This is a genomic window from Pseudomonas sp. JV414, from assembly GCF_032424305.1.
GTDB classification, from domain to species: Bacteria; Pseudomonadota; Gammaproteobacteria; order Pseudomonadales; family Pseudomonadaceae; genus Aquipseudomonas; species Aquipseudomonas lini.
In genome coordinates this window covers 1-113,425 of record NZ_VYKC01000016.1, presented here as the reverse complement: position 1 = coordinate 113,425, position 113,425 = coordinate 1, and the positions used below count along the sequence as shown (strand labels likewise).

Here is a 113,425-nt window from a genome sequence, read left to right as displayed (position 1 = left end):
GAGAATCTCCGCCAACCCGGCCGCCGCCATGGCGCAGGCCGAACCGACTTCGCCCTGGCAACCGACTTCGGCACCGGAGATCGAGGCGTTCTTCTTGCACAGAATCCCTACCGCCGCGGCACTGAGGAAGTAATCGACCACGTTGGCGTCGGTCACCACCTCGCTGAACTTCATGAAGTAGTGCAACACCGCCGGAATAATCCCCGCCGCGCCATTGGTCGGTGCCGTGACCATGCGCCCACCGGCCGCGTTTTCTTCGTTGACCGCCAGGGCGAACAGATTCACCCACTCCATAGCGCTCAGGGTCGAGCCGATCACGTTGGGTTTGTTCAACTCCTGCAGACTACGGTGCAGTTTGGCTGCGCGACGACGCACATTCAGGCCGCCAGGCAGGATGCCTTCGTGCTTGAGGCCTTGCTCCACGCAATCTTGCATCGCGCGCCAGAGTTTCATCAGGCCGGCGCGAATTTCCTCTTCGCTGCGCCAGACTTTCTCGTTGGCCATCATCAGCTCTGCAACGCGCAGGTTGTGCTGCTTGCACAGACTGAGCAGCTCGACGGCACTGGAGAAATCGTAAGGCAACACAGTGCGATCCAGATCCACCACGCCGCTGGAAGCCTGTGCCTCATCGACGACAAAACCGCCGCCGATGGAATAGTAGGTGTCGCGATGCAGCTCGCCGTGATCGCCTTCGGCAACCAGAGTCATGGCGTTGGGATGGAACGGCAGGTTCTCGTCGATCAGGCGCATGTCCCGGGCCCAGATAAACGGGACCGACAAGCGACCGTCGAGCAATAGCGTGTTGGTTTCACGCAGGGTCTCGATGCGGATGCCGATTTGCGACGGATCGATCGCGTCCGGCCACTCGCCCATCAGCCCCATGATCACCGCGTTGTCGCTGCCGTGACCGATGCCGGTAGCCGAAAGCGACCCATAAAGCTGAACTTCGACGCGCCGCACCTGCTCCAAAAGTCCCTGTTCACGCAAACCTTGCACGAACAGCGCCGCGGCGCGCATAGGCCCCACGGTGTGCGAACTGGAAGGGCCGATGCCGATTTTGAACAGGTCGAAAACGCTGATAGCCATTACTGCTGAACTCCTGGATGTGCCTGCTCCAGGCGCAAAAGCGCCCAGTGACGGAGCTGCTACGCTCAAGCTGCAATCCGCCGAGATGGCCGCATCATCAGGCTTTTGTCATGTCGTTCGACGTCTCACACCGACGCACTCATGCCCGCTAGCGCCGCAGGCCGCTTACGCTGTGTTTTCGCCGTTTTTTTGCGGATCAGAGGGACAAAACGGGCTGAAAAAAGCTGTAAACGACGTTACCGACACTGGATGCGACCATCCCTGTACTGGTTACGACGCACCCTGTAGGCGTCAGATTTTCACTGGTACATGATCGTATCGACTCGATTGCAAGGCGCCGTGGTAGAGCTGTCTCCAAAACGCCATCCAACCGCAACAGATAAGTGCGGTGGTCCAGTCGGAACACTGCCAAAAAAAACACCAAGGAGTCGCCCCTATGAAAGGTTCCCCGTCGTTGTTGTTGGCCGCCATGCTGAGTCTGCCGTTTCTGGCTCAAGCCGCAGAACCGGCCCAATGCAGCACCGTAAACTTCTCCGATGTCGGCTGGACGGACATTACCGTCACTACCGCCACCACCAGCGTCGTTCTCGATGCCCTGGGCTATAAGACCAAGACCACGATGATTTCCGTGCCGGTGACCTACAAGTCGCTGGCCGACGGCAAGAACATGGACGTGTTCCTCGGTAACTGGATGCCGACCATGGAAAACGACATCAAGGCCTACCGTGATGCCGGCACCGTGGACACGCTGCGCGCTAATCTGGAAAACGCAAAATACACACTCGCCGTCCCCGAAGAGTTGTATAACAAAGGTCTGAAAGATTTCGCCGACATCGCCAAGTTCAAGAAAGAACTCGACGGCAAGATCTACGGCATCGAACCGGGTAACGACGGCAACCGCCTGATCCAGAGCATGATCGACAAGAACGCCTTCGGCCTGAAAGAAGCCGGCTTCAAGGTGGTCGAGTCCAGCGAGGCAGGCATGCTCTCGCAAGTCGATCGCGCCCAGCGCCGCAACACCGCCGTGGTGTTCCTGGGCTGGGAACCGCACCCGATGAATACTCGATTCAAGATGAAGTACCTGACCGGCGGCGACGAATACTTCGGCCCGAACTTCGGCCAGGCGACCATCTACACCAACACCCGCAAGGGTTACGCACAGGAATGCAGCAACGTCGGTCAGTTGCTGAAAAACCTGGTCTTTACCCTCGACATGGAAAGCACGCTGATGGGCAACGTCCTGGACGACAAAATGAAGCCTGACGCGGCCGCCAAGGCCTGGCTGAAAAAGAATCCACAGGTGCTCGATACCTGGCTCGCTGGCGTGACCACCATTGACGGTAAACCTGGCCTGGAGGCCGTGAAAGCCAAGCTCGCGCAGCCTTGATTTAGGAAGCATCGCTTATGCCGGGCGGCTTCGGCCGTCCGGGCTGTTTATTTCCTTGCATGCGGACGTTCACTACCATGCTGATTGATCAGAAAATACCTTTAGGCCAGTACATCGCGGGCTTCGTTGAATGGTTGACGCAAAATGGCGCCAGCACTTTCGACGCAATCGCCGTGTCACTGGAAACGATGATCCACGGCGTGACTTTCGCGCTGACCTGGTTCAACCCGCTGGCATTGATCGGCCTCATCGCGCTACTGGCACACTTCATTCAACGCAAATGGGGCCTGACCGTTTTCGTCATTGCCTCCTTTCTGCTGATCCTCAATCTGGGGTACTGGCAGGAAACCATGGAAACCCTCGCCCAGGTGTTGTTCGCCACCCTGGTGTGCGTGCTGATCGGCGTGCCGTTGGGCATCGTCGCCGCGCACAAACCGATGTTCTACACAGTGATGCGGCCGGTGCTCGATCTGATGCAGACCGTGCCGACCTTTGTGTACCTCATTCCTACCCTGACCCTCTTCGGTCTGGGTGTGGTCCCGGGTCTGATCTCGACGGTAGTGTTCGCGATTGCCGCGCCTATCCGCCTGACCTACCTGGGTATTCGCGATGTCCCGGAAGAACTGATGGACGCTGGCAAGGCCTTTGGCTGCTCGCGACGTCAGCTGCTCTCGCGAATCGAACTGCCCCACGCCATGCCAAGCATCGCGGCCGGTATCACCCAGTGCATCATGCTGTCGTTGTCGATGGTGGTGATCGCGGCACTGGTGGGCGCCGATGGCCTGGGCAAACCCGTGGTCAACGCACTGAACACTGCTGATATCGCCCTGGGCTTCGAAGCAGGCCTGGCGATCGTGCTGCTGGCGATCATGCTCGACCGTATCTGCAAACAACCCGACGCTAAAGTAGGGGGTGACGCATGAGCATTATTCGCTTCGAAGAGGTCGACGTAATCTTCTCCAAGGATCCACGCGAGGCTCTCAAGCTGCTGGATCAGGGCATGACCCGTAACGAGATCCTGAAAAAGACCGGGCAGATCGTTGGGGTCGAAAAGGCCAGCCTGGACGTCGAAAAAGGTGAAATCTGCGTACTGATGGGCCTTTCCGGCTCCGGCAAGTCCAGTCTGCTGCGCTGCATCAACGGCCTTAACACCGTCAGCCGCGGCAAGCTGTTCGTCGAGCACGAAGGCAAGCAGATCGACATCGCTTCCTGCACCCCGGCGGAACTGAAAATGATGCGCACCAAGCGCATTGCGATGGTGTTCCAGAAGTTCGCCCTGATGCCTTGGCTGACGGTGCGCGAGAACATCAGCTTCGGTCTGGAAATGCAGGGTCGTCCAGAGAAAGAGCGGAAAAAACTGGTCGATGAAAAACTTGAGCTGGTGGGCCTGACCCAATGGCGCAACAAGAAACCCAACGAGCTGTCCGGTGGTATGCAGCAACGTGTCGGCCTGGCCCGTGCCCTGGCGATGGACGCCGACATCCTGCTGATGGACGAACCTTTCTCGGCCCTCGACCCACTGATCCGCCAAGGCCTGCAAGACGAACTGCTGGAACTGCAACGCAAGCTGAGCAAGACCATCGTTTTCGTGAGTCACGACCTCGATGAAGCCCTGAAGCTCGGCAGCCGTATCGCCATCATGAAAGACGGCCGGATCATCCAGTACAGCAAACCGGAAGAAATCGTCCTGAACCCTGCGGACGATTACGTGCGCACCTTCGTCGCTCACACCAACCCACTGAACGTATTGTGCGGTCGCAGCCTGATGCGCACCCTGGACAAGTGCAAACGCATCAACGGTTCGGTATGCCTGGATCCGGGCGGCGATTCGTGGCTGGACCTGGCCGAAGGCAACACCATCAAAGGCGCACGCCAGAACGGTTCGAGCCTGGACCTGCAGAACTGGATACCGGGGCAAGCGGTTGAAGGTTTGGGGCGTCGGCCAACGCTGGTGGACTCCAACATCGGCATGCGCGATGCGCTGCAGATTCGTTACCAGACCGGCAACAAACTGGTGCTACACGACAACAACAAAGTTGTCGGGATTCTCGGCGACAGCGAGCTGTACCACGCGCTGCTCGGCAAGAACCTGGGGTAAGAAGCAGCAGACACAAAAACGCCGCGAGATGATCGCGGCGTTTTTGTTTGCGGGATATCGGGGCATGCAGCTGTGCGGCTGATGGCCCCATCGCGGGCGAGCCCGCTCCCACATAGGATTTGTGAACGACGCAGATCCAATGTGGGAGCGGGCTTGCTCGCGAAGAATACGACGCGGTGTCACTGAAACACCGCGCCACTCACCTCAGCTATAAACCCGGCCAAGAAGCTGCCGATGGCTTTCAAACTGATCGAGCACGTCACGGGTGATCTGATCCTGAGTGAAGCCCATCAGGTCGTAGTCCTGGCTGCCGTTGTGCAGGTACACCTCGGCACGGTAGTAACGTGCGCGCGGTTCATCGGCGCTTTCAGCAGACACCGTATCACTCGCCGCCGCCAGATAACCGTCCAGGCTCACTTCGTAGACAAAAGGGTTGCCCTCTTCCATCTCGATCCGCACGCCCATGCAGCGTTTCGACTTGCCCAGCAACGTCTGCACATCCAGACCCTGACCCTGCAATTGCACCGCAGCATCTTCCAGTGCCGGGCTGACGTGCTTGTCCATGAAACGCTGAACGATCGACTGGTTCGGTTGCAGATCCAGCTGGGTCAAGCGCTCGCTGAAACCACGACGACCACGCGCCGCCAGCTCCGCTTGCTCCTGTTCGATCTGCACGTCCTGGCGCATGGCCTTGTGCAAGCCGAACATGAAGAACACCAGCACCACCGAGAACGGCAGCCCCGCCAGCACCACCATGGTTTGCATGGCTTCGAAGTTACCGGCGAACAACAGGCCGATGGTCACCAGAGTGATCACCGCCGACCAGAAAATCCGCAGCCAGTGCGGCGCATCTTCGTCAACATTGCCGCCCTTGCAGGAAAGGTTGGCCATCATCACCGCGCCGGAATCCGCCGGGGTCAGGAACAGCACGAAGCCGACAAAAATCGACACGCCGATCACGATCTTCGACGCTGGGTAATGCTCAAGCAACTGGTAGATCGCCATCGACGGCTGTTGCAGCGCCGTCTTACCGAGCTCCACCGCCCCATGGTTCATGACCAGGTCCAGGGCCGAGTTACCGAAGATCGACAGCCATGCCAGGGTGAAGCCCAGCGGAATCAGCAGCACGCCGGCCACCAATTCACGCACCGTGCGACCACGGGAAATACGCGCGATAAACATGCCTACGAATGGCGCCCAGGAAATCCACCAGGCCCAGTAGAACAGAGTCCACAGGCCCAACCAGCGCTCGGATTTGGCATTGTCGGCTTCGTACACATAGAGATCGAAAGTCTTCAGCACCACGCCGTTCAGGTAGTCGCCGATGTTCTGCACAAAGCCGTTGAGCAGATGCAAAGTCGGGCCGAACAACAGCACGAAAATCAGCAGGCCGCTGAACAGCACGATGTTCAGGTTGGACAGGCGGCGAATGCCGTTTTCCACGCCGGACACAGCGGCGATGGTCGCCACGGTGCTCATCACGATGATCACGATCAGCAGGTTGGTGTTGCTGTGTTCCATGCCGAACAGGTTTTCCAGCCCCGACGACACTTGCAGCGAACCGATCCCCAGGTTCGTCACCAGCCCCAGCAGGGTCACGAACATGCCGAAGCCGTCCACCGCATGACCGGCCGTGCCTTTGACCCAACGCTCGCCGACCAGCGGATACAGCGCCGACCGCAACGCCAGCGGCTGGTTATGACGGTAAGCAAAGTACGCCACGGCCAGGCCGACCAGTGCGTAGATCGCCCAGCCATGCAGGCCCCAATGGAGGAACGTCAGCTGCACCGCCTGACGGGCCGCAAGGTTGCTGCCGGCCACGCCTTCCGGCGGGTTGAAGTAATGGTCCAGCGGCTCGGAAGCACCGAAGTACAGCAACGAGATGCCGATACCCGACGAGAACAGCATCCCCGCCCAGGCGCCGTAGCTGAAATCCGGGGTGTCGTCCTTGCTGCCCAGTTTGAGTTTGCCGTAGGACGAAAACGCCAGGCCAACCACAAAAACCAGATAAGCGGCGATCACCACCATGTAGTACCAGCCGAAGCTGCGGGACAACCAGGCCTGGGCAATGCCGAGCATTCTGCCGGCCTCTTGCGGGGCGATGATCAGAATGGCGGTCAACAGCAGGATCAGCGCGGTAGAGGTGTAGAACACCCAACCGTTGACCGTCACCTTATCGGGTGGGGTCTTTATTAGAGAGGCAGAACTCATGGCACAGATGCTCCGGCAGTGCGAGAGAAGAACACAAGGCAACGCGGTACCCGACCAATCGGTTAGTTGGCAGCCGACCGGCGGGTGATATAAAGACACCCCGAAAAAAGCCCGAAACCCTTGGGACGCCTGCGCGTATGGGTTTCGAGCATTTTTGGATGTCGGTTTATCGCCATTTACACGTAGGAAAAATCTGTAAGCAGCGACGATTTGTCGCAGATCTTATTCTTTGTTGATTGAACGTTCAATCAAAACAAAATAGACTGGCCCTCAACCCGGTAGCCGTTATTCGTCTACGGGAAGGCCTAAGGAGATGTGCAAGATGCCCAAGGTCGGTATGCAACCCATCCGCCGCCAGCAATTGATCGAAGCCACGTTACAGGCCGTCGATCAGGTCGGCATGGGGGACGCCAGCATTGCGCTGATCGCCCGTTTGGCCGGTGTCTCGAATGGCATCATCAGTCACTACTTTCAGGACAAGAACGGCCTGATCGCCGCCACGGCGCAGTATCTGATGAGTGTCCTCAGCGAGAACGTCACCGCGCGCCGTCAGGCGTTGGAGGACGCCAGCCCACGGGCTCACCTTCAGGTGATTATCGAAGGCAACTTCGACGCCAGCCAGGTCAATGGCCCGGCAATGAAAACCTGGCTGGCCTTCTGGGCCACCAGCATGCACCACCCGTCATTGCACAGGTTGCAGCGGATCAACGATCACCGTCTGTATTCCAACCTGTGCTGCCAGTTCCGCCGTGTGTTGCCGCTCGATGATGCGCGCACCGCCGCCCGCGGCCTGGCAGCCCTCATTGACGGTTTGTGGTTGCGCGGCGCGCTGTCGGGAGATGCTTTCGACACCGGGCAGGCGCACCAGATCGCTTACGAATACATGGATTTCCAACTGGCCAAGCAGGTGAGTTAGAGCACACATAATCGCTCAACCCCTGAACCGCTACCGACCGCGATGCCACTGCTACACGGCTCGCCCGGTGGTCAACGCCAACCACTTATGCACTTGCGAGGACTTTATGGCCCGTTTCGAACTGCAAAAACTCTACATCGATGGCGGCTACAGTGACGCCAGCAGCGACGCCACTTTCGAAGCCATCAACCCGGCTAACGGTGAAGTCCTCGCAACCGTACAACGTGCGACCAAGGAAGACGTTGAGCGCGCTGTGGTCAGCGCCGAAAAGGGCCAGAAAATCTGGGCTGCAATGACCGCCATGGAGCGTTCGCGCATCTTGCGTCGTGCCGTCGACATCCTGCGCGAGCGCAACGATGAACTGGCCGCCCTGGAAACCCTGGACACCGGCAAGGCGTACTCCGAAACCCGTTACGTCGACATCGTCACCGGCGCTGACGTGCTGGAGTACTACGCAGGCCTGGTGCCGGCCATCGAAGGCGAGCAGATTCCGCTGCGTACCACGTCTTTCGTCTACACCCGTCGCGAGCCATTGGGCGTCGTGGCCGGTATCGGCGCGTGGAACTACCCGATCCAGATCGCTTTGTGGAAATCCGCGCCTGCCCTGGCGGCCGGTAACGCGATGATCTTCAAGCCAAGCGAAGTCACTTCCCTCACTACCCTGAAACTGGCCGAGATCTACACCGAAGCTGGCGTTCCGGCTGGCGTGTTCAACGTTCTGACCGGCAGTGGCCGTGAAGTCGGCACGTGGCTGACCGAACATCCACGCATCGAAAAAATCTCCTTCACCGGCGGCACCGACACCGGCAAGAAGGTCATGGCCAGCGCTTCCGCTTCGTCGCTGAAAGACGTGACCATGGAACTGGGCGGCAAGTCACCGCTGATCATTTTCGACGACGCCGACCTGGATCGCGCCGCCGACACCGCGATGATGGCCAACTTCTACAGCTCCGGTCAGGTCTGCACCAACGGCACTCGCGTGTTCGTACCGAGCCACCTGAAAGCCGCTTTCGAAGCCAAGATCGTTGAGCGCGTTGCGCGCATTCGCGTCGGCAACCCGGAAGACGAAAACACCAACTTCGGCCCGCTGGTCAGCTTCGCCCACATGGAAAGCGTGCTGGGTTACATCGCTAAAGGTAAGGAAGAAGGTGCTCGCCTGCTGTGCGGCGGCGATCGTCTGACCGACGGCGAATTCGCCAAAGGCGCGTTCGTGGCTCCGACCGTGTTCACCGATTGCACCGACGAGATGACCATCGTTCGCGAAGAAATCTTCGGCCCGGTGATGAGCATCCTGACCTACGAAACCGAAGAAGAAGTGATCCGTCGTGCAAACGACACCGAGTTCGGTTTGGCGGCTGGCGTCGTCACCAAAGACCTGAACCGCGCTCACCGTGTGATCCATCAACTGGAAGCCGGTATCTGCTGGATCAACGCCTGGGGCGAGTCCGATGCCAAGATGCCGGTCGGCGGCTACAAGCAGTCGGGTGTTGGCCGTGAGAACGGCATCAGCTCGCTGAACAACTTCACACGCATCAAATCGGTACAGGTCGAACTGGGCGATTACGCCTCGGTTTTCTAAGGCGGTATTTGCTTCGCCTGCGAGATCGCTATCGCAGGCAAGCCAGCTCCCACAGGTTTGGCGTCGTTCGCCAAATCTGCGGTGCCCCCAATCCCTGTGGGAGCGTGGCTTGCCCGCGATCGAGTGCGAAGCACTCGCCGACCTGACCAACTTCAAAGAGGGTGCATTCAATGTCCCAAGAATTCGATTACATCATCATCGGTGCCGGCTCGGCCGGTAACACCCTGGCGACCCGTCTGACTGAAGACGAAGGCGTCACCGTTTTGCTGCTCGAAGCGGGCGGTCCGGATTATCGTCTGGATTTCCGCACGCAAATGCCGGCCGCCCTGGCGTTCCCGCTGCAAGGTCGTCGCTACAACTGGGCGTATGAAACCGATCCAGAACCACACATGGACGGTCGCCGGATGGAATGCGGTCGCGGCAAGGGCCTGGGTGGTTCTTCGCTGATCAACGGCATGTGCTACATCCGCGGCAACGCGATGGACTACGACAACTGGTCGAAGCTGCCCGGTCTGGAAGACTGGAGCTACCTCGACTGCCTGCCGTATTTCCGCAAGGCTGAAACCCGTGACATCGGCCCGAACGACTACCACGGTGGCGACGGTCCGGTCAGCGTGACCACGCCCAAAGCCGGCAACAACCCGTTGTTCCACGCGATGGTTGAAGCCGGCGTGCAAGCCGGTTACCCGCGTACCGAAGACCTGAACGGCTACCAGCAAGAAGGTTTCGGCCCGATGGACCGCACCGTGACGCCGAACGGCCGTCGCGCCAGCACCGCTCGCGGTTACCTGGACGTCGCCAAGAAGCGCTCGACCCTGACCATCGTCACCCATGCCCTGACCGACAAGATCCTGTTCGAAGGCAAGCGTGCGGTCGGCGTGCGTTACCTGATCGGCGCCGCTGAAGAGCGCGTTGAAGCCCGCGCCCGCAAGGAAGTGCTGCTGTGCTCCGGCGCCATCGCGTCGCCGCAGATTCTGCAACGCTCCGGCGTCGGCCCGGCCGAACTGCTGAAGAAACTCGACATTCCGGTAGTCCACGACCTGCCGGGCGTTGGCGAAAACCTGCAGGATCACCTTGAGCTGTACCTGCAATACGCCTGCACCCAACCGGTCTCGCTGTACCCGTCGCTGCTGCTGCACAACCAGCCGGCCATCGGTGCCGAGTGGTTGTTCAACGGCACCGGCATCGGCGCCAGCAACCAGTTCGAGGCCGGTGGTTTCATCCGCACCCGTCCGGAATTCGATTGGCCGAACATTCAGTACCACTTCCTGCCGGTCGCGATTAACTACAACGGCAGCAACGGTGTGAAAGAACACGGCTTCCAGGCGCACATGGGTTCCATGCGTTCGCCAAGCCGCGGTCGCATCCAGGCCAAGTCCAAGGATCCGCGCGAGTACCCGAGCATTCTGTTCAACTACATGGCCACCGAGCAGGACTGGCAGGAATTCCGCGACGGCATCCGCCTGACCCGTGAAATCATGCAGCAGCCAGCGCTGGACGCCTTCCGTGGTCGCGAAATCAGCCCGGGCATCGACGTGCAAACCGACGAGCAGCTGGACAAGTTCATCCGCGAACACGCCGAAACCGCGTTCCACCCGTCCTGCTCGTGCAAGATGGGCACCGACGAGATGGCCGTGGTCGATGGCGAAGGTCGTGTGCACGGTATGCAAGCCCTGCGCGTGGTCGATGCCTCGATCATGCCGATCATCACCACCGGCAACCTGAACGCGCCAACGATCATGATGGCCGAGAAAATCGCCGACAAGATCCGCGGTCGCAAGCCATTGCCGCGTAGCAAGGCCGCCTACTTCGTGGCCGGTGATGCACCGGTGCGCGGCAAGCCGTTGCGGGATGTGAGCGCTGCTCAGTAAGCCGTAACACCGCGTGACGGCCAATCGCGGGCAAGCCCGCTCCCACATGATTCCGGTTGAATTGCAGATTTGTGATCAACTTGGATCCCTGTGGGAGCGGGCTTGCCCGCGATGGAGCCCGACCAGGCAACACATCTCGACCTGACACATCCTGGCAACCCCTCCCTACACCGCTCCGCCCTTGATCTACCCCCCGCCCAGGCCTAATCTAGCGCCACGCAAACGCTTCACCCCCTCGCAATACCGATACATCGCAACTCCATACCAAGGAGGTTCCCGAATGTTCGATTTCCACCCCCAGCTCAAGCAGCGCTTTGCTGCGTTGCGCACGGGCGCTGAATTCTTTTCGCTGCGTTATGTGCGCGAGTCCGGCCAGTACCTGTCGGTGCGCAAGAACGTCGCCGAACCGCCGAGCCTGAGCCGTGACGAAGGCGCGATGCTGACCGTTCGGGTCAACGGTATCGAAGCCTATGCCGCCACCAACGACTTGTCCCAATCCGGCCTGCAAGCCGCACTGGAGAAAGCCGAGCAACAAGCCCGTCGACTCAAGCCTCACGCCCTGCTCGACCTGCGTGAGCAAGCAGTCTCCAGCGACCGCGCCGACTATTTCTCGCCCAACTTCGACCAGCCCTTTCCGTCCCTGAGCGATTGCTACCAATTGCTCAGCGCCGAATCCGCCGCCGTGCCCAAGGACGAGCGACTGGTGAACTGGCAGGCGAGCATCGGCATCACCAACGTCGAGCAAATCTACCTCAACAGCGCCGGTGCCGAATTGCGTCAGGCCCAGCGTTTCGTCTACCCGAGCATGGACGTCACCGCCTACGACGGCAGCGACAGCCAGACCCGCACCTTGGGCCGCGAGAACTTCGGCCAGCAGGGCGGCTTTGATGTGATCAGCCGTTGCGGCCTGATCGGCGCCGGCCCGAAAGTCGCCGATCAGGCGCTGCAATTGCTGCTGGCGCCAAACACCCCGCAGGGCCCGCGCGATCTGTTGCTGATGCCCGACCAGATGATGCTGCAGATCCACGAGTCCATCGGTCACCCGCTGGAACTGGACCGCATCCTGGGCGATGAGCGCAATTATGCCGGCACCAGTTTCGTCAAGGCAGAAGACTTCGGCAGCCTGCAATACGGCTCCGAGCTACTCAACGTGACGTTCGACCCGGACATCCCCGAGCAGCTCGCCAGCTACGGTCACGACGACGATGGCAGCGCCGCCAGCAAGCAATTTCTGATCAAAGAAGGTTTGTTGCTGCGGCCATTGGGCGGCGCACTGTCGCAATTCCGTGCCGGCATGGACGGCGTTGCCAACAGCCGCGCCTGCGGCTGGAACCGTCCACCGATCGACCGCATGGCCAACCTCAACATCGAGCCCGGCGATCAGCCACTGGAACAACTGATCGGCAATATCGAGCACGGCATTTTGATGAGCACCAACCGTTCCTGGTCCATCGACGATGCGCGCAACAAGTTCCAGTTCGGTTGCGAATGGGGCCAGTTGATCGAAAACGGTGAACTCAAGGGTGTGGTGAAGAACCCGAACTACCGGGCGATTTCCGCACAATTCTGGAAAAGCCTCAGCGCTGTCGGCGATGCCAACACCGTCAAAGTGCTAGGCACGCCGAACTGCGGCAAGGGCGAACCGAACCAGGTGATCCGCGTCGGCCATGCGTCGCCGGCCTGTGTGTTCAGCAATGTGGATGTGTTTGGAGGAGACGCCTGATGAGTACTTCCACGAGCACTTCAAATAGCCAGGCCGAGTCATTCAAGGACCTGGTCAATTGGCTGCGCGGTGTACTGCGCACGCCAGAGCAATTCACCCTCAGCTACGCCGCCGAGTCGTCGGCTTTCGTGCGTTTCAACCACGCCAAGGTCCGTCAGGCCGGGCAGGTGCAGCAGGCGAGTGTCGGGTTCAAACTGATTAACGATGGTCGTCATGCCGATCTGAATATCACGCTGTCGGGCGACCCCGAAGCCGATCTTCAGCGTCTGGCCGAAGGTCTGCAACAGTTGCGCGAAACCCTGCCACTGTTGCCTCAGGATCCATACCTGCTGCTTAACCAGAACGACTGGCAGAGCAACAACGTGCAGGATCATCCCCTGCCGGACACCGAGCAGGTGGTCGCTGAAATCACTCAGGCTGCCGAGGGTCTGGACCTGGTCGGTTTCTACGCCGCTGGGCCGATCAGTCGCGGTTTCGCCAGTTCTTCGGGCGCGTTCGGCTGGCATCAGGCCAACAGCTTCAACTTCGATTTCAGCCTGTTTCATGAAAACGGTCAGGCAGTGAAAGCCAGTTATGCCGGGCATGACTGGAACAGCGAAGGGTTTGCCAGGCGCTTCCAGCAGGCCCGCGAGCAATTGGCGTTTCTGGGTCGGCCATTGCGCACGCTGCCGCCCGGCGAATACCGCGCCTACCTGGCGCCGGCAGCGCTGGAAGAAATCATGGGCATGTTGAGCTGGGGCGGGTTTTCGGCCCAGGCGATTGCCAGCAAACAGAGCCCATTGCAGAAGTTCTACGCCAGCGAAGCCTGCTTCAGCCCTAACGTATGGTTGAGTGAGCAGGTCAGCGGTTCCTTGAGCCCGGCGTTTTCCGACGAAGGTTATCCTCGCGATGATCTGGGTTTGATCGCCAAAGGCATGGCCAATGCCCGACTGATCAATTCGCGCAGCGCCGCCGAATACGGCCTCGCTGCCAACGGCGCCAGCAGCCATGAATACCCGACGGCGCTGGTCATGCAAGGCGGCAATCTGGAGCAGGCGGACATCCTCAAGCGCCTCGGCACCGGGCTCTACATCAGCAACCTGTGGTACCTGAACTACTCGGACCAACCGGCGGCGCGCCTGACCGGCATGACGCGATTTGCGACCTTCTGGGTCGAAAACGGCGAGATTCAGGCACCGGTCAGCACCATGCGTTTTGATGACAGCGTCTACAGCCTGCTCGGTTCGCAGCTGGAAGCGCTGACCGAGGAACGCGAGCTGATGTTGTCGGCCAGCACCTACAGTCAGCGGGCGACTGCTTCGGCGTTATTGCCGGGCGCGCTCGTCAGCCGACTTACGTTGACGCTGTAAACACAAAACCTGTGGGAGCGGGCTTGCCCGCGAAGAGGCCATCAGCTTCAACATCAATGTTGACTGACACATCGCCTTCGCGGGCAAGCCCGCTCCCACAGGTTTACGGTTACCAGACCAACCCCACAAGAGGTCCCATGCCCAACCGCCCACCTCTCGACGCTGTCACCGCCCGCTGGGTACCGTGGGTTGTGGCCATTGCCTTCTTCATGCAGTCCCTCGACGGGACGATCCTCAACACCGCCCTCCCCGCCATGGCCCGGGACCTGGCCGAAGACCCGTTGCGCATGCAAGGCGTAATCATCGCCTACATGCTCACCGTCGCCTTGTTGATCCCCGCCTCCGGCTGGATCGCCGACCGCTTCGGCACCCGGAAAATCTTCTTCGGCGCGATCCTCCTGTTCAGCTTCGGCTCATTGCTCTGCGCCTTGTCCAACACCTTGAGCATGCTCATCGGCGCGCGGGTGATCCAGGGCTTGGGCGGCGCGTTGATGCTGCCGGTCGGGCGATTGGTGGTGCTGCGCGCGTATCCGCGCTCGGAGCTGGTGCGGATCATGGGGTTCATTACCATTCCCGGCCTGCTCGGCCCGCTGATCGGCCCGACCATGGGCGGCTGGATGGTGCAATACCTGACCTGGCACTGGATCTTTCTGATCAACCTGCCGGTGGGCGTCCTCGGTTGCTACGCGGTATGGAAATTCATTCCCGACCTGCGCGGCAGCGAGCGCACCCGCTTCGATAGCCTGGGCTTCTTGCTGTTCGGCGCGGCGATGGTGCTGATCACCATCGCCATGGAAGGCCTCGGCGAACTGCACCTGCCGCACTTGCGGGTGATGTTGTTGCTGTTTGGCGGCATGGCGTGTCTGGCGGCGTATTGGCTGCGGGCCGGGCACATCGACAATCCGCTGTTTGCGCCATCACTGTTCAAGACCCGAACCTTCGCCGTGGGCATCCTCGGTAACCTGTTCGCTCGCCTCGGCAGCGGCGCATTACCGTTCCTGGTACCGTTACTGCTGCAAGTGGCACTGGGTTATTCGCCGTCACAGGCCGGGATGAGCATGCTGCCCCTGGCTGCGGCCGCGATGGTCGCCAAGTCGGTGGCGCGGCCGCTGATCGAACGTTTCGGCTACCGCACCGTGCTGACCGGCAACACACTGGCGCTGGGGATCATGCTGGCAAGCATGGGCCTGGTCAGCGAGCAGACGCCATATTGGCTGCTGCTGGCTCAGTTGGCGATTCTGGGGGCGATCAACTCCTTGCAGTTCACCGCAATGAACACCGTCACGCTGATCGACCTCGACGACGCCAGCGCCAGCAGCGGCAACAGTTTGCTGTCGGTGGTCGCGCAATTGTCCCTGAGCCTCGGTGTGGCCTGCGCCGGCGCCCTGCTCGGCGGCTTCACCGCAGAGATCGGCAATGACGGCGTGAGCACGGTTCTGGGCGCGTTCCAGCTGACGTTCGTGACGGTCGGAATCATGGCGATGCTGGCTGCAACGATCTTCTCGCAGCTGTCGAGAGAAGACGGACGGCGCGTCAAACGTCCGGAACAGCACATAGAGCCTTAGGGCGAATGGCCATGGGACTGATACACTGCGCGACATTTTGTTTTGCAGGCCAGTCCCGTGACCACCATCGCCACCGCTTTTAATACTTTGCCGCTGTCCGCCGCCATGCTGGCTAACCTCGACTCCCTCGGTTATGCCCAGATGACGCCGATCCAGGCGCAAAGCTTGCCGGTGATCCTCAAGGGGATGGACCTGATCGCCCAGGCCAAGACCGGCAGCGGCAAGACCGCCGCCTTCGGTATCGGCCTGCTGAACCCGATCAATCCGCGCTTCTTCGGTTGCCAGGCGCTGGTCATTTGCCCGACTCGCGAGTTGGCTGACCAGGTCGCCAAGGAAATCCGTCGTCTGGCCCGTGCCGAAGACAACATCAAGGTCCTGACCCTGTGTGGCGGCGTGTCCTTCGGCCCGCAGATCGGCTCGCTGGAACACGGCGCGCACATCATCGTCGGCACCCCGGGGCGTATCCAGCAGCACCTGCGCAAGGGTTCGCTGGTGCTTCATGGCCTGAACACGCTGATCCTCGACGAAGCCGACCGCATGCTCGACATGGGTTTCTACGATTCCATCGAAGAAATCATCGCCCAGACCCCGGAGCGCCGCCAGACCCTGCTGTTCTCCGCCACGTACCCGGTGGGCATCAAGCAACTGGCGTCGAAATTCATGCGCACCCCTCAGATCGTGAAGGCCGAGGCGTTCCACGACGATACGCAGATCGAGCAGCGCTTCTACGAGATCTCTCCGGAAGAGCGTATGGACGCGGTGGTCAAAGTCCTCGCGCATTTCCGTCCGGCGTCCTGCGTGGCCTTCTGCTTCACCAAGCAGCAGGTCCAGGAAACCGTTGATCACCTGACCTCCAAAGGCATCTCCGCCGTCGGTCTGCAGGGTGATCTGGAACAGCGTGACCGCGATCAGGTATTGGCCATGTTCGCCAACCGCAGTACTTCGGTACTGGTCGCCACCGACGTCGCCGCTCGCGGTCTGGACATCGATATGCTGGACATGGTGATCAACGTCGAACTGGCCCGTGATTCGGAAATCCATATTCACCGTGTTGGCCGTACCGGTCGTGCGGGCGAGAAAGGCATCGCGATCAGCCTGGTCGCCCCGTCCGAAGCGCACCGCGCCCAGGCCATCGAGCAACTGCAGAAGTCGCCGTTGAGCTGGGATCAGCTGGACAACCTCAAGTCCCAGGGCGGCGCACCGCTGCTGCCGGTGATGAGCACGCTGTGCATTGGTGCGGGCCGTAAAGACAAAGTACGTCCGGGCGACATTCTCGGTGCACTGACCGGCGACGCCGGCATCCCGGGCGCCCAGGTCGGCAAGATTGCGATTTTCGACTTCCAGGCCTATGTGGCCGTGGAACGCGGGATCGCCAAGCAAGCCTTGCAGCGCCTGAACGACGGTAAAATCAAAGGCCGCTCGTTGCGCGTACGCATCCTGTAAGAACAGCGCACTTCCCCTGTGGGAGCGGGCTTGCCCGCGATGAGGCCAGCACATTCAACATCAATGTTGTCTGTTAGTCCGCCATCGCGGGCAAGCCCGCTCCCACATGGATCGCCGGTGAATTTGAATTTTGTGTGAGGACACCGTTTTGCGCTCTACCGAAGTCGTGATCATTGGCGCTGGCGCCGCAGGGTTGATGTGCGCGCTGACCGCCGCCGGGCGCGGGCGCAAAGTGATGTTGCTCGACCATGCGAACAAGGCCGGCAAGAAAATCCTCATGTCGGGCGGTGGGCGCTGCAATTTCACCAACATGTACACCGAACCGAGCAATTTCCTCTCGCAGAACGAGCACTTCTGCAAATCCGCACTGGCGCGCTACACCCAGTGGGATTTCATCGGTCTGGTGGCCAAACACGGCGTGCCGTACCACGAGAAGAAACTCGGCCAGTTGTTCTGCGATAACAAATCCAGCGACATCCTCGGCCTGCTGCTCGACGAGTGCGATCAGGTCGGCGTCAGCCTGCACCTGGACACCTCGATCCAGCACATCGAAAAAATGGAAAGCGGCTACCTGCTGCAAACCACCCTCGACCAAATTACCTGTGAGTCTCTGGTGATCGCCACCGGAGGCCTGTCGATTCCGACCCTTGGCGCCACCGGTTTCGGTTATCAAGTGGCCAAGCAGTTCGGTCACGACCTGCTGCCCACCCGCGCCGGCCTCGTGCCGTTCACCATCACCGATCAGCTCAAGGAGCTTTGCACCGAGCTGTCCGGTACGTCGGTGGATTGCCTGGTGAGCTGCAACGACCAGAGTTTCCGCGAGAACATCCTGTTTACCCACCGCGGCCTCAGCGGGCCCGCGATCTTGCAGATTTCGTCGTTCTGGGAATCCGGCGACACAGTGGAAATCAACCTGATGCCAGATCACGACGTGCCGAGCTGGCTGCAACAGCAGCAGGCCGAACGCCCGAATAGCGAGTTGAAAACCTTGCTCGGTGAAATCTTCACCAAGAAGATGGCCAATCTGCTGGCGGACAACTGGTTCGTCTCCAAACCGATGAAGCAGTACACCCACGCCGACCTGGCGGACATCGCCGAAAAACTGGCGAGCTGGAAAGTCGTGCCGGCCGGCACTGAAGGCTACCGCACTGCCGAAGTGACCCTGGGCGGCGTCGACACTCGCGAAGTGTCGTCCAAGACTATGGAATCGCTGAAAAGCCCTGGTTTGTATTTCATTGGCGAAGTACTCGACGTCACCGGGCATCTGGGTGGTTTCAATTTTCAGTGGGCCTGGGCCTCTGGCTACGCCGCCGCGCAATTCGTCTGACTCACGCAACCTGAATGTGAAATGTGGTCAATTGTGGGAGCTGGCTTGCCTGCGATAGCGGTCTGACAGTCAACATAGATGTTGGATGTACCGGCCTCTTCGCGGGCAAGCCCGCTCCCACAGGTTTCTCTGCCAACCACAGAATTTTTGATCGGCAACAGATCCCTCGTACTCCCGGGAACAGATTTTGCTGTCAGATGTGATCGGCGCCATTGCGTCGGCGTCATTAGTGGCTCAATTTAGCGTCATTGCCTCGGAAGGCCTTCGCACTTCATGTCATCAACCACATTTCGGCAGTCTCTGCGTCGCCTCTGGGCGCTGGATAAATTCAGCTACAGCGTGCGGGTATTCATCGCCCTGACCGGCAGCATGGCGCTGTGTTGGTATCAGGATGAAATGGGGCTGCTGATCCCGTTGTTCCTGGGGATCATCGCCAGCGCCCTGGCTGAAACCGACGACAGTTGGCAGGGTCGCCTCAACGCACTGGCAGTGACGCTAGTGTGTTTTATGGTCGCCGCCCTGTCCGTCGAACTGCTCTTCCCCTACCCCGTCCTCTTTATCATCGCCTTTGCACTGGCCAGCTTTTGCCTGACCATGCTCGGCGCGCTGGGCGAACGTTATGGCGCGATTGCTTCGGCAACACTGATTCTGTCGGTCTACACCATGATCGGCGTGGATCAGCGCGGTGGCGCGGTCACTGATTTCTGGCACGAACCGGTGCTGCTGGTGGCCGGTGCGGCCTGGTACGGCTTGCTCTCGGTGCTGTGGCAGGTGCTGTTTTCCAACCAACCGGTGCAGCAAAGCCTGGCGCGGCTGTTCCGTGAGCTGGGTTATTACCTGAAGCTCAAATCGTCACTGTTCGAACCGATCCGGCAGCTGGACGTGGAAGCCCAGCGGCTGGAACTGGCCCAGCAAAACGGTCGGGTGGTGGCAGCCCTGAACGCCGCCAAGGAAATCATTCTGCATCGGGTCGGCGACGGTCGGCCGGGCGTGAAAGTCAGCCGTTATCTGAAGCTGTACTTCCTCGCCCAGGACATCCACGAGCGCGCCAGTTCTTCGCACTACCCCTATAACGCGCTGGCCGAGGCGTTCTTTCATAGCGACGTGCTGTTCCGCTGTCAGCGCCTGCTGCGCCAACAAGGCAAGGCTTGCCGCGCGCTGGCCGAATCGATCCAGATGCGCCAACCGTTCATCTATGACGCAAGCTTCGCCGAAGCCCTGAACGACCTGCACGCCTCCCTCGAACACTTGCGTATCCAAAGCAATCCGGCCTGGCGCGGTCTGCTGCGTTCGTTGCGAGCGCTGGCTGCCAACCTCGGCACTCTCGACCGTTTGCTCAGCGACGCCAGTAACCCCGATGCACTCGCAGACGCCACCGATAGCAGCCTGCTCGACCGTTCGCCACGCAGCCTCAAGGATGTCTGGATACGCTTGCGCACGCAGCTGACGCCGACCTCGTTACTGTTCCGCCATGCCCTGCGCCTGCCCCTGGCATTGAGCATCGGCTACGGCATGGTGCATTTGATCCACCCATCGCAAGGTTACTGGATCATCCTCACCACGCTGTTTGTCTGCCAGCCGAACTACGGCGCCACCCGCCGCAAACTCGGGCAGCGGATCATCGGCACCGCCATCGGCCTGACCGTGGCCTGGGCGCTGTTCGATCTGTTTCCGAATCCGTTGGTGCAATCGTGCTTCGCCATCGTTGCCGGGGTCGTGTTCTTTACCAACCGCACCACCCGCTACACCCTGGCGACAGCCGCGATCACGCTCATGGTGCTGTTCTGCTTCAACCAGGTGGGCGATGGTTATGGGCTGCTTCTGCCACGGCTGTTCGATACCTTGCTCGGCAGCCTGATCGCCGGGCTGGCGGTATTCCTGTTCCTGCCGGACTGGCAGGGTCGACGCCTGAACAAAGTGCTGGCCAACACCCTGACCTGCAACAGCATTTACCTGCGCCAGATCATGCAGCAATACGCCGCTGGTAAAAGCGACGACCTGGCTTATCGCCTGGCCCGACGCAACGCCCACAACGCCGACGCCGCGTTGTCGACGACGCTGGCCAATATGCTGATGGAGCCGGGGCACTTCCGTAAGGAAGCGGATGTCGGGTTCCGTTTCCTGGTGCTGTCGCACACCTTGCTCAGCTATTTATCGGGGCTGGGGGCACACCGCGAAACCCAACTACCGTCAGACGTGCGCGAGCATTTGATCGACGGCGCCGGTGTGAACCTGGCTGCCAGCCTCGACGAAATAGCCCAAGGCCTGGCGAGCAAACAGCCGATTGCGATTCAGAGTGATGAGGAAGAAGCCCTGGCCAATGGGCTTGAGCAGATGCCGGATGAAATCGATGAAGGGCAGCGGTTGGTGCAGACGCAACTGGCGTTGATCTGCCGGCAACTGGGGCCGTTGCGGACGTTGGCGGCGCATTTGATCAAAGATACGAGCGAGGCTTGAGATTTGTAGTGACTGGGCCGGCCTCTTCGCGAGCAAGCCCGCTCCCACATTAGATCTGCAGTGAACATAATTTTTGTGAACACCACAGATTAAATGTGGGAGCGGGCTTGCTCGCGAAGGCGTCATCAGCCACACCACAATACCCGGCACTTACATCCCATGCTGCTTGAGCAACTTCTCATAACTCCCATCAGCCTTCATCGCCGCAATCTCACGATCGAAACCGGCGACGATCTGTTCATGCCGGGGGTTCTTCAGGCTCACCAGAATATGCAGGCTGTTCTCGCTCAACGGCTTGGGCAAAAACTCCACGGCGTTGCGTACCGTGGATGATTCCCGAGCGAGGTAATACCGGGCGACGAACTCGTCTTCCAGAGTCAGCTTGACCCGGTCGGCCGCGACCATGCGCACAGCCATGGCGAAGTTATGCACAGGAACTTTCTGCAGCGACACATCATCGTCGAATGCTTGCGAATAGGCATAACCGCGTACCACCGCAATCGGGTAGGCGTGCAGTTGTTGCAGGTTGCTGAATTCGATCGGCGCGTCTTTGCGCTTGAGAAAGCGCACGCGGTTGAGCAGGTACTCACCGGAAAACTGCCCCAGTTTCGTGCGCTCGTCGGTGTACCAAGCGTTGACCAGTACGTCGTAACGCCCCTCGCCTACTCCAAACAAGGCTCGCGCCCACGGCACCTGTTCAAAATCACTGGCATAACCGGCCCGGGCCAGCGCGGTGCTGACGATGTCCGTGGCCAATCCGCCATTGACCAGCGTGGCGTCGGTAAAGGGTGGCCAGGCATCGGCTACCAGACGCAGCTTTTCCGCTGCTGCGCTCTGTGTCAGCAACAGCAATCCAATCAAAGCAAACGCTCGATGCAATCGCGGCATGCCAGAAAATCCTTAGCGGGCGGGCTGCCCGACGTGTTTTCAGCCAAAACTCCAAGGCCCCTCTACCGACGAAACCCAGGTCCTAACACTAGCTTATCGACGACATTGCACAGCGCTTCATCGCAGATTACACAAAGAAGACAATCTCGCGAGAAATGAATGATGGCATTTTGGCCTTTGTCACAGATTTCTCTGCCATCAAGACATCCCGCATCAAGACGCTTAGTATCGGAGCAACGTTGTTCAAGGAATCTGAAGATGACAATCGATTGGGTCTGCAAACACCACAGCGATCTAGGTAAAGAGCAGCTGTATGCCATTTTGCAGCTGCGCGCCGAGGTGTTTGTCATCGAGCAGAAATGCCTTTATCAGGACATCGATGGCCAGGACCTGGAAGGTGACACCTGCCATTTGATGGGCTGGGACGGGGATCGACTGGTGGCCTACCTGCGATTGCTCGACCCGGAGTTACAGGGCGGCGACGTGGTGATTGGCCGTGTGATCATCGCTCCCGCTGCACGCGGCACCGGGCTTGGGCATGAAATGATGAGCCAAGCGTTGAAACAGGCCGAAAAGCACTGGCCTGAAGTGCCGATCTACCTCTCGGCCCAGGCGCATTTGCAGGGGTATTACGGGCGGTACGGGTTTGTGGTGGTGGGTGAGGAATACCTGGAGGATGACATTCCGCATATCGGGATGCGTCGTCCGCAATGATCGTTCCCACGCTCTGCGTGGGAACGCCTCAATGGACGCTCTGCGTCCGCTCTTGGGACGCGGAGCGTCCCGGGCTGCATTCCCACGCAGAGCGTGGGAACGATCGGGGTCGGTAATTCAGGGATACTCCAACACCGCTTTAATCTGCCGCAGATTACGCTCGATCCACCCCCGATCAATCGCCCCCCACTCGCGAATCCGATAGCGCCCCGCATGGTTGCGCGCGCCTTCTTCCTGCTCGAATTCACAAACGATATCCAGATCCGCCAATGCCGCGATGGTGTCCTGGGCCGTGCGCCGAGGCATGCCGGTGACTTCGGTCAACGCCGGGACGCTGCTGGCCAATCCGCTGTCGATCAGGTACGCCACGTATAACCGGCGGTAGAAGCTGCTTTTGGTCTTGCTCACGTCCATCCATGCGCTCCTTATTATTAGAAGATCAAAAGATCGCAGCCTTCGGCGGCGCCCACAGGCGCGTAGGAGCTGCCGAAGGCTGCGATCTTTTGATCTTGATCTTGTTCTTCTATTGCATATCCCGCCACGTCAGGTACACCCGCAAATCGAACTCCACCTGGTGATACCCCGGCAACATGTGTTCGCACAGCTTGTAGAACGCCTTGTTGTGATCCGACTCCTTGAAGTGCGCCAGCTCATGCACCACGATCATTTTCAGAAACCCGGAGGGCGCGTCCTTGAACAACGAGGCGATGCGAATTTCTTTCTTGGCCTTGAGCTTGCCGCCTTGCACCCGGGAAATCGCAGTGTGCAGGCCGAGCGCGCGGTGGGTCAGGTCCAGACGGTTGTCGAATAACACCTTGTCGATGGCCGGGGCGTTACGCAGGTATTCCTGCTTGAGGTCCAGAGCATAGGTGTACAGCGCCTTGTCGCTCTGCACCCCGTGCTTTTCCGGATATCGCTGGCTCAGGTAGTCGCCCAGCCGACCTTCGGCGATCAGCTGTCGCACCTGGTCCTGCAACGTAGCAGGATAGGCTTGGAGGTATTTCAACGCGGTCATTGGGGCGGCAACACGAGTCACGAAAAGGTCGCCAGTGTAACGAATTCAACTCGTCAGCGCGCTCCAGTCGAACGGTTCCACAAAGTGTCGGGTGTCTTCGGCCATCAGCGGTCGCGCGACCAGGAACCCCTGAACATACTGGCAACCGTTGGCTTGCAGCCATTCATATTGCGCCACGGTCTCCACCCCTTCGGCAATCACTAACAGACCGAACTGTTTGCACAAATCAATGACACTGCGTGCCAGCGCCGCATCCCGTTCGGACCCCGGCAACCGGGCGATCAAATGCCGGTCGAGTTTGAGCGTGTCCAGCTCCAGGTCGCGCAAGTGCGCCAGCGAACAAGCCCCGGAGCCAAAATCATCCAGCGCCACCCGCACTCCCAAATTGCGCAGCAAACGCAGCTGCTTGCGGGTTTCGTCGGGGTTAAGCATCAAGGCCTCTTCCGTGACCTCAACCTCAAGCTGCCGCGGCTTCAAACCATGGCGTTCCAGTACCTGACGCAGCTCGGTGACCAGATTGGGCAAACCGAATTGCGTGCTGCTCAAACTGACGCCCAGCACCAGATCTTCGGCAAACAAGGTTTCCCAGGCTTTTCGCTGTTTGGCCCCGCGATGATAAATCCAGCTACCAAGACGACTGATCAAGCGCGCCTCTTCCAGCAACGGCAAAAACAGCCCCGGCGGCACATCGCCGACACTCGGGTGCTGCCAGCGCAGCAACGCCTCGAACCCGCGAATCTGCCCGTCGGCAATGGCTACCTGAGGCTGATACACCAGGTTGAAATCGCGATTCTCGATGGCCGTGCGCACGCTCTCTTCGAGCATCAGCCGCGAGCGCGCCCGGCCATTCATTTCGTGATCGTAGAAGCGATATTGCTGACGCCCCGCGCGCTTGGCTTCGTACATGGCGATGTCGGACGCGCGCATCAACCCGTCGAGATTAGCCCCGCAGTCGGGGTAAGTGGCAATGCCGATACTGGCGCCCAAAGCGATGTCCATGCCTTCGATTTGCTGACAGATCGACACCCGCTCGATGAGCTTTTCAGCAATCTTTGCCGCTTGCTCAGGGAGCTCAAGATCCAGCAGCGCGGTGAACTCATCGCCGCCCATCCGCGCCAGAATATCGAAGGGCCGCAGACACGCCTTCAGCTGCTCGGACACCCAACGCAACACCCTGTCGCCAGCATCGTGGCCGAGGGAATCATTGACCCGCTTGAAGCCGTCGAGGTCCAGGTACAACAGCACCCAGGTGCTGTCGGAGCGTTCGCCGCGCAGCAGCAGGTTTTCAACGGTTTGATAGAAACCCCGGCGATTGAGCAGCCCGGTCAGCGGATCGGTCACCGCCTGAAACTCCAGCTGCTGATGCAGATGGCGCACCACCGACATGTCCAGCACCGTCACCACCATGGCGCGTTGTTCGGCGGGCAAAGGCGCGCAGGACAACGCCACCGGCACTTGCTGGCCGGGCGCGGTACGCAGCAACGCATCGTGCAGGCGCAGGGTTTCACCGCGTTTGTAGCCGGCAAACAATTCGGAGTCGGCCCAGATCGGGATGTGCGGCTTTTGCAGGAAATCGAGAAACTCTTTGCCTTGCAGCTCGTGCACCGTGGCATTGAGCAGGCGGGACATCGCCGGGTTGGCAAAACGGATCAGCCCGTCCTCGCCCACCACCAGAATGCCTTCGGCGGCGTTATCCAGCACCGAGGCATTAAAGGCACGAGCGACTTCCAGGTCATGACTCAACTGCTGCAAGGCACGGCGATTACGCTGATGCTCGAGCAGGGCCTGGACTTTGGGTTTGAGAATTTGCGGGTCGAACGGTTTGAACAGGTAATCCACCGCACCACTGGCGTAGCCCTTGATCACAGCGTCCTGAGATTGTTCGTTGGCGGTGAGAAAAATGATCGGCGTGAGGCGGGTACGCTGGCTGCCACGCATCAAGCGCGCCACTTCGAAACCGTCCATACCTGGCATCTGCACATCCAGCAGCACCAGGTCGACGTCGTGTTCGAGCAACAGGCTGAGCGCTTCAAAGCCGGAAGCCGCGGTGATGACCTGCCAGTCCTGGCGCTGTAACAACGCGCGCATGCTGATCAGGTTTTCGGGGTAATCATCAACAATTAAAAGGATTGAGCTGCCTTCAGCTGGCGTAGGTTGTGCGCATTCCATGCTGCATCTCTTGTGCTGGACCTCAGGCCGGTCTCTTGTGAAAACCGGGCACATAGTGCGACTTCACTCTAGACCCGGATCCACGAAAGCAGAAGCAGCGAGAGTGCCATCACTTCGGTAAAGTTTCGCATAGCCGACTAACGGTCATTCCTACAGCCCCCGTAAACCGGGAGAGATGGCATTTAGACAGGATGTTGACGTCAACCATCTGCCAAACGGGCATTAACAAACAACCGTTCAACGCTTATAAAGACGGCCCGAAGGCGCGTGTTAGAGCTTCTGGCACGTGCGTACAGAAAAAAGTGGAAGCTCGAATATGATCGATCTCGCAACCTGGAACCTCAGCGTTCCTGTCGGCAGTCCGCCATACACCGTTGAAACAACCAAACTGGTGGACGGCTTCAAGGATCAATACTTCCACTCCGACACCGGCACCTTGTTTTTCTGGTCCCCGGTAACCGGCACCCGCACCGAAAACGCGGTTTACCCTCGCACCGAACTCCGCGAAACCTACAGCAATGGCACGCTGAAAAACTGGTACTACCCCGACGCCGATAACTTTCTGCGTGCGACCCTTACGGTCAGCAAGGTACCCAGCACGGGCAAGATCGTCATTGGTCAGATCCATGCCTACAAAAGCCAGAAGCCCATGGTGAAGCTCGAATATCAATACAAGGACTCCAGCGACACCGGAAACATCGTCGCCAAAGTCCGCATGCACCCCGACGACGACACCGCCCGGGTCATCACCATCGCCACTGGCATAAAACTCGATCGGGAATTTTCCTACCTCATCCACCTCAGCCCCGGCGGTGCATTGGGCATCAGCGCGGCGGGCTACCAGTGGGACACCGACATCAGCGCGATGTGGCGTGATAAACCGCTGTACTTCAAGGCCGGTGTCTACGTGCAGGACAACACCGGGTACACCAGCGAAGGCGGGGAAGCGACGTTCAGCAAGCTGGATATTGATCACGATACCTAAGTTGACTCGATCTACTGTAGCAGCTGCCGAGGCTGCGTTCGGTCGCGAAGCGGTCGCAGTCCGGCACATACGGTTCACCTGAAAAAACGTGGAGTCTGATTTTGCGACTGCAGCGCAGTCGAACGCAGCCTCGCAAGCTCGACAGCTGCTACGGGCAAAGAACGATCCGGGCATCCGTAAAACTCGTAGGATCGCTCCGACTGTGGCGAGGGGGCTTGCCCCCGTTGGGCTGCGAAGCAGCCCCAAGCCCCATCACCCAATTTCCTCAGACACACCGCAGTGCCCGGTTTTACGACGGCTGCGCCTCCGAACGGGGGCAAGCCCCCTCGCCACAATGAACGCGCACGGTCCTACACCCCGGTTGCAGCCACCAAAGTCGCCGCTTATAGTTCGCCCCGTCGCCGGCAACAGTCGACGATAGGGTTTCGCAGCCCTACCGAGTTAGAACCACAACCGTCAAAATACGACACGGGCAGCATTTGCCCGTACTCGTTTTTATGGCGGCTGTGCGTGGGAGACCTTTTGGTCTGCCGGGTCTTCCTCCTCGGTCTGCGAACCCGCGCACAGCTACCACCCCATTTGTTTAGCGCCACCGACTACCCGTCCTGATGCTCCGCTTCGCGAACGTCTCAACGCCGTCAGCAAATACATGAACCTACGCCGAGAACGGTATCAAGGCTCAATTTCCAAGCATTAAAAACCCGCATTTCTGTGGGTTTTTTATTACGTGCTTATTCTGACTCTTTCGGCAATGTGAAAGGCGCGGGCCCTTTAGAGTTTTGGATACTTCCCGGCTCTGGTGCAACTGGAATGGTGACAGGCGCAGGGCCTTTCGCTTTTGGTTTTACATCCTTGGTGCTCATAACTGCGTACTCCATTACAGGGTGGAGTTTTTATCCTGAGAGAATCGATAAAGGTTGTCTACTGTCAGATATGACAGTCATTTAGATACATTTGCGATAACGCGCCAAACCAAAGACGAGACAAAAAATTTATCTATGCTTATCACCCCAATCAGCTGTCCGTCTTGCCCACCGGTTTGCGCCTTAACCCCGACACAACTGTGTCATTCAGCGCCGCCATCCGCCCGGCATCCCACTCACGCTGCATATACGTAAACAGCTCGCCATCCACGCGATTCCGATTGGCCGCTAACGCTTGAGTCATCGCCTCGGCAATACACTCAATGATCAAGGCCGGCCTATCCACCGCGCAGTGTTTTCGACCGAACTCAATCAATTGCTGACGATCCGGGTAGTTTTTTACTTTGTTCATCTTGATGGCCAACGTACGGTCAACCAATGACCGCCCGGATTTGGGGTTGTAATTTTCGTAGACGGTCGTGGTCGTGACATCGAAAACCGGTGCCAATTGCACCGTTTCCAGCGCATCAGGATGGGTGTAGATCACCCCGAAATTCTTCAGGTGTGCGTCTCCGTTGCGGACCATGACTGAAAGACAAACCGAAGAGAAAAAGCGCTCCAGTTCGCGTACCGGATCGCCATGCCGGCAGACTTGGCCAATCACGGCCGCAAGGGTTTCATAGCTTTGGGAATACTTGTAGTTGTCATGGGGATCCTTGTTGAGCCCCAAAAGGACAGCCATGTCTTCGAACCCGAGCCGACCGGAAGCGGTCAGATCGAATCGCTCCATCACAAACAGATCACCGTTTTCCGAAAGCCAGAACGGCGGTGTTTCCAGGCCAGCAAGACGGGCCGCTTCCAGGCAGAGAAATTCATTCTGAGCCAGATGTGCGTACTCATCGGCGCCTGACTTAACAATCAGATCGGAGCTGAGCATGGTTTTTCGATGACCGGTGAGCTTATCCAGATCGGGTACCAGCACCTTGGGCTGCACACCTGAAATGCCCGACTCGAAGTAGGTATCGACGAGGAACTCGAAGACACCTTGCGAGGCATCCGCAGACAGGATTTCCTGCAGGCCGACCTGAGCACGAACGGACACGAGTGCCTCTATCGGGTTCTGGTAGGTGAGGCGCCCGATTTGATTCCCTCCGATGACCGATAACAGGCGCATTTCATCCACCTGCATGTGCTTGGCCATCCGGCGTTTGATCTGATCGGCCAGAAACCCTTCAGGCACATTCATATCGAAAATCGGATGCAGCACATTGCTCACCGAAGGCGTCGGGTCATAGGGCATGACCAGTGAGACTTCCCTGGGCGCATCGGCGGACTCGTAGGCAAACGAGAACTGCGAACCCTTGGACAGTTCGCCCGAAAAGCCTTGCGGTGTCATGACGTTGAGTAGCTTGACCTTACTCATCGTGCTCTACCAGATCAGCGAGGGATTTGAGGTCAATTCGGTTGTCGACAATTTCAAGCGCCATGCCCAGCGCTGATAGCACCCTGAACGCGGTGTACAGCGCGACATTTTCACCAGCCTCAAGGTCAATGATGGTTTTGCGGTTGCATTTTGCTCTGTGCGCCAGTATTGCCTGGCTATAGCCTTTGGCGCGTCGCAACTGGCGGACTCTTTCACCGAACACAGAAGGGTTATGCAGGAGCATGAATGTCACCTATATAGGACTTTTCTAGCGAATATTTTTATTATGTCCACTATAAGTAACATTTCAAGCGCCTTACGTCCGACAACGGCCAGATAAAATTCCGCCCACAAAAAACCCGCCTCTCGGCGGGTTCTTTATCAACACAGTTTAACGCTCAGGCTCAGTTCACCTTAGCGTTCAACTCACCCTTCAGATAACGCTGGTACATCCCTTCCAACGAGATCGGCTTGATCTTCGAAGCGTTGCCCGCTGTACCAAATTGGTTGTAACGGTCAATACACACATCACGCATGGCAGTCACGGTCGCGCCGAAGAACTTACGCGGGTCGAACTCGCTAGGGTTGGTAGCCATCAGGCGACGCATTGCACCGGTGGAGGCCAGGCGCAGGTCGGTGTCGATGTTGACCTTGCGCACGCCGTGCTTGATGCCTTCGACGATTTCTTCAACCGGTACGCCGTAGGTTTCTTTGATGTCGCCACCGTACTGGTTGATGATCGCCAGCCACTCTTGTGGCACGGAGGACGAACCGTGCATCACCAGGTGGGTGTTCGGGATGCGTTTGTGGATTTCTTTGATGCGGTCGATGGCCAGCACGTCACCGGTAGGTGGCTTGGTGAACTTGTAGGCGCCGTGGCTGGTGCCGATGGCGATGGCTAGGGCATCGACCTGGGTGCGTTTGACGAAGTCAGCGGCTTCTTCCGGGTCGGTCAGCATTTGGCTGTGATCCAGAACGCCTTCGGCGCCGATGCCGTCTTCTTCACCGGCCATGCCGGTTTCCAGCGAACCCAGGCAGCCCAGCTCGCCTTCTACCGATACGCCGCAGGCGTGAGCCATGGCGACGGTTTGTTGGGTAACGCGGACGTTGTAGTCGTAGTCGGTTGGGGTCTTGCCGTCTTCGCCAAGGGAACCGTCCATCATCACCGAGCTGAAGCCCAGTTGGATGGAGCGCTGGCAGACGTCAGGGCTGGTGCCGTGGTCCTGGTGCATGCACACCGGAATGTGCGGGAATTCTTCGATTGCCGCCAGGATCAGGTGACGCAGGAACGGTGCACCGGCGTATTTGCGAGCACCGGCCGAAGCCTGGACGATCACCGGGGAGTCAGTCTTGTCAGCGGCTTCCATGATGGCGCGCATCTGCTCAAGGTTGTTGACGTTGAAGGCTGGAACGCCGTAGCCGAACTCGGCTGCGTGGTCCAGCATCTGGCGCATGCTGATAAGTGCCATTGTGTGTGTCTCTCCCGGTTGAGGGTCGTTAATCGTGCCAGCCTGCCGTAGCGGCGGCGGCTATTCAAGTTATTGCAGATCGGGGGTTGGCCCGGGCTGCGAATTCGGTGTTGCCAAAAACCTTGTGTCGCTGAAACCTTGTGGCGAGGGGGCTTGCCCCCGTTCGGCTGCGAAGCAGTCGCAAATCGGATGACGCGCTTTAACTGAAGCACCGCGCCTGCTGGCTTCGGGAGTGCTTCGCACTCCAACGGGGGCAAGCCCCCTCGCCACAAAAGCCCGCTTGTGTCTTACTCGGCTTTACAACCGCGGCCAATCAAATCATTGGTGGCGACCCAGTACACCAGGCCCTCCTCACCTTTTACGTGAAACGCCAGCATGTCGTTGCTGTACAGCGAACCTTCGGCGCCCGGTTCAAGCTTCAAGCGGTAGACCTGATCGGCACCGCCCAGGCGAACGTCGACTTCCTTGCGGCTGACGTCAGTGTAGCGCCATAGCACTTTGGCCTGGCTGTCGCAGGTCCAGGTGGTCCAGCTGTCCGCTGGCTCGGCAGCGTTGAACAGGTTCAAATTGGCGCAACCTGCCAGCAATGCCAGTGCTGCAACGGCGATAAAGCGTTTCATCCGTGTTCCTCGACTGACGGCACACGCCGCCAGCCTTGAGTAAAGAGTCAGACCCCTCAAGGGCAACCATGTTCCTTGGTTGGGGCCTGTGTCTCGTATTTCTCCAGGCCATCGGGCCCGGAACGCTTGTTGATCACCGGGTTGGTTTCCGCCTGCCAATCGGCCTGGTAGCAGCCTTTTTCCTGTGTTTGCGGCGCGGGTTCCGGCGTGGCTTTCGGGTTACTCCCGCAAGCCGCCAGCATACCCGCGACGATCAACAGCATTAAGGTCCTGACCATCTGAACACTCCTTTGCCTGGTCAAATGCGCGGCCTCAGGCCTTGGCCCGGCTTTCCAGGACTTCAACGGCCGGCAGCACTTTGCCTTCGACGAATTCGAGGAACGCGCCGCCGCCGGTAGAAATGTAGGAGATTTGCTCGGCAACGCCATATTTATCGATAGCCGCCAAGGTGTCGCCGCCGCCAGCGATGGAGAATGCCGAGCTTTCCGCGATGGCCTGGGCCAGCACTTTGGTGCCGTTACCGAACTGGTCGAATTCGAACACGCCCACCGGGCCGTTCCACAGGATGGTCTTGGACGACTTCAGCAGCTCGGCGAAATTCGCCGCGGTCTGTGGGCCGATGTCCAGGATCATGTCGTCGGCGGCCACGTCGGCGATCAGCTTGACGGTCGCGGTCGCGCTTTCAGCGAATTCCTTGGCAACCACCACGTCCACCGGCAATGGCACGCTGACCTTGGCGGCGATTTCGCGGGCGGTGTCCAGCAGGTCCGGTTCGTACAAGGATTTGCCGACCGGATGACCGGCAGCGGCCAGGAAAGTGTTGGCGATGCCGCCACCGACGATCAGCTGGTTGCAGATCTGGCTCAGGCTGTTGAGCACGTCGAGTTTGGTCGACACTTTGGAGCCGGCAACGATAGCGGCCATTGGCTGCGCCGGGGCGCCCAGGGCTTTGCCCAGTGCATCCAGTTCGGCGGCCAGCAACGGGCCAGCGGCGGCGACTTTGGCGAACTTGGCCACGCCATGGGTCGAACCCTCGGCGCGGTGAGCGGTGCCGAAGGCGTCCATCACAAACACGTCGCACAGGGCGGCGTATTGCTTGGCCAGTTCGTCAGCGTTCTTTTTTTCGCCCTTGTTGAAGCGCACGTTTTCGAACAGCACGATGTCGCCGGCTTTCACGTCGACGCCACTCAGGTAATCGGACACCAGCGGCACTTCGCGGCCCAAGGCCTTGCTCAAGTAGTCAGCCACTGGCTTGAGGCTGTTCTCGGCCGAGAACTCGCCTTCGGTCGGACGGCCAAGGTGCGAGCAGACCATCACGGCCGCGCCTTTTTCCAGGGCCAGCTTGATGGTCGGCAGCGAAGCCAGGATTCGCGCATCGCTGGTGACAACACCATCCTTGACTGGGACGTTGAGGTCTTCGCGGATCAGTACGCGCTTACCTTGCAGATCGAGGTCGGTCATCTTCAACACGGTCATGGGTCGCATTTCCTGGATAGCTGTTTTAGAGAGCAGGTTTTGGTTGTGGTGCAGCTGTTTGCAAATAGTGTTCTGCAACGTCCAGCATTCGATTGGCAAAACCCCATTCGTTGTCGAACCACGCCAGGATGTTCACCAGCCGTGGGCCGGAAACGCGGGTCTGACTGGCATCGACGATGGCCGAATGTGGGTCATGATTGAAATCACAACTGGCGTGAGGCAACTCGGTGTAGGCCAGAAGGCCCTTGAGCGGGCCATGGGTGGCGGCCTCGCGCAGAATCCGGTTGACCTCGGTGGCGTCGGTATCGCTTACGGTCTGCATCGTAATGTCGAGGCAGGACACGTTAACCGTCGGCACCCGCACGGCTTTGGCCTGAATTCGCCCGGCAAGTTCCGGCAGCAGGCGTTCAATGCCTCGCGCCAGACCAGTGGACACCGGAATCACCGACTGGAACGCCGAACGGGTGCGGCGCAGGTCTTCGTGGTGATAGGCGTCGATCACCGGTTGATCGTTCATTGCCGAGTGGATGGTGGTGATCGACACATATTCCAGACCAATGGCCTGATTCAGCAGGCGCAACAGCGGCACGCCGCAGTTGGTGGTGCAGGAGGCGTTGGACACCAGCAGCTCGTCGCCGGTCAGGCAATCCTGGTTCACACCGTAGACGATGGTCGCGTCGACATCCGCCTCGCTGGCCATCGGCTGGGAGAACAGCACCCGTGGTGCGCCAGCATCGAGGAAACGCTGGCCGTCCTGACGGGTGTGGTAAGCGCCGGAGCACTCCAACACCAGATCGACGCCCAGTGACGCCCAATCGATGCCTTCGGGGGTGGCACTGCGCAAAACCTTCACGCAGTTGCCATTAATATGCAGACAATCGCCCTCGACCTTCACTTCGCCGGGAAACCGCCCGTGAGTGGAGTCGAAGCGTGTCAGGTATTCGATGCTGGCCATGTCGGCCAGATCGTTGATCGCGACAATTTCAAACCCAGCCGTCGAGCCTCGCTCAAACAACGCACGCAAGACGCAACGACCAATCCGGCCGTAGCCGTTGAGTGCAACTTTGTAAGGACGCGGTTGAGGCATGGGGTTCTCGATTACCGTGGTGAATCCGTCAGTGTTGCGTTGAATGTTCAATTGCCTTCGCGGGCAAGCCTCGCTCCTACAGATCACTTGTCTGTGGAATTGGATGATTTCCAATCCGGCAGACAACACATGACCCTGTAGGAGCGAGGCTTGCCCGCGAAGACGTCAGCACAGACAACGCAACTGTCGGACTTAGTCTTCCAGCAGCTCTTCAGCCTGACCCAGGATGTTTTCCAGGGTGAAGCCGAACTCTTCGAACAAGGCAGGCGCAGGCGCCGACTCGCCGTAGGTGGTCATGCCGATCACGCGGCCTTCCAGGCCCACGTACTTGTACCAGTAGTCCGCGTGGGCGGCCTCGATGGCGATACGTGCGCTGACCTGCAATGGCAGAACCGCTTGCTTGTAGCCGGCGTCCTGGGCTTCAAAGACGCTGGTGCACGGCATCGAAACAACACGCACCTTGCGGCCTTGCTCGGTCAGTTTGTCGAAGGCTTGAACGGCCAGGCCGACTTCCGAACCGGTAGCAATCAGGATCAGCTCAGGCTCGCCTGCGCAGTCTTTCAGCACGTAGCCGCCACGCGCGATCTCTTCGATCTGGATCGCATTGCGGGTCTGGTGCTGCAGGTTCTGACGGGAGAAGATCAGTGCCGACGGACCGTCGTCACGCTCCAGAGCAGATTTCCAGGCCACCGCCGATTCAACGGCATCGGCTGGACGCCAGGTGTCGAGGTTCGGCGTGCAGCGCAGGCTGGCCAGTTGCTCGATCGGCTGGTGAGTCGGGCCGTCTTCGCCCAGACCGATGGAGTCGTGGGTGAACACATAGATGATGCGTTTCTTCATCAACGCCGACATGCGCACTGCGTTGCGGGCGTATTCCATGAACATCAGGAAGGTCGCGCCGTAAGGCACCAGGCCACCGTGCAGGGCTACGCCGTTCATGATCGCGCTCATGCCGAACTCGCGAACGCCGTAGTACATGTAGTTGCCGCTGGCGTCTTCGGCGGTGACGCCTTTGCAACCTTTCCACAGGGTCAGGTTGGAGCCGGCCAGGTCAGCCGAACCGCCGAGCAGTTCCGGCAGCAGCGGGCCGAACGCATTCAGGGCGTTCTGGCTGGCTTTACGGCTGGCGATGGTTTCGCCCTTGGCTGCGACTTCAGCGATGTAGGCAGAAGCTTTTTCAGCGAAGTCAGTCGGCAGGTCACCGCTCAGGCGACGAACCAGCTCGTTGGCCAACTCAGGGAAAGCCGCGGAGTAAGCAGCGAAGCGTTGATCCCACTCGGCTTCGGCAGCGCGACCGGATTCCTTGGCATCCCACTCGGCATAGATGTTGGCCGGGATTTCGAACGGGCCGTGGTTCCACTTCAGTGCTTCACGGGTCAGAGCGATTTCCGCGTCACCCAATGGGGCGCCGTGGCAGTCTTCCTTGCCTTGCTTGTTCGGCGAACCGAAGCCAATGGTGGTCTTGCAGCAGATCAGCGTTGGCTGCTCGCTTTTGCGCGCCGTGTCGATGGCGATCTTGATTTCTTCCGGGTCATGACCGTCGACGTTGCGGATCACTTGCCAGTTGTAGGACTCGAAACGCTTCGGTGTGTCATCGGTGAACCAGCCTTCGACTTCGCCGTCGATGGAGATGCCGTTGTCGTCGTAGAAGGCGATCAGTTTGCCCAGGCCCAGCGTACCGGCCAGGGAGCTGACTTCGTGGGAAATGCCTTCCATCATGCAGCCATCACCCAGGAACACATAGGTGTGGTGATCGACGACGTTATGGCCGGGACGGTTGAACTGCGCTGCCAGGACTTTTTCTGCCAGGGCGAAACCCACGGCGTTGGCCAGGCCTTGGCCCAGTGGACCGGTGGTGGTTTCAACGCCCGGGGTGTAACCGAATTCCGGGTGACCCGGGGTGCGGCTGTGCAGCTGGCGGAAGTTTTTCAGGTCATCGATCGACAGGTCGTAGCCGGTCAGGTGCAGCAGCGAGTAGATCAGCATCGAACCGTGACCGTTGGACAGCACGAAGCGGTCACGGTCGGCGAACGATGGATTGCTCGGGTTGTGCTTCAGGTAGTCACGCCAAAGTACTTCGGCGATATCTGCCATACCCATAGGGGCACCGGGATGGCCGCTGTTGGCTTTTTGCACGGCATCCATGCTGAGGGCACGAATGGCGTTGGCACGCTCACGACGGCTGGGCATCGCTGTTCTCCTGCGGATATTGAATCGAGAGTGAATAAAACGAAACGGAAAAAAGGCGAGCATTTTCCCTCACCCACCCGCCTCGGGGCAATGACAGATAGTCATCTGAAGGCGTTTTTCCAATGGATAACGACGTATTCGACGGGTGAAACCTTTCCGCCGTTCGTTTGCTGACTGAACCTAACGCTGAGAAGTGCCATCTATCGAGCAATATCAAAACTTTTTGATATTGCTCTTGCGGTGATTTCTGACCGTCACTAGACTGCTGGCCTTATGAATTTACGCGCACCTTCCATTCGACATGACGATTGCGATGAGCTGGCGGCCCTGTGCAAGGCCGGCGGCGATCCTCTGCGGCTGAATGTATTGCGCGCGCTGGCCAACGACTCGTTCGGCGTACTGGAACTGGCGCAGATCTTCGGCATCGGCCAGTCCGGCATGAGTCATCACCTCAAGGTTTTGGCCCAAGCCAACCTGGTGGCGACCCGCCGTGAAGGCAATGCGATTTTCTACCGTCGCGCCCTGCCCCATACCGATCTGCTGGGCGGCAAGCTGCATGCCGCGCTGCTGGAAGAAGTGGACAACCTGACCCTGCCGACTGACGTTCAGTCGCGGATCGGTCAGGTCCATGGGCAACGGGCGGCGGCCAGCCAGGACTTTTTCTCACGGGTTGCGGAGAAGTTTCGCGCCCAGCAAGACTTGATCGCCGGCCTGCCGCAATACCGCGAAAGCGTGGTGGCATTGCTCGACAAGCTGAGTTTCGGCCCCGACGCCACAGCCATCGAAGTGGGTCCTGGCGATGGCGGTTTTCTGCCGGAGCTGGCGCGTCGTTTCGCCCAAGTCACGGCGCTGGACAACAGCCCGGCGATGCTCGATCTGGCCCGCCAGATCTGTGAACGTGAAATGCTGGCTAACGTCAGCCTGCAATTGGCCGATGCATTGAACGGTATAAGCCTCAAGGCTGATTGCGTTGTACTGAACATGGTACTGCACCATTTCGCCGCGCCGGCCGAAGCACTCAAGCGCATGGCCGACTTGCTGCAACCGGGCGGCAGCCTGCTCGTGACAGAGTTATGTAGCCACAACCAGAGTTGGGCCAGGGAGGCCTGCGGTGATCTGTGGTTGGGGTTTGAACAGGACGATCTGGCCCGTTGGGCCACCGCTGCGGGACTCGTTCCCGGGGAAAGCCTCTATGTAGGCTTACGTAATGGTTTCCAGATTCAGGTCCGCCATTTTCAGCGACCGGCTGGCGACACTCACCATCGGTAAATTCAGGAAAAAATCGAGATGAGCGAATACTCCCTCTTCACCTCCGAGTCCGTGTCTGAAGGGCATCCGGACAAAATCGCCGACCAGATTTCCGATGCGGTGCTGGACGCCATCATTGCTGAAGACAAGTTCGCCCGCGTGGCGTGCGAAACGCTGGTGAAAACCGGCGTGGCAATCATCGCAGGTGAAGTCACCACGTCGGCCTGGGTCGATCTGGAAGACATCGTCCGTAACGTGATTCTCGACATCGGCTACAACAGCTCCAATGTCGGTTTCGACGGCGCGACCTGCGGCGTGATGAACATCATCGGCAAGCAGTCCCCTGACATCAACCAAGGTGTCGATCGTGCCAAGCCTGAAGATCAGGGCGCCGGCGACCAGGGCCTGATGTTCGGCTACGCCAGCAACGAAACCGACGTGCTGATGCCAGCACCGATCACCTTCTCGCACCAATTGGTTCAACGTCAGGCTGAAGCCCGTAAATCCGGCCTGCTGCCTTGGCTGCGTCCGGACGCCAAGTCGCAAGTGACTTGCCGTTACGAAGGCGGCAAGGTTGTCGGTATCGACGCCGTTGTACTGTCGACCCAGCACAACCCTGACGTATCGTACAAAGATCTGCGCGAAGGCGTGATGGAACTGATCGTCAAGCACGTACTGCCTGCCGAGCTGCTGTCCAAGGACACCCAGTTCCACATCAACCCGACCGGCCAATTCATCATCGGTGGCCCGGTTGGCGACTGCGGCCTGACCGGTCGCAAGATCATCGTCGACAGCTACGGCGGCATGGCCCGTCACGGCGGTGGCGCGTTCTCCGGCAAGGATCCATCGAAGGTTGACCGTTCGGCAGCTTACGCCGGTCGTTACGTGGCCAAGAACATCGTCGCTGCCGGCCTGGCCGAGCGTTGCGAGATTCAGGTTTCCTACGCGATTGGTGTGGCGCAGCCTACGTCGATTTCGGTGAACACCTTCGGCACCGGCAAAATCAGCGACGACAAAATCGTCAAACTGGTTCGCGAAGTGTTCGACCTGCGTCCATACGCGATCACCACCATGCTCGACCTGCTGCACCCGATGTACCAGGAAACCGCTGCGTACGGCCACTTCGGTCGCACTCCGGCCACCAAGACCGTGGGCGACGATACGTTCACCACGTTCACCTGGGAAAAAACCGACCGCGCCGACGACCTGCGTGTCGCAGCTGGCCTGTAAGACTTTTCCTGCGGTACCCAAAGCCCCGCACGGTTCGCCGTGCGGGGCTTTTTCATGAGGAAGATCAAAAGATCGCAGCCTTCGGCAGCTCCTACAAGGGAATGGCGTACACCTGTAGGAGCTGCCGAAGGCTGCGATCTTTTGATCTTCCTATATCGAAATACGCAGAATTACACCCTTGCAACCCAAACCCGAAAACTGACTAGCCTTGAAAGCATCCCAACGAGCAAGGACGCTCTCGATGCTGCCTAACCTGCGCCTGTTTTTCTGCTTCCTGCTGACCGTCGCCTGCCTGACCGCCAATGCCGCCGGATGCCCTGACTGGCCACCGGCCCGCGCGCAGGAAGAAATCACCACCCTGCAACTGCAAATCGATCGCTGGGACGACAGCTACCACCGTGAAGGCCAGTCGCTGATCGCCGATGAACTCTACGATCAGTCCCGTGCGCGACTGACCGAATGGCGTGAATGTTTTGATTCAGGCCTCTCCGCCGAACCATTGCGCACGGCCGGCGGCACGGTTGCTCACCCCATCGCCCACACCGGCCTGGAAAAACTGCGCGATGGGCGCGCCGTCGAAGCTTGGCTAAAAGATCGGGGAGAGGCCTGGGTTCAGCCCAAGGTCGACGGTGTGGCGGTGACATTGGTCTATCGCAACGGCTGGCTGCATCAGGCGATCAGCCGGGGAGACGGGGTAAACGGCCAGGACTGGACTGCCTCGGCGCGCCAGATCGCCGCCATCCCTCAAAAGCTTCCGCAGCCACTGGATTTGTTGCTGCAAGGCGAACTCTATTGGCGCCTGAGCGAACACGTACAAGCCCAGGCCGGCAGCCTCAATGCCCGCGCCACGGTGGCCGGGTTGATGGCACGCAAGGCACTGAGCACCGAGCAAGCCGCCGGCATCGGGTTGTTTGTCTGGGACTGGCCGCAAGGCCCGAAAAACCTGCCGGCCCGGGTGGCGGCCCTGGATGAATTGGGGTTCCCGAGCACGGCGCCCTACAGTCAGCCGATCAAGGCATTTGCCGATGCCGAACGCTGGCGCGATCACTGGTATCGCTCGCCCCTGCCCTTTGCCAGCGATGGGGTCGTGTTGCGCCAGGACCAACGCCCACCGGCCGAGCGCTGGCAGGCGAAAACTCCTTATTGGAGCGTCGCTTGGAAATACCCTTTTGCCCAGGCGCTGGCCGAGGTGCGCAAGGTCCACTTCAAGATCGGACGAACCGGCCGGATCACACCGGTGCTGGATCTGGTACCGGTGATGCTCGATGACCGACAGATCAAGCGCGTGAGTGTCAGTTCCCTGCAACGCTGGGAAGCGCTGGACATTCGGCCCGGCGACCAAGTCGCCATCAGCCTGGCGGGGCTGACTATCCCCAGGCTCGATGGTGTCGTATTGCGCAGTACTGAACGCCCGGAATTGAATGTGCCGCTGGCAGCAGACTTTCATCCGTTAAGCTGCTGGCAACCGACACCAGGATGCGAAAGCCAATTCCTCGCACGCCTGAGTTGGCTCAGCGGCAAACAGGGGCTGGCCTTGCCTCATGTCGGACCAGGCACCTGGGAGAAACTGCTCAAGGCCGAACGCCTTGACAGTCTGCTCGATTGGATGACCCTCGATGGGCAAGAGCTTGCTAACATTGACGGCTTCGGTGAGCGCAGCAGTGCTCGTCTTTTGAACAGTTTCAACAGCGCCCGGCAACGCCCATTCGCTCGCTGGCTCAAAGCCCTGGGCTTGCCGCCGACCGGCCAGGCACGCCTCGCCGATTCATGGCAGGCGCTGGCACAACGAAACACCGAACAATGGCAGGCCGAAGCCGGCATCGGCCCGGGGCGCGCAGCGCAATTGAGCGCATTTTTCCGCGACCCGCAGGTCCTGGCCTTGAGTGAGACATTACGTGTTGCCGGGATTGATGGCTTCTAGACGCCCGCCCTGTCTGAGAGCCGGGAACCCAAAGGTGCCGGTGCGCTCAAACAGCCCATCGCTATATCGAATTTTTCACCTGGAGCTTTTATGAAACTTCTTTCACCGCTCGCCGTGTTGACCCTGTGCAGCGTGATGGCCGCTCCATTGATGGCCAACGAAGATGCCCCGGGCCTGACCGGCTGTGCAGCTAAAAAACAGGGCATCATCAACCAGATTGAACTGGCCAAGTCCCGCGGCAACGCCGATCAACAGGCTGGCCTGGAAACCGCCCTGAACGAAGTGACTACCCATTGCACCGACGCTTCCTTGAAGAAGGAACGGGAAAACAAGGTGCTCGACGCCAAGCACGAAGTCAGCACGCGTCAGGCCGATCTCGAGAAGGCGATGAAAAAAGGCGACGCCGAGAAGATCAACAAGCGCAAAGACAAACTGGCTCAATCGCGCAAGGAATTGCAGGAAGCGTTGGATGAGTTGGATAAGTAAAAAGATCTTTCAAGATCAAAAGATCGCAGCCTTCGGCAGCTCCTACAGGAGTACGCGCTCCCATGTAGGAGTTGCCGAAGGCTACGATCTTTTCTGGAATCAATGATCCCGAAACTCTTTATGGCAGGCACTGCAAGCATCTTCGACTTTCTGTATCGCCGGCCCCAGGTTGCTGACCTTGTAGGGCTGAACCTTGCTGACAATCACCAGTTCACCGGTGGCGTCTTCAAGGGTGCGAGCCATTTCCTGAAAGCGTGCCTGCTTCTGCCAGACATCATTCTTGGCGCTGGTGTGATCCTCTTCGCGCACCTGCGGGAAATGCTTCCACGGCTCACGGGACAAAGCATCGAGTTTCACGGCGCCGTCGGCGAATTTCGAGCCATCGAACGGAATACGCCCACGCAACATACCGCCCAGGTCTTCGCCAGTCTTGAGCATCTGCTTGAAAATCGCCTTGCGCTGACCCAGCGGCGAGTTCGGGTCGACACCACCGCAGGCGGACAAGGTCAGGCAGGCCAGCAATACAACAAAAAGTCTTTTAAGAGTCATGGTGGCTTCAGGTCACTGGAAACGGCGGCCAGTATCCTCGCGTCACCGGCAAAGACCAATAGCCCTATTATCAATACGGGTTGTTTGAGCGCATGGAGCACTCAGGCAACCGACAAAGGAATTACTCCATGAACAGCCGTTTCAAGGCATGGCGTCACAATCTGGCCTGGACCCTTCCGATGGTGGTCGTGCTGGCAGGTTGCACCGGCGGCGACAGCAGCAAACCGAAAACCCACGCACTGGCGACCTACTCCAGCGCCACCTGGGAAGCGCTTCCGGCGGTGTCCGACAACGACCTCGTTGCCGGCTTCGGCTCGTGGCGCAGCGCCTGCACCCGACTCAAGGCCGACCCGGTCTGGGGCGGCACCTGTGCGGCTTCCGCCAATGTGCAGCCAACCGCCAATGACATCCGCGATTTTCTCAAACAGAACCTGGACGTCTATGGCCTGCGTGCCGCCAATGACAACCCCAACGGTCTGATTACCGGTTACTACGAACCGGTGTACCCCGGCAGTCTGACCCAGACCGAGGAAGCCAACATCCCGGTGTACGGTGTACCCGAGGACATGATCATCGTCTCGCTGGACAGTATCTATCCAGAACTCAAAGGCAAACGCCTGCGCGGAAGACTCGAAGGTCGCGTGCTCAAGCCGTACGACGATGCGGCAACGATTGAAACCAAAGGCGTGAAGGCGCCGGTGATTGCCTGGCTGACCGACCCGATGAACCTGCAGTTCCTGCAAATCCAGGGCTCGGGGCGCATCCAGCTTGATGACGGTCGTCAATTGCGCATCGGTTATGCCGATCAGAACGGCCACCCGTATCGACCCATCGGCCGCTGGCTGGTGGACCAAGGTGAGCTGAAGAAAGAAGACGTGACCATGGGCACTATCAGCACTTGGGCCAAGGCCAATCCGATGCGCATTCCCGAACTGCTCGGCAGCAACCCCAGCTACGTGTTCTTCACCCGCAATCCCGACAGCAACGAAGGGCCGCGCGGTTCGCTGAACGTACCGCTGACTGCAGGTTATAGCGCGGCAGTGGACCGCAAGGTGATTCCGCTCGGCAGTCTGTTGTGGTTATCCACCACACGCCCGGACGGCAGCGCGTTGGTACGCCCGGTGGCCGCGCAAGATACTGGCGGCGCAATTGCCGGCGAGGTCCGCGCGGACCTGTTCTGGGGCACGGGCGAGGCAGCCGGGCAATTGGCCGGCGACATGAAACAGCAGGGGCAGATATGGATGCTTTGGCCTAAAGGTGCGGCATTGCCTCAAGTACCGCAGGTGGCTGACAAACTTTAAAAGAAAAAGATCGCAGGCTTCGCCAGCTCCTACATTGACCGCGTTCGTCGCAATATCGCGTCGATCCCAGTAGGAGCTGCCGAAGGCTGCGATCTTTTGATCTTGCTTTATTAAACAGACACAACAAAGAAACTGATGATCAACCCCATCCCCACAAACCACACCAACGACCGCAAAATCGCCCAATCCGCCAAATAGCAAATGATGAAGAGCAGCCGACTGGTGATAAACAGCACCGACAGCACATTGATCGTCACCAGTTCGGCATTGCCGGCCAAGTGAGCCACAATTACCGCCGCCGCAAACGCGGGGGTCACTTCAAAACTGTTCAGTTGCGCCGCATATGCCCGCTTGCCCAAGCCTTCCAGCGAGTCGAGAAACCCCCGAGGATCATGATTGTGTCTGAGCCCGTACCCGCCACGGACCTTGGCGATGCCTATGCACAAGTAAGGCAAGCAGATCGCAATCAAAATACACCACAGAGCAACCGTCATAACGCAGTCCCTTCTTCAAGTTATAGAAAATCGAATTCCATCAGGGGCGACTAAAACTTCATCACCAACATGCCGATCAGCACCAGTCCACAGGCTAAGAGCCGGGGCCTGCCGAAAGGTTCTTTCAGGTAACGCATCCCAAACAGCACCACCAGAATCACACTGATCTCGCGCAACGCCGCAGCTTCGGCAATGGAACCGAGCTGCATGGCCCACAGCACCAGAGCGTAGCTGAACAGCACGCAAAACCCGACCGCCAATCCCAACCGCCACTGCTCGCGCCAGAACAGCATGAACGCCGGCCGCTTGCGTACCAGCGCCAGCAATGGGAACGGCCAGGCACTGAGCAAGGTGACCCAAACCAGGTAGTCCAATGGGTGGGACCAGCGGCGCAAGGCTTGGCCATCGATGAAGGTGTAGCACCCGATGCACAACCCGATGAGCGCCACCACCGGCAGCATCGACCACGGCAGGCGCACCCCGCCACCGCCCTGCCAGAGCAAGCACAACATGCCGAACGGGATCAGCAAAATCCCGAAGATCTGCTGAGCCGTCAGCACTTCCCCGGCGAAGATCAGCGTCAGCGCCAGCACCACCAGCGGCGACAGGCCACGCATCAAGGGATAGACCAGACCGAGATCGCCGACCCGATAGGCCTGGATCAACAGGTAGCGATAGAGCAACTCGAATGCTGCCGACGCGAGAATCCACGACCACATTTCCAGTGGTGGCAGCGCCACGAAGGGCAGCATCAGGGCGACAAACAGCAGCGCCACGCTGTCCATGCAAGCCACCACCAACAGCCGCTCCGCGCTGAATTTGATCAGGGTATTCCACGCCGCGTGCAACAGCGCCGCCACCAACACCAGAACCGTCGCAAGCACGGCACACTCCTTATTTTGCCCTTACCCTCCCCCGACAAGGGCGGGGCAGAGAATTGATTCGCCATATGTCCGCAGCTGTTTATACTGCAAGCGACCACGCCGCACTCAGTTGCGCACACACTAATTCCAATAATTTCTGCCTCCGCCCGCTCTCACCGAGAACGGGCGTCGGCCTGCGTATGCCTGATCAAAGCGTCAAGACTACCGACAGAGACCTTGCGCATGCCACTCGCCTTGCTTGCACTGGCCGTTGCCGCCTTCGGAATCGGCACCACTGAATTCGTCATCATGGGCTTGCTGCCCGATGTCGCCCGCGACCTCGCCGTGAGCATTCCTCACGCGGGCCTGCTCATCACCGGTTACGCCCTGGGCGTGGTGTTCGGTGCGCCGATCCTCGCGGTCGGTACGGCCAACATGCCGCGCAAAGCCACACTGCTGGGCATGACGCTGATGTTCATTCTCGGCAATATCCTTTGCGCCCTGGCGCCGAACTACGCCACTTTGATGGCCGCGCGAGTGATCACCGCGTTGTGCCATGGCGCGTTTTTCGGCATCGGTTCAGTGGTCGCTGCCGGTTTGGTGGCACCGAACAAACGAGCCCAAGCGATTGCCATGATGTTCACCGGCCTGACGCTGGCCAACGTGCTGGGCGTTCCATTGGGCACCGCGCTCGGGCAATACGCCGGCTGGCGCTCGACGTTTTGGGCGGTTTCGGTGATCGGCGTGATTGCGGCCATCGCACAGTGGGTTTGGCTGCCCAAGGAAATCCCCATGGACAAAGCCAACCTGGCCAGCGAGTTCAAAGTGCTGGGCAAGGTCAACGTGCTGCTGGCGCTGGGCATGAGCGTGCTGGCGTCCACCAGTCTGTTCAGCGTGTTCACCTATATCGCGCCGATTCTGCAAGACATCACCGGTGTCAGCCCGCATGGCGTGACCATCATGCTGCTGTTGTTCGGGGTAGGCTTGACGGCGGGCAGCATGCTTGGCGGCCGACTGGCGGACAGTCGTTTGCTGCCTTCTCTGGTCGGTATGGCCCTGGCTGTGGTCGTCGTGCTGGCCGCTTTCAGTCAGACCAGTCACTCAGTGATCCCGGCGGCGATCACGCTGGTGTTGTGGGGCATCTTCGCGTTCGCGCTGTGCCCGATTTTGCAATTGCTGATCATCGATCAGGCTCATGAAGCGCCGAACCTTGGATCGACGTTGAATCAAAGCGCATTCAATCTCGGCAACGCAGCCGGGGCATGGATTGGCGGGCTGGTTGTGGCCAGTGGCGCGGACCTGGCGGATTTGCCGTGGACCGGCGCACTGGTCAGCGGGTTGACGGTACTGACGGCGCTGTTTTTCATCTACCTGCAGCGCCGCAGTGCTGTCGCGGTCAATGTGTCCGGCTAAATGCCGACCAGAAACTTGTGGGAGCGGGCTTGCGCTTAACTGACTGGCAGGTACTTTACCCTTCATTTTTTGGTCTTCTGCGGTTCGGGCTCCTGACTCTGTTCCGCAGATGTCTTCGGCGGCCCGCTTTCACTGCGAATCTGCGCGTGACTGATCAGCGCGAAGATAAAACTGCCACCGATGATGTTCCCCACTAGCGTGGGACCCGCGAACACCAGCCAGAAATCTTTCCACGGCAACTCGCCGGCAAACACCAGGTACGAGACCTCGACCGATCCGACCACGATGTGAGTGAAGTCTCCCAGCGCCATGAAATAGGTGATGAGGATGATGATCCACATCTTGGCGCTTTCCATGGACGGGATCATCCAGACCATGGTGGCGATCATCCAGCCAGAGATGATGCCTTTGGCGAACATTTTGCTCGCGTCGTTCTCCATGACCTTGCGTCCGATGTCGAGGAAGGCCAAGTCGGTCTTGGCGTCGAAAATCGGCAGATGCAACATCACATACGCCACCAGCAAGGTGCCGCAGAGGTTGCCCACCAGAACGATCGACCACAGCCGAAACAACCGACCGAAATTACCCAGCGTAGGCTTGCTCATGATTGGCAGCACGGCGGTCAGGGTGTTCTCGGTAAAGAGTTGCTGACGAGCCAGAATCACCGCGAGAAAACCTGCGCAGTAACCGAAGCTGGCGATCACCTTGAAGCCTTCGCCGTCCGGCAGACGCGAGTTGAGCAGCCCCATGCCCATCAGTGACAAGCCCATGGTCAAACCCGCAGCCAGGGCCGACCACCACAGCGCCGCAACGCTACGCTCAAGCTCCTTATCACCTTGGGTGCGAATGATTTCGTGCAGCACCGCCGCGCGCGGTGGCTGGTTCTTGTCGACCTCGCGTTGTTCTTGTGCCGAGAGGTCCGGGGTCTTGCCGTCTTTGGGCGTGTCCATAAAGCTCCTGAACCAGTGGCGTGTCGTTTAATTACGACACGCGGGGTTCGGAGCTGTTCAGTGGTCCATGAAATCCTCTTTAACCGATAGACCGCTTTCGCGAGCAAGCCCGCTCCCACACTCGATTTGTGCAACACACAGAATCATTGTTCAACGCGATTCAATGTGGGAGCGGGCTTGCTCGCGAAGGCCGCGCCGCCGATTTCACTCGCCGATGTCATCATCCTTGAACTGGTCTTTGACGTACCTGATCTCGGTCCGGCCGTGCGGCGCGGGCAGGCCGTCTTCGCCCAGGTTCACGAAGACCATCTTCTCTACTGTCAGGATGCTCTTGCGGGTGATCTTGTTACGCACTTCGCAGGTCAGCGTGATCGAGGTGCGACCGAACTCGGTGGCGGTGATGCCAAGCTCGATGATGTCGCCCTGGCGCGAGGCGCTGACGAAATTGATTTCGGAAATGTATTTGGTGACCACGCGCTGATTACCCAGCTGGACGATGGCGTAGATCGCCGCTTCTTCGTCGATCCAGCGCAACAGGCTGCCGCCGAACAGCGTGCCGTTGGGGTTGAGGTCTTCGGGTTTTACCCATTTGCGGGTGTGGAAATTCATACTCACTCCTGACCGTCTTGCCGATTGATGCCGGCCATCATGGCAGAGCCCGGACTAGAGCTCTATTACGCATCGACTATGGTCTCGATTACCGTTCGGGCATTGACCTGCAGAAACGCTTTGGAAGTATCGTCTACACAGCTATAATCGCCACCGTTCCAAAACGGTCATCTTCGGTTGCTACCGTTTTCCCGCCACCTGTCCGAGGGGCGCTGCAGCAGGTTCGACCTGTCAGGCTCGGATGGGGCGTTGACTGGCCACGGCCAGACACTAAACGCACAACGGCGCCCATTCGCATACATTACGAATGGAGGCTCTTCATGAGCGCTGTTATCACGCCTGTAGATTTTAACGATTACAAAGTCGCCGACATGTCCCTGGCTGCCTGGGGCCGTCGCGAAACCATCATCGCCGAATCCGAAATGCCAGCCCTGATGGGTCTGCGCCGCAAGTATTCCGCCGAGCAGCCGCTCAAAGGCGCGAAGATCCTCGGCTGCATCCACATGACCATTCAGACTGCCGTGCTGATCGAAACCCTGGTTGCCCTGGGTGCCGAAGTGCGTTGGTCGTCCTGCAACATTTTCTCGACTCAGGACCAGGCCGCTGCCGCTATCGCTGCTGCCGGTATCCCGGTTTTCGCCTGGAAAGGCGAGACTGAAGAAGAGTACGAGTGGTGCCTGGAGCAAACCATCCTCAAAGATGGCGCGCCTTGGGATGCCAACATGATCCTCGATGACGGCGGCGACCTGACCGAGCTGCTGCACAAGAAATATCCGGCTATCCTGGACCGCGTCCACGGCGTCACCGAAGAAACCACCACCGGCGTTCACCGCCTGCTGGACATGCTGGCCAAGGGCGAGCTGAAAATCCCGGCCATCAACGTCAACGACTCGGTGACCAAGAGCAAGAACGACAACAAGTACGGCTGCCGTCACAGCCTGAACGACGCGATCAAGCGCGGCACCGACCACCTGCTGTCCGGCAAGCAAGCGCTGGTCATCGGTTACGGCGACGTGGGCAAGGGCTCGGCGCAGTCCCTGCGTCAGGAAGGCATGATCGTTAAAGTCTCCGAAGTCGACCCGATCTGCGCCATGCAAGCTTGCATGGACGGTTTCGAACTGGTTTCGCCGTTCATCGACGGTATCAACAACGGTACCGAAGCGAGCATCGACAAAGCACTGCTGGGCAAGATCGACCTGATCGTGACCACCACCGGCAACGTTAATGTTTGCGACGCAAACATGCTCAAAGCCCTGAAGAAGCGCGCTGTTGTCTGCAACATCGGTCACTTCGACAACGAAATCGACACCGCTTTCATGCGCAAGAACTGGGCATGGGAAGAAGTGAAGCCACAGGTTCACAAGGTTCATCGTACCGGCCCGGGCGCATTCGACGCTCAGAACGACGACTACCTGATCCTGCTGGCCGAAGGCCGTCTGGTTAACCTGGGCAATGCCACTGGCCACCCAAGCCGCATCATGGACGGTTCGTTCGCCAACCAGGTTCTGGCCCAGATCTTCCTGTTCGGCCAGAAGTACGCCGACCTGTCGCCAGCCCAGAAAGCCGAGCGCCTGACCGTTGAAGTACTGCCGAAGAAACTCGACGAAGAAGTGGCCCTGGAAATGGTCCGCGGTTTCGGTGGCGTGGTCACTCAACTGACCAAGCAACAGGCTGACTACATCGGCGTGACCGTCGAAGGCCCGTTCAAGCCGCACGCTTACCGCTACTGATTGGTCCTGCTGCCTGCTCTCCCTTGTGGGAGCGGGCTTGCTCGCGAAGGCGGTTTAACATTCAACATTAATGTCGTCTGACCCACCGCCTTCGCGAGCAAGCCCGCTCCCACATTGGGATGTGCAAGCGTCCGGCTTACGTGTTTCCAAGGATATGACCATGTCCCAAGACCGTCGCTACAGTTTCGAGTTCTTCCCTACGAAGACCGATGCTGGGCATGAAAAACTGATCGCCACTGCCCGTCATCTGGCGACCTTCAACCCTGACTTCTTCTCCTGCACCTACGGCGCTGGTGGTTCGACCCGTGATCGCACCCTCAACACCGTGTTGCAGCTTGAAAGCGAAGTCAAAGTCCCTGCCGCACCGCATTTGTCTTGCGTGGGCGACAGCAAGGACGACCTGCGTGGCCTGCTGAGCCAGTACAAGGCAGCCGGCATCACGCGTATCGTTGCGCTTCGCGGTGACCTGCCTTCGGGCATGGGCATGGCCAGCGGCGAGATGCGTCACGCCAATGACCTGGTTGAATTCATTCGTGAAGAAACCGGCGATCATTTCCACATCGAAGTCGCCGCTTACCCGGAAATGCATCCGCAAGCGCGCAATTTTGAAGACGATCTTAACAACTTCGTGCGCAAGGCCAACGCCGGCGCCAACAGTGCGATCACCCAGTACTTCTTCAACGCCGACAGCTACTTCTACTTCGTCGAGCGTGTACGGGCGAAGGGTGTGAACATCCCGATCGTGCCAGGGATCATGCCGATCACCAACTACAGCAAGCTCGCGCGCTTTTCCGACGCTTGCGGTGCGGAAATCCCGCGCTGGATCCGCAAGCAACTGGAAGCCTACGGCGACGACACCCAAAGCATTCAAGGCTTTGGTGAGCAAGTCATCACCGAGATGTGCGAACGCCTGCTGCAGGGTGGCGCTCCAGGGCTGCATTTCTACACGCTGAACCAGGCTGAGCCGAGTCTGGCGGTGTGGAACAACCTGAAGTTGCCGCGTTAAAAACACAGCAGAAGCAAAAGCAAAGGCAAGATCAAAAGATCGCAGCCTTCGGCAGCTCCTACGCGCCTGTGGAAGCTGCCGAAGGCTGCGATCTTTTGCTTTCCGGCGCCCCTTTATTGTGCAGCCATACCTTGAGCCAGAGCTTCTGGATCCGGTTTCTGGCTCTTTATGATTTCTCGTCGTAATCTCAAGCCATGCCCCTGATCGCTCAGTTACTGACCGTGCTTCTGTTCGCTTGCCTGAGCTTCACCGCTCGGGGCGAGAAGTTGCGTATTGTCACCGAGCCTTGGGCACCTTATGTGTACGAGGAAAACGGCAAATCGCTGGGCCTGGACTACGAAACCACGGCCATCGTCTTCAAACGCCTCGGGATCGACGTGGAATGGCAGTTCCTGCCATGGAAACGCTGCCTGTCGATGCTTGAGCAAGGCCAGGCGGATGGCGCGCTGGATATTTTCCACAGCGCTGAACGCGACGCGACCCTGCTCTACCCCAGCGAACCGCTCTCGCAAGTCGAATTCGTAATGTTCTATGCCAACGAGCGACCGTATCCGTTTCGCACGCTGGATGATCTGAAAGGCCTGACCATCGGCACCTCGCCGGGCTACCTGTACAGCAAGGACTTCAGCGAATCGACGCTGTTCACCCAAGAGCCTGCCCCCACCCATGAAGCCAACTTCGGCAAACTGGTGCGCGGCCGCATCGACCTGCTGATCACCGATCGCCGAGTCGGCCAGCATTTGCTCGATCAACTGAATATCCGCGACAAGATCACCGAGAACCCGATCATCATCAGCCAGCAAAGCCAGTTTCTGGCGGTACGCCGCAATGCCGGGATGGATTTGTTGGTGCAGCGTTTCGGTGCCGAACTCAAACGTTTCAAGCGCGAACCGGCCTACGCCGAACTGAGCGCCCGCTATGGCGCCGGCCCCGCCCCCGAAGCACGAGCCGCCAGCGCCACCGCAACCGGCGGAAAAACCGTTGAGCAGCAGGAAAGCGGCGCGCAGTGATTGCTCTGTTATACTCCGGCCTTCCCGCCAGGCTCACGCCCGGACGCTCGGACTTGTTCAAGGCATCTCGATCCCGCTACAGCGCAGCTTTTCAGCCCGCGCGAGCGCTCCAGACGAGCCTTCGAGGCCCAGCAGGACCGGACGGGATTGCGTCCTCTTAAACGCGATTCGCGCCAGGCAAGACTCCCATTGGGCCAAGCCCTAACTAAAACAGGATTACTCATGTCCTTTGCTTCCCTCGGTCTCTCCGAGGCTTTAGTCCGCGCCATCGAGGCAGCGGGCTATACCGAGCCTACTCCGGTGCAACAGCGGGCCATTCCCGCCGTGTTGCAAGGTCGCGACCTGATGGTTGCGGCACAGACAGGTACTGGTAAAACCGGCGGCTTCGCCCTTCCGATTCTGGAACGGTTGTTTCCCAACGGTCACCCGGACAAATCCCAGCGTCACGGCCCACGCCAACCGCGCGTACTGGTCCTGACCCCAACCCGCGAACTCGCGGCCCAGGTGCACGAGAGCTTCAAGGTCTATGCCCGTGACCTGAAATTCGTCAGCGCCTGCATCTTCGGCGGCGTCGGCATGAACCCACAGGTTCAGGCCATGTCCCGCGGTGTTGACGTGCTGGTAGCCTGCCCAGGTCGCCTGCTCGACCTCGCCGGCCAAGGCAGTGTCGACCTGTCCCACGTGGAAATCCTCGTGCTGGACGAAGCCGACCGCATGCTCGACATGGGCTTCGTCCATGACGTGAAAAAGGTCCTCGCTCGTCTGCCGAGCAAACGCCAGAACCTGCTGTTCTCGGCGACGTTCTCCAAAGACATCACCGACCTCGCCGGCAAGCTGCTGCATAACCCGGAACGCATCGAAGTCACGCCGCCGAACACCACGGTCGAGCGGATCGAACAGCGCGTATTCCGCCTGGCCGCCAGCCACAAGCGTTCGTTGCTCGCGCACCTGATCACCGCTGGCGCCTGGGAACAGGTACTGGTGTTCACCCGCACCAAGCACGGCGCCAACCGTCTGGCCGAGTACCTGGACAAACACGGCCTCACCGCCGTCGCTATCCACGGCAACAAGAGCCAGAACGCCCGCACCAAAGCCCTGGCCGACTTCAAGGCCGGTGAAGTGCGCATCCTGGTCGCCACCGATATCGCCGCTCGCGGCCTGGACATCGACCAGTTGCCCCACGTGGTCAACTTCGAACTGCCGAACGTCGACGAAGATTACGTGCACCGTATCGGTCGTACCGGCCGTGCCGGGCGCTCGGGCGAGGCGATCTCGCTGGTTGCTCCGGACGAAGAAAAACTGCTGAAAAGCATCGAGCGCATGACCAAGCAGAAGATTGCCGACGGCAACCTGATGGGCTTCGACTCCAGCGCCGTGGAAGCCGAGAAACCTGAAGTTCGCGAGCGTCCGGATGTGCGTAACCCGCGCAACCCACGTGGCCCGCGCGGCGACGGTCCGAACGGCAGCGGTGGTGGCGGCGGTCGTAAAGACAAAGGCAAGGACAAGGGTGGCAAGGAAAAACCTGCCGCCACTGGCCGTGGCGATCGCCCTGCCCGTGAACACAAGCCTCGCGAGGGCACCCCGGCCCGTGAGCAACAGCGCCCGGCACCTCGCGCCGCCGCTGACCGTGCTCCGGACGAGTTCCTGGACGACGATGTCGATAACTTCGGTAACCGCGTCGATTACGTGCCTCAAGCCAAACCGGCTCAGGGCCGTGGTCGCCGCCCGGGCGCACCGGCACAAGGCGCAGGCGCAAGTGCTCCGCGCACCAGCCAGCCACAAGGTCGCCAGAACGGTCCGCGCAGCAGCAGCGGCGCAACCACCGGCACTCCGCCGGCCAAGCGCAGCGGCCCACGCAACGGTGCTCCACGTGACGGCCAGGCCCGTCGCGAAGAGTCCCGCAACCGCCGCCCGGCCCGTGACGAGCAGCCTCGTTCGGAACCGGCCGTGCAGAACCCGCGGGGCCCGGCACCGAAGATCATTCACAAGGAGTCGAAAAGCGATCGCTTCCCGACACCTGAGCAGCTTGATCAACTCCCAGGCCGTCCACGCGGCGAAAAACCAGCCTTGCTGACCCGCAATCGCTGATTTATCGCTGATATGAAAAATGCCCCGGATCGCAAGATCCGGGGCATTTTTTTGGGCGCTGCAAACTGCTTTTGTAGGAGCTGGCGAAGCCTGCGATCTTTTGATCTTGCTCTTATCAGCGGTGATCCTGAAAAGATCGCAGCCTGCGGCAGCTCCTACGTCTCAGCATTACTTCGCTTTCACACCTTCAAACGTAACGTACAGCTCGACCGCGTCGGACGCTGGGCCCAGGTCTTTCTGTTTGCCGAAATCGGAACGCTTGATGCTGGTGGTGCCTTCGAAGCCGGCACGGTAGCCGCCCCATGGATCCTTGCCTTCACCCAGGAAGGTGGCCTTGACCACGATTGGCTTGGTCACACCAGCCAGAGTCAGGTTACCGGTTACGTCGGCAGTGTCTTTGCCAGCGGCGTTTTTGCCGGTGGATTTGACGCTGGTGGAAACGAACTTGGCGTCGGCGAATTTGCCCACGTTCAGGAAGTCACCGCTGGCGATGTGCTTGTCACGTTCGGCGTGGTTGGTGAACACGCTGGCGGTGCGCACATTGAACTCGATCTTGCTGTCTTCCGGCTTGGCAGCGTCAAAGCTGAACTTGCCGTCGATGTCCTTGAAGGTACCGGTGATGTAGCTGTAACCCAAGTGGCTGATCTTGAAGTCAACGAAGGCGTGCTGGCCTTCTTTGTCGACAACGTAATCAGCCGCCATCACGTTAGCGGACAGCAGAGCAGAACCGATTGCCAGAGCGGCGAGCGTCTTTTTCAACATGCTTTCTATTCCTTTGGAGTCGAGGTTGAACATCAGGCTTTGCGTCCCAGCATTCGCGTCAGGGTCGCATCACGATCGATAAAGTGGTGTTTCAATGCTGCCAACGCATGGAGGCCGGAAAAAATTACCAGCGCCCAAGCCAGGTACAAATGGATCACACCAGCGGTGTCTGCCTGGTCCGGTAGTCCGGAAACCAGTGCAGGAACTTCAAACAGGCCAAACACCGGGATCCCGACACCGTCTGCGGTGGAAATCAGGTAACCGGCAATCATCACAGCGAACAGCCCGAGATAGAGGAAGGCATGGCCGAACACGGCGCCAAGACGCGTCATGCGGCTATAACTTTGCAGGGGCGGTGGAGGTGGGCTGATGAAGCGCCACAACATCCGTAGCAACATGACTGCGAACAACACCAGGCCAATGCTCTTGTGCAGATCCGGCGCATCTTTACGCCAGGAGCTGTAGTAGTCGAGACCGACCATCCACAGCCCTAATGCGAACAGGCCAAAGACCGCGAGCGCCACACCCCAGTGCATAAAGATGCTGACCCAACCGTAGCGGGAAGAAGAGTTACGTAGCTGCATTGCCCAAATCCTGTAAGAACTGCGCCCAAGACTATCGAGTTATCTATCGATTTAAAGCGGAAAATTTCGCTCTGAAATATCGAAAAATACGATCAAGACCTTGGGGTCAAGATATTAAGAGAGTGTTAACCAGAAGAAAAAACCTACAAACGTTGTCCCATACTCGCTTTCAAAAGGTCTTTACCACTCGTCAGAACTGTCATATCTGACAGTAGCCACTATTACAGGTCATTGATGAACCTGATCTCGGGCGATTGTCCGAGCGTCTGAACAGGAGTTCTACCATGAGTCACCATTCGAGTTCATCCCCCGTAATTACGCGCAACCTATCCAATTCAATACCCGTAGGGGAAGGACCGCGAGGGATAGCCATCAACGACGATGGATCGCGGGTTTTTGTTTGCAATTACATTTCAGGCAATGTGTCAGTCATCGACACCCTAAACAAAAAGGTAATCCGCACCATTGCCGTCGAGCGTTACCCCCAAAGCATCGCTCTTGGCCATCGGGGTAAAAGGGCTTACGTGACCAACTACGGTTCAAGTTCAGTGTCGGTTATTGATACTGAAACATACGCGGTGGGTCACGTTAAGGTGGGAAGACACCCTTGGGGAATCGTCGTAAGCCGAGACGGGAAACATGTTTACGTCACCGTTCGACAAGATAAAGAGTGGCTGGCAATTATCGACACCCGCACTTATGCGGTGAGCAGAGTGCGAGGGTTACCCTCTCCCTCTATAAGTGTGGATATCAGCCAGGACGATTCGCGTCTTTATATTTCCAGCACCAACTCCCCTGGTGGCCCTTATCAGGACGCGCTCACCGTCATCAGCAGCAAGACCTTCAAAGTCATCAGTATCATCAAAACCGAACAATATCCGTCAGCGGTTACCGTCAGCCCCGATGGCGGAAAAGTGTATATCGTGGGTATGGATGCTCGAAAACTGACCGTGCTGGACACCCGGTCATCAATCGTCAGGCATTTCGATTTTGTGACGTGCGAAGGGAAAGTAGTATTCGGAGAAAGAAACGCTTATGCCGTGGATCAAACCAGAAAAGAGGTCGTGGAAGTTAGTACCGACACCTATGAGATTGTTCGCCGGGTTCCAATCCCTAGCGCTTTTGAACCGTATGACATGGTTCTTGATAAACACAACCACGCCTATATCAGCGACTACCAAAAAGACGAAGTACATAGTGTCGATCTAGCTTAGCGTCAACGCAAAATCAGCAGCGGCATACGCAAGACATAAAAAAAGCGCGGCATCACTGCCGCGCTTTTTTTATTCCAGGACTTACTGCGTCTTGGTTTCAGTCGCCACCGGGGTCTTCGCAGCAGTACTGACCGCTGGTTTCTTCACCGGCTCAGTCTTCTTCACCGTCGCCTTGACCGGAGCTTTTTTGGCCTCGGTTTTGGCAGCAGGCTTCTTCACTGGCGCTTTGGCTGGTGCTTTCTTGGCAGGCTCTGCTTTCACCGGTGCCGCAGGCTTCGGCGCCTCAACCGGAGCTGGAGCTGGAGTCGGCGCAGGTGCTGGGACGGGCGTCGGAGCAACCGGTGCCACGGGTGCTGGCGCCTTGGCCGGTTCCGGTTTGTCGTCAGAACCACCGAACAGGTTGGTGAAGAAGTTGCCTTTCTTCGCCGCCACTGCACCGGCCGCTACTGCGGTCGCCGCCGGAACAACTTTCGCCGGTTCAAACGACTTGCCTGCCGCCAGGTCTTCTACCTGACTGGCTGCACGCTGACCGGTGCGCAATGCGCCTTCCAGAGTGCCTGGGTACAAGGTATCGGTGTGTTCGCCAGCAAAGGCTACACGTTGCAGCGGACGCTCCCACAGACGCCAGTACTTGCTGATCTGGCCCGGGCCGAAGGCCAGGTAAGCGCCACCCATCGACGGGTCGGTGCTGTAGCGACGGATTTCATAACCGGTGAACGAACCGCGTGCCTGTGGATAAAAGGCGTGCATACGAATCAGTACCTGATCGACCATCTGCTTGTCGCCGAAGGCCTGCATCACGCGCGCGTTGTCGCCGGACAGGTTGATCACCACGTTGGCGCCGCCTTTCAGGGCCGGCTCGACCCACAACATGCCCAGGCCGGTGTTGCTGTAGATCTCGCCGGACATGCGCGCCTTGCTTTCCCACACCGGCGTCTTGAACTTCAGCATGATCTGGTCACGCCAGCCGTAGTTGGTGCCTTTGATGGCGCCCAGGTGCTGGGCATCCAGCGCCGGGGTCATCTGGATCTTGTTCAGTGCACGCAATGGCACGGCCAGCACAACGTAGTCCGCCTGATAGCCAACACTGCCGACTTTGACGGTCACGCCGTCCTTGTCCTGAGTAATGGCCGAAACCGGGGAGCTGGTCTTGATGGTTTTCAGTTGCTTGACGAAAGCCTGGGCCAGCACCGGGCTGCCGCCAGGCAGACGCGAGGCGCGCAGGTCACGGTCGGCAACGCCACGGTAGACACGGCTCTGTTGTGCGAAGTACAGCAGCGACAGGCGCGAAGGTTCGTCATAGCGGGTACGAATCTGCTGATTCACCAACTGACGCGCAGTGGCCGGCAGACTCAAGCGATCAAGCCAGTTGGATACGTTGATCTGGTCCAGGGCGAACAGCGTGCTGTTGGCGGCCGGGTTCTGCGGGTCTTCAATCGAACGCGCCAGATCATCCAAAGTCTTTTCGTAGCGTTTCAGCGCTTCGGCGGTGGCCGGCTGTTTAGTCGCCAGATCGGCGGCGGTGAAGTATTCACCGTCGATCAGGTAGCTCGGGGTCCGCACGAATTCAGGGGCTGGCGTGGTGGTCAGCTTGAACGTCGAGACGTACTTGTTCAGCACCGGTTGGGTCTTGTCGTTGCCGATCCACTCACTCGTGGCCATGCCGGAGCGACCGCCCAACGTCGGTTTGGCTTCCAGCAGGGTGACCTGCCAGCCTTTGTTCTGCAGTTCGTACGCCGCAGTGAGGCCCGAAAGCCCGCCGCCGACTACGATCACCGTTTTATCCTTGGCCAGCGCCGAAACGCTGAACAGCCCCAACATCACCAGCGCACAGGCGCGCAGCCAACCAGCAGACATTCAGCGAACTCCGGAAATACACGAGGAAATAGCGGTTTTACGAGTCAGACGACTCAAAGAACCGCGAAGAATACGTCAGCCATCAAAACGCCGCCAGCGACGTCTATCTCCTTATACAAAGTAGCTCAATCGACACAATGGGTTGTCCCGATGACGCGCATTGCATAGGCTTGCGCGATTGTTTGCCCGCGCACCCAGCGAGCCGCCTCGAGGAGACTGAACATGGGCCTGAATAATCAGTGGATGCAACGCGATCTCGCGGTGTTGTGGCATCCCTGCACCCAGATGAAAGACCACGAACAGCTGCCACTGATCCCGATCAAGCGCGGCGAAGGCGTCTGGCTGGAAGACTTCGAAGGCAAACGCTATCTCGACGCGGTCAGCTCCTGGTGGGTCAACGTGTTCGGTCATGCCAACCCGCGGATCAACCAGCGCATCAAGGATCAGGTCGATCAGCTGGAACACGTGATCCTCGCCGGTTTCAGCCATCAGCCGGTGATCGAACTGTCGGAGCGTCTGGTGAAGATGACGCCCGAAGGCCTGACCCGGTGCTTCTACGCCGATAACGGTTCGTCGTGCATCGAAGTCGCGCTGAAAATGAGCTTTCACTACTGGCTCAATCGCGGCCAGCCGAACAAGAAGCGCTTCGTCACCCTCACCAACGGTTACCACGGCGAGACCATGGCGGCGATGGCGGTGGGCGACGTGCCGCTGTTCACCGAAACCTACAAAGCCCTGCTGATGGACACCATCAAGGTGCCGAGCCCCGATTGCTACCTGCGCCCCGAGGGCATGAGCTGGGAAGAACACTCGCGCAATATGTTCGCCGCCATGGAGCAGACGCTGGCCGACAACCACGACACCGTCGCTGCCGTGATTCTGGAGCCGCTGATTCAAGGCGCCGGAGGCATGCGCATGTATCACCCGGTGTACCTCAAGTTGCTGCGCGACGCCTGTGATCGTTATGGCGTGCACCTGATCCACGATGAAATCGCCGTCGGCTTCGGTCGCACCGGAACGATGTTCGCCTGTGAACAGGCCGGCATCCGCCCGGACTTCCTCTGTCTGTCCAAAGCCCTGACCGGCGGCTATCTGCCGTTGGCGGCCTGCCTGACCACCGATGAGGTCTACAGCGCTTTCTACGACGACTACCCGACCCTGCGCGCCTTCCTGCATTCACACAGCTACACCGGCAATCCGCTGGCGTGCGCGGCGGCATTGGCGACGCTGGACATCTTCGAAGAAGACAACGTCATCGAGAACAACAAGGCCCTGGCCCAGCGCATGGCTTCCTCCACCGCGCACCTGGCCGATCACCCGAACGTTGCCGAAGTGCGCCAGACCGGCATGGTGTTGGCCATCGAGATGGTCAAGGACAAAGCCAGCAAGACTGCTTACCCGTGGCAGGAACGTCGCGGTTTGAAGGTGTTCCAGCATGCGCTGGAGCGTGGTGCTTTACTGCGGCCGTTGGGTAGCGTGGTGTATTTCCTGCCGCCGTACGTGATTACCCCGGAGCAGATCGATTTTCTGGCCGAAGTGGCCAGTGAAGGCATCGACATCGCGACCCGTGACAGCGTTAGTGTGGCGGTGCCGAAGAATTTTCATCCGGGTTACCGTGATCCGGGCTGATTGACTTCACCTAAGCTTCAGCGGTGACCGGACTACCGTCATCGCGGGCAAGCCCGCTCCCACAGGATCGGCGCAAAACCTGTGGGAGCGGACTTGCCCGCGATGGGGCCGCCAGACTTCCACACTTTTACAGAGACCATTGATGAGACTGTCCCGCTTCTTTATCGACGCCCCCTTGAGCATCGGCGAACACGAGCTTCCCGAGGCCCAGGCCCATTACATCAGCCGCGTGCTGCGCATGGCCGAGGGTGATGCGGTGCAATTGTTCGACGGCTCGGGCCATGAGTTTCGCGGCACGTTGGCGGAAGTCGGCAAGAAGCGCGTCGTGGTAAACATCGATGAAAGCTTCGCCGGGCAAGTCGAGTCATCGCTTGCGGTCCATCTCGGCCAGGGTTTGTCCCGTGGCGAGCGGATGGACTGGGCGATTCAGAAAGCCACCGAACTGGGCGTCAGCGAAATCACCCCGATCTTCACTGACCGCTGCGAAGTCCGCCTCAAGGACGAGCGCGCCGACAAACGCCTGATGCACTGGCGTCAGGTGGCGATCAGCGCCTGCGAGCAATGCGGGCGCTCATCGGTGCCGGTGATTCATCCGCCGCTGCTGTTGGCCGATTGGCTGAAGCAGACGCAGGCCGAATTGAAACTGGTGCTGCACCCGGTGGCCGAGCCGCTGGTGAGCCATGCGAAACCGGCGACGCTGGCGTTTCTGATCGGCCCGGAAGGCGGGTTGTCCGACGCTGAAGTCGAGCAGGCCAAGACTGGCGGTTTTCACGCCGCCCGCCTCGGCCCTCGCGTGCTGCGTACCGAAACCGCGCCGGTGGTGGCGTTGGCGGTAGCCCAGCAGTTGTGGGGCGATTTCTGACCCCATGATCGTTCCCACGCTCTGCGTGGGGAATGCAGCCCGGGACGCTCCGCGTCACTGGACGCAGAGCGTCCCTAGAGGCATTCCCCACGCAGAGCGTGGGAACGATCCTTCAGGGACTACTGCACCGGATCACTCACCGGTTTGGCGATAATCGCTTTCAACTCGCTGGTCATCGGAAACTCAAGGTTCAAACCTTTAGGCGGAATCGGCTGCTGGAACCAGCGGTTGTAGATGCCGTTGATTTCCCCTGATCTGTACAAATCGGCAAGCGTCGAATTCACCAACTCGAGAAATTGCGGATCGCCCTTGCGCACCATGCAGCTGTAGATTTCCCGCGATTGCTCCTCGCCCACCACGACCCACTTATGCGGATCGCGCGCCTTGGCCCGTTCGCCGTAGAGCAGCGCGTCATCCATATAAAACGCCGCTGCCCGCCCCGACTGCAGCATCTGGAATGCTTCGCCGTGATCCTTGGCGCTGATCACGAACATATCGATCTTGTGATCGACGTTGTAGCTCTTCAGAAACCGCTCATTGGTGGTGCCGGCGGTGGTCACAACGTTCTTGCCGCGCAGGTCGGCGAAGCGCTTGATGCCGCTGTCCTTCGCCGTGAGCAACTGCCCCTTCACGTAGATGAATCCATAGGAAAACGCCACTTGCTGCATGCGCTCGGCGGTCACACCGGTGGAGCCGCATTCAAGGTCAACCGTGCCGTTTTGCACCAGCGGAATGCGTGTTTGCGAGGTCACCAGGTTGTACTTCACCTGCAGATCCGGCAGCTCGAGCTTTTGTTTGATGCGCTCGACAATCTTGCTCGCCAGGTCCACCGAATAGCCCATCGGCTGCCCCGTGTGATCCCCCACGTAAGAGAACGGCACCGACGCGTCGCGATAACCCAGCGTGATGCTCTTGGCATTGGCGACCTTATTCAACGTGCCGGTCAGCGGCGCTTCATTGGCCTGGAGCTGACTGGCGAACAGCAGGCCGAGGGTGCAGCCGATCAACGTGATTTTTTGCATTGTTATTCTCCGTTGTGGGTAAGTGCGATTAGCGGCGGGCGGCGATCACGGTGATTTCCACCAGGACCTCTGGACGGGCCAGTTGCGCCTGCAATGTGGTGCGGGTCGGTGCCTTGTCCGGTGACAGCCATTGTGACCAGACCTCGTTCATGGCGGCGAAATCGCGGCCAATGTCACTCAGGTAAATGGTCGCGCTGAGCAAGTGATCCTTGTCGCTGCCAGCCTCGGCCAGCAACCCGTCGATTTTCGCCAGGACCTCCGCGGTCTGGCCGGCGGCGTCGCGGCTGTCACCCGGCACCTGTCCCGATAAAAACACCAGCTCGCCAAAGGTCACGGCGCCAGAGAGTCGGCTGTTGCTGTTGAAACGCTTGATGCTCATCGGTTCTTCCTTTTCCAGTCAGGCGACGCGGGGTGCGAGGCCCTGCATTTCGATTGAGGGTGCGCGCCGGGCAATCAACTCACTCAGCAGCCGAGCGCTACCGCAGGCCAACGTAAAGCCCAAGGCGCCATGACCGAGGTTGAGCCAGAGGTTGCGGTACGCCGTAGCACCAATCAACGGCACGCCGCTGGGAGTGGCCGGGCGCATGCCGGCCCACGCGATGGCTGCGTCGTAATCGCCGGCATTGGGCAAGGTTTCCTGCGCCTGGCGTTTGATCAGCGCCAGACGCTTGGGATCGAGTGCCGGGTCGAAGCCGACAATGTCGACCATCGCCGCTACGCGCAGTTGTGCACCGATGCGGGCGTAAACGATCTTGCGGTTGTAATCAGTAATGCTCAGTTCTGGCGCGTGATGTTCGGTGCGGATCGGCAGGGTCAGGCTGTAGCCCTTGAGCGGGTACAGCGGCAGGTTCATGCCCGGCAACGCCAATGCCGGGCTGCGATGACCGGCAGCGATCACCAGTTGCTCGACCGGCAATACCTGCACGCCCATTTCGATGGCCTGCACCGCGCCGTCCCCGTGGCGAATGCCGGTGACCGTGCGGCCCGGCAAAAACTCGCAACGCCCCGACGCCTTGAGCCGGGCCACCAGTTGCTGGCAGAACGCATGGCAATCGGCGACTTCTTCATCGGGCGTGTAGATCGCGCCCACAAACGGCGCCTCGGCGAGTGCCGGCTCCAGCTGTGCGCACTCGGCCCGGGACAACACCTGTTGCTGTCGCGGATCAGCCAGCCCTTGACGCGCATGCTCGAAGCTTGCGGCTTCACGAAACGTCACCAGTTTGCCGTTGCGCCGCCAGTCGAAACCGTCGAGGTGGTCTTCATCGCGCCAGCCTTGCAGCGTGGCCTGGCTCAGCAGCGCCAGGCGCAGCAGATGTGCGCCGTTGCGCTGATTCACCGAACGCCGGCAGGCCGCCAGAAAGGCCGCCATCCAGCGCCATTGCGCCGGGTCCATGCGCGGACGCAGCTTCAAGGGCGAGTCGCCGCGCAACATCCAGCCCAGCGCCTGCAACGGTACGCCGGCGTCGGCCAGTGGCGCGACATAGCGGTAGGACAACTGGCCGCCATTGGCGAAACTGGTTTCGCTGGCAAACGAATCCCGGGCCTCGATCAGCGTCACGTCGATGCCGTCGCGAACCAGTGCGTAAGCCGTTGTCAGCCCGATGACGCCGCCACCGATGATGCAAACCCGCTGAGCCATGTCTGTCCTTAAGCGTTGTTGGAACGTGCTTCAGGTTAGGACCAGGTGACAGCCGTTGAACAATGCATAAAGATGGCTGACCCATAAACAAAGGTTATGGACTTGCCATGCGACTGCGACACATCGAGATTTTTCAGGCTATTCGCCAGACCGGTTCGGTCAGTGGCGCCGCCCAGTTGCTGCACGTGTCGCAGCCGGCGGTGAGCAAAGTGCTGCAACACGCCGAACAGCAACTGGGCTTTGCGTTATTCCTGCGGGTGCGCGGTAAATTGCAGCCGACGCCTGAAGCCCTGGAACTTGAGCGCGAAGTCGACAAGGTCACAGAGAGCCTGCAAGGCGTGCGACGTCTGGCCCAGAGCCTGCGCCGCGAGCCGGGCCACAGTGTACGGATTGGCGCGATCCCGGCGCTGGCCTTGTCGCTGCTGCCGCCGGCGATCAACGAATGGACGCAACGCTATCCGGAAATTACCTGCGAACTGTCCAGCGCCCACAGCCGCGAGCTGATGCAGAACCTGTTGATGCGCGAAGTGGATGTCGCCCTGACGTTGCAACTGCCCGATCATCCGGGCCTGAAGGCGCAGGCCCTGGCCTGTGGGATGCTGGTGGCGCTGGCGCCGAAGGGCTTTTGGGCCGACGACACTCACGGTAAACCGCTACCGCTGATTGAACTGGCCGGTGCGCCGCTGATCGGCTTGTCCAGCGCCGACCCGCTGGCCGCCAGACTCGACAGCTACCTTGAGGCAGTCAATCCGCCGCCAAAGGTACGCATCGCGGTGCAGACCTACTCGCTGGCGCGGGCAATGGTTGAATCCGGTGCCGGGTTGGCGGTTATCGACCCGTTCACCGCGCTCGGCGCGTCTCCCGCTACCACGGCGATTCGCCCCCTGGCGCCGGCGCTACCGATCACCCTGTACGCAGTGACCCGCGCCGACGAACCGCCGCCGCATACCTTGGGCAATTTGCTGCAGGTGTTCAGCCGACGGGCGCAGGCGCAATTGGATCGTTTGATCCCGTAGCAGCCTCAAAGGACATAAAACAAGATCGCCACAAAGTGCAGCAAGCTCCCGGCAATCACAAACAAATGCCAGACCCCGTGGGCATGGCGCAAACGGCTGTCCAGCGCAAAAAAGACAATCCCCACGGTGTACAACACCCCGCCCGACGCCAGCCAGGTAAAGCCGACGGGCCCCAACGCCGCCAGTAACGGCTTGACCGCCACCAGCACGATCCAGCCCATCACCGCGTAGATCACGATCGACAGAATCCGCGCTTCCGAGCGGGGTTTGATCTCTTGCAGGATGCCGATCAGCGCCAGCCCCCAGACAATCCCGAACAACGTCCAGCCCCACGGCCCGCGCAGGGTCACCAGGCAGAACGGCGTGTAACTGCCGGCAATCAGCAAGTAGATCGAAAAGTGATCGACCTTCTGCATGATCGCTTTCTTGCGCCCGCGCACGCTGTGGTAAACGGTCGACGCGCTGTAGAGCACCAGCAAGGTGAACGCGTAAATCGCCACGCTGACAATCTTCCATGGACTGCCGTCCATACTGGCGATAACCAGCAGCCACACGCCCCCGACAAACGCCGCCACCGCCCCGACCAAGTGCGTCCAGGCGTTCAATCTTTCCCCGTGATACATGTGTTGCTCACCTCAAAAATTCGTTGCCGCATCGCGCAAGGCTCAGGCCTCAAGGTTAAAAGCGCAATGTTTCCGTATAGCGCCGCTCCTACAAAAAGCTATCGAGCCAAACGTCAGCCAATTGGGCACAATCGAGCGATTCGAATAAGAGTCACGCCCATGCTGATCGATGAAGAGTTGACCCTGAAAAAACTCGAGGTGTTCCTGGCCTTCATGCGCACCGGCAACCTGGCCCGCGCCGCCGCCGAGTTGCAAACCAGCAACGTCAGCGTGCACCGCGCCATCCATTCTTTGGAAAGCGCCCTGCGTTGCCCGCTATTCAAACACGAAGGCCGCAACCTGACCCCACTCGAAAGCGCTTATGTGTTGGAAGAGCGAGCGCAGAAGCTGATCCAGGACGTACTCGAAAGCGTGCGCCTGACCCGCGAAGCTGCCGGGTTCTCCGCTGAGCGTTTCAAGCTTGGGTCACTGTATTCGTTGACGGTGAAGACCGTGCCGCAGCTGATCATGGGCCTGAAAATTCGCCGTAGCGAACTCAATATCGACCTGATCCTGGGCTCGAACATCGACCTGTTGTACAAGCTCAAGAACATGGAAGTCGACGCGATCCTGGTGTCGCTGGATGACAGCGTGAATGACCCGGACTGCGAGCAGATTCCGCTGTTTTCCGATGACATCTTCCTCGCCACTCCTGCTGATTCGCCCTTTGCCCAGCGGACCGAAGTCGATCTGGCCGAGGTGCGCGACGAGACATTCATCACCTTGACCCAAGGCTTCGCCACACACCAGGACGGTATTCGGGTGTTCAAGCAGGCGGGTTTCGAGCCGAAAGTGGCGATGCAGGTCAACGACATCTTCACCCTGCTGAGCATGGTCAGCTCCGGGGTCGGTTATGCGTTGCTGCCGGGAAGGATTGCGGCGGTGTATGAGAACCGGGTGAAGCTGATTCCGTTGCAAGAAAAGTATCGATTGCAGCAGCACATCGGCGTGGTGTTCCTGAAGGCCAAGGAGCGTGACCCGAATTTGCTGGCGTTGTTGGCGGAGTGCCGGATGTATGCCAATCGGCAAGCCACCCAATGATCGTTCCCACGCTCTGCGTGGGAATGAATCAATGGACGCTCTGCGTCCGCTTTGGGACGCGGAGCGTCCCGGGCTGCATTCCCACGCAGAGCGTGGGAACGATCAGTCAGCCGACAATCCCGCGAACAATGAAGTACAGCAACGAAGGCCCAAGCAAGCACCCAAGCCCGGTGTGGAACGTCGCCGTCAACGCGCCATACGGCACCAGCCGCCGATCCGTCGCCGCCAACCCGGCGGTCACACCGCTGACGGTCCCGGCCAAGCCGCCAAACACCATGGCCGAGCGCGGGTTGTCCAGCCCCATCCAGCGCGCCGCCATCGGTGTGCCCACCATCACCAGAATCGCCTTGATCAGCCCGGTGGCAATCGACAACGCCATCACGTCGGACGTGGCACCAATCGCTGCCCCGGTCACTGGCCCGACGATGTACGTCACCGCGCCCGCGCCAATGGTGGTCATGCTCACCGCATCGCGATAACCGAATACCCAGGCAATGCTCGCCCCGACAATAAACGGCAGGATCGTGCCCAGCAGCAGCGCGATGACGCCAATCATCCCGGCCTTTTTCGCTTCGGTGGCCTGTACCTCGAACGCGGTGGCGACGATGGCGAAGTCACGCAACATCGCACCGCCCATCAAACCAATGCCGGAAAACAGCGACAAATCCGCCAGGCCTTTTTGCCCGCCGGTCATGGTGCCGCCGACCCAGGCCAGCACCAGACCGATGACGATGGCAATCGCCGAGCCGTGAATTCGTCCGAAGGTCAGGCGTTTGGACAACACCACCGACACCCACATGATCACGCCAACGAACGCGAACGCTGTCACCAACCCGTTATGTTCCAGACCTTTCTCGATGAGATCCCACATATCAGCGACCTCCTGCCGGTGCGCCAACCGACGTTATATCCGCCGGTTCATCGGGCAAGGGTTCGCCTTTGTGGGTCCTGCTGATCAGGGCAATGGTGCAGCCGCAGAGCACCACCGAACCGATCGCCGCCAACACCGCCACCGGGCCGCCATGCAGAGCGGTAACGACATTCTGCTGTGCTGCCATCGCGACGACCACCGGAATGTACATGGCGCCCCAGAAGCCGACGCCCATCTCGCAGTCCTTGGTCATGCCGCCGCGTTTTTGCATCCACAACCGCGCGCAAATCAGCAGGATCATCGCGATCCCGACCCCGCCGACGTTGGATTTCACGCCCAGCAATGCGCCGAGCATGTCACCCATGATCACCCCTGCCAGCGTACAGATCGCCAACAGCGCCACACCGTAAATAATCATTGTTGTAGTCCTCAAAGTGCATCGTCGGAATTGTTGTTTTTGTAGTTCGCAACCTGAGTCGGTGATCTAGGGTTGGCGGCTTCCCTCCTCACGCAACAGCGCCTGCAAGGTATCGAGTCGCGCACCATCGAAGGCAATCACGGTGCCCTGCTCGAACACCCGGCGCGCAAGCCCGGTCAACACCGCACCGGGCGGCAGTTCGATCTGTAGACGTACGCCCCGCTCGTAAGCGCTTTGCACCGTGCCGCGCCAATCCACCACGCGGCACATGTTGAAGGCCAGATCGTCGCGTAACGCCTCGGGATTGATAACAGGCCGGGCGCGACTGCCGCTGAGGTAACCCAGGGTCGGCGTTTCCAATTGCACCTTGGCGAACGCTTCAGCCAGGGTTTTCGCCGGAGCTTCCAGCAGCGGGCAATGAGACGGCACACTGACCGCCAGACGTTTGGCCAGACCGGCGCCACGGCCTTTCGCCAACTCGGCAACCGCTTTCATCGCGCCATCGCTGCCAGCAACGACCACTTGGTTATCGGCGTTGATGTTGGCCAGGTAAACCGGTGTGTCGACGCTGTGAACCTGCGCCAGCAACCTTTCCACCGTCGCCAGATCCAGACCGATGATCGCGGTCATGCCGTAGCCCTGAGGATAAGCCTGCTGCATCAGCTCACCGCGCAGGCTGACCAGTTGCAGCGCATCGCTGAAGCTCAAGGCACCCGCGACCACCGCTGCCGGGTAGGCTCCGATGGACAATCCGGCCACGTAATCCGCGCTCAATAACAACTGACGTGAAGCAGCCACTCCGGCGATCAGCAGGCACAGCTGAACAGCTCTGGTCGACTGCAACGCCTCGGCAGAATCCAGCAACAAAACATCTTCACCCAGCACCTCGCTCGCCTCGATCAGCGTTTCCCGAGGCAGACGATGGAGCATGCCCGGTTGCTGCGCGCCCTGGCCGGGGAACACCAGCAAACTGCTCACGCTGCTTGCTCCTGCGGGTTCCAGGGATCGCTGACCAGGCAGGCGACCTGAGCGTTTTTGAGCAGCACCCGATGCGACGGGCCGGCCCATTCGCGCAGAGCCACCGCGCCATTCGGCGTCTGCAATTGCAGGTCGACCAGACATTCAGCGGTGCCGAGAAGCGTCACCAACTCTTGCGCTTGAAGTCGGCTCAACGGTTGCGGTGTACGCAGAATCAAATCGAGATCGCTGCGCTCATGCAACGCCGCAAAACCGCTGGCCAATTCAAACCCGGCGCTGCCGCTGACACCCCATACCCAACCGCAGGCGTCGAGCATCGACCGCAGTTGCACCAGTGCTCGCAACGCCGGCAGGTCCCGAGTCGTCTCGACATGACACAACTCTTCCGGCCTTACCCCACGCGAAATCGCCGTGATCGCCATCGACGTTGCATAACGCTGCTCACGCAAGCGTCCGCGCACGCCGACCGCGATTTGATCCGGCGCAGTCATCGCGCGCCGAACCACCACCGGCTGACGCGTGCTGATCGACTCGACCGCCCACGCAGGCGCATCCGCAGGCAACTGCTCCGGGGTCATCCCCCAAAGCAGGTCGTGGGCCAGAAACGTGTTCACCACTGCGCTCTCAGCAGTTGGCGAACCTTGCTCGACGCGGCGCGATTGCTCGCACCCAAGCGGCCGCTCAAATCACGACGACCTGCCTCGACATCCTCAATCGCCTGAACCAGACACTCGTTCACCCGCGCCAGATCCGCCGTCGTCGGTTGTTCGATCTGATCCACCGACAAGGTTTCCCAAAGCAAACCCAGGCTGGCAAAGCTGTCGATGTCATACGCCATCGGCGGCACGCTGGCGGCCAAGGCTTCAAGTTCTTCGACACTGCGCAATGTCACTCGCGCCGCCGACGCCTTGCCCATCGCATGCACCATCACGCCCGGATCGCGCAACGCGATCAGCCGGTTGGCCTGATAGCCATGAGCGAGAAAGGCACCAGACATCGCCTTGCCCACCAGCAAACCAATCACCGCGTGCCCGGCCAGTCGGGCGCGGGCATAACTGTCCGCAGCACCGGCCAAGGCTTGATGAATGCCGAGGGCTTCTTCGCGCCGGCCGTAAGCCTGGCTCGGCACATCGACAATGGCGATCAAGGCGCGCTTTTGAGGTTTGTCGTTATCTGCAGCAATGACGTCATCCACCGCTTTGGCCAGGCCCCAGCCTTCCAGCAAACCGACCTCGCCATTGCGGGCGCGGACGAAGCGGTTGTCGGGATTGGCCACCACTGCGATAAAACGCACGGGCTGCTCACCCAGCACACCATCGGCGACTTTCAACGACGCCGGTAAACCCTCGACCGGTTTCGCACCAGCACTCAAGGCGTTGAACCAGTTCAAGCCTCTCAGGGAATACGAACTCATGAGCGCTCTCCTTGATACAGATCGCGAACCGTCGCCGGCTCGATTTGTGGTTCGGCGTCCAGACTCGCCAGCCGTTGCAGGAACCATTCGGCCTGGCGACTGCGTTGCTGCGCCGGCAAACCCTGCTGGAGCAACTCGCTAACCTGCTGCTGAATCTGCGCCACGTCGTCAGCCACGTAGCGATCCACCAACCCAGTGGCGAAACGTTGCTCACCACCGGTCAGGCTCCAGATAAACGGCCGGTCACGGGAGTCGTATTCCTCAAGTCCGGCTTCCTGCTCGATCACTTGGGGGCCGTTGAGGCCAAGGCGCGCTTCCTGAGTCACCAGCAAATAGCTGCACAACCCGGCGGCAATCGACATGCCGCCAAAGCAACCGACGCTGCCGGCGACTACGCCGACTACTGGCTGGTACTGGCGTAAATCGACAATCGCCGCATGAATATCGGCAATCGCCGCCAACCCGAGGTTGGCCTCCTGCAAACGCACGCCACCGGTTTCCAGCAGCAAGACGGCGCGAGTGGGAATGCCTTTGCGGTTGTCCTCGGCGGCCAGTTCCAGCGCACCGGCAATCTTCGCCCCGCCGACTTCACCCAGGCTGCCGCCCTGAAACGCGCCTTCGATGGCCGCGATCACCACCGGCAAACCACCGAGGCTGCCCTTGGCGATCACCACGCCGTCATCGGCTTGCGGCACCACGCCTTGGCGCGACAGCCACGGCGACATGACGCGTTGAAACGGGTCGAGCAGTTCACGAAAAGTAACCGCGTCGAGCAAGGCTTTCGCTCGTTGCCGGGCGCCGAGTTCGACGAAGCTATGTTTGTTGAGAAGCGCTGCGCTGTCAGTCATGACTGATCTCCTCGAAGCCTTGTTCCAGGCGCAAACGCACCACGCCGGGAGTGGCGCCGAAATCGTGGATATCGATCGCCATCGCGGGCGGTGTCTGGCCGTCGAACATCCGCGCGAACAGATGCTGCCAGCGTTGTTCACTGCCGTTGACCGAGGTCTGCACCTGGATCGTCAGCTTGCCGGCCAGCCCCGGTTCGATCAGCACTTCCAGATCGCCCGAGCCCACGCAGCCCACCAGCGCCCTGCCCCGAGGCGGCTGCCCGGCGGGGAATTCAAAGGATAAGGTTTCCATCAAAACGCTCCCTGGAAGATGCCGTCGCCCGAGTCGATACGATCGATAAACAGGCAGGCTGCGAGCAAGTCCGCAGCGCCACCGGGCGAGGCATTCAACGCGATTAATTGTTGGTCCAGCTCATGCAAACGGCGACGACCGGCCAGGCTCGCACTGCCGCCGGCGTCGAGCACCGCTTGGGCGCCGAGTTGCATGGTCTGCAGGCCGGTTTCGCCTGCGCGGTAGAGCACGCAGGTGTCGGAGAGATGGGTCATGATCGCCAGCAAGGCGTCGAGCCGAGCGTTCTGTTCGCCATGGCCGGCGGCGCGACTGAGTTTGAGTTGCGGCAGTGCGCGTTGAATCACTGCAGGGAAACCAAGCTGTGCTTCTTCGCGTGCACCGCGAGCGCCGTAACGCTGGGCGACTTGGGCGCCATGGCTCAGAGGACGCGGCGCGTAACGGTCGGCGAGCAAGGCCAGACGTGCAGCGCGCAAGGTCACGGCGCTTGCTTTGGTATTCGTGCACTCCAGCGCCGCCGCAGCGACCAACAGCCCTAGCGCCCAGATCGCGCCACGATGAGTATTCACACCGTTGGTGGTGGCGAGCATCGTTTGCTCACCGTCACGACCAATCCGCCCAAGGGCTTCGCGCAGGGGTAAACCGACTTCGCCAAACTCGATGGCCGCTTCTGCCATTGCCTTGAACGCCGGCCACAACGACAGCGCCGAGGCGTGCATCAGGCTCAGGTGTAAATCGGTGTGCGCGCCATTGCCGCGACGGTCGACCAGCGCCGGTTTCGGCGACAGATCCGCTTCATCGATCAGCGCGTCCACGGCCAGGTCCGCCAGCCGCTCAGTCAGGGTTAAAGGTTTCGGTTGCAGGTTGAATGCGCGCATTACCAACTCCTGAACTTGGCGGGTGGGTTGTAGAGGCCATCGGACCACTCCACCAGATCAGCCACGCTTTTCGCTGCGAGCAACTCGCGGGTTGCATCGGTGCGGCGGATGCCGAGGTCTTCGGGCAAGGCGATCAGGCCTTCGCGGCGCATGCGGGCGGTGTCTTTCGGGTTGTGGCGCAGGCCGATGGCGGTCACCCCGGCGACGGCGGCGATCATCGCCTGACGTTCTTCGAGGGAACGGGCCTTGTACAAATAGGCGATGCCTTCTTCGGTGAGCAGGTGGGTGACGTCGTCGCCGTAGATCATGATCGGCGCCAGCGGCATGCCGCTTTTCTTCGCCACCTCCACCGCGTCGAGGGTTTCGACGAAGGTCGGTTTGCCGCCCTCCTGGAAGGTCTCGACCATTTGCACCACGAGTTTCTTGCCGCGTTCCAGCAACGCTTCGGGTGCATCGTCGTGACGCATGTCGAGCCAGGCCGGCGTGCCATGGCGGCGACCGCGCGGGTCGTGACCCATGTTCGGCGCACCACCGAAACCGGCCAGGCGACCGCGCGTCACGGTGGAGGAATGGCCGTCGCCGTCGACTTGCAGGGTTGCACCAATGAACAGGTCCACCGCGTATTGCCCGGCCAGTTGGCAGAACATCCGATTGGAGCGCAGTGAACCGTCGCGGCCGGTGAAGAACACATCCGGTCGAGCGGCGATGTAGTTTTCCATGCCCAGCTCAGTGCCGAAACAATGCACGCTTTCGACCCAGCCACTTTCGATGGCAGGGATCAGGGTTGGGTGAGGATTGAGGGTCCAGTTGCGGCAGATCTTGCCCTTCAAACCGAGGGATTCGCCGTAGGTCGGCAGGATCAGTTCGATGGCCGCGGTGTTGAAACCGATGCCGTGGTTGAGCGACTGAACGTTATGTTTTTCGTAGATCCCGCGGATCGCCATCATCGCCATCAACACATGCACAGGCTTGATGTGTCGTGGGTCGCGGGTGAACAGCGGTTCGATGTAGAACGGCTTGTCGGCCACCACCACGAAGTCGACCCAGGACGCCGGAATGTCGACACGGGGCAGTTCGCTGACATCGTCCACCAATTGGTTAACCTGGACGATGACGATGCCATCGCTGAAGGCGGCAGGTTCGATCAACGCAGGGGTGTCTTCGGTACTCGGCCCGGTGTAGATGTTGCCAGCGCGGTCGGCCATGAAACCGGCCGAGAGCACGACGTTGGGAATCAGGTCGACCACCAGTCGCGCATAGAGCTCGATGTAGGTGTGGATCGCGCCGATTTCCAGCAGGCCGTCTTCAAGCAACTGGCTGATGCGCAGGCTCTGGGTGCCGGCGAACGAGAAGTCGAGCTTGCGGGCGATACCACGCTCGAACAGGTCCAGGTGCTCGGAACGCCCGACGCTGGGCATGATCATGTGCAAGTCATGCAGCTTGCCCGGGTCGGCCTTGGCCAGGGAGCGGGAAAGGAAGTCTGCCTGCTTCTGGTTGTTGCCCTCCAGCACCACACGGTCGCCGGGCAGAATCAACGCCTCCAGCGCCGCAACGATCTTGTCGGTGGGCAGCACCACACCGTCGGCGAAACCCCGCACCAGCTCGAGACGCCGCTGCTTTTCGCTGCGCCGCCGCGTCCATCGCGAGTCGGGGGATATTGTTGTTGTCATGACCACTCCACGGGTTCGCTGTCGTGGGAGTCACCTTAGGAGCGTTGGGTGGGGGGCATCAATCAAGCAGAGAGACGGATCGTTACGTTCACCGTAATGATCGAACACCGCCCTGATCGTTCCCACGCTCTGCGTGGGAATGCCTCAAGGGACGCTCCGCGTTCCAGCTCTCGAATGGGACGCGGAGCGTCCCGGGCTGCATTCCCACGCGGAGCGTGGGAACGATCAGGTCCGCGATGAATTGAAGGACGCCATCTGTTCCTGCACTCGAATCAGAAGCTGTTCAGCACTTTCCAACAACTGCGCCAACAACGCCGGATCTTCATCCATATAGCCTTCGTACTCCGCCAGGTTTCGTCGCTCATGACACAGGGCGAATAGCCTAACCTGTACTTTGCCAATATCAGCGGTATGAACCAGGCACTGAAACACCAGATATCGCTTGTCCGAACGGTAGCCGCACAAGCGAAGAGCCGTCAGTGCAAGGGCATGGGCAGCGTTGTAAGCCAGGTCGAAACGACTCGCGAAGGAAAGCGAAGACGTTTGCGCGTCTTTCAATCGATCCACAGCCGAACGCATCAGCCCTTCGCATTCCTTGCGGTCCGGCGGCTCAGCTTTCAGTCCACCGCTACGTAACAGGTTTTCCAGGTTCTCGTTGCTGCCCATCCTTGGACTCCAAAGGGTTTCCCCCCATCAGATTGATCTTGTCCTGCTGCGCTACCCGCACGACAAAACTATTTTCAGCCACCAGTTTGGCGGCCCAGTCGTCGGGGGTGTAGAGCGTCGGGTTGAGGACGCGGCCCAACTGCTCTTCCATCGGGATAAGCCGCTCCATCACTTCACTGTAGTGCAGGCCCTCGCCGATCAGCATGAGATCAATGTCACTGGATGCGTTCGCCTGATCCTTGGCGATAGAGCCGTACACAAAGGCCCAGGTGATCTGTTCGGCAAAGGGTTGGAGCGCCTGACGCAGAGGTTCGGCAATACCAAAGGTTTTGCGGGCGATGCCCAGCAGTTCGGCATAGATCGGGCAGTCGGGATTGGCTTGATAGTGGGTCTGGTTTCCCTGACGGCTCATGGTCAGCACGCCTGCCCGCTGCAACCGATCCAGCTCGCGCATGAGGCTGCCTTTACCCACTTGAGCCCAGCGGGCGATCTCGTTGGCGTAAAAACTTCGGTCGGGTTTACCAAACAGCAGGCCGAGCACTTTTTGCTGGGTGGTGGTGAACAAGGCTTCACTTAGTGACAGGTTTTTCACGGCAACGACCGATAAGTCCCAAAAAAGGAACGATAGGTCCCTTTTTGGGAATCTTCAACCTGACGCAGCGTAAACCATTGTTCTTGGTGTACCTGATATACCTCGGTTGCAGGTTTTGGGGCTGCTTCGCAGCCCAGCGGGAGCAAGCTCCCTCGCCACAGGGGGCCGACTGCTTGGGGTTTTGTGTTTAAAAGTTTGTCCGCAGGAACGGTGAGAGGCTACGCAGTCTGGCGTCGCTGCCTACAGCAATGCCGGAACCCGCCGACTGGTGCGGTTTTGCGTTGATCTTTATCGTTTGGGAGTCGCTGCCAACCTCAGCGACCGGGCTTGGAACCCCGAGGTGTAGAAGGCGCAAAAGCGCCCCTCATGACGTATGCTTGCGCACCTTTAATGTGTGTATTCCGTTATGGCGGCTGTACGCGGGAGACCTTCGGGTCTGCCGGGTTTTCTCCACCTCGGGTTCCAACCTGCGTACAGCTGCCACCCCTTCGTTTGGAACCGATGGAGCAGCTGAAACTCATTACTGGAGATACACAATGTTCAAAGCTACTCCCAACCCGCCAGAATCCGGGACCGATTCCCAAGCATCCCTCGATGCAGAGAAAATGAAGGAAGCCGCTGACCGCGCCTTCTCCCATTACTTTCCCCCTCTCCACGAAAAGCCGGCAAAACGCCGTAAGTCCCAGCTCTTCACCGTCTCCCCCGACATCGACACCGAAGCCCTTCTGGCCAATGCCTCCGAAGACCTGCTGTCCATCAGCGCCATTGCTGCCGATCTGGCGGACGATGTGGAAGGCTCACGCCGCTCTGTCGCCTTGGCGCTCAGCCGTTTGGCAGATGGCGTGCAGTTGTTGGTGGAGCGGGTGCTGGATCATCATGAGTCGTTGCAGATGAAGGCTCAGGCCGGGGTTTAACGCAGAAACCCCTGTGGCGAGGGGGCTTGCCCCCGTTCGGCTGCGCAGCAGTCGTAAAACCATTGTTCTCGGTTTACCTGATACAGCTCGGTTGCAGGTTTTGGGGCTGCTTCGCAACCCAACGGGGGCAAGCCCCCTCGCCACAGGGGTCCGGTCAGACCAGACCTGCGCTTACAAGAAGCTCCTCCAGCGCGAGCAAGTCAGGCACCTTCGCCACTTGCTCTCCCACCTGCACCGCCGCCTGCTCCAACGCACACAACGGCACATCGACATAGCTCAACTGGCTATCCAGCTTGTAAGACCGCGGAATCCCCTGCACCAGCAGCGCAATGAACTTCAGCTCAGACCGCCCGCCGAGGGCGTTGAGGATGACGATCCGTGCTCGCTCACCGATCACCACTTTGTTGCCGCACGCCGACTCAAAACTGAGCAACGGAATCTGCCGTTCCCGCCACGTCACCCGCCCCAGATACCACGGTGGTGTGTCGAGGTCGAAGGCGCCGGGTTGGTAATCGATGAGTTCAGCGACAGCGACGTTAGGCAGGATCAGGTTGCGATCAGCCAAGGGCAATAAAAGCCCAGTGAGGTTGCTGGAGCGGTGTTCATGCATGGGTTTTGCTCCACCGGGCGATGCTGTCGAGCAGCACCGATTCCTGGTATGGCTTGCCGAGGTAGTCGTTGACACCAATGGCCATGGCGCGGTCGCGGTGTTTCTGGCCGGTACGGGAGGTGATCATGATGATCGGCAGATGTTGCAAGCGCTCGTCGGCGCGTATCTGGGTCGCCACTTCGAAGCCGTCCATGCGCGGCATTTCGATGTCCAGCAGCATCAGGTCGGGCATGTGTTCTTCGAGCAGCAACATGGCGTCAACACCGTCCTTGGCGGTTAGCACGTTCATGCCGTGGCGCTCCAAAAGACGGCTGGTGACCTTGCGCACGGTAACCGAATCGTCGACCACCAGCACCAGCAACGGCCGTTGCGATTCGGGCTCTACGTCCTGCGTCACAGGCCGTTTTGGTACCTGCGCTTGCATGGCGCGGATCGGCGCCAGCAAGTCGAGAATCAGCACCACCCGGCCATCGCCGAGAATCGTCGCGCCAGACAAACCCTGCACCGCGGCGAACTGCGGGCCCAGGCTTTTGACCACGATTTCCCGGGTGCCGGCCATGGCATCCACTTGCACCGCGACATGCCGTTCGTTGCACTGCACCAGCAACACCGGCAACGGCAGGCTCTGGCCCAGCAGTTTCGGGCGGGTGCTGGTTTTCAGCAGCTCGCCGAGATAGCACAACTCATAACGTTGCCCGGCGTATTCGTAGGTCGGCGGATCGAGCCGGTAATGCCCTTCCAGTTCATTGGGCAACACCCGAACGATGCCGTCGATAGTGTTCAGCGGAATCGCGTATTGATCCTCCCCGCATTGCACCATCAGCGCGCGGTTAACCGACACGGTGAACGGCAGGCGAATCCGGAAATGCACGCCCTGCCCCGGCACAGAGTCTATGATCATGCCGCCGCCGAGCTGCCGGACTTCTTCGTGAACCACGTCCATGCCGACGCCACGCCCGGAGATCTGGGTGATTTTCTCGGCAGTGGAGAACCCCGGTTGCAGGATGAATTGCAGCACGTCGCGGTCGCTGATATCGCTGTCCGGGTCGAGCAACCCGCGCTTGATCGCCTTGCGCCGCACGGCGTCCAGCGGCACGCCGGCACCGTCGTCGCGGATGTCGAAAATGATGTCGCCGCCCTCTCGCGACAGGTCGAGGGTGATCTTGCCTTGGGCCGGTTTACCCGCCGCGATACGCACCTCGGCCGATTCCAGCCCATGGTCGACGGCGTTGCGCAGCATGTGTTCCAGCGGCGCGGCCATGCGTTCGAGGACATTGCGGTCCATCTCGCCTTCGGCGTTGCCCACAATGAAGTCCACGTCCTTGCCCAGTTCGCTGGCGACCTGCCGAACGATGCGCTTCAGACGCGGCAGCATTCGCTCGAACGGCACCATGCGCGTACGCATCAGGCCTTCTTGCAATTCGGTGTTGATGCGGCCCTGCTGTTGCAGCAGGTTTTCCGCGTCATGATTACGCCGTTCGAGGGTTTCCTTGAGGTCAAGCAGGTCGGAGGCAGACTCGAACAGCGCCCGCGATAATTGTTGCAGCTGCGAGTGACGGTCCATCTCCAGCGGGTCGAATTCTTCGTAGCCCAAGCGTTCGGCTTCGACTTGCTGACGGCTGAGAATCCGCCCCTGGGTTTCGGTATCGAGGCGGCGCAACTGGTCGCGCATGCGCTCGATGGTGGTTTCCATTTCGCTCAGGGCCACCCGTGCATCGTTGACCTGTTGTTCGATGCGGCCACGGAAGATCGAAGTCTCCCCGGCCAGGTTGACCAGGTCGTCGAGCAACTCCGCCGAGACCTTGACCGTGTCGGTGCCTTCGGTTTGCGGTGTGGCCGACTCGGCTTTGGGCACTGCGGGCAGCGTCAGCGATGTTTCGGACACCGCTGGATGGCTGAAATTCTTGATCGCATCGATCAGCCGATCAGCCGGCGGCAATGGCTGACCGGCGCGGGTAGCGTCGAGCATTTGCGCCAGTCGGTCATGGCTGCGTTGCAACAGCGAGAACAGCTCGGCGGTGGGTTGCAGCACGCCAGCCGACAAGCCTTCGTAGAGGAATTCCAGTTCATGGGCCAGGTCGCCAATCGGCGCGATCTCCACCATTCGCGCGCCACCCTTGAGGGTGTGCAGATCGCGCAGCAGGGTTTCCACTTCCTGGCGATTCGACGGCTCGGCCTGCCAGCGCAACAGTGCCGCGCCGGAGTTTTCGATGATGTCGAAACCTTCTTCGAGGAAGATCTCCAGAAGCTCGGAATCATGGCCCGCCGAGTCGTTGCTGGCCGTTGGTTCGATCACCTCGGCGCTGCCGGCATTGCCCTGGCGAAACTCACGAATAGCTTCGATCAACTCGCGCGGATCACCCAGCGGACGGTTGTGCCGCAACTGATCAAGGAACATGGCCAGTCGGTCATGGCTGTGTTGCAGCAACTGCGCCAGCGCTTCGCTGTGGCTGTAACGGCGGTCCACCAGGCCTTCGTAAAGGCTTTCCAGTTCATGGGCCAGATCGCCGACCGGCTCGACCTCGGCCATCCGCGCACCGCCCTTGAGGGTGTGCAGGTCGCGCTGCAAGGACGACAGCGGCGCGGCGTTGTCCGGGTCACTCAGCCAACGCTGCAAGGCCTGGCCGGCGCTCTCGAGGATATCCACCGCTTCTTCAAGGAAGATCGAAACGATTTCGTCGTCCAGCTCCACCTGCGTCGCGCTCTGCTCCAGCTCGGCGGTGGCGCTGCCCAGTTCCCGGATGCTCAGGGTGCGACTGCCGTCACTGCGGATCAGCCCCATGGAGGATGGATCGAGACTCTCATCGAGCAAGCCGCGCAAGGCCCGAACGCGCTCCGGTTGCGCAGTGACTTCCTGGCCGGCCGCCAGTTCGTCGAGCATGTTGATCAGCGCCTCATGAGCACTTTGCGCCTCGTGGAAAAACCTGTCGCTGACCGCCAGGCTGCTTTCTTCCACCGCGCCATACAGGTCGAGCAATGCTTCACAGAGTTCATCCACCTGATGCAGATCGGCCAGGTGCGCGCCTTCGCCGAGGGTGGTCAATTCGTCCAGCAGCGCGCTGAGTTCCTGCCGCTCGCCGGGATGCTGCTGCCAGCGCTGCAACAGACTTTCGGCGTCCAGCAGGATGTCCATGCCTTGGGCAAGAAAGTTGTTGATCAGTTGCGGATCGCGCTTGATGCGCAGCTTCGTATTGGGCGTGCTCAACAGGCTTTGCAGACGCTCGGCCAGTACTGCGTGGGTTCGCTCGATCAGCGAGCGGGCGTCGGGAATTTCGGCCAGCGGATCGCTCTTGAGCTGTCGCAGGCCAAGACGGAACAGTCCTTCGGCTTCCAGCAGCAATTCGACTTCGTCCAGGTCGAGGGCAATTCGGTGCGCCTTGTACTCCCGGGCCAGTTGATCCAGCGACGCCGCCAGCTCGGCAATCGGCAGCACACCGGCCATCGAGGCGCTGCCCTTCAGGGTATGCAACGCCCGCTGCAACTCGTCGCTGGCCTGAAGCGGTACGTGTTCGGAGGCTTGGTCGAGGAAGCGATTGAGGCTGCTCAAATGGGTTTCGGCTTCGTTGCGGAAGATCTCCAGCAACAGTGGATCGAGCGCCGTGACATCCTGCACGTCCTCATCGGACACCGGCTTATCACCCTTGGCGAGGGCATGCGCACGGGCGGCCAATTGATCGACATCGTTGCGTTGGCGCTGGGCGTTGGCGGCGAATTCGGCCACCAGTTCCGGCAACAGCTTCAGCGCATCGCCCACCAGTTGTTGCACCGCGGACCCAGGTGCAACGCTGTGCTCAAGCACTCGGTTGAGCAGGTTTTCCACCGCCCAGGCCAACTCACCCAGCACCAGCGCACGGACCATCCGACCACTGCCTTTGAGGGTGTGGAAGGCGCGGCGTAATTCACTCAAGACCGATGTACTGTCGGGACTGGCCGACCAGCGCGGCAGATACTCCTCGAGAATTTCCAGCACCTCGTCAGTCTCTTCGAGGAAGACGTCCCGCAGCTCATCGTCCACCGGTTCTTCCCCGGCGGGCGGCGGCAACAGGCTACCCGGCATGGTCAGGGCTGGCGGGTTGACGGACGACACCGGGCTGGCCAACACATCGGCCAGAGACTGAACGGTTTCGGGATCGTCGAGTTCCTGCATGTCCTGCATGACCAGTGCTTCATTGGGGCTGAGCACATCCTTGAGCATCGGCACTTGCTGTTCGCTGGGGAAGAAGCCGAGTGAGACCAGGCCTTTTTCGGCGACGTCGAGCAGGTGTTCCCCCGGTGCTTCGGGGTCGTCGCTGAGGCGCTCCAGGTAATACTCGATGCTGGTGATGACGTCGGCCAGGCTGTCCAGTTGCTGCCATCCGGGCTGGCCCGGGTCCACCAGCAGATGCTCGCGGATGAAGCCGTTGCAGGTCTCGACCAGGCTCGCCGCGCGGGACAACGGAATCATCGCCAACGCACCGCGCACCTGGGTCAGCAACGCCGGCAAGGGTTGCAAATGCTGGCGGTCCCAGTCGGCGTCGATGTAGTCGACGATCATGTCCTTGGCCTGTTGCAGGCAAATGCGTGCCTCCTTGATCACGATCTGATGGATCTGCGTCAGATCGGTGGTCGGCAGACGGCTGTCTTCCTGGCTTTCCGGCTCCACGGTACCGACCATGCCGGCCAGAGTCGCTTCGACGTAGAGCAAGGCCCCGGCGACGTCCATGAGGGTCGCGTCGTTGGGTTCACGCTGGCCTTGAGCGAGGCTCAGCACCACTGCCAGTTGATCGATGATGACCTTGCGCGGCTGGCCGAAACCGAGCACCGCCAAGGTGTCGGCGATTTGCCGCAGAGGCGCCAGCAGGCTTTCGAGGTCTGAGGTGTGCTGACGGTCGCTACGCACGAACAAGTCCAGGCGCTCCTTGACCCGCACCAGCTCTTCGCACAGCGCCGACAATACCGAGCGCATGGCGTCGCGGTCAGGGCCGGCCAGCCGTGCCCGTTCTTCATCGACCATCGCGCCGTCGGGTAGCGCATCGTCTAGTGAGTAGCGATCTTTCATGGTCAGCATCTGCCCGGTGGGGTGTTCGGCCTTGGCAATATAGAACAACAAACTCTTGAGCAGCTGCGGCGGTGCCGGTTGATTGATTCCGGGCATGCCCTGTTCGAGCAAACGCTTGAGCTCTTTGTCGGCGTCCTTGAACAGGCTGCGCAACGCCGGGCTGTTGGCAATCGAGTCATTACGCATGCCCTCGACCAGTGCCGAAGCGACTTGCCATAACGGGCTCAGGGGCGCATTGCCGCACAGCGCTTCGAGGCGAGTAAAAACCCTGGCCAGATAACCGAAGTGGGTTTCGTCATCCTGCTCGCGCAACAAACCGACCAGGGCCATCTGCAACATTTGCCGTAATTTGCGCAGCACATTCGGCAAGTCGGACGGTTCCAGCAGCGCCAAGGCCTCTGGGCCCAGAGGTAGCAGCTCCAACAGTTGCGGGCTGAACAGGCTGGTTTCCGATAACAGGCTTTCGCCACGGGCGCTGCGCAGGTCGTTGATCAGAGGCAACACGACTAAAGGCAAATCACGACGGGCGCCTTGCACCCGGTCGAGGTAAGTCGGCAATTGCCCCAGGGCTTGCAGCAACAGATGGATCGCCTCGTCGCGATGGCTGACGCGGTTCTGCTGCAAGGCGCTGGTCAACTGCTCGATCTCTTCGGCGAGCAGGGCCGCGCCGTAAAACTCGACCATGTGCAAGCTACCGTGAACCTGATGGACACACGCCAGACACTCACTCAGCGTGTGCGTCGCCTGCGGATCGTCGATCAGGGTTTCGATCGCCTGATGAGCCTGTTTCAGCGTTTCGGCAATCTCGCCTTTGACCCACTCGAGGGCCACATAGTCGTGCCGATCACCCATAACCACTCCAATCAAGATGCATCCGCCCAGGGCGGTTCAAGCGTTGTCCGCAGACTTGGCCGGCAAAGTAAAACCGGACACCGAACGTCGCAGCTGGCTGGCCATTTTCGCCAGGTTGCCAATGCTCTCGGCGGTGGCGGTGGAACCGGACGAGGTCTGCGTGGTGATCTGCTGGATCACGTTCATCGTCAGGGAAATCTGGCCGGCCGACGAAGTCTGTTGCTGCGCGGCGTTGGAAATACTCTGGATCAATGCCGCGAGGGTCTTCGATACGCCTTCGATTTCTTCCAGGGCCACTCCGGCATCCTGCGCCAGACGCGCGCCGCGCACCACTTCGGTGGTGGTCTGTTCCATGGAAATCACCGCTTCGTTGGTGTCGGTCTGAATCGCCCGCACCAGCGTTTCGATCTGCCGGGTCGCCGCGGACGAACGCTCGGCCAGACGCTGCACTTCGTCGGCCACCACCGCAAAACCACGCCCGGCATCACCGGCCATGGACGCTTGAATCGCCGCGTTGAGGGCGAGGATGTTGGTCTGATCGGCAATGTCATCGATCAGGCTGACAATGTCGCCAATTTCCTGAGAAGACTCACCCAGCCGTTTGATGCGCTTGGCGGTGTCCTGAATCTGCTCGCGAATATTGTCCATGCCATGAATGGTGTTGTGCACCACTTCGTTGCCCTTGTTGGCGATTTCCACCGAACGTTCGGCCACCGCGGAGGATTCGGCGGCGTTGGCCGAGACCTGATCGATGGACTGGGCCATGTCGTTGATCGCTGTGGAGGCTTCGGAAATCTGCTGGGCCTGATGCTCCGAGGCTTGGGCCAGGTGCATGGCGGTGGCCTGGGTTTCCTGCACGGCGGCGGCGACCTGGCCGGCGGTGAGGTTGATGGTCGCCACCAGATCGCGCAGCTGGTCGACGGAATAGTTGATCGAGTCGGCGATGGTCCCGGTGAAGTCTTCGGTCACCGAGGCGGTCACGGTCAGGTCGCCGTCGGCGAGGTCTTCGATTTCGTCCAGCAAACGCATGATCGCGTTCTGGTTACGCTCGTTCTTCTCGGCCGTTTCACGCAGCTGACGATTGGTTTCACGCACCATCACCAGGCCGATGAGGATGATCGACATCAGCGCCAGCAAGCCCAGCACATAGCCGCCGATGGTATCGGTGTTGCGTCCGCCGGCGAGGTTTTCGAAACGGCTGGCCAGGTGCGAGGCTTCATCGAGCAGGGTTTGCGACAGGGTAAAGATGTTGGTGGCCGATTCGCGGACCTTGAACAGCTGCGGCGAGGTTTCGAGGATTTCGTCCACCGAACCCGATACGAACTCGAACAGTTCAGAAATCTCGGTCAACCGGGCGCGTGCATCGCGGTCTTCGACCTGGCTGATTTTCAGTGCCGCATTGCCCTGAAGCATGCCGTTGAGCACCAGGCCAAAACGCGCCGCGTCGCGACCGAAGGCGTCGGCCGCCTGCTGCGAGCTTTCGTCGCCGGACAGCACGGTGTTCACCGCGCCGAGAATCCGCTCGGCCAGCAGCGACTGACGCTGGGCCATCGCCACCTGAGTGGCCGGGGCGCCACGTTGCAGGAGGGTTTCGACGACCTTTTCATATTCGACCTGCAACTGCGGCACGGTTTCGGCCAGGGTCGCGGCCACTTGATGCAAGGACAAAACGGTCTGTTCGCTGGAGAGGATGGCATCGGTGTTTTTCAGCAGACGCTCCCAATCCAGCTGCACGGCGCGCATTTCCGGGCGCACGGTGGACGGTGCCGGCGGCAGGCCGGTGGAAGGATCGCCTTTCTTCAGATAGCCCCAACGCTGGGCGAAGTCGTTGCGCGCATCGCTGAGCAACTTGAACGCCGCGGCCTTGCCGGCGGCGGCTTCAGTGGCGTTCTTGGCAATGCGTTGGGACAGCACACGCAGCTCACCGGCGTGGCCGATGTACTGTTTGTCGTAATTCGCCTGGGTGTTGAGGTACGCGAAGTTGGCGAACAGCAGCATGATGAAGACGATCAGCGCGATGAACAGCACGATGATCTGCGACCGGCTGCGCGACCCTTCTGGCTTGCCTGTTTTTGCTTTTATCATCGGTCCTCGCCTGTTAACCAACACCCTGTAAAGCTTGCCGAAGAACCTGTGGGAGCTGGCTTGCCTGCGATTGCATCAACTCGGTTCGAAGTCAGACCGAGTCGTCTGCATCGCGGGCAAGCCCGACTCCCACAAGGTCCGCGTTTACAGCGCTACGTTCATGAATCCTTGCGACTGCGCCAACGCAAACGGGCTGAACACCTGCCACTTCTGCTCACGCTGAAACCGGCCTTTGACGAACGCCGACATCGGCCGTTGCAAGTCATCGGCCGGCACCGGCTCCAGACTGTCCTGGGCAAAGTGCTGCAAGCCGAAGACCTCATCGACCATCAACCCTGCAAACACGTCTTTGTGCTCCACCACCAATATCCGCCGTTGCTTGCGCAAGGCAGGCAGTTCATGGCCGGGCTCATAACCGTAAAAAAAGCCATACAAGTCCATGATCGGCAGCAGGCGCCCGCGCAGGTTAGCCACGCCCTTGACCCAGGGTTTGACCCCCGGCAATTGGGTAACGCGCGGTTCGTGCAGGACTTCGCTGACTTCGCCCATGGGCGCGACGTACCAATGCTCGCCCAAGCGAAAACCGATGCCGCTCCAGCTGTCTTGTCGGGTCGGCTGGGACGGCAGGTCTGCCGCCAGCAGACGACAGCGCTGATCAATCTGCAGCAGCAGTTCGAAAGCCGTCAGCGACTCGGTCATGACCGGACGATCAACCGGCCAGCACGTTGTTCAGGGTCTTGATCAGGGTGTCTTCGTCGACCGGTTTGGTCAGGTAGTCCTTGGCGCCTTGGCGCGTACCCCAGACTTTGTCGGTTTCTTGATCCTTGGTGGTGATGATGATCACCGGAATGTGCCCGGTTTCCGGGTCTTTGGTCAGCTGACGGGTCGCCTGGAAACCATTGAGGCCGGGCATGACGATGTCCATCAGCACTGCGTCGGGTTTTTCCTGACGAGCCAGGGCCACGCCGTCGGCGCCGTTTTCGGCTTTCAACACCTCATGACCGTGCTTTTCGAGCATGCCGGTCAGTTTGTACATTTCAGTCGGCGAGTCATCGACGATCAGAATACGTGCCATGGTCTTCCCCATTCTTGTCGACACCGGGCCCCATGGCCGAGCGTCACTGTGCGTGTCCTACTGCGGCGAAACGGCGGCGAAGCCCGGTACATGGGCCTGAATCGCGTTCAGCAGTTCTTCCTTGCTGAAAGGCTTGGTCAAAAACTGGTCGGAACCGACGATCCGGCCTTTGGCCTTGTCGAACAACCCGTCCTTGGACGACAGCATAATCACTGGCGTGGACTTGAACGCACTGTTGTTCTTGATTAAAGCGCAGGTCTGATAACCATCCAGACGCGGCATCATGATGTCGACAAAGATGATGCCGGGGTGATTGTCGGCAATCTTGGCCAGGGCATCGAAACCATCGATTGCGGTGATGACTTCACAGCCCACATTTTTCAACAGCGTTTCGGCGGTGCGACGAATCGTTTTCGAATCATCGATCACCATGACCTTCAAGGCGCTGGAATGCTGTTCCATAGTGGCTCTACCGTCGCCTTTGTGAATCAAATTGTCCGTTTACGGTTCATTGATCGCTCAAAACCCTTATTGATCAAGGGCCGAGCCTTTTTAGCACAGTCTCCCCATCCAATCTATCGGGCGACCCTGGCGGTGGTTTTTCCTTGACCGGGAACACACTCAGCGCCACTCTGACGCCACTTTTTCACAACACTTTCCACCCCAATTTCGAGGAAAACCCCATGAGCGTTCGCGTCGGGATTGTCATGGATCCTATCGCCAGCATCTCCTATAAAAAGGATAGCTCGCTGGCCATGCTGCTGGCCGCGCAAAAGCGTGGCTGGGAACTGTTCTATATGGAACAGCGCGATTTGTATCAGGCTGAAGGCGAAGCTCGCGGGCGGATGCGTCCGCTGAAGGTGTTCGCCAACCCGGAAAAATGGTTTGAGCTGGGCGCCGAAAGCGACGCGCTGCTGAGCGACCTGGACGTGATCCTGATGCGCAAGGATCCGCCGTTCGACATGGAATTCGTCTATTCCACGTATTTGCTGGAACAAGCGGAAAATGCCGGCGTACTGGTGGTCAACAAGCCGCAAAGCCTGCGTGACTGCAACGAAAAGCTGTTCGCCACGCTGTTCCCGCAGTGCACGCCGCCGACCATCGTCAGCCGTCGCCCGGACGTGTTGCGTGAGTTCGCCGACCATCACGGTGACGTGATCCTCAAGCCGCTGGACGGCATGGGCGGCTCGTCGATCTTCCGTCACACCGCTGGCCACCCGAACCTGTCGGTGATCCTCGAAACCCTGACCTTGCATGGCCGTCAGCAGATCATGATCCAGGGCTACCTGCCGGCAATCGTTGATGGCGACAAGCGCATCCTGATGATCGACGGCGAGCCGGTGGATTACTGCCTGGCCCGGATTCCCGCGCTCGGTGAAACCCGTGGCAACCTCGCCGCCGGTGGCCGTGGCGAAGCCCGACCGCTGACCGAGAAAGATCGCTGGATCGCCGCGCAAGTCGGCCCGACCCTGCGCGAGAAGGGTTTGCTGTTCGTCGGTCTCGACGTGATCGGTGAGCATCTGACCGAGATCAACGTCACCAGCCCGACCTGCATTCGCGAGATCGATAACGCGTTCGGCACCGACATTGGTGGCCTTCTGATGGATGCCATCGATCAGAAGCTCAAGACTCGTTGATCGAGAACAGCCAAGAAGCAACCAACATTGCGTTATCATCCCCGGCTTGTAAAAAACGCGATGTTGGTTTTCTTGTTATGACACTCCCGTCCGATCTGCCCCCTGAACTCGCCCACCGTGGCGTGCGTCCGGCTGATCGCCTCGGTTTCACCCTGTTTCTGGCGGCGCTGATTCACTTGGCCTTGCTGCTGGGCGTCGGGTTTTCCATGGTTGAACCCAAGCAAATCAGTAAAACCCTGGAAATTACCCTCGCCACGTTCAAAAGCGAAAAGAAGCCTGAGAAAGCTGACTTTCTCGCCCAGGAAAATCAGGAAGGCAGCGGCACCCTGGAGAAAAAAGCGATTCCCAAGACCACCGAGGTCGCGCCATTCCAGGACAACAAGGTGCAGCAAGTCACCCCACCGCCGGCGGCCAAGCCTCAAGTGCAGGAAGCCGCGCCCAAGGCGTCTGTGACCACCGTCGCGCCGAAGCCGAAAAAAGCTGCAACCAAGACTGAAGAACCCAAGCCCCTGACCAAACCCCAAGTGGCGGCACCGACGTTCGACAGCGCGCAACTGTCCAGCGACATCGCCAGCCTGGAAGCGGAACTGGCCAGCGAACAACAGCTGTACGCCAAGCGCCCGCGCATTCACCGTTTGAGCGCCGCATCGACCATGCGCGACAAGGGTGCCTGGTACAAAGATGAATGGCGCAAGAAGGTCGAGCGCATCGGCAACCTCAACTACCCCGACGAAGCCCGGCGCAAACAGATTTACGGCAATTTGCGACTGATGGTCTCGATCAACCGCGACGGCTCGCTGTATGAAGTGCTGGTACTGGAATCGTCCGGCCAGCCGCTGCTGGACCAGGCGGCGCAGCGCATCGTAAGGCTCGCGGCGCCGTTTGCACCGTTTACCGGGGATCTGTCAGACATCGACCGTCTGGAAATCATCCGCACCTGGAAGTTTGCGCGTGGCGACAAGCTCTCCAGTAATTGACCAGCGCAAAACCCCTGTGGGAGCGGGCTTGCTCGCGAAGGCGTCGGGGCAGTCGACATCAATGTTGAATGTACCGCCCTCTTCGCGAGCAAGCCCGCTCCCACATTTGGTCTGTGCCGACCGCCAAATTGCGGCATCCCCGGCTTGTCAGTTCGCCCCTCCAACGCCACACTAGCGCTCATGAAGAACGTCAGCCCCAGCTACCTCAAGCATCACTTCCTGATCGCCATGCCGCACATGGCCGACCCGAACTTTGCGCACACCTTGACCTACATCGTCGAGCACACGGCCAATGGTGCCATGGGGCTGGTGGTCAACCGCCCGCAGGACCTGAACCTGGCCGATATCCTCGAGCAATTGCGCCCCGATATCGAACCGCCGTTGCTCTGCCAGCATGTGCCGATCTTTATGGGTGGCCCGGTGCAAACCGATCGCGGTTTTGTCCTGCATCCGTCGGGGAAAACCTTTCAGGCGACCGTTGATCTGGAAGGCGACTTGTCCCTGTCGACCTCCCAGGACGTGTTGTTCGCCATCGCCGACGGCGTCGGCCCCGCGAAAAGTCTGATCACCCTCGGCTACGCCGGTTGGGAAGCCGGGCAATTGGAAGCCGAACTGGCCGACAACGCTTGGCTGACCTGCCCGTTCGATGCCGACATCCTGTTCAACACCAGCAGCGAATTGCGTCTTGAAGCGGCGGCCAAACACTTGGGCGTCAATCTCAGCCTGCTCACCAGCCAGGCGGGGCACGCCTGATGGCCCTGCGGTTGATTTTGGGTTTCGACTACGGCACCAAACAGATCGGCGTTGCGGTCGGCCAGGTGATTACCGGCCAGGCCCGCGAGCTGTGCACCTTGAAGGCGCAAAACGGCATTCCTGACTGGAATCAGGTCGAAGCCCTGATTAAAGAGTGGAAACCCGACGCTGTGGTGGTCGGTCTGCCGCTGAACATGGATGGCACACCGAGCGACATGTGCCTGCGGGCCGAGAAGTTCGCCCGACGCCTGAACGGCCGCTACAACCTGCCCTTCTATACTCACGACGAGCGCCTGACCACCTTCGAGGCCAAGGGCGAACGCCTGGTCCGTGGCGGCCAGAAAGGCAGTTACCGCGACAACCCGGTCGATGCCATCGCCGCCGCTTTGCTGCTGCAAGGCTGGCTCGACGAAAACACCGCACTGTTCGAATCCTGACCGCACTAATTCTGAAGAGCCGCTGCGGCGTCTCCCTTAGCGACACCCCGAGCCACCACTCAAGCGGCATCCGGCTCGGGACAAAGAAGGAGCAAACCATGAGCCTGCCCAATCCCGCCGAACTGATCAGCCAGATGGCGACCCGTCTAGACACCTATCTGGCCAAACGGGGCATCAGCGAACCGCGCTACATCGGCATTCGGACCGGTGGCGTCTGGGTCGCTCAGGCATTGCTCGATGAACTGGGCAGCGATTCGCCTCTGGGCACCCTGGACGTTTCGTTCTACCGCGACGACTTCAGCCAGAACGGCCTGCACCCACAAGTACGCCCATCGGCGCTGCCGTTCGAAATCGAAGGCCAGCACCTGGTGCTGATCGATGACGTGCTGATGAGCGGTCGGACCATCCGCGCCGCGATGAACGAACTCTTCGACTACGGTCGCCCGGCCAGCGTGACGCTGGTGTGCCTGCTGGACCTGGACGCCGGTGAATTGCCGATCCGCCCGAACGTGGTTGGCGCGACCCTGTCGCTGGCGGCCCACGAACGAGTGAAACTGTCGGGCCCGGAACTCAAGCTCGAACTTCAAGACCTCGCCCTTTAATTCGCCCTATTGAGAGTCCCCCTCGCGATGACGCCTCTAGAAACCAAGCGCCCGCTGCAGCTCAATGATCAGGGCCAGCTGCGCCACTTCCTCTCGCTCGACGGTTTGCGCCGCGAGCTGCTGACGGAAATCCTCGACACTGCCGACTCGTTCCTCGAAGTGGGCGCCCGGGCGGTGAAGAAAGTCCCGTTGCTGCGCGGCAAGACCGTGTGCAACGTGTTCTTCGAGAACTCCACCCGCACCCGCACCACCTTCGAACTGGCGGCCCAGCGGCTATCGGCAGACGTGATCACCCTGAACGTGTCGACGTCGTCGGCGAGCAAGGGCGAAACCCTGCTCGACACCCTGCGCAACCTGGAAGCCATGGCCGCCGACATGTTCGTCGTGCGTCATGGTGATTCCGGCGCGGCACACTTCATCGCCGAGCATGTCTGCCCGCAAGTAGCGATTATCAACGGCGGCGACGGCCGTCACGCCCACCCGACCCAGGGCATGCTCGACATGCTCACCATCCGTCGGCACAAGGGCGGCTTCGAAAACCTTTCGGTAGCCATCGTCGGCGACATCCTGCACTCGCGGGTGGCGCGCTCGAACATGCTGGCTCTGAAAACCCTTGGCTGCCCGGACATTCGCGTGATTGCGCCGAAAACCCTGCTGCCGATCGGCATCGAGCAATACGGTGTGAAGGTCTATACCGACATGACCGAAGGCCTGAAAGACGTAGATGTGGTGATCATGCTGCGCCTGCAGCGTGAACGCATGACCGGCGGCCTGCTGCCGAGCGAAGGCGAGTTCTACCGCCTGTTCGGCCTGACCACCGCCCGCCTGGCCGGGGCCAAACCGGATTGCATCGTCATGCACCCGGGGCCGATCAACCGTGGGGTGGAAATTGAGTCGGCGGTGGCCGACGGCCCGCACTCGGTGATCCTCAACCAGGTGACCTACGGCATCGCGATTCGTATGGCTGTGCTGTCCATGGCCATGAGCGGGCAAACTGCCCAGCGCCAATTCGAGCAGGAGAACGCCCAGTGAAGCTCAGCATTCTCGGCGCACGCGTTATCGATCCGGCCAGCGGCCTGGATCAAGTGACTGATATCCACGTTGAAGCCTGCAAGATTGTCGCCCTTGGCGCCGCTCCAGCCGGTTTCGTTGCAGTAGACACCATCGACGCCAAGGGCCTGGTGGCGGCCCCGGGTCTGGTTGACCTGAACGTCGCCCTGCGCGAGCCGGGCTACAGCCGCAAAGGCTCGATCGCCAGCGAAACCCGCGCCGCCGCTGCCGGTGGCGTGACCAGCCTGTGCTGCCCACCGAAAACCAAACCGGTGCTGGACACTTCGGCTGTGGCCGAACTGATCCTCGACCGCGCTCGCGAAGCCGGCAACACCAAAGTCTTCCCGATCGGCGCCCTGAGCAAAGGCCTGGATGGCGAACAGCTGGCCGAACTGGTCGCCTTGCGCGATGCCGGCTGCGTGGCCTTCGGCAATGGCCTGGAGAGTTTCCGCAATACCCGCACCCTGTGCCGGGCGCTGGAATACGCGGCGACGTTCGACCTGACGGTGATTTTCAATTCGCAGGACCATGATCTGGCCGAAGGTGGCTTGGCTCACGAAGGCCCGACTGCGAGTTTCCTCGGTTTGCCGGGCATTCCGGAAACCGCCGAAACCGTGGCCCTGGCCCGGGATCTGCTGCTGGTCGAGCAAAGCGGCGTGCGCGCGCACTTCAGCCAGCTCACCAGCGCCCGCGGCGTGGCACTGATCGCCCAAGCCCAGGCCCGTGGCCTGAAGGTCACGGCGGACGTGGCGTTGTATCAGCTGATCCTCACCGACGAAGCGCTGATCGACTTCAGTAGCCTCTATCACGTCCAGCCGCCGCTGCGCACCCGTGCGGACCGCGATGGCCTGCGGGCAGCGCTGAAGTCGGGGGTGGTGTCAGCCATTTCCAGCCATCATCAGCCCCATGAACGCGATGCCAAACTGGCACCGTTCGGCGCGACCGAGCCGGGCATCAGCAGTGTTGAACTGCTGCTACCGCTGGCGATGACATTGGTGGAAGACGGTTTGCTGGATCTGCCAACGCTGCTCGCACGACTCAGCGCGGGCCCAGCCGAAGCGTTGCGTCTGCCGGCGGGCAAATTGGCGGTGGGTGGGCCTGCAGATATCGTGCTGTTCGACCCTGCGGCCTCGACCGTGGCCGGTGAGACCTGGTTGTCCAAGGGTGAGAACTGCCCGTTCATTGGCCATAGCTTGCCGGGTGTGGTGCGTTACACCCTGGTGGATGGGCGGATCAGCCACCAAGCGTAAAACCGCGTTGCTCCAATCGCGGGCAAGCCCGCTCCCACAGGGTTATCGGTTGACCGCAAGATTTGCGGACAATACACATCCACTGTGGGAGCGGGCTTGCCCGCGATGACTTACTGGAAGGCGCCTCTATCCTGGGCATTGCGAATAGACACTTGGTCATTCAACGTCCAGAAGTCATACAACACCCCCAGAAAGAACACCCCGCCCGTCACCAGGTACAGCAACCCGCTGATCCACTTCCCCTGATACATCCGATGCACACCGAATACCCCAAGAAACGTCAGCAAAATCCACGCCACGTTGTATTCGATGGGGCCGGCGGTGAAGCGCAGGTCCGCTTCACGGTCCATGGCCGGGATCAGAAACAGGTCGATCAACCAGCCGATCCCCAGCAAACCGAGGGTAAAAAACCAGATCGTCCCGGTCACCGGCTTACCGTAATAGAAGCGGTGAGCCCCGGTAAAACCGAAAATCCACAACAGGTAACCAATCACTTTGCTGTGTGTGTCTTGCTCTGAAGCGGGGTGTTGATAGGTGTTCATGGATGACCTCGACTCACACGATAGAGAAATATTCTTGAATTCTTTGTGACTTTTTTACAGGTGGCCGACATACGGCAGATGCTACCTTCATTCCTGTCAAAGCCTTGTAATACCTGACTTTTGTCAGACAACTCACGTCAATTTTGCCGCTTTTTAGTTCCGCGCCCGCCAGTTTGAATCGACCAACGGCCTCGGAGGGGCCAAAAAAGCTGTTATAAAGTTGCGCGTTCACCCATATGAGCCTTGCCTAATGCGTCCATTTTTCAAGACATGGCTAACCATTTGCCTATTATTGCCCCTGGCCGCCCACGCCACCAATCGTGAGCAACGTCTTCCTAACGTGAATGGTTACACCCCAAAATCCCATGTTTCTGCTCCTTCGAGCAAAAACAAACAGACCGTAAAACGCTCCAGCCAGCTGAGCAGCGTAAACAGCAAGCTGGTCCCGCCGATGGCGACCAAGGAAAGCAGCAACGTGCTGAGCCGCGCGGTAAACGTGCTCGGTACGCCTTATCGTTGGGGTGGCAGCAGCCCAAGTAAAGGGTTCGATTGCAGCGGTCTGGTGAAATACGCGTTCAACGACGCCACGTTTGACTTGCCACGTACCTCCAACGCCATGGCCAGCGGTCATGGCGAGAAAGTCGATCGCAACGATCTGAAGCCAGGCGACCTGATTTTCTTCAAACTCAAGAGCCGCCGGGTCAATCATGTTGCCATCTACCTGGGCAACGATCGCTTCATCCACGCACCACGCCGTGGCAAGTCAGTGACTATCGACACCCTGAAGAAACCGTACTGGGAAAGCCACTACGTGGTTGCCAAGCGGGTTTTGCCGAAAGAACAGAATCAGCTACGCGTCGTACAGCGCTAATTATTTAAAGCAAGATCAAGAGATCGCAGCCTTCGGCAGCTCCTACATGGAAACGCGTATTCCCGTGTAGGAGCTGCCGAAGGCTGCGATCTTTTGCTTTTAAGGCACTCAAAAATTATCCGGCGACCGCGCCTTCTCCCGTGCATGCTCGCGGCTGATCACGCCCTTGGTCACCAGCTCCTTCAGGCACATATCCAGGGTCTGCATCCCCAGCGACCCTCCGGTCTGAATTGACGAGTACATCTGCGCCACCTTGTCTTCGCGGATCAGGTTACGGATCGCCGAAGTGCCAAGCATGATTTCGTGGGCGGCAATTCGCCCGCCGCCGATTTTCTTGATCAATGTCTGCGACACCACCGCCAGCAATGACTCGGAGAGCATTGAACGCACCATCGATTTCTCGTCGCCCGGAAACACGTCCACCACTCGGTCGATGGTTTTCGCCGCCGACGTGGTGTGCAGCGTGCCAAACACCAGGTGACCGGTCTCGGCGGCAGTCAACGCCAGCCGAATAGTCTCCAGATCACGCATTTCCCCCACCAGAATCACGTCCGGGTCTTCGCGCAGGGCCGAGCGCAGGGCCGTGGCGAAGCTGCGGGTATCGCGATGGACTTCGCGCTGATTGATCAGGCATTTGCGCGATTCGTGGACGAACTCGATGGGGTCTTCGATGGTGAGGATGTGGTGATGGCGATGGTTGTTCAGGTAATCGATCATCGCCGCCAGCGTGGTGGACTTGCCGGAGCCGGTCGGGCCGGTCACCAGCACCAGGCCTCGGGGCGCTTCGGTAATCTTGCGAAACACTTCCCCCATCCCCAAATCGTCCATGCTCAGGACCTTGGACGGAATGGTCCGAAATACCGCGCCCGCTCCACGATTCTGGTTGAAGGCATTGACCCGAAAACGCGCCACGCCGGGCACCTCGAAGGAAAAGTCGGTTTCAAGATGCTTCTCGAAATCCACCCGCTGGAGGTCGTTCATGATGTCGTAGATCAGCTCATGCACTTCCTTGTGGTCCAGGGCCGGCAGGTTGATGCGTCGCACATCGCCGTCGACACGGATCATCGGTGGCAGGCCGGCGGACAGGTGCAGGTCAGACGCGCCTTGCTTGGCGCTGAAAGCCAGCAGCTCAGTGATATCCATAGCGCTCCTCAATTCCAGTAGAATGCCGCGAACCTCAGACCCGCTGGCGCCTCTTGAATGTCCACGATAGCAGACAACATCGCTCAGGTTAGTTCACGCATCCGTGCTGCCGCGCTCGCCGTCGGGCGCGACGAGTACACCATCCAGCTGCTGGCCGTGAGCAAGACCAAGCCCGCCGAAGCCCTGCGGGAAGCGTATGCCGCCGGCCTGCGCGATTTTGGCGAGAACTACCTGCAGGAAGCCTTGAGCAAACAGCTCGAATTGGCCGACCTGCCCTTGATCTGGCACTTCATCGGCCCCATTCAATCGAACAAGACTCGCGCTATCGCCGAGCATTTCGACTGGGTGCATTCCGTGGATCGCTTGAAAATCGCACAACGCTTGTCCGAACAACGTCCTGCCGATTTGCCTCCATTGAACATCTGCATCCAGGTCAACGTCAGTGGTGAAGCCAGCAAGTCCGGCTGCACCCCGGCCGACCTGCCCGCTCTGGCCGATGCCATCAGCGCGCTGCCGCATCTGAAATTGCGCGGGCTGATGGCGATTCCCGAGCCGACTGAAGATCGCGTCGCCCAGGATGCAGCCTTTGCTGCCGTGCAGAGCCTGCAAGCCAGCCTGAATCTGCCACTCGACACACTTTCCATGGGCATGAGCCACGACCTCGAGTCGGCCATTGCCATGGGCGCCACTTGGGTCCGTATCGGAACAGCCCTTTTTGGCGCTCGCGGCTCTCAACAAATGCATCGCCAGCCTTGAAGCAATGGCTGACACCACTCTTTATAAGGACCTGACATGAGCAAGACTCGTATTGCCTTTATCGGAGCCGGCAACATGGCCGCCAGCCTGATCGGCGGCCTGCGCGCCAAAGGTCTGGACACCGCGCAAATCCGCGCCAGCGATCCGGGTGAAGAAACCCGTGCCCGCGTGAGCGCCGAACACGGCATCGAAGTGTTTGCCGACAACGCCGACGCCATTCAGGGCGTGGACGTGATCGTGCTGGCGGTCAAACCGCAGGCGATGAAAGCCGTTTGCGAAGCCATTCGCCCAAGCCTCAAGCCGAATCAACTGGTGGTCTCGATTGCAGCCGGCATCACCTGCGCCAGCATGAAAAACTGGCTTGGCGCCCAGCCTATCGTGCGCTGCATGCCTAACACCCCGGCGCTGCTGCGTCAGGGCGTGAGCGGTTTGTTCGCCACCGGCGAAGTGAGCGCCGAACAACGCCAGCAAGCTGAAGAGCTGCTGTCGGCGGTTGGCATTGCTCTGTGGCTGAACGAAGAACAGCAACTGGATGCGGTCACGGCCGTTTCCGGAAGCGGCCCTGCGTATTTCTTCCTGCTGATCGAAGCCATGACCGCCGCGGGCGTGAAGCTCGGCCTGCCAGCGGACATCGCCGCGCAACTGACCGTGCAAACCGCTTTGGGTGCTGCACACATGGCAGTCGCCAGTGATGTCGACGCGGCTGAATTGCGTCGTCGCGTGACGTCGCCTGCGGGCACCACCGAAGCGGCGATCAAGTCGTTCCAGGCCGGCGGCTTCGAAGCCCTGGTAGAACAAGCACTCGGCGCCGCTGCGCACCGTTCGGCCGAGATGGCTGAGCAACTCGGCCGCTAATCAGCTCTTACAAAGGAATCAATGATGCTCGGACTCAATGACGCTGCCATCTTCGTAATTAAAACCTTGGGCAGCCTGTACCTGCTGATCGTGCTGTTGCGCTTCATCCTGCAATTGGTTCGGGCGAATTTTTACAACCCGCTCTGCCAGTTCATCGTGAAAGCCACTCAACCGCTGCTCAAGCCCCTGCGCCGGGTAATCCCGAGCATGTTCGGGCTGGACATGTCGTCACTGGTACTGGCGCTGATTGTGCAGATGGTGCTGATAGCCGTCATCCTGCTGCTCAAAGGCTTCGAGGTCGATTTGCTGCTGTTGGTGCCTTGGGCACTGATCGCCATCTTCTCGCTGTTTTTGAGTGTTCTGTTCTACGCGATGATCATCAGTGTGATTCTGTCCTGGGTTGCCCCGGGGAGCCACAATCCGGGCGCAGAGCTGGTCGCACAGATTACTGAACCGGTACTCGCCCCGTTCCGCCGGATCATTCCAAACCTGGGTGGCCTCGACATTTCGCCGATCTTCGCGTTTATCGCGATCCAGTTGGTGCAAAGCTGGCTGATTCCACGCCTTGCGTACTTTGCCCTCATGCCTCAGGGACTGCTCGGCCTGATCTGATGAGCTACTTTCGCTGGGACGGTGATGATCTGATTCTGGAATGTCACCTGCAACCGGCGGCCCGCAGCGATGATTTCTGCGGGCTGCATGGTGATCGCCTGAAGATCCGCCTGACCGCACCGCCCGTTGAAGGCAAGGCCAATGCGTACCTGATGGCGTTTCTGGCCAAGGCGTTCGGGGTTTCCAAGAGTCAGGTGAGCTTGATCAGCGGAGAGCTGAACCGGCAGAAGCGGGTGCGGATCTGTTCGCCGAAGAAGCTGCCGGATTTGCCAGGATTGTCGCGTTAATCCGAATGACCGCGTCATCGTTCATCGCGGGCAAGCCACGCTCCCACATTGGAATGCGTAACCCTGTGGGAGCGTGGCTTGCCCGCGATGGCCGCACCTCGGTCTGACGGGAACGCAATCAGGCCCGGCCTTTGCTTGCCGCTAGCCACAGCGGTCTTTAGACTTACGCCTCATTTCAATGAGAGCAGGGTCGATGCCAGCTGCCTTCCCCCCCGATTCTGTTGGTCTGGTGACGCCGCAAGTGGCGCACTTCAGTGAACCCCTGGCCTTGGCCTGCGGACGTTCGCTGCCCGCGTATGACCTGATCTACGAGACCTACGGCACGCTGAACGCTACGGCGAGCAATGCCGTGCTGATCTGCCACGCCTTGTCCGGTCACCATCACGCTGCCGGCTTCCACAGCCCCGACGACCGCAAACCCGGTTGGTGGGACAGCTGCATCGGCCCCGGCAAACCGATCGACACCAACAAGTTCTTCGTGGTCAGCCTGAATAATCTCGGCGGGTGCAACGGTTCCACCGGCCCCAGCAGCGTCAATCCGGAAACCGGCAAGCCATTCGGCGCCGATTTCCCGGTACTGACCGTGGAAGACTGGGTCCACAGCCAGGCACGCCTCGCCGACCTGCTCGGCATCCACCAATGGGCGGCGGTGATCGGTGGCAGCCTTGGTGGCATGCAGGCCTTGCAGTGGACCATCACCTACCCGGATCGCGTGCGGCACTGCCTGGCCATCGCCTCGGCGCCGAAACTGTCGGCACAGAACATCGCATTCAACGAAGTCGCACGCCAGGCGATCCTCACCGACCCGGAGTTCCACGGCGGCTCGTTCCAGGAAGCGGGTGTGATCCCCAAGCGCGGGCTGATGCTGGCGCGGATGGTCGGGCACATCACGTACCTGTCCGACGACTCCATGGGCGAGAAATTCGGTCGCGGCCTTAAGAGCGAAAAGCTCAACTACGACTTCCACAGCGTCGAGTTCCAGGTCGAAAGCTACCTGCGCTATCAGGGTGAGGAATTTTCCGGACGTTTCGACGCCAACACCTACCTGCTGATGACCAAGGCGCTGGACTACTTCGACCCGGCAGCGAACTTCGACGATGACCTGGCAAAAACCTTCGCCAATGCCACGGCCAGGTTTTGCGTGATGTCCTTCACCACCGACTGGCGCTTCTCCCCTGCCCGCTCGCGGGAACTGGTGGATGCGCTGATGGCGGCCAGGAAAGACGTCTGCTACCTGGAGATCGACGCTCCGCAAGGCCACGACGCCTTCCTGATTCCGATCCCGCGTTATTTGCAGGCCTTCAGCAATTACATGAACCGTATAGCGCTTTGAGGAAGACATGAGAGCCGATCTGGAAATCATCCAGGAATGGATCCCCGCCGGCAGCCGCGTGCTCGACCTCGGTTGCGGTGACGGCGAGTTGCTGACCTGGCTGCGTGACCACAAACAGGTTACCGGCTATGGCCTGGAAAACGACCCGGACAACATTGCCGAGTGCGTGGCCAAGGGCATCAACGTCATCGAGCAGGATCTGGACAAGGGCCTGGGCAACTTCGCCAGCAACAGCTTCGACGTCGTGGTCATGACTCAGGCACTGCAAGCGGTGCATTACCCGGACAAGATCCTCGACGAAATGCTGCGGGTCGGGCGTCAGTGCATCATCACCTTCCCCAACTTCGGTCACTGGCGCTGCCGCTGGTACCTGGCGAGCAAGGGCCGGATGCCGGTCTCCGATTTTCTGCCGTACACCTGGTACAACACGCCGAACATTCACTTCTGCACCTTCGAAGATTTTGAGGCGCTGTGTCGCGAACGTGAAGCCAAGGTCATTGATCGACTTGCCGTGGATCAACAGCATCGGCATGGGTGGGCCAGTAAGCTATGGCCTAATCTGTTAGGTGAGATCGGCATCTATCGCGTCAGCAGCCCCGGTCTGCCGGACCACAAGGTCGCGGTCTGAATCACGACACTTCGAGGAGAATGATCATGGGTCGTCTAGCACTGTTTTTACTTACTGCCTGCCTGAGCGCCACCGCCATGGCCGCCGACGTTATCAAGGGCGAACGCAAGGAAACCTTTGGCGACGTGACGGTGCATTACAACACCTTCAATTCCACCTTCCTGACACCGGATATCGCCAAAGCGGCCGAGCTGAACCGCAGCAAGAATCAAGGCGTGATCAACGTCTCGGTACTCAAGGAAGGTAAACCACAGACGGCTCAGGTCAGCGGCACGGTCAAAGACCTGACTAGCCAAAGCATCCCGTTGAAGTTCAAACAGATCACTGAAACAGGCGCGGTCTACTACATCGCCCAGTTCCCGGTGGATCAGCAGGAAATCCGCACCTTTGACATCAAGGTGCAGACCGGCGACAAAACCAACACTATCAGTTTCCAACAAGAGCTTTTCCCTGGCCAATGATGAATTTCACGCAACTCGTACTGGCCAGCCATAACGCCGGCAAACTCAAGGAACTCCAGGCCATGCTCGGCGAATCGGTGCATTTGCGCTCGATCGGCGAGTTCAGCAGCGTCGAGCCTGAAGAAACCGGCCTGTCGTTCGTCGAGAACGCCATTCTCAAGGCCCGCAATGCCTCGCGCATTTCCGGCCTGCCAGCCTTGGCCGACGATTCGGGGCTGGCGGTGGATTTCCTCGGCGGTGCGCCGGGTATCTATTCGGCCCGTTACGCCGACGGTAAAGGCGATGCGGCGAACAACGCCAAACTGCTCGACGTGTTGAAAGACGTGCCCGAAGCCGAGCGCGGTGCGCAGTTCGTCTGTGTGTTGGCATTGGTGCGTCATGCCGACGATCCGTTGCCGATTCTCTGCGAAGGCCTGTGGCATGGGCGCATCCTGACCCAGGCCAGCGGTGAGCACGGTTTTGGCTACGATCCACTGTTCTGGGTGCCGGAGCGCGAGTGCTCCAGCGCCGAGCTGAGCCCGAGCGACAAGAACCTCATCAGCCACCGCGCCCGTGCAATGGATCTGCTGCGCCAGCGTCTGGGCCTGAAATGATCCATGACTCGTCCGCGTCGCCGCTGATCTTCGGCGGCGCCGCACAATCGCCTCGAGCGGCCCTGCCCGTGTTGCCGCCACTGGCGTTGTACATCCACATCCCGTGGTGTGTACGCAAATGCCCTTATTGCGACTTCAACTCCCACACCGCCAGCCCCGTGTTGCCGGAAGAAGAATATGTCGACGCCTTGCTGGCCGACCTCGATCAAGACCTGCATGCGGTCTATGGCCGTGAGCTGAGTTCGATTTTCTTCGGTGGCGGCACGCCAAGCCTGTTCAGCGCCGAGGCTCTGGGCCGTTTGCTCAAGGGTGTCGAGCAACGTATTCCGTTTGCCAGCGACATTGAAATCACCCTGGAAGCCAACCCCGGAACGTTCGAGCAGGAGAAGTTCCGCGCCTACCGGGCGCTGGGCATCAATCGCCTGTCGATCGGCATCCAGAGCTTTCAGGAAGAGAAACTCAAGGCCCTGGGGCGGATTCACAACGGCGACGAAGCCGTGCGTGCCGCCGGCATGGCCCGTCAGGCCGGTTTCGACAACTTCAATCTGGACCTGATGCATGGTTTGCCCGATCAGTCGCTGGACGATGCCCTGAACGACCTGCGCCAGGCCATTGCCCTGAAGCCGACGCACCTGTCCTGGTATCAGCTGACGCTGGAACCGAACACGGTGTTCTGGAACCAGCCGCCGACGCTGCCGGAAGACGACACCCTGTGGGATATTCAGGAGGCCGGTCAGGCACTGTTGGCCGAACACGGTTACGCGCAATACGAAGTCTCGGCCTATGCCCTGCCCGGTCGTCTGGCGCGGCATAACCTCAATTACTGGAGTTTCGGCGACTTCATCGGCATCGGCGCCGGCGCCCACGGCAAGCTCAGCCATCCGGACGGGCGCATCGTGCGCACCTGGAAGACCCGCCTGCCGAAGGACTACCTCAACCCGGCCAAAAGCTTCCAGGCCGGCGAGAAAGCCCTGACCAACGAAGAGCTGCCGTTCGAGTTCCTGATGAACGCCTTGCGCCTGACCGAGGGCGTCGAAGCGCGGTTATATCCAGAGCGCACCGGGCTGCCTCTGGAAAGCCTGGCTGAAGGCCGGCGCGAGGCCGAACAAAGTGGCTTGTTGCAGGTCGAACCGTCACGTCTGGCGGCCACATTGCGCGGACAACTCTTTCTCAATGACTTGCTGCAGAATTTTCTGACATAAGGAAATCGAATGGATCTGGTACTCGACCTGCTCGCCACCGTGTCCCGCTGGAGCCGTAGCAACCTGTCGGAAATCTCTCTGGCGCTGGTGGGCTGTCTGCTGGTGCTGTTTGGCGCCGACATCAAAGGCTGGGTCGACCAACGCCTGGGCAGCATCGCCGGCGCCTTGCGCGTCCCGCTGATGGCCCTGCTGTGCATGGTCGGCAGCGGCGTGGCGCTGATCTATGCAACGCCATGGATCATCAAAGGCCTGAGCCAGTTCAACAACTACAGCCTGGCACCGGTGTTGTTGGTGGTGCTGGTGTTGATCGGCGTCGTAGCTGATCGTCGCTGAATTCGAATTGCACACAAAACAATGTGGGAGCGGGCTTGCCCGCGATGAGGCCATAACATTCAACATCTTTTGTTGACTGTCAAACCGCCATCGCGGGCAAGCCCGCTCCCACAGGTTTTACGCCAGTTTTTCGAACTTCAGATCCCACACGCCGTGCCCAAGACGTTCGCCGCGGCGTTCGAACTTGGTGATCGGCCGTTCGGTCGGGCGCGGGACGCATTTGCCGTCTTCGGCGAGGTTGCGATAGCCCGGGGCGACGTTCATCACTTCCAGCATGTACTCAGCGTACGGTTCCCAGTCAGTGGCCATGTGTAACACACCGCCGACCTTCAACTTGCTGCGCACCAGTTCAGCGAACGACGCCTGCACGATACGACGCTTGTGGTGACGGCTCTTGTGCCACGGATCCGGGAAAAACAGCATCAGGCGATCGAGGCTGTTGTCGGCGATGCAACGGTTGAGCACTTCGATCGCATCGCAATCGTAAACGCGCAGGTTGGTCAGGCCCTGAGTCAGCACGCCATTGAGCAGCGCGCCGACACCCGGACGGTGAACCTCAACGCCAATGAAATCCTGCTCCGGCGAGGCCGCGGCCATTTCCAGCAGCGAGTGGCCCATGCCGAAGCCGATTTCCAGCGAGCGCGGTGCCGAGCGTCCGAACACCTGATCGAAGTCCACCGGCGCATCGGCCAAAGGCAGTACGAACAGCGGCGTACCTTGGTCCAGACCGCGCTGCTGGCCTTCGGTCATGCGCCCGGCGCGCATCACGAAACTCTTGATGCGGCGGTGTTGGCGCTCTTCGCCTTCTTCCGGCTGGATAGGCGTTTCGTTTGATTCAGTCATCAATGGCTCTTACTTGATCAGACCATCCAGCGGCGAGGAGGCGCTGGCATAGAGTTTTTTCGGCATGCGGCCGGCGAGGTAGGCCAAGCGACCTGCAACGATGGCGTGTTTCATGGCTTCAGCCATCATGATCGGCTGCTGGGCATGGGCGATGGCCGAGTTCATCAGCACCGCTTCACAGCCCAGTTCCATGGCGATGGTGGCGTCGGAGGCAGTACCGACACCAGCATCCACCAGCACCGGAATTTTCGCTTCTTCGAGGATGATCTGCAGGTTGTACGGGTTGCAGATCCCCAGGCCCGTGCCGATCAGACCGGCCAGCGGCATCACCGCGATAACGCCGATTTCCGCCAGTTGACGGGCGATGATTGGGTCATCGCTGGTGTAGACCATCACGTCGAAACCTTCCTTGACCAGCACTTCGGCGGCCTTGAGGGTTTCGATCACGTTGGGGAACAGGGTTTTCTGGTCCGCCAGCACTTCCAGCTTCACCAGGTTGTGGCCACCGAGCAGCTCACGGGCCAGACGGCAGGTGCGCACAGCCTCGGTAGCGTCGAAGCAGCCGGCGGTGTTAGGCAGGAAGGTGTAGCGATCTGGCGACAGGACTTCGAGCAGGTTCGGTTCGCCCGGGTTCTGGCCGAGGTTGGTGCGGCGCACGGCGAAGGTGACGATCTCGGCACCCGAGGCTTCGATGGCCAGGCGGGTTTCTTCCATGTCACGGTACTTGCCGGTACCTACCAGCAAACGCGACTGGTAAGTACGACCGGCCAGGACGAAGGGCTTGTCGCTACGAACGATGCTCATGGGAAATCCTCTGTAGGGATGAGGTTCTTGCAGAATTCTGTGCCCTTAAGGGCCGGACGACTAGCCGCCGCCGATAGCGTGAACCACTTCGACGGAATCGCCGTCGTTCAGCGTGGTTTCTGCATGCTGGCTGCGCGGGACGATATCCAGATTGAGTTCGACCGCCACCCGGCGTCCGGTCAGTTCCAGACGGGTCAGCAGGGCCGCAACGGTTTCACCGTCGGGCAGTTCAAGGGATTCGCCGTTCAATTGAATGCGCATACCGAATGCCGCCATCATTTTTAGGGGCTGGCATTCTAGCCCGATCAGTCAGGCCGACCCAAGCCATTCGTCACGAAATGGACCGCGTGGTCAGCTCAACCGCCAGGCGGCAAGCCCCAGGCAAACCCAGCCGACCAGGAACGCCAGGCCACCGAAGGGCGTAACGATCCCGAGCTTGCTGATGCCCGTTATCGTCAGCAGGTACAGGCTGCCGGAAAACAACAGAATGCCGATAGCAAAGGATGCGCCGGCCCAGGTGATCAGTCGACCGGGAATTTGCGTGGCGAGCAGCGCTACACCCAGCAGCGCCAGGGTATGCACCAGTTGATAGGTGACACCCGTATGAAAAATCGCCAGGTACTCGGCGCTCAGGCGGCTTTTCAGGCCATGGGCGGCGAATGCGCCCAAGGCAACACCGGTGAAGCCGAAAAAAGCAGCCAGCATCAGGAAGCCACGCAACATGAAGAACTCCAGTCAGACTCGATCAACAGGGTCTGTATAATGGCCGGCTCAACGGGTTCGGCCAAGCCATCTCTATGCTGCAGTTAATTTTCCGTCGTTTCACAAAGGCCCTGCTCTGGTTCGCGGTCGGCAGTGTTTTGCTGGTGCTGCTGTTTCGGGTGGTGCCGCCGCCGGGAACGGCGCTGATGGTCGAGCGCAAGATCGAATCCTGGTTCGACGGCGAGCCCATTGACTTGCAACGCACCTGGAAACCCTGGGATGAAATCTCCGACGACCTGAAAGTCGCGGTGATTGCCGGTGAAGATCAGAAGTTTCCCGAGCATTGGGGCTTTGATATCGGCGCGATCCAGGCGGCGTTTGCGCATAACGAACGCGGCGGCTCGATTCGTGGCGCCAGCACCCTGAGCCAGCAAGTGTCGAAGAACCTGTTTCTGTGGTCTGGCCGCAGCTGGCTGCGCAAGGGCCTGGAGGTCTGGTTTACCGGGCTGATCGAGGTGTTCTGGCCCAAGCAGCGGATTCTTGAGGTGTACCTCAACAGCGTCGAGTGGGATGAAGGCGTGTTTGGCGCCGAAGCGGCGGCTCGGCATCACTTTGGCGTGGGCGCTCGTTCGATATCCCGACAGCAGGCGAGTTTGCTGGCTGCGGTACTGCCGAACCCGCGGGTGTGGAGTGCCAGCCATCCAACCTCTTACGTTGCAAGACGCGCCGGGTGGATTCGGCAGCAGATGAGTCAGTTGGGTGGGGACAGCTATCTGCTCGGGCTCAACGATTCGCGCCGGGCACCTTGGGCGCAATGATCTGGATTCGAGTCGACAGGTAGAAAAAGATCGCAGCCTTCGGCAGCTCCTACATAGGAATGCGAAACCCTGTAGGAGCTGCCGAAGGCTGCGATCTTTTGATCTTCAAACGAAAACGCCCCGATCAATGATCGGGGCGTTTTTTATTGCCGGTGCGCAGGTTACGCGGCGATCGACAACTTGAGCTTGTTCATCGCGCTCTTCTCGAGCTGACGAATACGCTCGGCCGACACGTTGTACTTCTGCGCCAGGTCGTGCAGCGTGGCTTTTTCTTCTGCCAGCCAACGCTGGTAGAGGATGTCGCGACTGCGGTCGTCCAGCACTTCAAGCGCTTCGTGCAGGTTGTGGTTCGAGTTGTCGCTCCAGTCAGCATCTTCCAGTTGACGGGCCGGATCGTACCGGTGGTCTTCCAGATAGTTGGCCGGCGACTGGAATGCACTGTCGTCGTCCGCTTCCGCGGCCGGGTCGAAAGCCATGTCATGGCCGGTCAGGCGACTTTCCATCTCGCGCACTTCCCGCGGCTCTACGCCGAGGCTTTCCGCCACGCGATGGACTTCCTCGTTGTTCAGCCAGGCCAGACGTTTCTTCTGGCTGCGCAGGTTGAAGAACAACTTGCGCTGAGCCTTGGTGGTCGCGACTTTCACGATCCGCCAGTTGCGCAGGATGAACTCGTGGATTTCCGCCTTGATCCAGTGCACCGCAAAGGACACCAGGCGTACACCCATTTCCGGGTTGAAACGCTTGACCGCTTTCATCAGGCCGACGTTGCCTTCCTGGATCAGGTCAGCCTGGGCCAGGCCGTAGCCGGAATAGCTACGGGCAATGTGTACGACAAAACGCAGGTGGGCGAGCACCATCTGCCGAGCCGCCCCCAAATCCTGCTCATAATAGAGACTCTCGGCCAGTTCACGCTCCTGCTCCGGCGTCAGCAATGGAATGCTGTTCACCGTGTGCACATAGGCCTCCAGGTTCGCACCCGGGACCAGAGCATATGCAGGTTGCAAAGAATTGGTCATACGAAAAAACCTCCGACTTACCTAACTCGTGCAGTTCAGCACTGCGAAAATTGACCGGAAACCAAAAAACAAGTTCCCATAAACGCTGAAAGGTCAATACGAGCAAAATGATATTACTTTGGCGCAAGCTCCCGCAGGTGGCGTGCGACTGCAATCCATGCACCGATATACCCCAACAGCACCGCGCCAAGCAAGAGCGATAGACCGTCGGCAACTGGCACTCCGGCCAGCGCAAAATCACTGCCGTATAAACCGGCCAGTCCAACCACCGCGTCGTTCAGCCAGTTCAGGCCGAACGCCAATACACCCCAGGAAAGAATCCCCGCACCAAAGCCATAAAGCGCACCCATATACAGAAAGGGCCTGCGCACATAGCTGTCAGTGCCGCCGACGAGTTTAATCACTTCTATCTCTGTGCGGCGGTTTTCAATATGAAGACGAATGGTATTGCCTATCACCAAAAGTAATGCAGAAACCAAAAGCACGGTCAGACCGAAGACAAATCGGTCGCCCAGCTTGAGGATGGCTGCCAGACGCTCGACCCAGACTAGATCAAGTTGCGCCTGTTGTACCTTCGGCAATTCGGAAAGTTTTTGTCTCAATGCTTCAAGCGCAGGCTTGTCGACCTCGTTCGGGGTCACCAGGACCACGCCCGGCAGCGGGTTTTCCGGGAGTTCCTTGAGCGCTTCGCCCAGTCCGGACTGCTGCTGGAACTCTTCCAGCGCCTGATCGCGACCCACGTATTCGGCCTCGGCCACGCCCGGCATACCCTTGATCTGCTCACGCAACGACTCGCCCTGTTCAGGGCTGGCATCGAGTTGCAGGTACAGGGAAATCTGCGCCGCACGCTGCCAGGAACCGCCGAGACGCTCGACGTTACTTAGCAAAAGTGACAGGCCCATCGGCAAGCTGAGGGCAACTGCCATCACCATGCAGGTGAAAAAGCTGCCGATCGGGTGTTTACCCAAGCGGCGCAAGCTGTCCAGCAAACTCGCACGATGGCTTTCAACCCAGGCGCGGAACAGCGTAGAGAAGTCCGGGCCATCGTCATCGTCGCGCTTTTTCTTCTGCTGCTGCGGTTGCGGATCGGCGGCCTTGGGGGCCACGCGCTCGGAAACCTTGGGGCTACGTGTTGCACTCATACGCCAGCCTCCCCGTCGCCGATCAATCGGCCACGCTGCAGGGTGAGCATGCGATGACGCATGCGGGCAATCAGTGCCAGGTCGTGACTGGCGATCAGCACGCTGGTGCCCAGACGGTTGATGTCTTCGAACACGCCCATGATTTCTGCCGCCAGACGCGGGTCGAGGTTACCGGTCGGTTCATCCGCCAGCAGCAAGGCCGGGCGGTGAACGATGGCGCGGGCGATGCCGACGCGTTGTTGCTGGCCGGTGGACAGGTCGCCGGGGTAGAGATCGGTTTTGTCCGAGAGCGCCACGCGCTCCAGCGCCGAGTCCACGCGCTTGGCGACTTCGGCCTTGGACAGGCCAAGGATCTGCAAAGGCAATGCGACGTTGTTGAACACCGTGCGATCGAACAGCAGCTGGTGATTCTGGAACACCACGCCGATTTGCCGGCGCAGGAACGGAATCTGCGCATTGCTGATGGTGCTCAGGTCTTGCCCTGCCAACAGCAATTTGCCGGTGGTCGGACGTTCCATGGCCAACAACAGCCGCAACAAGGTGCTTTTACCGGCGCCGGAATGGCCGGTGACAAACAAGAATTCGCCCCGACGGACTCGAAAGCTCAGCTCATGCAAGCCGACGTGACCATTCGGGTAGCGTTTACCGACCTGTTCGAAACGAATCATGAACGCTCCCGCTCGGCAAACAATGCCTGGACAAAGGGTTCTGCTTCAAAAGTACGCAAATCGTCGATGCCTTCGCCGACGCCGATGTAGCGAATCGGCAAGCCAAACTGCTTGGCCAGGGCGAAAATCACCCCGCCCTTGGCGGTGCCGTCGAGTTTGGTCAGCGCCAGGCCGGTCAGTTCGACGGTCTGGTTGAATTGCTTGGCCTGGTTGATGGCGTTCTGGCCGGTACCGGCGTCGAGCACCAACAGCACTTCGTGCGGCGCATCGGCGTCGAGCTTGCCGATCACCCGGCGAACCTTTTTCAGTTCTTCCATCAGGTTGTCTTTGGTGTGCAAACGACCAGCGGTGTCGGCGATCAGCACGTCAATGCCACGGGCCTTGGCGGCCTGCACGGCATCGAAGATGACCGAAGCCGAGTCGGCGCCGGTGTGCTGGGCGATCACCGGAATCTTGTTGCGCTCACCCCAGACCTGCAATTGCTCGACCGCGGCGGCGCGGAAGGTGTCACCGGCGGCGAGCATGACTTTCTTGCCTTCCAGTTGCAGCTTCTTCGCCAGTTTGCCGATGGTGGTGGTCTTGCCGGCGCCGTTGACGCCTACCACCAGAATCACAAATGGCTTGTTCTGGGAGGTGATTTTCAGCGGTTGTTCGACCGGTTTTAGCATCGCTGCCAGTTCGGCTTGCAGGGATTTGTACAACGCGTCGGCATCGGCCAGTTCTTTGCGGGCGACTTTCTGGGTCAGGCGTTGAATGATCACCGACGTCGCTTCGACGCCAACATCGGCGGTCAGCAGGCGGGTTTCGATGTCTTCGAGCAACTCGTCATCGATGATTTTCTTGCCGAGGAACAGGCTGGCCATGCCCTCGCCAATGCTGGCGCTGGTCTTGGACAAACCTTGTTTGAGGCGAGCAAAGAAACCGGCTTTGGACTCTTCGGTACGCACAGGCTCGACCGGAGTTTCCACTGGAGCAACAGGCGCGACGGGCGTGGCGACAACAGGATCGATAACCGGTACAGGTGCAGGCTCTGGCGCTTGAACAATCGGAGCAGCCGGAGCAGGAGCAACAAATACAGGCACTTCAGGCTCTGGAGCAACCGGCGCAGGCGCAGCCACGAATACAGGCACAACGACCGGCTCAACCACTGGCGCCTGAACCGGCTCAGGAGCAAACGCAGTCGGGGCCGGAATCGGCGGCGTGATGTGAGCTGCTTGCTCATCTTCGACCAATGCCACCGGCTCTTCCGCCACCGGCAACGTCAACCACGGCTCGGCGGCTGGCGTCAGCGGCAATGGGGCCACGACTACGGTTTCAGGTTCAGGCGCAGGCTCGGCCGCGGATTGCAGCACCGGCTCGGCGATCGGCAGGGCAATCGGCGCGGGCACTTCTTCCATGACCGGCGTCGGTGTTGGCTCAGGAAGTGGTTGTGGCTGTTCGACAACGGGTTCCTGCGGCTTTTTGCGCAGCCATCCGAACAGGCTTTTCTTTTCGCCAGCCGCAGCTGGGGTCTTCTTGTCGTCGTTGGAACCAAACATGGAGGACGGCTATCTCACGGTAGCGACGCGCCAAAGGGCGCCTCGGCAATAAATAATTCGATGCAGAACAGACTGCGATTCATCCAGCTTGTTCACGCGCAACATTTTGTCGAGGTACCAACGGCACCTCAAAGGTTGATTAATACGAAGGACTGGAACAGCATCGTCGGCGAAAACGCAGAGTTTAGCTGACAAACTCAAAGCCCAAGCCGCAAACCCAAACAACCTACTGACCGATCAAAGGCCTGATAGGCGTGGCCGCCAGTAAAACGGATCAGTATCCTAGCACCCTCTCGCCCGCCGACGCTAAGACCAAGCGGGCAGCCCCAAAGGTTTAAAAACGAATGAATGCTCTAGCCCGCCGCGCTGCAGGCCTGCTGTTCAGCACAGTTTGTCTGCCACTTTCAGCCCTGGCTGCCGATCCACAACCCACCCACGAATTCACCCTCGACAACGGCCTGAAGGTCGTCGTACGCGAAGACCATCGTGCGCCGGTCGTCGTTTCCCAGGTCTGGTACAAGGTCGGCTCAAGCTATGAGACCCCAGGCCAGACCGGGCTGTCCCATGCGCTGGAACACATGATGTTCAAGGGCAGCGAGAAGGTCGGCCCCGGCGAAGCGTCGCTGATCCTGCGCGACCTCGGCGCCGAAGAGAACGCCTTCACCAGCGACGACTTCACCGCGTATTATCAGGTTCTGGCCCGCGACCGTCTGGGCGTGGCCTTCGAGTTGGAAGCCGACCGCATGGCCAACCTGCGCTTGCCGGCCGAAGAGTTCACCCGCGAGATCGAGGTGATCAAAGAAGAACGTCGCCTGCGCACCGACGACAAGCCGATGTCCAAGGCCTACGAACGCTTCATGGCCATGGCCTACCCCGCCAGCGGTTATCACACGCCGACTATCGGTTGGATGGCGGACCTCGACCGCATGAAGATCGAAGAACTGCGCCACTGGTATCAATCCTGGTATGTGCCGAACAACGCTACCCTGGTGGTGGTCGGTGACGTGACCCCGGATGAAGTCAAAACCCTGGCCCAGCGTTACTTCGGCCCGATCGCCAAGCGCGAAGTGCCTCCCGCGAAAATCCCGTTGGAACTGGCCGAGCCCGGCGAACGCAAGATCACCTTGCATGTGCAGACCCAATTGCCGAGCCTGATGCTGGCCTTCAATGTGCCGAGCATCGCCACCGCTGAAGACAAGCGTTCGGTGAACGCTCTGCGCCTGATCTCCGCACTGCTCGACGGCGGCTACAGCGGCCGGATCCCGACGCAACTGGAACGCGGCGAAGAGCTGGTGTCTGGCGGTTCGTCAAGCTATGACGCCTACACCCGTGGCGACAGCCTGTTCACTTTGTCGGCCACGCCGAACACCCAGAAGAAGAAAACCATGGCCCAGGCGGAAGCCGGCCTGTGGAAACTGCTCGAACAGCTGAAAACCACCGCGCCGTCCACCGAAGAGCTGGAGCGCGTGCGAGCACAGGTCATTGCCGGCCTGGTCTACGAGCGTGACTCGATCACCAGCCAGGCCACCGCCATCGGCCAACTGGAAACCGTCGGGCTGTCCTGGAAACTGATGGACACCGAACTCGCCGACCTGGAAAGCGTGACCCCGCAAGACATCCAGAAGGCCGCCAAACTGTATTTCACTCGCGCACGTCTCAGCGTCGCCCATGTACTGCCACAGGAGACGACTCATGAGTGAGCGTAAGAAACCGCGCTTGGCCCTGATCGGCCTGATCGTCATTGCACTGCTCGGGTCCGCTGCCTTCTATTTGTCCAAGTCTGACGAAACCAGCGCCAGCGAAGCCCTCGACAAAGCCAAGTCCAGCCAGAAATTGCAATCGCTGGCCGAGCTCGACGGCAAGGCACCAAGCCGTCGCTCGCTGAACGTGCAGACCTGGAACACCGCCGAAGGCGCCAAAGTGCTGTTCGTCGAAGCCCGTGAACTGCCGATGTTCGATATGCGCCTGATCTTCGCCGCTGGTAGCAGCCAGGACGGCGATGCATCCGGCCTGGCACTGTTGACCAACGCCATGCTCAACGAAGGTGTGGCTGGCAAAGACGTCGGCGCTATCGCCCAGGGCTTCGAAGGCCTGGGAGCCGACTTCGGTAACGGCGCTTATAAAGACATGGCGATTGCCTCGCTGCGCAGCCTCAGTGCCGCGGACAAACGCGAGCCTGCCTTGCAGCTATTCGCCGAGGTCGTCGGCAAACCGACCTTCCCCGCCGACTCGTTTGCCCGCATCAAGAACCAGATGCTGGCCGGCTTCGAATACCAGAAACAGAACCCCGGCAAACTCGCCAGCCTGGAGCTGATGAACCGCTTGTATGGCGATCACCCGTACGCGCATTCCAGCGACGGCACGGCGAAAAGCATTCCACCGATCACCCTGGCGCAGTTACGGGCCTTCCATCAGAAAGCCTACGCCGCCGGCAACGTGGTGATTGCGCTGGTGGGTGACCTGTCGCGCGCCGAGGCCGAGGCGGTTGCCGCACAAGTGTCCGCCGATCTGCCCAAAGGGCCGGCCCTGGCGAAAATCGAACAACCGACCGACCCCAAGTCCAGCATCGGTCACATCGAGTTTCCATCCAAGCAAACCAACCTGATGATCGCGCAACTGGGCATCGACCGTGACGATCCGGATTACGCAGCATTGTCGCTGGGCAATCAGATCCTTGGCGGCGGTGGCTTCGGCACCCGGTTGATGAGCGAAGTGCGCGAGAAGCGCGGCCTGGCCTATGGCGTGTATTCGGGTTTCAGCCCGATGCAGGTTCGCGGCCCGTTCATGATCAACCTGCAAACCCGCGCCGAGATGAGCGAAGGCACGCTGAAACTGGTGCAGGACGTGCTCGCCGACTACCTTAAAACCGGCCCCACCGAGAAAGAACTCGACGACGCCAAGCGTGAATTGGCCGGCAGCTTTCCGCTGTCCACCGCCAGCAACGCCGATATCGTCGGGCAGCTCGGCGCCATGGGTTTTTACAACTTGCCGCTGAGCTACCTGGAAGACTTCATGCAACAGTCCCAGAACCTGACCGTCGAGCAAGTCAAAACCGCATTGAACAAACACCTGAGCACGGACAAACTGGTCATCGTCAGCGCTGGCCCGACCGTGCCACAAAAGCCTTTGCCGGCCCCCACAGACAAACCTGCCGAGCAACCGCTCGGGGTTCCGGAGCATTAATGGCCACTCGCCCGAAAAAACCTGTCCACAACGTACATAACGGTGTGAATCAACTGCGCATCATCGGCGGTGAATGGGGCAGCCGAAAGCTGAGCTTCCCTGATGCGCCAGGCTTGCGTCCAACGCCGGACCGAGTCCGTGAAACCCTGTTCAACTGGCTCGCGCCTTATGTCGCAGGGGCCAAGGTATTCGACCCATTTGCCGGTAGCGGCGCGTTGTTTCTCGAGGCTTTGTCCCGTGGCGCAGCAATGGGCCAGGCACTGGATGCCAGCAACATTGCGGTATCCAGCATCAAGGAACATCTGGGCACCCTGCGCTGCACCACCGGCCAGGTACAGACTGCCGACGCCTTGCGCTATCTGGAAACCCAGCCGGCCACGGCGTTCGATCTGGTGTTTCTCGACCCGCCGTTCAATCAGAATCTGTTGCCGGCCGTTTGCACTTTGCTCGAAGAGCGTCATTGGCTGAGTGACGATGCGTGGGTCTACACTGAAAGCGAAACGGCACCGTCGATATTGGGTTTGCCAGAAAATTGGCGCCTGCATCGGGAGCAAAAATCCGGACGGGTGTATTACGCGTTGTGGCAACGTATGGCAGGGATCGCCGGTTAGTCCGGCCTGTAAAAACGGTGCGAAGCTCAGTCAGTTAACGCTGCGGGTAAGCACCGCTGCATCGAGAGCAATCGTGTCCCATCTGCCAGAACGCTTCACCCCCGCCTTCACGCCCGCCTACGGTCTGGGCAATCCGCATTTACAAACCCTGTGGGGACCGCTATGGCGAAAAACCACGCATATCGACCGCGAGCGCGAACGTTTGTGGCTCGAAGACGGCGACTTCCTTGACCTGGACTGGCACGGCCCCCACAGCACGACTGCGCCGCTGGTGTTGGTGCTGCACGGCCTGACCGGCTCATCGAACTCGCCTTATGTGGCCGGGGTGCAAAAGGCGCTGGGTGCCCAGGGTTGGTCCAGCGTCGCGCTGAACTGGCGCGGCTGCTCCGGCGAGCCCAATCTGTTACCGCGCAGTTACCATTCCGGGGCCAGTGAAGACCTGGCGGAAACCATCAAGCACCTGCGGACCCAGCGCCCCCTCGCGCCACTGTATGCGGTCGGTTATTCCATGGGCGGCAACGTGTTGCTCAAGCATCTGGGCGAAACCGGCAGCAACAGTGGTGTGCTAGGCGCCGTGGCGGTGTCGGTGCCGTTTCGCCTCGATCATTGCGCCGATCGTATCAGTCAGGGTTTTTCCAAATTCTATCAAGCGCATTTCATGCGGGAGATGGTCGCCTACATCAAAAACAAGCAGCGCAAGTTCCAGCATGAAGGGCATCAGGATGGCCTGGCGGCATTGGCGGCGCTGGGCTCGCTGGAGAATATGCGCACCTTCTGGGATTTCGATGGCCGGGTCACCGCACCGCTGAATGGTTTCGCCGATGCCGCGGATTACTATCGCCGCGCTTCGAGTCGTTATTTCCTTGGAGAGATTCGCACACCAACCCTGATTATCCAGGCGGCCGACGACCCATTTGTCTTTCCTCATAGCCTGCCGCAAGCCGACGAATTGTCTGCCTGCACGCAATTCGAGTTGCAGGCCAAGGGTGGGCATGTCGGCTTCGTCGAGGGCTCGTTCCGGCAACCGGGTTACTATCTGGAGCGGCGCATTCCCCAATGGCTCGCCACCACAGGACGCAAGTAAACCATGGGTTCGGATCAGGGCGAGTCGATTCACTTCTGGCAAACGGCGCCATTGGCCGGCGTCGAGTTGTTGTCCGCACGCTACATCGAACACCGCTTCGCCCCCCATGTGCATGACGGCTATGTGATCGGCATGATCATGGCCGGCGCCCAGCGTTATCGCTATCGAGGCGCCGAGCATCTGGCAGGCAGTGGCACGCTGGTGCTGATCAATCCGGATGAACTGCACACCGGCCACAAAGGTACGGAAGACGGTTGGTTGTACCGGGCGTTTTATCCCGACAGCGGGCAGATTCTTTCACTGCTGGACGAGCTCGAACTGCCGACCGATACCTTGCCGGCGTTTGGCGCCACGTTGTATCGCGATCCAGATCTGGTGAAGGGGTTCTGCCAACTGCAT

Annotated in this window: 108 protein-coding genes and 1 riboswitch (1 of these 109 cut by a window edge); of the genes, 55 read left to right on the top strand and 53 right to left on the bottom strand. The window is 59.9% G+C overall.

Annotated elements, in window-relative coordinates; translation table 11 throughout:
• Positions 1-1,086, bottom strand: the 5' portion of a protein-coding gene (locus F6R97_RS16995; protein ID WP_050682743.1) for an L-serine ammonia-lyase. Its footprint begins 291 nt before the window's first position; 1,086 of the gene's 1,377 nt are visible here — the first part of the coding sequence; its start codon is at positions 1,084-1,086; its stop codon lies off the left edge, out of view.
• A 436-nt stretch (positions 1,087-1,522) separates the two neighbouring features.
• Between F6R97_RS16995 and F6R97_RS16990 the strand changes: the two genes are divergently transcribed.
• From F6R97_RS16990 to choV, 3 genes are all read left to right on the top strand, one after another.
• Positions 1,523-2,473, top strand: a complete 951-nt coding sequence (locus F6R97_RS16990) for a choline ABC transporter substrate-binding protein (protein WP_038981098.1) — start codon at positions 1,523-1,525, stop codon at positions 2,471-2,473.
• A 77-nt stretch (positions 2,474-2,550) separates the two neighbouring features.
• Positions 2,551-3,396: a choline ABC transporter permease subunit gene (gene choW / locus F6R97_RS16985; protein WP_038983589.1), complete on the top strand. Its 846-nt coding sequence runs from the start codon at positions 2,551-2,553 to the stop codon at positions 3,394-3,396.
• Positions 3,393-4,571, top strand: a complete 1,179-nt coding sequence (choV, locus tag F6R97_RS16980) for a choline ABC transporter ATP-binding protein (protein ID WP_038981095.1) — start codon at positions 3,393-3,395, stop codon at positions 4,569-4,571. Before choW ends, choV begins: the two co-directional genes overlap by 4 nt.
• Positions 4,572-4,775: 204 nt before the next feature.
• Here choV and F6R97_RS16975 read toward each other — a convergent pair whose 3' ends face one another.
• A complete protein-coding gene (locus F6R97_RS16975; RefSeq protein WP_315866882.1) occupies positions 4,776-6,725 on the bottom strand; it encodes a BCCT family transporter in 1,950 nt (649 codons plus the stop codon).
• A 379-nt stretch (positions 6,726-7,104) separates the two neighbouring features.
• On the opposite strand from F6R97_RS16975, the gene betI reads away from it, so the two are divergent.
• The 9 genes from betI to yccS all read left to right on the top strand — a co-directional run bounded on the left by betI (position 7,105) and on the right by yccS (position 21,012).
• Entirely contained in the window at positions 7,105-7,698 is a 594-nt protein-coding gene (gene betI, locus F6R97_RS16970) for a transcriptional regulator BetI (RefSeq protein WP_038981092.1), read from the top strand.
• 106 nt (positions 7,699-7,804) lie between these two features.
• Complete coding sequence (betB, locus tag F6R97_RS16965; protein ID WP_030130227.1) at positions 7,805-9,277, top strand: betaine-aldehyde dehydrogenase; 1,473 nt, start codon at positions 7,805-7,807, stop codon at positions 9,275-9,277.
• Positions 9,278-9,447: 170 nt separating this feature from the next.
• Entirely contained in the window at positions 9,448-11,148 is a 1,701-nt protein-coding gene (gene betA / locus F6R97_RS16960; RefSeq protein ID WP_315866850.1) for a choline dehydrogenase, read from the top strand.
• Positions 11,149-11,428: 280 nt separating this feature from the next.
• The gene (locus tag F6R97_RS16955; RefSeq protein ID WP_315866849.1) at positions 11,429-12,871 is read left to right on the top strand and encodes a TldD/PmbA family protein; all 1,443 of its coding nucleotides are present in this window, start codon (positions 11,429-11,431) and stop codon (positions 12,869-12,871) included.
• Complete coding sequence (locus F6R97_RS16950) at positions 12,871-14,220, top strand: TldD/PmbA family protein (protein ID WP_315866848.1); 1,350 nt, start codon at positions 12,871-12,873, stop codon at positions 14,218-14,220. Before F6R97_RS16955 ends, F6R97_RS16950 begins: the two co-directional genes overlap by 1 nt.
• Before the next feature lie 137 nt (positions 14,221-14,357).
• On the top strand, positions 14,358-15,785 hold the full coding sequence (gene mdtD / locus F6R97_RS16945; RefSeq protein ID WP_048396367.1) for a multidrug transporter subunit MdtD: 1,428 nt from the start codon (positions 14,358-14,360) through the stop codon (positions 15,783-15,785).
• A gap of 105 nt (positions 15,786-15,890) precedes the next feature.
• Positions 15,891-17,228: an ATP-dependent RNA helicase DbpA gene (gene dbpA / locus F6R97_RS16940; RefSeq protein WP_229768771.1), complete on the top strand. Its 1,338-nt coding sequence runs from the start codon at positions 15,891-15,893 to the stop codon at positions 17,226-17,228.
• A gap of 148 nt (positions 17,229-17,376) precedes the next feature.
• On the top strand, positions 17,377-18,555 hold the full coding sequence (locus F6R97_RS16935; RefSeq protein WP_315866847.1) for an NAD(P)/FAD-dependent oxidoreductase: 1,179 nt from the start codon (positions 17,377-17,379) through the stop codon (positions 18,553-18,555).
• A 273-nt stretch (positions 18,556-18,828) separates the two neighbouring features.
• The gene (gene yccS, locus F6R97_RS16930) at positions 18,829-21,012 is read left to right on the top strand and encodes a YccS family putative transporter (protein ID WP_315866846.1); all 2,184 of its coding nucleotides are present in this window, start codon (positions 18,829-18,831) and stop codon (positions 21,010-21,012) included.
• 150 nt (positions 21,013-21,162) lie between these two features.
• On the opposite strand, the gene F6R97_RS16925 is transcribed toward yccS, so the two are convergent.
• Positions 21,163-21,900 (bottom strand): substrate-binding periplasmic protein, encoded by a 738-nt coding sequence (locus tag F6R97_RS16925; protein WP_315866845.1) that lies wholly within the window; start codon positions 21,898-21,900, stop codon positions 21,163-21,165.
• 258 nt (positions 21,901-22,158) lie between these two features.
• On the opposite strand from F6R97_RS16925, the gene F6R97_RS16920 reads away from it, so the two are divergent.
• Positions 22,159-22,614, top strand: a complete 456-nt coding sequence (locus F6R97_RS16920; protein WP_315866844.1) for a GNAT family N-acetyltransferase — start codon at positions 22,159-22,161, stop codon at positions 22,612-22,614.
• A 117-nt stretch (positions 22,615-22,731) separates the two neighbouring features.
• On the opposite strand, the gene F6R97_RS16915 is transcribed toward F6R97_RS16920, so the two are convergent.
• From F6R97_RS16915 to F6R97_RS16905, 3 genes are all read right to left on the bottom strand, one after another.
• Positions 22,732-23,028 carry a helix-turn-helix domain-containing protein gene (locus F6R97_RS16915; RefSeq protein WP_007894945.1) on the bottom strand — a complete coding sequence of 99 codons (297 nt, stop codon included), beginning with the start codon at positions 23,026-23,028 and terminating at the stop codon, positions 22,732-22,734.
• Between the two features lie 109 nt (positions 23,029-23,137).
• Complete coding sequence (locus F6R97_RS16910) at positions 23,138-23,629, bottom strand: M48 family metallopeptidase (RefSeq protein WP_038981072.1); 492 nt, start codon at positions 23,627-23,629, stop codon at positions 23,138-23,140.
• A 45-nt stretch (positions 23,630-23,674) separates the two neighbouring features.
• Positions 23,675-25,798, bottom strand: coding sequence for a putative bifunctional diguanylate cyclase/phosphodiesterase (locus tag F6R97_RS16905; protein ID WP_315866843.1), 2,124 nt, complete (start codon positions 25,796-25,798; stop codon positions 23,675-23,677).
• Between the two features lie 316 nt (positions 25,799-26,114).
• Here F6R97_RS16905 and F6R97_RS16900 point away from each other — a divergent pair, with 316 nt between their 5' ends.
• Positions 26,115-26,783 (top strand): polysaccharide lyase family 7 protein, encoded by a 669-nt coding sequence (locus tag F6R97_RS16900; protein WP_038981067.1) that lies wholly within the window; start codon positions 26,115-26,117, stop codon positions 26,781-26,783.
• 1,014 nt (positions 26,784-27,797) lie between these two features.
• On the opposite strand, the gene F6R97_RS16895 is transcribed toward F6R97_RS16900, so the two are convergent.
• The 8 genes from F6R97_RS16895 to tkt form a co-directional block, all read right to left on the bottom strand.
• The gene (locus F6R97_RS16895; protein WP_038981065.1) at positions 27,798-29,069 is read right to left on the bottom strand and encodes a type II toxin-antitoxin system HipA family toxin; all 1,272 of its coding nucleotides are present in this window, start codon (positions 29,067-29,069) and stop codon (positions 27,798-27,800) included.
• Positions 29,062-29,313, bottom strand: a complete 252-nt coding sequence (locus F6R97_RS16890) for a helix-turn-helix transcriptional regulator (protein ID WP_008010309.1) — start codon at positions 29,311-29,313, stop codon at positions 29,062-29,064. Before F6R97_RS16890 ends, F6R97_RS16895 begins: the two co-directional genes overlap by 8 nt.
• 160 nt (positions 29,314-29,473) lie before the next feature.
• Positions 29,474-30,538: a class II fructose-bisphosphate aldolase gene (gene fba, locus F6R97_RS16885; protein WP_007945427.1), complete on the bottom strand. Its 1,065-nt coding sequence runs from the start codon at positions 30,536-30,538 to the stop codon at positions 29,474-29,476.
• Positions 30,539-30,825: 287 nt separating this feature from the next.
• A complete protein-coding gene (locus tag F6R97_RS16880) occupies positions 30,826-31,158 on the bottom strand; it encodes an MliC family protein (protein ID WP_038981062.1) in 333 nt (110 codons plus the stop codon).
• Positions 31,159-31,214: 56 nt separating this feature from the next.
• Complete coding sequence (locus tag F6R97_RS16875) at positions 31,215-31,436, bottom strand: hypothetical protein (RefSeq protein WP_315866842.1); 222 nt, start codon at positions 31,434-31,436, stop codon at positions 31,215-31,217.
• Positions 31,437-31,470: 34 nt separating this feature from the next.
• Entirely contained in the window at positions 31,471-32,634 is a 1,164-nt protein-coding gene (locus F6R97_RS16870; RefSeq protein ID WP_038981058.1) for a phosphoglycerate kinase, read from the bottom strand.
• Between the two features lie 25 nt (positions 32,635-32,659).
• Positions 32,660-33,721 (bottom strand): erythrose-4-phosphate dehydrogenase, encoded by a 1,062-nt coding sequence (gene epd, locus F6R97_RS16865; RefSeq protein WP_038981056.1) that lies wholly within the window; start codon positions 33,719-33,721, stop codon positions 32,660-32,662.
• Positions 33,722-33,913: 192 nt separating this feature from the next.
• Positions 33,914-35,911 (bottom strand): transketolase, encoded by a 1,998-nt coding sequence (gene tkt, locus F6R97_RS16860; RefSeq protein ID WP_038981054.1) that lies wholly within the window; start codon positions 35,909-35,911, stop codon positions 33,914-33,916.
• A 273-nt stretch (positions 35,912-36,184) separates the two neighbouring features.
• On the opposite strand from tkt, the gene F6R97_RS16855 reads away from it, so the two are divergent.
• From F6R97_RS16855 to F6R97_RS16840, 4 genes are all read left to right on the top strand, one after another.
• Positions 36,185-37,180: an ArsR/SmtB family transcription factor gene (locus tag F6R97_RS16855; protein ID WP_038981051.1), complete on the top strand. Its 996-nt coding sequence runs from the start codon at positions 36,185-36,187 to the stop codon at positions 37,178-37,180.
• Positions 37,181-37,198: 18 nt separating this feature from the next.
• Complete coding sequence (gene metK / locus F6R97_RS16850) at positions 37,199-38,389, top strand: methionine adenosyltransferase (RefSeq protein ID WP_038981049.1); 1,191 nt, start codon at positions 37,199-37,201, stop codon at positions 38,387-38,389.
• Between the two features lie 241 nt (positions 38,390-38,630).
• Positions 38,631-40,310, top strand: a complete 1,680-nt coding sequence (ligB, locus tag F6R97_RS16845; protein ID WP_315866841.1) for an NAD-dependent DNA ligase LigB — start codon at positions 38,631-38,633, stop codon at positions 40,308-40,310.
• A 90-nt stretch (positions 40,311-40,400) separates the two neighbouring features.
• Positions 40,401-40,796, top strand: a complete 396-nt coding sequence (locus F6R97_RS16840) for a DUF1090 domain-containing protein (protein WP_048396359.1) — start codon at positions 40,401-40,403, stop codon at positions 40,794-40,796.
• Between the two features lie 99 nt (positions 40,797-40,895).
• Here the strand turns inward: F6R97_RS16840 and F6R97_RS16835 are convergent, their stop codons facing one another.
• Entirely contained in the window at positions 40,896-41,345 is a 450-nt protein-coding gene (locus F6R97_RS16835; RefSeq protein ID WP_315866840.1) for a cytochrome c, read from the bottom strand.
• Between the two features lie 128 nt (positions 41,346-41,473).
• On the opposite strand from F6R97_RS16835, the gene F6R97_RS16830 reads away from it, so the two are divergent.
• Positions 41,474-42,646 (top strand): murein transglycosylase A, encoded by a 1,173-nt coding sequence (locus F6R97_RS16830; RefSeq protein ID WP_315866839.1) that lies wholly within the window; start codon positions 41,474-41,476, stop codon positions 42,644-42,646.
• A gap of 110 nt (positions 42,647-42,756) precedes the next feature.
• Here F6R97_RS16830 and F6R97_RS16825 read toward each other — a convergent pair whose 3' ends face one another.
• Positions 42,757-43,140, bottom strand: coding sequence for an MAPEG family protein (locus tag F6R97_RS16825; protein WP_038981040.1), 384 nt, complete (start codon positions 43,138-43,140; stop codon positions 42,757-42,759).
• Positions 43,141-43,190: 50 nt separating this feature from the next.
• Complete coding sequence (locus tag F6R97_RS16820; RefSeq protein ID WP_038981038.1) at positions 43,191-44,024, bottom strand: EamA family transporter; 834 nt, start codon at positions 44,022-44,024, stop codon at positions 43,191-43,193.
• 222 nt (positions 44,025-44,246) lie between these two features.
• On the opposite strand from F6R97_RS16820, the gene F6R97_RS16815 reads away from it, so the two are divergent.
• Entirely contained in the window at positions 44,247-45,416 is a 1,170-nt protein-coding gene (locus tag F6R97_RS16815) for an MFS transporter (RefSeq protein WP_008071958.1), read from the top strand.
• Between the two features lie 62 nt (positions 45,417-45,478).
• On the opposite strand, the gene F6R97_RS16810 is transcribed toward F6R97_RS16815, so the two are convergent.
• Together F6R97_RS16810 and F6R97_RS16805 are read right to left on the bottom strand one after the other, a co-directional pair.
• Positions 45,479-46,366, bottom strand: a complete 888-nt coding sequence (locus F6R97_RS16810) for a formate/nitrite transporter family protein (protein WP_038981035.1) — start codon at positions 46,364-46,366, stop codon at positions 45,479-45,481.
• Between the two features lie 204 nt (positions 46,367-46,570).
• Positions 46,571-46,975 carry an acyl-CoA thioesterase gene (locus tag F6R97_RS16805; RefSeq protein WP_038981033.1) on the bottom strand — a complete coding sequence of 135 codons (405 nt, stop codon included), beginning with the start codon at positions 46,973-46,975 and terminating at the stop codon, positions 46,571-46,573.
• Positions 46,976-47,173: 198 nt separating this feature from the next.
• A riboswitch (S-adenosyl-L-homocysteine riboswitch) is annotated at positions 47,174-47,272 on the top strand.
• A gap of 23 nt (positions 47,273-47,295) precedes the next feature.
• Here F6R97_RS16805 and ahcY point away from each other — a divergent pair.
• The 5 genes from ahcY (at position 47,296) to F6R97_RS16780 (ending at position 52,809) form a co-directional block, all read left to right on the top strand.
• A complete protein-coding gene (gene ahcY, locus F6R97_RS16800; protein WP_007898042.1) occupies positions 47,296-48,705 on the top strand; it encodes an adenosylhomocysteinase in 1,410 nt (469 codons plus the stop codon).
• A 160-nt stretch (positions 48,706-48,865) separates the two neighbouring features.
• Positions 48,866-49,711 carry a methylenetetrahydrofolate reductase [NAD(P)H] gene (gene metF, locus F6R97_RS16795; RefSeq protein ID WP_038981031.1) on the top strand — a complete coding sequence of 282 codons (846 nt, stop codon included), beginning with the start codon at positions 48,866-48,868 and terminating at the stop codon, positions 49,709-49,711.
• Positions 49,684-49,896 carry a hypothetical protein gene (locus F6R97_RS16790; protein ID WP_156320511.1) on the top strand — a complete coding sequence of 71 codons (213 nt, stop codon included), beginning with the start codon at positions 49,684-49,686 and terminating at the stop codon, positions 49,894-49,896. Before metF ends, F6R97_RS16790 begins: the two co-directional genes overlap by 28 nt.
• A 9-nt stretch (positions 49,897-49,905) precedes the next feature.
• Positions 49,906-50,721 (top strand): substrate-binding periplasmic protein, encoded by an 816-nt coding sequence (locus tag F6R97_RS16785; RefSeq protein WP_050682674.1) that lies wholly within the window; start codon positions 49,906-49,908, stop codon positions 50,719-50,721.
• A 222-nt stretch (positions 50,722-50,943) separates the two neighbouring features.
• Complete coding sequence (locus tag F6R97_RS16780; RefSeq protein WP_315866838.1) at positions 50,944-52,809, top strand: DEAD/DEAH box helicase; 1,866 nt, start codon at positions 50,944-50,946, stop codon at positions 52,807-52,809.
• Positions 52,810-52,977: 168 nt separating this feature from the next.
• Here F6R97_RS16780 and F6R97_RS16775 read toward each other — a convergent pair whose 3' ends face one another.
• Entirely contained in the window at positions 52,978-53,571 is a 594-nt protein-coding gene (locus tag F6R97_RS16775) for a YceI family protein (RefSeq protein WP_038981025.1), read from the bottom strand.
• Positions 53,572-53,603: 32 nt separating this feature from the next.
• A complete protein-coding gene (locus F6R97_RS16770; RefSeq protein WP_038981023.1) occupies positions 53,604-54,155 on the bottom strand; it encodes a cytochrome b in 552 nt (183 codons plus the stop codon).
• Between the two features lie 284 nt (positions 54,156-54,439).
• Between F6R97_RS16770 and F6R97_RS16765 the strand changes: the two genes are divergently transcribed.
• A complete protein-coding gene (locus F6R97_RS16765) occupies positions 54,440-55,369 on the top strand; it encodes a YncE family protein (protein ID WP_038981021.1) in 930 nt (309 codons plus the stop codon).
• An 81-nt stretch (positions 55,370-55,450) separates the two neighbouring features.
• Here the strand turns inward: F6R97_RS16765 and F6R97_RS16760 are convergent, their stop codons facing one another.
• Entirely contained in the window at positions 55,451-57,226 is a 1,776-nt protein-coding gene (locus F6R97_RS16760) for a flavin monoamine oxidase family protein (protein WP_038981019.1), read from the bottom strand.
• Positions 57,227-57,448: 222 nt separating this feature from the next.
• On the opposite strand from F6R97_RS16760, the gene F6R97_RS16755 reads away from it, so the two are divergent.
• Positions 57,449-58,855, top strand: coding sequence for an adenosylmethionine--8-amino-7-oxononanoate transaminase (locus F6R97_RS16755; protein WP_038981017.1), 1,407 nt, complete (start codon positions 57,449-57,451; stop codon positions 58,853-58,855).
• A 142-nt stretch (positions 58,856-58,997) separates the two neighbouring features.
• On the top strand, positions 58,998-59,717 hold the full coding sequence (locus tag F6R97_RS16750) for a 16S rRNA (uracil(1498)-N(3))-methyltransferase (protein ID WP_038981015.1): 720 nt from the start codon (positions 58,998-59,000) through the stop codon (positions 59,715-59,717).
• Between the two features lie 119 nt (positions 59,718-59,836).
• Here the strand turns inward: F6R97_RS16750 and F6R97_RS16745 are convergent, their stop codons facing one another.
• The 3 genes from F6R97_RS16745 to F6R97_RS16735 are packed head-to-tail and all read right to left on the bottom strand — an operon-like array spanning position 59,837 to position 62,378.
• A complete protein-coding gene (locus F6R97_RS16745) occupies positions 59,837-60,739 on the bottom strand; it encodes a transporter substrate-binding domain-containing protein (protein ID WP_038981013.1) in 903 nt (300 codons plus the stop codon).
• Positions 60,740-60,767: 28 nt separating this feature from the next.
• Positions 60,768-61,118: a RidA family protein gene (locus F6R97_RS16740; RefSeq protein ID WP_038981012.1), complete on the bottom strand. Its 351-nt coding sequence runs from the start codon at positions 61,116-61,118 to the stop codon at positions 60,768-60,770.
• An 18-nt stretch (positions 61,119-61,136) separates the two neighbouring features.
• On the bottom strand, positions 61,137-62,378 hold the full coding sequence (locus tag F6R97_RS16735; RefSeq protein ID WP_315866837.1) for a D-amino acid dehydrogenase: 1,242 nt from the start codon (positions 62,376-62,378) through the stop codon (positions 61,137-61,139).
• A 107-nt stretch (positions 62,379-62,485) separates the two neighbouring features.
• Between F6R97_RS16735 and F6R97_RS16730 the strand changes: the two genes are divergently transcribed.
• Complete coding sequence (locus F6R97_RS16730; RefSeq protein WP_315866836.1) at positions 62,486-63,394, top strand: LysR family transcriptional regulator; 909 nt, start codon at positions 62,486-62,488, stop codon at positions 63,392-63,394.
• Between the two features lie 5 nt (positions 63,395-63,399).
• Here F6R97_RS16730 and trhA read toward each other — a convergent pair whose 3' ends face one another.
• Positions 63,400-64,017, bottom strand: coding sequence for a PAQR family membrane homeostasis protein TrhA (trhA, locus tag F6R97_RS16725; RefSeq protein ID WP_038981005.1), 618 nt, complete (start codon positions 64,015-64,017; stop codon positions 63,400-63,402).
• 159 nt (positions 64,018-64,176) lie between these two features.
• Between trhA and F6R97_RS16720 the strand changes: the two genes are divergently transcribed.
• Positions 64,177-65,097, top strand: coding sequence for a LysR substrate-binding domain-containing protein (locus F6R97_RS16720; RefSeq protein WP_038981003.1), 921 nt, complete (start codon positions 64,177-64,179; stop codon positions 65,095-65,097).
• A gap of 106 nt (positions 65,098-65,203) precedes the next feature.
• Here F6R97_RS16720 and madM read toward each other — a convergent pair whose 3' ends face one another.
• From madM to F6R97_RS16665, 11 genes are all read right to left on the bottom strand, one after another.
• Positions 65,204-65,968, bottom strand: coding sequence for a malonate transporter subunit MadM (gene madM, locus F6R97_RS16715; RefSeq protein WP_038981001.1), 765 nt, complete (start codon positions 65,966-65,968; stop codon positions 65,204-65,206).
• Position 65,969: 1 nt separating this feature from the next.
• A complete protein-coding gene (gene madL, locus F6R97_RS16710; RefSeq protein WP_007897996.1) occupies positions 65,970-66,386 on the bottom strand; it encodes a malonate transporter subunit MadL in 417 nt (138 codons plus the stop codon).
• 66 nt (positions 66,387-66,452) lie between these two features.
• Positions 66,453-67,364, bottom strand: coding sequence for a malonate decarboxylase subunit epsilon (gene mdcH / locus F6R97_RS16705; RefSeq protein ID WP_038981000.1), 912 nt, complete (start codon positions 67,362-67,364; stop codon positions 66,453-66,455).
• The gene (locus F6R97_RS16700; protein WP_038980998.1) at positions 67,361-67,981 is read right to left on the bottom strand and encodes a malonate decarboxylase holo-ACP synthase; all 621 of its coding nucleotides are present in this window, start codon (positions 67,979-67,981) and stop codon (positions 67,361-67,363) included. Before F6R97_RS16700 ends, mdcH begins: the two co-directional genes overlap by 4 nt.
• A complete protein-coding gene (gene mdcE, locus F6R97_RS16695; RefSeq protein ID WP_038980996.1) occupies positions 67,975-68,778 on the bottom strand; it encodes a biotin-independent malonate decarboxylase subunit gamma in 804 nt (267 codons plus the stop codon). The genes F6R97_RS16700 and mdcE overlap by 7 nt, the downstream gene beginning before the upstream one ends.
• Complete coding sequence (locus F6R97_RS16690; protein ID WP_048396352.1) at positions 68,775-69,626, bottom strand: biotin-independent malonate decarboxylase subunit beta; 852 nt, start codon at positions 69,624-69,626, stop codon at positions 68,775-68,777. Before F6R97_RS16690 ends, mdcE begins: the two co-directional genes overlap by 4 nt.
• On the bottom strand, positions 69,619-69,918 hold the full coding sequence (locus tag F6R97_RS16685) for a malonate decarboxylase subunit delta (protein ID WP_007897982.1): 300 nt from the start codon (positions 69,916-69,918) through the stop codon (positions 69,619-69,621). The genes F6R97_RS16690 and F6R97_RS16685 overlap by 8 nt, the downstream gene beginning before the upstream one ends.
• Positions 69,918-70,793: a triphosphoribosyl-dephospho-CoA synthase gene (locus tag F6R97_RS16680; RefSeq protein ID WP_048396351.1), complete on the bottom strand. Its 876-nt coding sequence runs from the start codon at positions 70,791-70,793 to the stop codon at positions 69,918-69,920. The genes F6R97_RS16685 and F6R97_RS16680 overlap by 1 nt, the downstream gene beginning before the upstream one ends.
• Positions 70,793-72,463: a malonate decarboxylase subunit alpha gene (gene mdcA / locus F6R97_RS16675; protein WP_038980992.1), complete on the bottom strand. Its 1,671-nt coding sequence runs from the start codon at positions 72,461-72,463 to the stop codon at positions 70,793-70,795. Before mdcA ends, F6R97_RS16680 begins: the two co-directional genes overlap by 1 nt.
• A gap of 225 nt (positions 72,464-72,688) precedes the next feature.
• On the bottom strand, positions 72,689-73,129 hold the full coding sequence (locus F6R97_RS16670; RefSeq protein ID WP_038980991.1) for a hypothetical protein: 441 nt from the start codon (positions 73,127-73,129) through the stop codon (positions 72,689-72,691).
• A complete protein-coding gene (locus F6R97_RS16665) occupies positions 73,092-73,721 on the bottom strand; it encodes a nucleotidyltransferase domain-containing protein (protein ID WP_038980990.1) in 630 nt (209 codons plus the stop codon). Before F6R97_RS16665 ends, F6R97_RS16670 begins: the two co-directional genes overlap by 38 nt.
• 536 nt (positions 73,722-74,257) lie before the next feature.
• Between F6R97_RS16665 and F6R97_RS16660 the strand changes: the two genes are divergently transcribed.
• A complete protein-coding gene (locus tag F6R97_RS16660; protein ID WP_038980989.1) occupies positions 74,258-74,635 on the top strand; it encodes a DUF6124 family protein in 378 nt (125 codons plus the stop codon).
• A 154-nt stretch (positions 74,636-74,789) separates the two neighbouring features.
• Here F6R97_RS16660 and F6R97_RS16655 read toward each other — a convergent pair whose 3' ends face one another.
• The 6 genes from F6R97_RS16655 to pilG all read right to left on the bottom strand — a co-directional run bounded on the left by F6R97_RS16655 (position 74,790) and on the right by pilG (position 84,757).
• Positions 74,790-75,245, bottom strand: coding sequence for a chemotaxis protein CheW (locus tag F6R97_RS16655; RefSeq protein ID WP_315866835.1), 456 nt, complete (start codon positions 75,243-75,245; stop codon positions 74,790-74,792).
• Positions 75,238-81,135: an Hpt domain-containing protein gene (locus tag F6R97_RS16650; RefSeq protein WP_315866834.1), complete on the bottom strand. Its 5,898-nt coding sequence runs from the start codon at positions 81,133-81,135 to the stop codon at positions 75,238-75,240. The genes F6R97_RS16655 and F6R97_RS16650 overlap by 8 nt, the downstream gene beginning before the upstream one ends.
• Positions 81,136-81,171: 36 nt before the next feature.
• Positions 81,172-83,220, bottom strand: coding sequence for a methyl-accepting chemotaxis protein (locus F6R97_RS16645; protein ID WP_315866833.1), 2,049 nt, complete (start codon positions 83,218-83,220; stop codon positions 81,172-81,174).
• Between the two features lie 144 nt (positions 83,221-83,364).
• Complete coding sequence (locus F6R97_RS16640; RefSeq protein ID WP_315866832.1) at positions 83,365-83,919, bottom strand: chemotaxis protein CheW; 555 nt, start codon at positions 83,917-83,919, stop codon at positions 83,365-83,367.
• Between the two features lie 10 nt (positions 83,920-83,929).
• The gene (pilH, locus tag F6R97_RS16635; RefSeq protein ID WP_007897961.1) at positions 83,930-84,295 is read right to left on the bottom strand and encodes a twitching motility response regulator PilH; all 366 of its coding nucleotides are present in this window, start codon (positions 84,293-84,295) and stop codon (positions 83,930-83,932) included.
• A gap of 57 nt (positions 84,296-84,352) precedes the next feature.
• Complete coding sequence (gene pilG / locus F6R97_RS16630; protein WP_038980984.1) at positions 84,353-84,757, bottom strand: twitching motility response regulator PilG; 405 nt, start codon at positions 84,755-84,757, stop codon at positions 84,353-84,355.
• Positions 84,758-84,978: 221 nt separating this feature from the next.
• Here pilG and gshB point away from each other — a divergent pair, with 221 nt between their 5' ends.
• From gshB to F6R97_RS16595, 7 genes are all read left to right on the top strand, one after another.
• Complete coding sequence (gene gshB, locus F6R97_RS16625; protein WP_038980983.1) at positions 84,979-85,932, top strand: glutathione synthase; 954 nt, start codon at positions 84,979-84,981, stop codon at positions 85,930-85,932.
• 77 nt (positions 85,933-86,009) lie between these two features.
• Complete coding sequence (locus tag F6R97_RS16620; protein ID WP_315866831.1) at positions 86,010-86,909, top strand: energy transducer TonB; 900 nt, start codon at positions 86,010-86,012, stop codon at positions 86,907-86,909.
• A gap of 180 nt (positions 86,910-87,089) precedes the next feature.
• Positions 87,090-87,662: a YqgE/AlgH family protein gene (locus F6R97_RS16615; RefSeq protein WP_038980980.1), complete on the top strand. Its 573-nt coding sequence runs from the start codon at positions 87,090-87,092 to the stop codon at positions 87,660-87,662.
• Positions 87,662-88,099, top strand: a complete 438-nt coding sequence (ruvX, locus tag F6R97_RS16610) for a Holliday junction resolvase RuvX (RefSeq protein WP_007897947.1) — start codon at positions 87,662-87,664, stop codon at positions 88,097-88,099. The genes F6R97_RS16615 and ruvX overlap by 1 nt, the downstream gene beginning before the upstream one ends.
• A 98-nt stretch (positions 88,100-88,197) precedes the next feature.
• On the top strand, positions 88,198-88,701 hold the full coding sequence (gene pyrR / locus F6R97_RS16605; protein WP_038980979.1) for a bifunctional pyr operon transcriptional regulator/uracil phosphoribosyltransferase PyrR: 504 nt from the start codon (positions 88,198-88,200) through the stop codon (positions 88,699-88,701).
• A 27-nt stretch (positions 88,702-88,728) separates the two neighbouring features.
• Complete coding sequence (locus tag F6R97_RS16600) at positions 88,729-89,733, top strand: aspartate carbamoyltransferase catalytic subunit (protein WP_007897943.1); 1,005 nt, start codon at positions 88,729-88,731, stop codon at positions 89,731-89,733.
• A complete protein-coding gene (locus F6R97_RS16595; RefSeq protein ID WP_123719686.1) occupies positions 89,730-91,001 on the top strand; it encodes a dihydroorotase in 1,272 nt (423 codons plus the stop codon). Before F6R97_RS16600 ends, F6R97_RS16595 begins: the two co-directional genes overlap by 4 nt.
• A gap of 110 nt (positions 91,002-91,111) precedes the next feature.
• Here the strand turns inward: F6R97_RS16595 and F6R97_RS16590 are convergent, their stop codons facing one another.
• Positions 91,112-91,543, bottom strand: coding sequence for an NINE protein (locus F6R97_RS16590; RefSeq protein ID WP_050682260.1), 432 nt, complete (start codon positions 91,541-91,543; stop codon positions 91,112-91,114).
• Between the two features lie 250 nt (positions 91,544-91,793).
• Here F6R97_RS16590 and F6R97_RS16585 point away from each other — a divergent pair, with 250 nt between their 5' ends.
• Complete coding sequence (locus tag F6R97_RS16585) at positions 91,794-92,414, top strand: C40 family peptidase (protein WP_038980977.1); 621 nt, start codon at positions 91,794-91,796, stop codon at positions 92,412-92,414.
• Positions 92,415-92,522: 108 nt separating this feature from the next.
• On the opposite strand, the gene F6R97_RS16580 is transcribed toward F6R97_RS16585, so the two are convergent.
• Positions 92,523-93,557 (bottom strand): type IV pilus twitching motility protein PilT, encoded by a 1,035-nt coding sequence (locus F6R97_RS16580; RefSeq protein WP_007897938.1) that lies wholly within the window; start codon positions 93,555-93,557, stop codon positions 92,523-92,525.
• 57 nt (positions 93,558-93,614) lie between these two features.
• Between F6R97_RS16580 and F6R97_RS16575 the strand changes: the two genes are divergently transcribed.
• From F6R97_RS16575 to F6R97_RS16530, 10 genes are all read left to right on the top strand, one after another.
• Positions 93,615-94,313 (top strand): YggS family pyridoxal phosphate-dependent enzyme, encoded by a 699-nt coding sequence (locus tag F6R97_RS16575; RefSeq protein WP_038980975.1) that lies wholly within the window; start codon positions 93,615-93,617, stop codon positions 94,311-94,313.
• Between the two features lie 36 nt (positions 94,314-94,349).
• Positions 94,350-95,168 (top strand): pyrroline-5-carboxylate reductase, encoded by an 819-nt coding sequence (gene proC, locus F6R97_RS16570; RefSeq protein WP_038980974.1) that lies wholly within the window; start codon positions 94,350-94,352, stop codon positions 95,166-95,168.
• Positions 95,169-95,192: 24 nt separating this feature from the next.
• Positions 95,193-95,780 carry a YggT family protein gene (locus tag F6R97_RS16565; protein ID WP_038980972.1) on the top strand — a complete coding sequence of 196 codons (588 nt, stop codon included), beginning with the start codon at positions 95,193-95,195 and terminating at the stop codon, positions 95,778-95,780.
• Complete coding sequence (locus tag F6R97_RS16560; protein WP_038980970.1) at positions 95,780-96,067, top strand: DUF167 domain-containing protein; 288 nt, start codon at positions 95,780-95,782, stop codon at positions 96,065-96,067. Before F6R97_RS16565 ends, F6R97_RS16560 begins: the two co-directional genes overlap by 1 nt.
• 193 nt (positions 96,068-96,260) lie before the next feature.
• Positions 96,261-97,400: a homoserine O-acetyltransferase gene (locus F6R97_RS16555; protein WP_038980969.1), complete on the top strand. Its 1,140-nt coding sequence runs from the start codon at positions 96,261-96,263 to the stop codon at positions 97,398-97,400.
• 7 nt (positions 97,401-97,407) lie between these two features.
• Positions 97,408-98,028: a methionine biosynthesis protein MetW gene (gene metW, locus F6R97_RS16550; protein WP_038980968.1), complete on the top strand. Its 621-nt coding sequence runs from the start codon at positions 97,408-97,410 to the stop codon at positions 98,026-98,028.
• A 26-nt stretch (positions 98,029-98,054) separates the two neighbouring features.
• Entirely contained in the window at positions 98,055-98,489 is a 435-nt protein-coding gene (locus tag F6R97_RS16545) for a DUF4426 domain-containing protein (protein WP_038980967.1), read from the top strand.
• Positions 98,486-99,082 carry an RdgB/HAM1 family non-canonical purine NTP pyrophosphatase gene (gene rdgB, locus F6R97_RS16540; RefSeq protein WP_048396340.1) on the top strand — a complete coding sequence of 199 codons (597 nt, stop codon included), beginning with the start codon at positions 98,486-98,488 and terminating at the stop codon, positions 99,080-99,082. The genes F6R97_RS16545 and rdgB overlap by 4 nt, the downstream gene beginning before the upstream one ends.
• A complete protein-coding gene (hemW, locus tag F6R97_RS16535; protein ID WP_315866830.1) occupies positions 99,079-100,284 on the top strand; it encodes a radical SAM family heme chaperone HemW in 1,206 nt (401 codons plus the stop codon). Before rdgB ends, hemW begins: the two co-directional genes overlap by 4 nt.
• A gap of 9 nt (positions 100,285-100,293) precedes the next feature.
• Positions 100,294-100,617: a DUF3392 domain-containing protein gene (locus tag F6R97_RS16530; RefSeq protein WP_007897907.1), complete on the top strand. Its 324-nt coding sequence runs from the start codon at positions 100,294-100,296 to the stop codon at positions 100,615-100,617.
• A 117-nt stretch (positions 100,618-100,734) separates the two neighbouring features.
• Here the strand turns inward: F6R97_RS16530 and trmB are convergent, their stop codons facing one another.
• The 4 genes from trmB to F6R97_RS16510 all read right to left on the bottom strand — a co-directional run bounded on the left by trmB (position 100,735) and on the right by F6R97_RS16510 (position 102,987).
• Positions 100,735-101,460, bottom strand: coding sequence for a tRNA (guanosine(46)-N7)-methyltransferase TrmB (gene trmB / locus F6R97_RS16525; protein WP_315866829.1), 726 nt, complete (start codon positions 101,458-101,460; stop codon positions 100,735-100,737).
• A gap of 9 nt (positions 101,461-101,469) precedes the next feature.
• The gene (locus F6R97_RS16520; RefSeq protein ID WP_008068101.1) at positions 101,470-102,264 is read right to left on the bottom strand and encodes a thiazole synthase; all 795 of its coding nucleotides are present in this window, start codon (positions 102,262-102,264) and stop codon (positions 101,470-101,472) included.
• A 60-nt stretch (positions 102,265-102,324) separates the two neighbouring features.
• The gene (gene thiS, locus F6R97_RS16515) at positions 102,325-102,525 is read right to left on the bottom strand and encodes a sulfur carrier protein ThiS (protein ID WP_007897898.1); all 201 of its coding nucleotides are present in this window, start codon (positions 102,523-102,525) and stop codon (positions 102,325-102,327) included.
• 90 nt (positions 102,526-102,615) lie between these two features.
• The gene (locus F6R97_RS16510; RefSeq protein ID WP_038980963.1) at positions 102,616-102,987 is read right to left on the bottom strand and encodes a DUF423 domain-containing protein; all 372 of its coding nucleotides are present in this window, start codon (positions 102,985-102,987) and stop codon (positions 102,616-102,618) included.
• Positions 102,988-103,061: 74 nt separating this feature from the next.
• On the opposite strand from F6R97_RS16510, the gene mtgA reads away from it, so the two are divergent.
• Positions 103,062-103,784, top strand: coding sequence for a monofunctional biosynthetic peptidoglycan transglycosylase (gene mtgA, locus F6R97_RS16505; RefSeq protein ID WP_050682257.1), 723 nt, complete (start codon positions 103,062-103,064; stop codon positions 103,782-103,784).
• 161 nt (positions 103,785-103,945) lie between these two features.
• Here mtgA and rpoH read toward each other — a convergent pair whose 3' ends face one another.
• The 4 genes from rpoH to ftsY all read right to left on the bottom strand — a co-directional run bounded on the left by rpoH (position 103,946) and on the right by ftsY (position 108,148).
• Positions 103,946-104,800: an RNA polymerase sigma factor RpoH gene (gene rpoH / locus F6R97_RS16500; protein ID WP_007897890.1), complete on the bottom strand. Its 855-nt coding sequence runs from the start codon at positions 104,798-104,800 to the stop codon at positions 103,946-103,948.
• 113 nt (positions 104,801-104,913) lie between these two features.
• The gene (gene ftsX / locus F6R97_RS16495) at positions 104,914-105,942 is read right to left on the bottom strand and encodes a permease-like cell division protein FtsX (RefSeq protein ID WP_038980961.1); all 1,029 of its coding nucleotides are present in this window, start codon (positions 105,940-105,942) and stop codon (positions 104,914-104,916) included.
• Positions 105,939-106,610, bottom strand: a complete 672-nt coding sequence (gene ftsE / locus F6R97_RS16490; RefSeq protein WP_007897888.1) for a cell division ATP-binding protein FtsE — start codon at positions 106,608-106,610, stop codon at positions 105,939-105,941. The genes ftsX and ftsE overlap by 4 nt, the downstream gene beginning before the upstream one ends.
• Positions 106,607-108,148, bottom strand: coding sequence for a signal recognition particle-docking protein FtsY (gene ftsY, locus F6R97_RS16485; RefSeq protein WP_038980960.1), 1,542 nt, complete (start codon positions 108,146-108,148; stop codon positions 106,607-106,609). The genes ftsE and ftsY overlap by 4 nt, the downstream gene beginning before the upstream one ends.
• 344 nt (positions 108,149-108,492) lie before the next feature.
• Here ftsY and F6R97_RS16480 point away from each other — a divergent pair, with 344 nt between their 5' ends.
• From F6R97_RS16480 to F6R97_RS16460, 5 genes are all read left to right on the top strand, one after another.
• A complete protein-coding gene (locus tag F6R97_RS16480) occupies positions 108,493-109,848 on the top strand; it encodes a pitrilysin family protein (protein ID WP_315866828.1) in 1,356 nt (451 codons plus the stop codon).
• Entirely contained in the window at positions 109,841-111,331 is a 1,491-nt protein-coding gene (locus F6R97_RS16475; protein WP_038980955.1) for a M16 family metallopeptidase, read from the top strand. The genes F6R97_RS16480 and F6R97_RS16475 overlap by 8 nt, the downstream gene beginning before the upstream one ends.
• Positions 111,331-111,942: a 16S rRNA (guanine(966)-N(2))-methyltransferase RsmD gene (gene rsmD / locus F6R97_RS16470; protein WP_315866827.1), complete on the top strand. Its 612-nt coding sequence runs from the start codon at positions 111,331-111,333 to the stop codon at positions 111,940-111,942. Before F6R97_RS16475 ends, rsmD begins: the two co-directional genes overlap by 1 nt.
• Positions 111,943-112,015: 73 nt before the next feature.
• Positions 112,016-113,026 (top strand): hydrolase, encoded by a 1,011-nt coding sequence (locus F6R97_RS16465; protein WP_048396336.1) that lies wholly within the window; start codon positions 112,016-112,018, stop codon positions 113,024-113,026.
• A 3-nt stretch (positions 113,027-113,029) separates the two neighbouring features.
• Positions 113,030-113,425 (top strand): AraC family ligand binding domain-containing protein (locus tag F6R97_RS16460; protein WP_315866826.1); only part of this gene is annotated, 396 nt, incomplete at its 3' end.

Excerpts from the sequence above, each read along its gene's own strand:
- F6R97_RS16555 (WP_038980969.1), top strand. The coding sequence starts at position 96,261 with ATGCCAGCTGCCTTCCCCCCCGATTCTGTTGGTCTGGTGACGCCGCAA.
- F6R97_RS16590 (WP_050682260.1), bottom strand. The coding sequence starts at position 91,543 with ATGAACACCTATCAACACCCCGCTTCAGAGCAAGACACACACAGCAAA.
- F6R97_RS16670 (WP_038980991.1), bottom strand. The coding sequence starts at position 73,129 with ATGGGCAGCAACGAGAACCTGGAAAACCTGTTACGTAGCGGTGGACTG.
- ftsY (WP_038980960.1), bottom strand. The coding sequence starts at position 108,148 with ATGTTTGGTTCCAACGACGACAAGAAGACCCCAGCTGCGGCTGGCGAA.
- fba (WP_007945427.1), bottom strand. The coding sequence starts at position 30,538 with ATGGCACTTATCAGCATGCGCCAGATGCTGGACCACGCAGCCGAGTTC.
- F6R97_RS16840 (WP_048396359.1), top strand. The coding sequence starts at position 40,401 with ATGAAACTTCTTTCACCGCTCGCCGTGTTGACCCTGTGCAGCGTGATG.
- F6R97_RS16655 (WP_315866835.1), bottom strand. The coding sequence starts at position 75,245 with ATGCATGAACACCGCTCCAGCAACCTCACTGGGCTTTTATTGCCCTTG.
- rdgB (WP_048396340.1), top strand. The coding sequence starts at position 98,486 with ATGATGAATTTCACGCAACTCGTACTGGCCAGCCATAACGCCGGCAAA.
- F6R97_RS16545 (WP_038980967.1), top strand. The coding sequence starts at position 98,055 with ATGGGTCGTCTAGCACTGTTTTTACTTACTGCCTGCCTGAGCGCCACC.
- ahcY (WP_007898042.1), top strand. The coding sequence starts at position 47,296 with ATGAGCGCTGTTATCACGCCTGTAGATTTTAACGATTACAAAGTCGCC.
- F6R97_RS16720 (WP_038981003.1), top strand. The coding sequence starts at position 64,177 with ATGCTGATCGATGAAGAGTTGACCCTGAAAAAACTCGAGGTGTTCCTG.
- ligB (WP_315866841.1), top strand. The coding sequence starts at position 38,631 with ATGCTGCCTAACCTGCGCCTGTTTTTCTGCTTCCTGCTGACCGTCGCC.
- F6R97_RS16685 (WP_007897982.1), bottom strand. The coding sequence starts at position 69,918 with ATGGAAACCTTATCCTTTGAATTCCCCGCCGGGCAGCCGCCTCGGGGC.
- ftsX (WP_038980961.1), bottom strand. The coding sequence starts at position 105,942 with ATGAGTGCAACACGTAGCCCCAAGGTTTCCGAGCGCGTGGCCCCCAAG.
- F6R97_RS16520 (WP_008068101.1), bottom strand. The coding sequence starts at position 102,264 with ATGAGCATCGTTCGTAGCGACAAGCCCTTCGTCCTGGCCGGTCGTACT.
- mdcE (WP_038980996.1), bottom strand. The coding sequence starts at position 68,778 with ATGAGTTCGTATTCCCTGAGAGGCTTGAACTGGTTCAACGCCTTGAGT.
- F6R97_RS16680 (WP_048396351.1), bottom strand. The coding sequence starts at position 70,793 with ATGCGCGCATTCAACCTGCAACCGAAACCTTTAACCCTGACTGAGCGG.
- pyrR (WP_038980979.1), top strand. The coding sequence starts at position 88,198 with ATGAGCCTGCCCAATCCCGCCGAACTGATCAGCCAGATGGCGACCCGT.
- F6R97_RS16900 (WP_038981067.1), top strand. The coding sequence starts at position 26,115 with ATGATCGATCTCGCAACCTGGAACCTCAGCGTTCCTGTCGGCAGTCCG.
- F6R97_RS16600 (WP_007897943.1), top strand. The coding sequence starts at position 88,729 with ATGACGCCTCTAGAAACCAAGCGCCCGCTGCAGCTCAATGATCAGGGC.
- proC (WP_038980974.1), top strand. The coding sequence starts at position 94,350 with ATGAGCAAGACTCGTATTGCCTTTATCGGAGCCGGCAACATGGCCGCC.
- F6R97_RS16870 (WP_038981058.1), bottom strand. The coding sequence starts at position 32,634 with ATGACCGTGTTGAAGATGACCGACCTCGATCTGCAAGGTAAGCGCGTA.
- F6R97_RS16955 (WP_315866849.1), top strand. The coding sequence starts at position 11,429 with ATGTTCGATTTCCACCCCCAGCTCAAGCAGCGCTTTGCTGCGTTGCGC.
- choV (WP_038981095.1), top strand. The coding sequence starts at position 3,393 with ATGAGCATTATTCGCTTCGAAGAGGTCGACGTAATCTTCTCCAAGGAT.
- F6R97_RS16875 (WP_315866842.1), bottom strand. The coding sequence starts at position 31,436 with ATGGTCAGGACCTTAATGCTGTTGATCGTCGCGGGTATGCTGGCGGCT.
- rsmD (WP_315866827.1), top strand. The coding sequence starts at position 111,331 with ATGGCCACTCGCCCGAAAAAACCTGTCCACAACGTACATAACGGTGTG.
- F6R97_RS16780 (WP_315866838.1), top strand. The coding sequence starts at position 50,944 with ATGTCCTTTGCTTCCCTCGGTCTCTCCGAGGCTTTAGTCCGCGCCATC.
- F6R97_RS16750 (WP_038981015.1), top strand. The coding sequence starts at position 58,998 with ATGAGACTGTCCCGCTTCTTTATCGACGCCCCCTTGAGCATCGGCGAA.
- F6R97_RS16835 (WP_315866840.1), bottom strand. The coding sequence starts at position 41,345 with ATGACTCTTAAAAGACTTTTTGTTGTATTGCTGGCCTGCCTGACCTTG.
- mdtD (WP_048396367.1), top strand. The coding sequence starts at position 14,358 with ATGCCCAACCGCCCACCTCTCGACGCTGTCACCGCCCGCTGGGTACCG.
- F6R97_RS16560 (WP_038980970.1), top strand. The coding sequence starts at position 95,780 with ATGAGCTACTTTCGCTGGGACGGTGATGATCTGATTCTGGAATGTCAC.
- rpoH (WP_007897890.1), bottom strand. The coding sequence starts at position 104,800 with ATGACCAATTCTTTGCAACCTGCATATGCTCTGGTCCCGGGTGCGAAC.
- F6R97_RS16775 (WP_038981025.1), bottom strand. The coding sequence starts at position 53,571 with ATGTTGAAAAAGACGCTCGCCGCTCTGGCAATCGGTTCTGCTCTGCTG.
- F6R97_RS16990 (WP_038981098.1), top strand. The coding sequence starts at position 1,523 with ATGAAAGGTTCCCCGTCGTTGTTGTTGGCCGCCATGCTGAGTCTGCCG.
- F6R97_RS16755 (WP_038981017.1), top strand. The coding sequence starts at position 57,449 with ATGGGCCTGAATAATCAGTGGATGCAACGCGATCTCGCGGTGTTGTGG.
- F6R97_RS16895 (WP_038981065.1), bottom strand. The coding sequence starts at position 29,069 with ATGAGTAAGGTCAAGCTACTCAACGTCATGACACCGCAAGGCTTTTCG.
- F6R97_RS16475 (WP_038980955.1), top strand. The coding sequence starts at position 109,841 with ATGAGTGAGCGTAAGAAACCGCGCTTGGCCCTGATCGGCCTGATCGTC.
- F6R97_RS16580 (WP_007897938.1), bottom strand. The coding sequence starts at position 93,557 with ATGGATATCACTGAGCTGCTGGCTTTCAGCGCCAAGCAAGGCGCGTCT.
- F6R97_RS16745 (WP_038981013.1), bottom strand. The coding sequence starts at position 60,739 with ATGCAAAAAATCACGTTGATCGGCTGCACCCTCGGCCTGCTGTTCGCC.
- ruvX (WP_007897947.1), top strand. The coding sequence starts at position 87,662 with ATGGCCCTGCGGTTGATTTTGGGTTTCGACTACGGCACCAAACAGATC.
- choW (WP_038983589.1), top strand. The coding sequence starts at position 2,551 with ATGCTGATTGATCAGAAAATACCTTTAGGCCAGTACATCGCGGGCTTC.
- F6R97_RS16815 (WP_008071958.1), top strand. The coding sequence starts at position 44,247 with ATGCCACTCGCCTTGCTTGCACTGGCCGTTGCCGCCTTCGGAATCGGC.
- dbpA (WP_229768771.1), top strand. The coding sequence starts at position 15,891 with ATGCTGGCTAACCTCGACTCCCTCGGTTATGCCCAGATGACGCCGATC.
- F6R97_RS16740 (WP_038981012.1), bottom strand. The coding sequence starts at position 61,118 with ATGAGCATCAAGCGTTTCAACAGCAACAGCCGACTCTCTGGCGCCGTG.
- F6R97_RS16950 (WP_315866848.1), top strand. The coding sequence starts at position 12,871 with ATGAGTACTTCCACGAGCACTTCAAATAGCCAGGCCGAGTCATTCAAG.
- mtgA (WP_050682257.1), top strand. The coding sequence starts at position 103,062 with ATGCTGCAGTTAATTTTCCGTCGTTTCACAAAGGCCCTGCTCTGGTTC.
- F6R97_RS16510 (WP_038980963.1), bottom strand. The coding sequence starts at position 102,987 with ATGTTGCGTGGCTTCCTGATGCTGGCTGCTTTTTTCGGCTTCACCGGT.
- F6R97_RS16480 (WP_315866828.1), top strand. The coding sequence starts at position 108,493 with ATGAATGCTCTAGCCCGCCGCGCTGCAGGCCTGCTGTTCAGCACAGTT.
- hemW (WP_315866830.1), top strand. The coding sequence starts at position 99,079 with ATGATCCATGACTCGTCCGCGTCGCCGCTGATCTTCGGCGGCGCCGCA.
- F6R97_RS16650 (WP_315866834.1), bottom strand. The coding sequence starts at position 81,135 with ATGGGTGATCGGCACGACTATGTGGCCCTCGAGTGGGTCAAAGGCGAG.
- F6R97_RS16585 (WP_038980977.1), top strand. The coding sequence starts at position 91,794 with ATGCGTCCATTTTTCAAGACATGGCTAACCATTTGCCTATTATTGCCC.
- yccS (WP_315866846.1), top strand. The coding sequence starts at position 18,829 with ATGTCATCAACCACATTTCGGCAGTCTCTGCGTCGCCTCTGGGCGCTG.
- F6R97_RS16785 (WP_050682674.1), top strand. The coding sequence starts at position 49,906 with ATGCCCCTGATCGCTCAGTTACTGACCGTGCTTCTGTTCGCTTGCCTG.
- ftsE (WP_007897888.1), bottom strand. The coding sequence starts at position 106,610 with ATGATTCGTTTCGAACAGGTCGGTAAACGCTACCCGAATGGTCACGTC.
- F6R97_RS16925 (WP_315866845.1), bottom strand. The coding sequence starts at position 21,900 with ATGCCGCGATTGCATCGAGCGTTTGCTTTGATTGGATTGCTGTTGCTG.
- mdcA (WP_038980992.1), bottom strand. The coding sequence starts at position 72,463 with ATGACAACAACAATATCCCCCGACTCGCGATGGACGCGGCGGCGCAGC.
- betA (WP_315866850.1), top strand. The coding sequence starts at position 9,448 with ATGTCCCAAGAATTCGATTACATCATCATCGGTGCCGGCTCGGCCGGT.
- F6R97_RS16915 (WP_007894945.1), bottom strand. The coding sequence starts at position 23,028 with ATGGACGTGAGCAAGACCAAAAGCAGCTTCTACCGCCGGTTATACGTG.
- F6R97_RS16730 (WP_315866836.1), top strand. The coding sequence starts at position 62,486 with ATGCGACTGCGACACATCGAGATTTTTCAGGCTATTCGCCAGACCGGT.
- thiS (WP_007897898.1), bottom strand. The coding sequence starts at position 102,525 with ATGCGCATTCAATTGAACGGCGAATCCCTTGAACTGCCCGACGGTGAA.
- F6R97_RS16530 (WP_007897907.1), top strand. The coding sequence starts at position 100,294 with ATGGATCTGGTACTCGACCTGCTCGCCACCGTGTCCCGCTGGAGCCGT.
- F6R97_RS16565 (WP_038980972.1), top strand. The coding sequence starts at position 95,193 with ATGCTCGGACTCAATGACGCTGCCATCTTCGTAATTAAAACCTTGGGC.
- betI (WP_038981092.1), top strand. The coding sequence starts at position 7,105 with ATGCCCAAGGTCGGTATGCAACCCATCCGCCGCCAGCAATTGATCGAA.
- F6R97_RS16735 (WP_315866837.1), bottom strand. The coding sequence starts at position 62,378 with ATGGCTCAGCGGGTTTGCATCATCGGTGGCGGCGTCATCGGGCTGACA.
- epd (WP_038981056.1), bottom strand. The coding sequence starts at position 33,721 with ATGCCTCAACCGCGTCCTTACAAAGTTGCACTCAACGGCTACGGCCGG.
- gshB (WP_038980983.1), top strand. The coding sequence starts at position 84,979 with ATGAGCGTTCGCGTCGGGATTGTCATGGATCCTATCGCCAGCATCTCC.
- F6R97_RS16830 (WP_315866839.1), top strand. The coding sequence starts at position 41,474 with ATGAACAGCCGTTTCAAGGCATGGCGTCACAATCTGGCCTGGACCCTT.
- F6R97_RS16905 (WP_315866843.1), bottom strand. The coding sequence starts at position 25,798 with ATGGAATGCGCACAACCTACGCCAGCTGAAGGCAGCTCAATCCTTTTA.
- F6R97_RS16880 (WP_038981062.1), bottom strand. The coding sequence starts at position 31,158 with ATGAAACGCTTTATCGCCGTTGCAGCACTGGCATTGCTGGCAGGTTGC.
- tkt (WP_038981054.1), bottom strand. The coding sequence starts at position 35,911 with ATGCCCAGCCGTCGTGAGCGTGCCAACGCCATTCGTGCCCTCAGCATG.
- madM (WP_038981001.1), bottom strand. The coding sequence starts at position 65,968 with ATGTGGGATCTCATCGAGAAAGGTCTGGAACATAACGGGTTGGTGACA.
- F6R97_RS16765 (WP_038981021.1), top strand. The coding sequence starts at position 54,440 with ATGAGTCACCATTCGAGTTCATCCCCCGTAATTACGCGCAACCTATCC.
- F6R97_RS16920 (WP_315866844.1), top strand. The coding sequence starts at position 22,159 with ATGACAATCGATTGGGTCTGCAAACACCACAGCGATCTAGGTAAAGAG.
- F6R97_RS16890 (WP_008010309.1), bottom strand. The coding sequence starts at position 29,313 with ATGCTCCTGCATAACCCTTCTGTGTTCGGTGAAAGAGTCCGCCAGTTG.
- madL (WP_007897996.1), bottom strand. The coding sequence starts at position 66,386 with ATGATTATTTACGGTGTGGCGCTGTTGGCGATCTGTACGCTGGCAGGG.
- F6R97_RS16575 (WP_038980975.1), top strand. The coding sequence starts at position 93,615 with ATGTCCACGATAGCAGACAACATCGCTCAGGTTAGTTCACGCATCCGT.
- trhA (WP_038981005.1), bottom strand. The coding sequence starts at position 64,017 with ATGTATCACGGGGAAAGATTGAACGCCTGGACGCACTTGGTCGGGGCG.
- F6R97_RS16645 (WP_315866833.1), bottom strand. The coding sequence starts at position 83,220 with ATGATAAAAGCAAAAACAGGCAAGCCAGAAGGGTCGCGCAGCCGGTCG.
- F6R97_RS16825 (WP_038981040.1), bottom strand. The coding sequence starts at position 43,140 with ATGACGGTTGCTCTGTGGTGTATTTTGATTGCGATCTGCTTGCCTTAC.
- F6R97_RS16805 (WP_038981033.1), bottom strand. The coding sequence starts at position 46,975 with ATGAATTTCCACACCCGCAAATGGGTAAAACCCGAAGACCTCAACCCC.
- F6R97_RS16770 (WP_038981023.1), bottom strand. The coding sequence starts at position 54,155 with ATGCAGCTACGTAACTCTTCTTCCCGCTACGGTTGGGTCAGCATCTTT.
- F6R97_RS16690 (WP_048396352.1), bottom strand. The coding sequence starts at position 69,626 with ATGACTGACAGCGCAGCGCTTCTCAACAAACATAGCTTCGTCGAACTC.
- F6R97_RS16760 (WP_038981019.1), bottom strand. The coding sequence starts at position 57,226 with ATGTCTGCTGGTTGGCTGCGCGCCTGTGCGCTGGTGATGTTGGGGCTG.
- pilG (WP_038980984.1), bottom strand. The coding sequence starts at position 84,757 with ATGGAACAGCATTCCAGCGCCTTGAAGGTCATGGTGATCGATGATTCG.
- metF (WP_038981031.1), top strand. The coding sequence starts at position 48,866 with ATGTCCCAAGACCGTCGCTACAGTTTCGAGTTCTTCCCTACGAAGACC.
- F6R97_RS16615 (WP_038980980.1), top strand. The coding sequence starts at position 87,090 with ATGAAGAACGTCAGCCCCAGCTACCTCAAGCATCACTTCCTGATCGCC.
- betB (WP_030130227.1), top strand. The coding sequence starts at position 7,805 with ATGGCCCGTTTCGAACTGCAAAAACTCTACATCGATGGCGGCTACAGT.
- metK (WP_038981049.1), top strand. The coding sequence starts at position 37,199 with ATGAGCGAATACTCCCTCTTCACCTCCGAGTCCGTGTCTGAAGGGCAT.
- trmB (WP_315866829.1), bottom strand. The coding sequence starts at position 101,460 with ATGACTGAATCAAACGAAACGCCTATCCAGCCGGAAGAAGGCGAAGAG.
- F6R97_RS16660 (WP_038980989.1), top strand. The coding sequence starts at position 74,258 with ATGTTCAAAGCTACTCCCAACCCGCCAGAATCCGGGACCGATTCCCAA.
- F6R97_RS16910 (WP_038981072.1), bottom strand. The coding sequence starts at position 23,629 with ATGACCGCGTTGAAATACCTCCAAGCCTATCCTGCTACGTTGCAGGAC.
- F6R97_RS16620 (WP_315866831.1), top strand. The coding sequence starts at position 86,010 with ATGACACTCCCGTCCGATCTGCCCCCTGAACTCGCCCACCGTGGCGTG.
- pilH (WP_007897961.1), bottom strand. The coding sequence starts at position 84,295 with ATGGCACGTATTCTGATCGTCGATGACTCGCCGACTGAAATGTACAAA.
- F6R97_RS16640 (WP_315866832.1), bottom strand. The coding sequence starts at position 83,919 with ATGACCGAGTCGCTGACGGCTTTCGAACTGCTGCTGCAGATTGATCAG.
- F6R97_RS16810 (WP_038981035.1), bottom strand. The coding sequence starts at position 46,366 with ATGGACACGCCCAAAGACGGCAAGACCCCGGACCTCTCGGCACAAGAA.
- F6R97_RS16855 (WP_038981051.1), top strand. The coding sequence starts at position 36,185 with ATGAATTTACGCGCACCTTCCATTCGACATGACGATTGCGATGAGCTG.
- metW (WP_038980968.1), top strand. The coding sequence starts at position 97,408 with ATGAGAGCCGATCTGGAAATCATCCAGGAATGGATCCCCGCCGGCAGC.